Source organism: Nocardia sp. NPDC051750 (assembly GCF_044453135.1).
In the GTDB taxonomy this organism is placed as follows: domain Bacteria; phylum Actinomycetota; class Actinomycetes; order Mycobacteriales; family Mycobacteriaceae; genus Nocardia.
Genome location: NZ_JBITCK010000007.1, coordinates 212,699 through 324,776, shown reverse-complemented (window position 1 = coordinate 324,776; position 112,078 = coordinate 212,699). Strand labels below are relative to the sequence as shown.

Below are 112,078 nucleotides of genomic sequence, written 5' to 3'. Positions count from 1 at the left end.
AGGTACTGGAAGGTGGGCGCGGAACCCGTGAAATGAATACCGCCCAGGCGCGGATCGGTCAAGGCGACCTCCGACAGCTCCTTCCCGTCCCCGGTGACCATATTGATCACCCCTGGCGGCAGGCCCGCGGCTTCCAGCAGTTTCATCGTGTAATACGCGGCCAGCGTCTGGGTGGGCGAAGGCTTCCACACGACGGTATTCCCCATCAGCGCCGGGGCGGTGGGCAGATTCCCGGCGATCGCCGAAAAGTTGAACGGCGTGATCGCGTAGACGAACCCCTCCAGCGGCCGGTAGTCGAGCCGGTTCCAGACCCCCGGACTCGACTGCGGCTGCTGCGCCAGGATGTCGCGGGCGAACGACACGTTGAAACGCCAGAAATCGACCAATTCGCACGGCGCGTCGATCTCGGCCTGCGCCACCGATTTCGACTGGCCCAGCATGGTCGTCGCGGCCACGGTCTCCCGCCACGGGCCGGACAGCAGATCGGCGGCTCGTAACAGCACTGCGGCCCGTTCGTCGAACGGCAACGCCCGCCAGCCCGGGGCGGCAGCGGTCGCTGCCTCGATCGCGGCGGCGGCTTCATCGTGGGTGGTATTGGTATAGGTCCCGAGCACTTGCCGATGCCGATGCGGAGCCACGATCTCATGGCGCTCGCCGATCCCCGGACGGTGTTTACCGTCGATAACCAACGGAATATCGAGAGTAACGCCCGAGATCTCGGCCAGCCTGCCGAGCAAACGCTCCCGTTCGGGGCTCCCCGGTGCGTACGTGTGCACCGGTTCGTTCACGGGGGTCGGGACAACTGTGACAGCGTCCATACCCCCAGGCTAGACCCTGTGCTGTGTTTTTTGGCGCGCTGGCGCGCGCGGGGTTTCGGCCCCCCTTGGGCCCTGCTTTCAGCCCTCGAGACTCGCGCCTGCGGCGCATGCGCTTCGAGGGCTGAAAGCAGGGCCGGGCCAAAACCTCCAAGGGCCTCGTAAGACTCGGCACCGCCGCTGGGCACGTTCGTCTTGCTTCCGGGCCAGATCGACGGCAAACGATTTACCGGTCAGCTCGTAACGGCTAGCTGCGCAGGCGGTCGGCTGCTGTGGCTATTCGCTCGTCGGTGGCGGTGAGCGCTATGCGGACGTGCTTCGCCCCGGCGGGGCCGTAGAAATCACCGGGGGCGGCGAGGATGCCGCGGTCGGCGAGCCAGTTCAGGGTGTCGCGGCAGGGTTCGTCGCGAGTGGACCACAGGTACAGGCCGGCTTCGGAATTGTCGATCCGGAAATCGGCGCCCAGCAGGGCGGACCGCAGGATCTCCCGGCGCGCGCGGTAACGCTCCCGCTGCGCGGATTCGTGCTCGTCGTCGCGCAGTGCCGCCGCCATCGCCGCCTGGATAGGGAACGGCACCATCATGCCGGAGTGTTTGCGCACCTCCAGCAACTCGGCCACCAGTTCCGGGTCGCCGGTGACGAAACCCGCCCGGTAGCTCGCCAAATTCGACGTCTTCGACAGCGAATGCACCGCCAGCAAGCCGGTATGGTCGCCGTCGCAGACGCGCGGGTCCAGGATCGACACCGCCGGTTCGTCCCACGACAGACCCAGGTAGCACTCGTCGGAGGCAACGATCGCACCGCGTTCGCGGGCGAAGGAGACCACCTTGCGCAGATGCTCCACACCCAGGACCTTGCCGGTCGGGTTGGACGGAGAATTGAGATAGATGAGCGCCGGGTTCTCCGGCCCCAGGCGGGTGAGCCCGTCGGCCCGCAGGATCCTGGTCCCGGCCAGCAGGCCGCCGACCTCATAGGTCGGATACGCGACCTCGGGAATCACGACCAGATCCGCGGCTCCCAGACCCAGCAGCCTGGGCAGGCCGGCGATCAGCTCCTTGGTGCCGATCACCGGCAGCACGGCCGATTCGGCCACACCCGTGATTCCGAAACGGCGCGCCAGCGCGGCCACAGCGGCGGCCCGCAACTCCGGTGTGCCGTGGGTGGTCGGGTAGCCCGGAACCTCGGACACCGAGTCCAGCGCGGCCCGGATCACCGGGGCTACGGGGTCCACGGGCGTGCCCACCGACAGATCGACGAGACCGCCCGGATGCGCGGCGGCCTTCGCCTTCACGTCGGCGATGGTGTCCCACGGGAAATCGGGCAGTGCCGCGCTCACCCGGGGACGCTGGGAAACCTCAGTGCTCATCTACCGGTCGACCTAGTCTTCGGCCATCGGCGGAAGTTCCTTGATGAACGAGGGGTCGTAGTCGACCTTGCCCAATTTGGTGGCCCCGCCGGGCGAACCGAGTTCGTCGAAGAAATCGACATTGGCGTTGACGTAACCGCTCCACTGATCGGGGGTGTCGTCCTCGTAGAAGATCGCCTCCACCGGGCAGACCGGTTCACACGCACCACAGTCGACGCATTCGTCGGGATGGATGTAGAGCATGCGGCCACCCTCGTAGATGCAATCCACGGGGCATTCTTCGATGCACGCCTTGTCCTTCACGTCAACGCACGGTTCGGCGATGATGTAAGTCACTCCCGCTCTCCTCGTCTTCCTTCTTCTCCGGGTAACTGCGCCCGCGCACAAGTATCCCTGGCGCCCCACACGCTACCCCCGGTGAGCCTGCCCTAATATCCGAGCGACTCAGACGAGTTCCAGGCCCGGCACGGAACCGCGACGCGGTGGGACACCGTAGGTGGTGGTGCGTTCGCGGACCGAGCGGCCGATGCCCTCGGCGATCTCGGTGAGTTCGGCCACTGTTTTCGCCGAGCCGTGCTGGGAGCCGGCCATCCGGGAGATGGTTTCCTCCATCAGCGTGCCGCCGAGGTCGTTGGCGCCGCTGCGCAGCATCACCTGGGTGCCGGTGGTGCCGAGTTTCACCCAGCTCGTCTGGATATTGTCGATCCGGCCGTGCAGCATGATCCGCGCCAGGGCGTGGGCGGCGCGGTTGTCCCGGTTGGTCGGGCCGGGGCGGGAAGCGCCCGCGAGGTAGAGCGGGGCGCTCTGGTGCACGAACGGCAGCAGCACGAATTCGGTGAATCCGCCGGTTTCGTCCTGGATACCGCGCAGTACCCGCAGGTGCCCGACCCAGTGGCTGGGATTGTCGACGTGCCCGTACATCATCGTCGAACTCGACCGGATTCCGACCTGATGGGCCGTGGTGACCACATCGATCCAGGCCGAGGCCGGCAGTTTGCCCTTGGTGAGCACCCAGCGGACCTCGTCGTCGAGGATTTCGGCGGCCGTGCCCGGGATGGTTCCGAGGCCGGCTTCGCGCAACGCGGTCAGCCAATCCCGGACGCTCTGACCGCCGCGCGAGGCGCCGTTGACGATTTCCATCGGGCTGAAGGCGTGCACATGCATCGACGGCACGCGCGCCTTCACCGCCCGCACCAGATCCGCGTATCCGGTGACCGGCAGGTCGGGGTCGATACCGCCCTGCATACAGACCTCGGTCGCGCCGTCCACATACGCTTCCCAGGCGCGGTCGGCGACTTCGCCGGCGCTCAGGGTGAAGGCGTCGGCGTCGCCTTTACGCTGCGCGAACGCGCAGAAGCGGCAGCCGGTGTAGCAGATATTGGTGAAGTTGATATTCCGGTTCACCACGTAGGTGACGTCGTCGCCGCAGACGTCGCGGCGCAACTGATCGGCCAGGCCGGCGACGGCTTCCAGGTCCGGGCCGTCGGCGGTGGCCAGTGCCAGGTACTGGGCGTCGGTGAGGCCGGCCGGATCCTTTTCGGCGGCGCGCAGCGCGGCGAGCACATCGGCGTCCAGTCGCTGCGGCGCGGCGGCGAGATCGCGGACCTGCTCGCGGATCGTGTCCCAGTCGCCGAACGCGTTGTCGATATCGCTACGCGTATCGGTATTGCGCCCGGCCGTATCGATGGCGGTGTTCAGGTCGGTGCGGCCCGTGGATTCCCAGGATTCGTCCGGTTCCTGCCAGGGCAGGCCCACCGGCATCGCGTCCGGCTGCGCCAGCCCGGTCTCCGGATCACTGAGCGCGGCGACATGGGCGCCGATCCGCGGATCGATCCACGGGTTACCGGCGCGCACATATTTCGGATGCGCGGAGGTGCGCTCCACCAGTTCGAAGCCGGCGCTCGCGGTGATCTCGGCGAGGGTGTCGAGATTCGGCCAGGGACGTTCGGGATTGACGTGGTCGGGGGTGACCGGCGAGACGCCGCCCCAGTCGTCGATCCCGGCCTCGAGCAGGGCGCGGCATTCTTCGCCCGACACCAGGTTCGGCGGTGCCTGCACCGAGACCTCGGGCCCGAGGAGCAAGCGGGTGACCGCGATGGTGGCCAGGAATTCCGTCATATCGGCGTCCGGGGCGTGCCGCATGGCGGTGTCGTCCTTGGCGCGGAAGTTCTGCACGATGACTTCCTGGATATGACCGAACGCCTTGTGCTGTTTGCGGATCGCCAGAATCGTGTCCGCCCGTTCGGCCATGTTCTCCCCGATACCCACCAGGATGCCGGTGGTGTAGGGAACCGAGAGCCGGCCCGCGTCGGTGATGGCGCGCAGCCGCACCGCGGGATCCTTGTCCGGGCTGCCGTAATGGCAGTTGCCCTTCTCGGTGAACAGCCGGGTCGAGGTGGTTTCCAGCATCATCCCCATCGACTGGGCGACCGGCTTCAGCCGCGAGATCTCCTCCCACGACATCACCCCGGGATTCAGATGCGGCAGCAACCCGGTCTCCTCGAGCACCAGGATGGACACCGCCCGCAGATAGTCCAGGGTGGAATCGTATCCGCGTTCGTCCAGCCATTGCGCGGCCTCCGGCCAGCGCGCCTCCGGACGGTCGCCGAGGGTGAACAGCGCTTCCTTACAGCCCAGTTCGGCCCCGCGCCGGGCGATATCGAGCACCTCGTCCGGTTCCAGGAACATGCCCCGGCCCTCCGCGCGCAGCTTGCCCGGCACGGTGACGAACGTGCAGTAGTGGCAGGTGTCCCGGCACAGGTGGGTGAGCGGGATGAAGACATTGCGCGAGTAGGTGACCGTGGCCGGGCGCCCGGCGGAGGCGAGCCCCGCATCGCGCACCCGGGCGGCGCTGCGGCACAGATCCGCGAGATCGTCGTCGCGGGCGTGCAACAGCACGGTGGCTTCGTCGGCGTTCAAGGTGACCCCGTCACGCGCCCGGCGCAATGCCCGCCGCATGGCGGACGGGCTGGGCGCAGGGGTCGGAACGGTCGGTTCGGCGAGTTCGGTCACGCCCTCGATCATGCGGCACACATCCGGAACTGTCTCCTCCCAGGTCGTCGAGCGTTCACAACCTCGGTGTATCTCGGGCTATTCCGCGCAGGTCGGGATGGTGGACGGCGAGCGATGAGTCGTCGCTCGATCTTGTTCGAAATACGAAAGCACCGAACAACCGTGCGACGATGAATATATGTCGCCGGACAGCCCGCCACGGTCAACCGATCCACTGCTCGATCCCGCGTGGCGGCCCAGTCCCCGAGCGAAAACCCTGTGGACCTTGGAAATCGCCCTGACCTGGCTCGTCGTCCTCGCCGCGCTGGTCGTCTGGGCTGTACTCGATCCCGATCGCCGCCCCTGGCAGGTGGCCGCGGCGGCGATCGTGCTTCCCGTGGCTGTGCTCGCGACGATCGTAGTGCCCCGGTGGCGATATCGGGTGCACCGCTGGGAAGTGACCGACGAGGCGGTGTACAGCAGAGTGGGCTGGTTGTCGCTGGAAAGCCGGGTCGCACCGATCTCGCGGGTGCAGACCGTGGACACCGAACGTGGTCCGCTGGAGCGGTTGCTGGGACTGTCGACGATCACCGTGACCACGGCGTCCTCGGCCGGCGCGGTGCGGATCGGCCTGCTGGAACGCTCACTCGCCGACCGGACCGTGGCCCGGTTGACCGATATCGCGGCCCGGCACCGCGGGGACGCGACATGATGCGATACCTCCGCCTTCGCTGCGGCCGCCGCGGACCGCATGGACCTGCTCCGAAGGAGTGCCGATGACCGGCTCGGGCGGCGACGGACCGGCCGCCGGAGCTCCACCCGAGACGACGGCGAACGAATGGCAGCGTCTCGATCGCCGGATGCTGCTGGTGCATCCGATCCAGGCGGTCGTGAAGTTCCTGCCCGCGGTGATCGGTGGTGCGATCCTCGGTGTCAGCTCCGGGAATCCGCTGTGGGCCCTGCTGGGGCCCGTCATCGTCGTCCCGTACGGTCTCGCGCTGTGGTTCACCACCACATATCGGATGAGTGCCGGCCACGTCGAACTCCGTACCGGAGTGATCCAGCGGAAACGCTTGTCGGTCCCGCGGGCCCGGATCCGCTCGGTGGATATCGAGGCCGACCCACTGCACCGGATCCTGGGACTGGCCGCCGTCGTGATCGGTACAGGTCAGGAAGCCGGGGCGGACGACAGGTTCACCCTCGACGCACTGGCTGCCGACCGGGTGCGACCGCTCCGCGCCGAACTGCTGGCACACACCCGGGCGCCCCATACGGCGGCCGGCAGCCCGGACGTAGCCTCGCCGGACGAAAAAACCGCTGTCACACCGGAGAATCCCGGCGCGGGCCGGGAGATCGGCCACTGGCGGCCGGAGTGGGTGCGTTACGCACCGCTGTCGCTGACCGGTTTCGCTCTCGCCGCCTCCGCACTCGGTATCGCCGCCCAGTTCGGCTTCGGGGCAGCCGAGATCCGGGTCAGCCGGGAAACGGTGGACAACGTGCGCGGTTTCGGGGTGGCGGCTCTGGTCATCGCCGGTGCGCTGGCCCTGGCCGTTCTGGTGGTGATCGTCAGCCTCGCGGCCTGCGGGCACTACCTGATCACCTATTTCGGCCTGCGAGTCACCGATTACGGCAGCACGCTGCAGGTTCGCCGGGGCTTGTTCACGCTCCGCCAGATCACCCTCGATAGCGCGCGGTTACGCGGCGCCACGATCATCGAACCCCTGCTGCTGCGCTTGGCCGGCGCAGCACAACTCGAAGCGATCATGACCGGGGAAAACCCCCGGCAGAAGATCCTGCCGCAATCGCCGCGCCCGGCCGTCGAACACACCCTGGCCGACCTGCTCCGCCCCCGCCGCCGCACGGGCGCGCCGGATCCCGCCGAACTACCGCACCTTGTCGCACCCGCGCAGGTCCCGCTCACCCCGCACGGACCGGCCGCCCGGCGCCGCCGCCATATCCGGGCGAGCTGGCCGGTGCCACTCACGCTGCTGGTCCTCGCGATATCGGCCGCCGCCGGTTGGCATATCTCCGCCTGGTGGTGGCTGGTCCCGGTCGTGCTCCTGCCCCTCTGCGTTCTGCTCGCCGAAGACCGCTACCGGGGCCTCGGCCATGCCGTCCTCCCGGCGAGTCCCGGATCCCCCACCTGGTTGGTTGCCCGATCGGGCTCCCTCGACCGTGAACGCTCCTGCCTCGAAGCGCCCGGCATCATCGGGTGGACGATCCGGCAGACGTTCTGGCAGCGCAGAGCCGGTCTCGCCACTCTCTCCGCGGCCACCGCCGCCGGCAAGAAGGTCTACTCGATCCCCGATGTTCCGCTCGATCGCGCGCGAACGATCATCGAACAAACCACCCCTGACCTCTAGTTCACCTCGCCGCACACCCACTCCCGGCGGATTCGGCGAGGCCCCCGGAGATTCGGCCAGGGGGCGGAACTCTCAACGGCGCGGGCGGCGCCGAAACTCGCTTCAGGTCTGACAGTGGCGAGTCGGGGCGACCCGAAGGTCCGGCTCGTCCGCGACCACCCGCAGCCCGGGCCGTTCGTCCGGACTGGAATGGTCGCCCATCCAGGACAGCAGTGACCACCGGGACAATCCGGAAAGCGCCGACCCCAGACTCAGGAACGATCCGCTGGAGATCAGCGATCCGAAGGACCCGATCGAACCGATCGACAGCACCGATCCGGCGCTGCCGATCGACAGGATGGAATAGGCCGATCCGATCGACAGAATGGATCCCTCGGAGCGGATCGACAGAATCGACCGGGACGAACGCCGACTCCGAAGGCTGGACTTGTGCGAGTTCTCGACAGTCGCCATAGCCCCCGGTCTACCACAGCATCCCTGACCCGCCCAGCAACAGCGCCGAGTCCAGCGAGGCCCTCGGCGGTCCCATCACGCGCGCGCCAGCGGGCCAAAAACGTCAGCCGACGGTGAAGAAGCCCAGGGTCGGAGCGAACGAGCAGGTGCGCGCTTCGGTTTCGGTGGCCTGCGTGGTGAGCCCGCCGCCGATCACCGCGACGATGCGGCCCGTGCCCGTGTTCGCGATGGCCGAGAGCGTCGCCGGCCCGTCCGGGTTGATCTTCGCCTCATCGGTCAGCACCTCGGTGCCCGCCGCGCCGGTATCGATATTGCGCCACTGCACCGTCATCGCCTGCGGCTGTTCGGGTGTGGGACGTTCCGTGCCCAGGGCCGTGAATACGAAACCGGTCTGACCGGCGGCCGGTCCGGGCGGCGGGAGCTGCGCCGGGCCGGGGACCGCGAGCGCCGTGCCGACCGAATCGCCGGACGGGGCGATGCAGCCCTTGCCGATCGTCGGGTAGAGGAATTGGGCGATCGCCGGCCCGGATTCGGGGATATCGGGTCCGCCGCCGCCGCTGCCGTCCAGGAACGTGATGACCCGTTCCAACGTCGATTTGATCTGCGGGGGCAGATTCATCGTGTCCAGCAGGACGCGGGCCTGGCCCAGGATGGCTGCCTGCGGGCTTCCCGGCGCGGCGATGTTCTGGGCGGCCGGGGCCGGCGCGTTGACGATGGCCGGGGCAAGGGCGGCGAGAACGTCGACCGGGACCCCTTCGGGGACCATCGGGACACTGTTCACCGACGCCTCGGTGGCCGGGGCCGCAACGGCTGTCGCCGGCGCCACAAGGGAGGCGCCCGCCGCAATGGCGAGCGCGGACATTGCGATCCGCGATCCTCGGGTGCGAAGCACTGGTCTGGCCGTCCTTACCTCGGGTACATCTGGGGTGACGCCGAAGAGTCATTGTTTCGGCGTCACTCTAACAGCGTGTCCGACAACCCAGAAGGTTGTCGGACACCGCCCTTCTCGGGCCTCCTCGATTCACACCCCGACCAGGGCATGAACCTCGGTTCCCGCGTTATCCGAGCCGGTTCCGCCGGCACCCTGAGGTTGCCGGTCGGCGCCTTCCCCGTCGGCGGGCATCGACAGCCCGGTCCCCTGCTCGGAGGTCCGGAGTCGCGATCAGCGTACATGTTGCACAGCGCTGCGCTCGGGCACTGCTCACTCGGGGCTCGTCCGTGTCACCGTTGCGCCACCCGACACCCGCACACGATCGAGCCAACCGGTCGCGCGGGACCGGACAACGGTCGGGTTAATGTATTCCGGGCCGGAAACTCCTGCCGATGCGCGCAACCCGCGCCGGGTCCGGCTGCCGACCCGGACCGACTCGAAAGCTCCCTGTCTTGAATCAGCCCAGCGCCCGGACCGATCCTCGGCGATTCACACCATTTCGCCTGGCCCTGGTGGCGCTCGGGATCACCGTCCTGGCGCGGCTGCTGTGGATGCTGCTGACACCCAACGGGATGAACCTGGTCGATCTGCACGTGTACGTGGACGGTTCGGCGTCACTGCTCACCGACCATCTGTACGACTTCACCTACGCGGAGAAGACTCCCGACTTCCCGCTGCCGTTCACCTATCCGCCGTTCGCCGCGGTGGTGTTCTTCCCGCTGCATTTCCTGCCGTTCACTGTGGTCGCCGTGCTGTGGCTGTTCGCGATCGTCGCCGCTCTCTACTGGGTGGTGCGGATCGCGTTCGAATTACTGCTGGGCCCCGAGGCACTCGCCGAGCCGCGGTGGCGTACCGCAACCGTCGCGTGGACCGCGGTGGGACTGTGGTTCGAACCGGTGCGGACGACCATCGACTACGGCCAGGTCAACATCTTCCTGATGCTCGGCGTCATGCTGGCGATCCGCAGTACCCGCTGGTGGATCTCGGGAACGCTGGTCGGCGTGGTCGCGGGAATCAAGCTGACGCCGGCGATCAGTGGCGTGTACTTCCTGGCGCGGCGGCGCTGGGCGGCGGCGATCTGGTCCGGCGTGGTTTTCGGACTGACCGTCGCGAGCAGCTTCCTGCTCAATCCCGAGGAGACCCGGCGGTACTTCGGGACGCTGCTCGGCGATGCCGACCGGATCGGCCCGGTGGGTTCGGTGTGGAACCAGTCGCTGCGCGGTGCGCTGAGCCGGTTGCTGGGGAGCGATGTCGGCACCGGTCCGTGGTGGATCGCCGGCGTGCTGGTCACCGGTGCGCTGGGCTGGTTCGCGTGGCGGGCGTTGCGCCGCGACGATCTCTTGGGTACCGCGCTGATCGTCCAGTTGTTCGGATTGATGATCTCGCCGATTTCCTGGTCACATCACTGGGGCTGGTTGCTGCCGGCCGTCCTGTGGCTGGTCTACGGACCGTTCCGCGAGGTACCGGGCGCGAAGATCCTGGCCGGGTACTGGCTGTTCACGACCTTGCTGGGCGCCCCGTGGGTGCTGTCGTTCCTGCAGGACTCGATCTGGACGATCTCCCGGTGGGGGGTCTGGTCGTGGCTGGGTGCCGTCGACGCGGTCGGTGTGCTGGCCCTCTACGGCTGGACCATCTGGGCGGGCCGGACGGTGTCCCGCACCCCTACCCCGCAAGCCGGTCTATCTCCCGGGCCATCCCCACATCCAGTGCCGTGAGCCCGCCCGCGGAATGCGTGGACAGCGTGAAGGTGACCTTGCGCCACCGGATATCGATATCGGGGTGATGGTTCGCGGCTTCGGCGGCCTCGGCGACGCGGCGGACGAGATCTATTCCGGCCGGGAACGAGGACGCCTCTACGGTACGGGTGAGCGCATCGCCGGCCCGCGACCAGTGGGGAAGAGTGTCCAGTGCGTCGGTGATCTCGGTTTCGGTGAGCAGTGATGTGGTCATATCGCCGAGGTACCCCGCAATCCCGTTCCTACAACAACCCACTGCCGAGCTCGGTGGCGGATGCCGAAGCGAAGGTGAATCACGGGTCGGTGGAAATCGCTTCAGGCGGCCCGCGCCTTTTTCAAGCCCTTCTTCAACTCTTTACCGGTGGCGCCCGTGGCCTCCAGGCGCTTCATCCGCATGATGACCACAGGGCATTTCACACAGCGCGTCTTCTTGCGACAGCACTTCTTCTTCGGCTTGAGGCTCGACACCTCTTTCGCCTTGACCTTGCCCATGCGGGTTAGCATACCCTTACCTTTGGGCGACGCTACCGGCCCACCTCGGCACCGGTAGGGTAGAACCGGCCCAGGATGCCCGGTGAGTCCGTATCTCCCTGTTTCAGGGTCCCGGCCGATAAGCAACAGCCAACCAGCAGGAGGAACCGGCGTGTCGTCTGCACGCGATTTTCGCAATGTCGCCATCGTGGCACACGTCGACCACGGCAAAACGACGCTCGTCGACGCCATGCTGCGGCAGTCCGGCGCCTTCGCCGAACGCGCCGAACTCGTCGATCGAGTGATGGATTCCGGCGATCTGGAGCGCGAGAAGGGCATCACCATTCTCGCCAAGAACACCGCCGTACACCGGCACCATCCGGACGGCAGCGTCACCGTCATCAATGTCATCGACACCCCCGGCCACGCCGATTTCGGCGGTGAGGTCGAGCGCGGCCTGTCCATGGTCGACGGCGTGGTGCTGCTGGTCGACGCCTCGGAGGGCCCCCTTCCGCAGACCCGATTCGTGCTGCGCAAAGCACTGGCGGCGAGCCTGCCGGTGATTCTGGTGGTCAACAAGACCGACCGTCCCGACGCGCGGATCGCCGAGGTCGTCGAGGAAAGCCACGACCTGCTGCTGGACCTGGCCTCCGACCTCGACGACGACGCCGCCGAAGCCGCGGAACTCGCCCTCGACCTGCCGGTGCTCTACGCCTCCGGTCGCGCCGGCAAGGCGTCGAAGGAGCAGCCGCAGAACGGCGAGGTGCCGAACGCGGAGAACCTGGATGCCCTGTTCGAGGTGCTGCTGGAGAACATCCCCGCCCCCAAGGGCGATCCGGCCGCGCCGTTGCAGGCCCATGTCACCAACCTCGACGCCTCCGCGTTCCTGGGCCGGCTCGCGCTCGTGCGGATCCACAACGGCGAGCTCCGCAAGGGCGCGAACGTCGCCTGGATGCATGCCGACGGAGTGAAGAACGTCAAGATCACCGAACTGCTGCAGACCGTCGGCGTCGAGCGGCAGCCGGGTGAGGTGGCGGTGGCCGGCGATATCGTCGCCGTCGCCGGTATCTCCGACATCATGATCGGCGATACCCTCGCCGATCCGGAGGAACCGGTCGCGCTACCCCGCATCACGGTGGACCAACCGGCCATCTCGGTGGTCATCGGCACCAACACCTCGCCGCTGGTCGGCCGGGTGCAGGGTCACAAGCTCACCGCCCGCATGGTGAAATCGCGGCTCGACCAGGAACTGGTGGGCAATGTCTCACTGCGCGTGCTCGATATCGGCCGGCCGGATGCCTGGGAGGTCCAGGGCCGCGGTGAACTCGCCCTGGCCATCCTGGTCGAACAGATGCGGCGCGAGGGTTTCGAACTGACCGTCGGCAAACCGCAGGTGGTGACCCGGCAGGTCGACGGCAAGGTGCACGAGCCCTACGAAGAGCTCACCATCGACTGCCCCGATGAATACCTGGGCGCCATCACCCAGCTGCTGGCCGCCCGCAAGGGCAAGATGGTGCAGATGAACAACCACGCCGCGGGCTGGGTGCGGATGGAGTTCATCGTCCCCTCGCGCGGGCTGATCGGGTTCCGTACCGACTTCCTGACCGAGACCCGCGGCACCGGTATCGCCAATGCCGTCTCGCACGGTTACGCACCGTGGGCCGGCGAGATCCGGGCCCGGCACACCGGGTCATTGGTGTCCGACCGGTCCGGCAGCGTCACCCCGTTCGCCATGATCCAGCTGGCGGACCGTGGGCAGTTCTTCGTGGAACCGGGCGCGGACACTTATGAGGGCATGGTCGTCGGGGTCAATCCCCGGGCCGAGGACCTCGATATCAATGTCACCAAGGAGAAAAAGCTCACAAATATGCGCTCCTCCACCGCGGATGTGATGGAGACGCTCGCCAAGCCGCTGCAGCTGGACCTGGAAGCGGCCATGGAATTCTGCGCCGCCGACGAATGCGTCGAGGTGACGCCGGAAGTCGTGCGGGTGCGCAAGGTCGTGCTGGGCGCCAATGAGCGGGCGCGGGATCTGTCCCGCCGCAAGGCCCGCGACCGGGCCGCGCTGTAGCCGGTTTCGCGGCGAACGTGGTGGCACGGGTTTGGGTAGAGTCCCGAGGATGATTTCGGGGAGGCGCGCGGTGTGGCGCGGGCTGCTGGTGCTGTCGACGGTGCTCATCCCGGTACTGGCCGGGTGCACCGCCGACCCGCCGCCGCCCATCGCCAGTACGGACAGCCCGAAAACCGAACCGGCGCAGCCGACAAAGAACACGGTCGTGGTCGCCGTGGACGATATCGGGATCGGCTTCAACCCGCATCTGCGGTCGAACCAGTCCCCGGCGACCTCCGCGGTCGCCGCCATGGTGCTGCCGAGCCCGTTCCGCCCGACCCCCCATCCGGCGGCGCCCGGCGCGACACTGTGGGTGCCGGATACCGCGCTGATCGAATCCGCCACGGTCACCTCGCAGGCGCCATTCACCATTACCTACCAGTTGAAAGACCAGGCCAACTGGTCCGACGGCGCTCCCATCGCCGCCGAGGACTTCTGGTACCTGTGGCAGCAGATGATCACCCAGCCCGGGGTGATCGACCCGGCCGGTTACCGGCTCATCTCCGAGGTCCGCTCCTCGGGCGGCGGGAAAACGGTCACGGTGGTGCTGAACCAGCCGTACCCGGCATGGCCGCAGCTGTTCGCGAATCTGCTGCCCTCGCATCTGATGAAGGATTCCCCGGGCGGATTCCAGCGCACGCTGGTCGAGCAGATACCGGTATCCGGCGGTAATTTCACCATCGAATCCGCTGATCCCGGCCGCGACGAGATCCTGCTGGAACGCAACGACCGGTTCTGGGGTACCCCGGCCCGTCCGGACCAGATCCTGCTGCGCCGCGGCGGCACTCCCGCGCAGCTCGCGGATTCGCTGCGCAACGGCGATACCCAGATGGCGCTGGTGCACGGCGGGGTCGCCACCGAAGCACAGCTGGCCGCGATCCCCTCGGTGCGGACCGCGATCATGCCGCAGTCCCGCCAGCTCCGGCTCACCCTCAACGGCCGCGACGGCGTACTCGAAGATCACCGGGTCCGCACCGCGGTACTCGCGCTGCTCGATCCGGCGCTGCTGGCCACCGTCGGGGCGCAGACCGGGAACTGGGTGGAACCGGTACGCGCGCAGGTGCTCTCCCCCTCCGACCCCGGCTACGCACCGACCCAGCCGCCCCCGCTCACCACCGAGCAGGCATTCGGGCTGCTCGCCGAGGCCGGTTTCGGCCGGGCACCCGAACCACCACCCGTGTCGGCGACCTCCCCCGCGCCGCGGCCGCGTTCGCTGGCCCGCAACGGCGAACCGCTGGTGATCCGGATCGGCGCGGTCACCGGTGACGACACCGCGCTGGCCGTCGCCAACACCGCCGCCGACCAGCTGCGCAGCGCCGGTATCGACGCCTCGGTGCGCAACCTGCCGGCCGACGAGTTGTACGGCAAGGACCTCGTCGAGAACACCGTCGACGCCGTCGTCGGCTGGGAGGCGACGGGCGGGGATCCCGCGACCGCGCTGGCCTCTCGATACGGGTGCCCGCCTGTGGCGCCGGTCGTGCCCGCCGACGACGACGCGACCGAAACCGAGGTTCCGGCGGCCGTGGAAGCGGCGCGGCAGGCGCCCAGCAATCTGTCCGGTATCTGCGATCCTCAGTTCCAGCCCGCGATCGACGGTGCGCTGCACGGCGTGGAGGTGCCCCGCACCCTGGGCGAGGCCGAACCCCGGTTGTGGGGCGAATCCACGGTCCTGCCGATCGTGCAGGACAATGTGGTCGCCGCGGCCGGCCCGTCGGTGGACGGCGCCTCGCTCAGCGGGGCGATCCAGGCCGGGATATTCGGCGATGCGGCCATGTGGCGGCGGGTGCCGTGACCCCGCCGGAGCCGGACCGGCCGGGCGGATTGCTCCTGGTGCACGCCCATCCCGACGACGAATCCATCACCACCGGCGGCACCATCGCACACTACCGGCGCCTCGGGGTGCCGGTGACGGTCGTGACCTGCACCCTCGGCGAAGAAGGCGAAGTGCTCGGCACGGAATGGGCCGGTCTGGCCGCGGACCGCGCCGACCAGCTCGGCGGGTTCCGCATCACCGAACTGACCCGGGCGCTCGCCGAACTCGGCGCCGGCCCACCCTGCTTCCTGGGGGGAGCCGGACGCTGGCGTGATTCCGGCATGGCCGGGACGCCGGCGGCCGACCATCCGAGGGCGTTCGTCCGCTCCGGCGAGGCCGCCGTCACCGCGCTCACCGAGGTGATCCTGCGGCTGCGGCCACAGGTGGTGGTGACCTACGACCCGCGGGGCGGCTACGGTCACCCGGACCATATCCGGGCACACCACATCACCACCGCGGCCGTGACGGCCGCCGCCGGACAGGGCTGGGACACTCCCAAGCTCTACTGGACCGTGACCGACGCCGATCTCCTGCGCGATCATCTGCGGGCCCTGGCCCGGCGGACCGTCGACGGCCTCCCCGGGGCCCTCCCGCCCGGCTGGCGATTGGCCGCGGAAAACGAACTGGCCTGTGTCCCGAGCAGTTCGGTGACCACGACGATCGACGTCGCCGAGGTCTTGACGAGGAAACGCGCGGCCCTGCGTGCCCACGCCACGCAGCTCACGGTCGCGCCGTCGGGCCGCGAATTCGCGCTCACCAACATGGTCGCCCAGCCGGTCCTGCCCGAGGAGCACTATGTGCTGGTCCGCGGCCGGGCCGGGCACCGCGGCGCGGACGGCCGCGAAGACGACCTTTTCGCCGGACTCGACCGATAGGAGCGGCCACCGGCAGACCGGCGGCCGCGGCGGTACGCGTACTCGGACCCACCGCTCGGCCGAATAGACTCGTCCGCATGCAGCACTGGGAATTCGCGGGTGGCCGTGCCCACGCGGCGCGGGAAACAGCAGGTTCGCCGTCGGTAACCCGGCCGCACGGATGACCGCCGCCGTGGACGATTCGGCGGCCACCACCCGGGCCCCTGGGGTGCGGGCGCGAATGGGGAAATGGTTCACCGCGGCGGTGAACGGTATCCCCGGCCCGGTGATCATCGCGGTCCTGATGCTGGACGCGGTGATCGCGCTGATCCTCGAGGTCCTCTACCTGCCCCTGTATATCGGCGCGGTGGCGCTACCGATCACCGCGCTGCTGGCCGGCCCGGTGAATCTGGCCCTGGTGTGGGCGGTGGCGACGGTGAACACCCGGCTGTCGGTGCTGTTCCTGCCGGTCGGCGCCTGGCTGGCAGCCTTCTTGATCGCCGCGAGCCGGGGGCCCGGCGGCGATTACCCACTCCGTAGCGACCTGCCGACTCTGCTGCTGTTCCTGTGCGGCGCGGTGGTTCCGCTGGTTTATATGTTCATGGTGGCCAACCAGTCGAAACATCCGGCGCAGAAGAAATAGGCGAGCGCCGTTCACCAGGCTCCGTATTCGGCGGCCAGGACATTGTTCACGTCCACTCCTACCCCGTCGACCGTCCGATCGTCGATCTCGAACTGGTGCAGATGTGCCGCCGGATGCACGAAACCCGCCGGCGTCCCCCAATCGTGCTGCCAGAACCAGGCACCCACACCGGCCACCCGGGCCAGTTCGATGGTGGGCGCGTTGGCGTAGACGCCGGTGTTCTGCCGCCCCACCACCTCCTGCCAGCCCTGCAGATACGGCAGGATCATGGTCGCGAAATCGACCGGCGTGGGGTTGTCGTCGATCGAGGCGTAGATCGGCCGATCCGCCGGTCCACCGGCGGCCCGATGCAGCGCCAGCCCCCGCTCGGCGTGGCGCCGACCGGCTTCCAGCCCACCACGCCAGTCCGCCGTGGGCCCCTTGCCGAACTGGTAGCAGGACACGATCGCCAGCCCGGCCGCCCGCAGGTCCGCCACTTCATCGGCCAGCAGTGGCTTTCCGGCCATCCATTCCGCGCCGGGCCGGCGATCCGAGACATACCGGATGACACCGGAATGCCCGGCTGCTTTGATCGCCGCGGCCGCCGGTACTCCCCCCGCGTAATCGAGCAACGTACCCAGCGACGCCGCACCGGCGCGCCGGCCCGTGAACGTGGATCCCACCGCCCCCGCCGCGGCCGCGGCGGCGGTGTACCCGAGCAGAGCACGACGAGACAGGCCAGAAACCATCACGGGACTCCTTCGCACACCGGATCTATCGGCAACAAACGTGCCCGGCGCGCCTCCCCATCAGCACTGCGCGCGCCGGGAGCCTCGAACGTAGAGGTATTGCACCACATACTGCGTTTCCCGGCGCTCCGGCGCGCGGATCCCGACCCGGCCCGCGCGGCTTCCCACGTACCGGCCACACCTACAGCAGGCGGTCGATTCGTCCGGCTACGTCCAGGGTGCGGGTTGCGGGGTCGGCCAGTTCTGTGCGGACCACCCGCACCACCTGGGCGACGATCTGTTTCTTGATCCCGGCCAGGGTCCCCAGGGCGGCGGCGCGCATCCCCTGCGCCGCGTACTCGAGGCGGACGTGTTCGCGGGCCGGAGGGTCCACGTCGACCACGATCAGCAGCGGGTCGGCGGCGTGGGCGGTGAGGATCAGCGGGATTTCGAGATCTGCCCGGTAGTGGTTGTCCTTGAGGACGTTCACGGTGATGTCCAGCGATACCGGGACCGTCAGGCCGAAACGCACCAGCGCGAAATCGTCGCCGGCCGCAGGAACCGGCGGCAGGTCCATGAGCAGCGGTTGACCGACCTCCCCGCGTACCGTGACCTCGGCCGCCGCGCGCGGGCCGGTGCGCAGCGGGCCGATTTCGATCTGCCGGCCCGCCAGATACGACACGAAACCGCCGAGGCGTTCCCGGGTGACGAGCCCCGGGAAGAAGCGGCGGCCGAATTCCGCGTAGTCGATCCACTCGAATTCGGTCCGCTTACGGTGCGGGGAACGCCGGCCGTCGACGATGGCCTGGACATCATAGATCCGGCTGCGCATCACACCCGGGTCGCGCAGCATCGTATTCACCCGGTTCGCGACTTCGCGCTGGAGCAGCCCGGAAATCGGGTCGAGCATCCATTCGGCCACCGAATCGGCGGCGGCCAGGCGCAACAGGACACTCACATCCGAACGCCGGACCTCGGGGATATCGATCACGATGAGCAGCGGATCGGCGGTGCGGGCGTGGAAGGTGAGATCGATCGAGACCACGGTTTCCAGCCGGAGCCGGCGGCCGCCGAGCAGGATCTTGGCGGCCAGCGAGACCGGTATCCGCACGTCGAAGCTGATCTGCGAACCGCGGCGCACCACGACCGGACGGCCGATTCTGCCTTCGGCCAGGAAACCGGCGAGCCCGGCGGGACCGAGGTTGAAAGGGCCGATGGTGAGGCCGCGCCCGGTGATCCCGGCGACGGCCGCCTCGATCCGTGATTCGGTCACCGCGTGTGTGACGAATCTCCTGCCGAATTCGGCGTAGTCGATCCATTCGGGGTCGCCCAGTTCGATCGGTTCCATGAGTCGTTCCGACACCTTCACCTCCACCGCTGAAGGTCACGGTACGCGATCGAGGTTTCGGGGTCGTGCGGCTGCCCGGCTACAACCGTCCGTAGCCGACGATCTCGATATCGGCGACAGCGGCAGGCTCCCATCGTTCGATGCGCACACCGTCGTCTTCGTTACCGCCGATCGTGGTCAGCGTCCCGTTCTCGGCGACCAGCACGATATTGGTGTGCTGCCCATAGGGGCTGTCCGGACCGTAGAGGACCACGTCACCGGTGCCGGGCCGGTACGCCGGGTCGAACGGTACGAACAGGTTCCGGCTCTCGTAGTACTCCTGCAGGGTGTAGACGCCCGGGATCCGCCACGACCCGGAATTCGGGTTGGCCAGCGGCATTCCGGCGGCCCGCAGCACCCAGCTGACGAAATTCGCACACCAGGGCTCGGAATTGCCTTCGGAGTAGCCGGGTCCGGGCCGCGGGTCGGCGAATTCGGCTTCGGCGGCGGCAACCACCCTGGCCTGCTCCGGGGTCAGCGTGGCGGGGTCGATGGCGGGGAATTCGGTGAGCCGCTCACCGACGATGCCCTCGGACGACCCGGGCAGCGCACACCCGCTGAGCGCAATCAGTACTGCCACCAGGGCGAACCAGATCGGCGCCCGTTTTCCCCTCCGCTCGCGCGCTGCCCATCCGGCGTGCATCCCCGCTCCCCTTACTCCAGAAACCGGCCTCGTTCGTGGTGCCGCGAGGCTGCTTTCAGCATGCCCGGCGGAGAGCCGGACCGCCGCGGTATTTTCGGTCACGATCACGCCGCCGGCGCCGGATCCGTCCGCATCGGGATGAGTGTGGTGAGCGCGATGGCCACACAGGCGGCGGTGACCGAGATCAGGAAGGTGGTGTGGAACGCGTCCCGGGACGGCAGGACCGTGCTGCCGAGAGTGATCGTCATATTCGCCAGGACGGCACTCATCACCGCGGCCGAGGTGGAGGTGCCGACCGAGCGCATCAAAGCGTTCAATCCGTTGGCGGCGGCGGTTTCGGTGATCGGGACCGCACCCATGATCAGGGCGGGCATCGCGGCGTAGGCGAGTCCGACACCGCCCGCGACCAGCACCGAGGCGAGCATGATCTGCCAGACGCTGTCCATCAGCGCCGAGGCGCACAGATAGCCGAGCCCGATCACCGCCGACCCGGCTCCGAGGGTCAGTTTGGGGCCGAACCGAGCCGAGATCCGGGCCGAGACCGGCGAGAGCAACATCATCACGCAACCGCCGGGCGCCAGCGCGAGCCCGGCGGCGACCATCGAGAGCCCCAGCCCGTAACCGGTTTCGGCCGGTGCCATCAGCAGTTGCGGGAAGGTCAGAGACATGCCGTAGAGCGAGAATCCGACGGCAATCGAGGCGATATTGGTGAACAGCACGCGGGGTCGCGCGGAGATTCGCAGGTCGACCAGCGGGTGACGGCGACCGAGTTCGTAGCGGCCCCAGCCGAGGAAGGCGAGTATCGATACCGCGAACAGGGTCAGGATCGAGGAGCTGGTCCAGCCCCATTGTGCGCCCTGGGTGATCGCGATGAGCAGGGCGAGCAGGGCTGTCGCCAGGCCCGCGGCGCCCCCGAAATCGAAGGGGGCCGGAGTACGCACGGACGATTCGGGAACGAACCGGAAGATCAGCCCGGCGCCGATCGTGCCGAGCGCGGCCGCCGCCCAGAACAGGACGTGCCAGTCGGTGTGCTCGGCGATCAGGGCGGCCAGCGGCAGGCCGATCGCACCGCCCACACCGAGCGTGGAGCTCATCACGGCCATGGCCGAACCGACGCGCTCCGGCGGTAATTCGTCGCGCATGATGCTGATGCCCAGCGGGATGGCGCCGATCGCCACCCCCTGGAGTGCGCGGCCGGCGACCGAGGGGATCAGCGACGAGGACATCGCGCACAGCACCGAACCGATGACCATGGCCAGCAGATCGAGCAGCAGGATGCGGCGTTTGCCGAACATATCGCCGAGCCGGCCGCTGATCGGTGTGCACACCGCCGAGGCCAGCAGGGTCACCGTGATCACCCAGGAGGCGTTGGTGGCGGTGGTGTTCAGCAGCGCGGGCAGGCTCGGAATAAGCGGGACGACCAGCGTCTGCATGAGCGAGACGACAATGCCGATGGTGCTGAGCGTGGCGATCAACAGTGTCGGTGATACGCCCGGACGACCCCGTTCGTCGGATCTGGAGGGGTCGTCGGCTACGGCGGTCACCCTATGCACGTTACATACCGTGTGTACCCTGCACAATTTGTCAAACGGACGAATCAGACGCCATAGTGACCGGATGTCCGATTCGGCACTGCCCACCGGGACAGCGGATCACCGGGATCCTGCCGTCCTGGCGCGACTCGTCCTGGAGTTGACCCTGCTGTCCCGGCACCACCCGGCCGCACGTCGCAGGACCCCGTTCCAGCTGGACAGATCCGCGTATCTGATCCTCACCCGGCTGCAACTCGGATCGCCGCTGTCGCTCCGCGAACTCGCCGAGGCGTTCCGTCTGGATGTGTCCACGATCAACCGGCAGGTCGCCGCGATGCTGGACCAGGACCTGGTGGAACGTGTCCCCGACCCGGACGGCGGCGTCGCCCGCAAGATCCGGCCGAGCGACAAGGGACTCCGGCTGTTCGAAGCCGACCTCGAACTGCAGCAAGGCGGGGTGAACAACGCGCTCGCCGGTTGGCCCGACGACGACATCGACCAGTTGGTCCGCCTGATGGAGCGTTTCAACGAAGGCGTCGAAGGCCTCGTCCGGCACCCGTGGCCACGCCCGCACCGGCCGGCGGATTCCGCCCGTCGATAACCGCGAACTCGCCGGTCACCCGGTGTTCTCCCGCAGCCGGTACGGTGAATGCCATGATCACGCTCAAGAAGGAAGACGGCGCAGCGGATCTCGCGGGGATCACCAAGCTGAGTGTCGGAGTCAGCTGGGATCCCTCCGCGGGTGCCAGCGGTGGTGCGCTCGGCTGGGCACGCCGCAAGAAGGGGGTGGACCTGGACCTCATCGCCATCCTGATGCAGGGCAGCGAGCCCGTCCGTTTCGCCGGGCTGGATTCGCTGGACCCGCTGGGCAACGGCTCGGTGCAGCACTCGGGTGACGAGCAGACCGGCGCGGCGGCCGGGGACGACGAAACCGTGCACGTCACATTCAGCGATGTCCCCGGCGGTATCGACGCGATCGTCTTCGTCGCGGCCGCTTTCAAGAAGGGCAGTTCCTTCGAGAAGGCGAACAACATCTCGTTCAAGGTCTACGACGCGTCCGGCGGCAGCAGCCAGCAGGTGGCCGATATCTGGCCGTCGCTGCTGGGCGCCGACAACGCGAACGCCGTGGCCCGGACGTTCCGCAACGGCGATGTCTGGCAGCTCGAGGTGCTCAACCGCAAGGGCAAGATCAAGCAGGGCGATAAGCAGGCACTGCTGCGCTTCGCCATGGGCGGGCAGTGATCCGTCCCTGAGCCTCCCCACGGCCCGAACTCATGTCGCTCCGGCTTTGCCGGTCTTCGACGCGGCGGTGAAGTCCTGGCTGGTCGGTGCGGCAACATTAAGCGGCCGAGCCGCTTCCGGACCCAACGCGTCGAGTATCAGATTCAGATAGCGGCGCCACAGGTCCGGGCGTATGTCCGCGACCGGGGTGGCGATGCCGGCGGGGGCGCCGAGCAAAAGGATGATGTCGCGGCCGGTGATGTCGGGTCTTATCGCACCGGCTTCCCTGGCGCGGGCGGTCAGCTGCTCGGCGATATCGGCAAGGTGGTCGCTGGCCTGTCGGACCATCGGATGATCGCGTGCGGTGGCGGTGGCCGCACAGAACGAGCGGTCGCCGGCCTGCAGTTCGGCTCCGGCAGTGATGAATTCGTGTAGCGCCTCGCGCGGGCTGGAGTGCGCAAGCAGGGCCTTCCCGGTCGCGGTCAGCGTGGCGAAGTGTTCACAGAAGATTGCCGCGATCAGATCTTCTTTGCTGGCGAAGTGATTGAAGACCGTGCCTTTTGCGACCCCCGCCCGGGCTGCGATCCGTGCGATGGAGACCTCGAGGCCGCACTCGGCCAGCTCGGCTGCGGCCGCCTCGATGACGAGGCTTCGGTTACGGGTGGAGTCGGCACGGGGCATATTCCAGATCCTAACCAAACTTGACCACTCGGTCATTTTCGCTACAAGATGACCACATGGTCAAGTTGATGCGCGCCGTTGTAGCCAGGAAGTACGGATCACCGGCGGGCTTGTCGGTCGAGGACATTCCCGTGCCGCGCCCCGGGGCGGGGCAGGTGCTGATCAGGATGGGTGCGGCGGCACTCAACCCAGCTGATCTGCGGAGCCTCAGCGGTGTGCTGAAGGAGTCGGCGGCACTGACGGTTCCCCACGTGCCGGGCAGCGATTTCGCGGGTACGGTCGCCGAGATCGGTGCGGGTGTCACCCGCTTCGCAGTCGGCGACGAGGTATTCGGCGTGGGACTACCACGTGCAGCGGCGGCGATGGCGGCCATGTTGTCCAGCCCGCCGTCACTGACCACCGGCGCGATGGCCGAGTACGCCGTGTTCGAAGCGGTCACCCCGGCACTCGCACATCGGCCGCCCGGACTGGCTCGTGAACACGCGGCCACCTTGCCGATCCCCGGGCTGACCGCGTTGGCCCTGGTGCGCGCAGGCCGGGTCACTCCCGGCCAACGCGTACTGGTGATCGGCGCCGCGGGCGGTGTCGGCGGCGCCACGGTTCCGTTACTGACCGCGGCGCAGCTACATGTCATTGCGACCGCCCTGCCCGAAGACGAGGATTATGTACGCGGGCTGGGTGCCGCCGAGGTGATCGACTACCGGACTCTCGACACCGTCACCGAAACGCTGCGGCGCTACCCACACGGCGTGGATGCCGTGGTGAACCTGGCCCTACCCGGCTCGGCACTCGTCGCAGTCGGCGAGGCAATCAAGCCGGGAGGCCGACTCCTCAACGCGGCCTTCCCCAGCCCCGACCCAGCTGATTTCGAACGCACGGATATCACCGTGGAAAGGGTCCTCAGCCACGCAAGTCCCGGGGATCTGGACCACCTGGCCGCACAAGCGATGACCGGCGTCCTACCGTCCACCATCAGCCGAGTGTTCGCACTGGAACAAGCACCCAGGGCGTACGCCGAACTCGTGGAGACCCACGTCCGAGGCAAACTCCTCGTCACCGCGACAATCGATGAGATCCAGTCCCCTCGAACACGTCGATGAGACAACCACGAATTCCGCGCGGTGGAGCGTTCGCCATCGACGTGTCCGCTACTCGGCCGGCAGTACGTCCTGGGCAAGACTGCCGAAGGATGCGAGCGAGTTCGGCGGAGAGGTACGCGCGGGCCATCTCCGATTTCAGTCGAGTGCATTCAGGCCCACCAGCGTGGCAAAGACCAGCGCGCCGTGAGCCGTACCTTCGTCGCCGGACAGAATCGAATCCAGCAGCGGCGCGTGGGCGAGCATCCCGGAACCGAAGTGACCGGAGTCCACGGCGCTGGCCATGAGGGCATAGATGACGGAGGCGTAGACCCTAGAGCGGGGCACCGTGAGATTCGGCGCTCCACCCAGTTGGGCGTCCACAGCGTCGATTACATCCTGGATCACACCGATCTCGAGTTCGCGCAGCTGACTGTCCATGTTCATGGGGCTCACAACCCGAACTGCAGGCGGTCCGCCGGGACCAGCCGCTCATTGTCCACCAGAACGGATTTGGCCTGAGATTTAAGGAGGCATACCGTAATCGGGCAGTCGATGTGCTCCTGCATGATCCGATGTGCGCGATCAACGGTCAGGGCGGGTACAGCGCTATGGCTCAGGGGCGGAACAGTATTCATCTCGCGCACCTCCGGTGTGTTTATCGGATCGCTTCGCAATGAGACTGCCGCCCAGGCTCGATCTAGTGCAGTACAAAACAGCTGGTCAAGGAAATTCCGCCGAATCACCATGCCGTGTTGAGCAACACACTTTATGATCGGCGCGTTCTGCAACAAGCAATCACCTTGGGATGCAACGGGGAGGAGAGCGCGTGAAGGAGGTTCGGTCGCTCGAGGTGGGCGGGACACTGCCGCGTCGGCAGCTGGGTCGCTATCTCAAGGAGGCACGGGAAGGGTCTGGACTAACGCTGGAGCGGGCCGCCGCGCTGATGGAGTGGAACAAGTCGACGCTGAGCCGGCTGGAACGCGGACTGACCGAGCGGGTCCGGGTACGCGATGTCCTCGCACTGTGTGAGAGCTACGGGCTCGACGATGACCAAGCGGCAGTGGCCAAGGGGCTGGCCGAGCAAACACCGGCCAAGTCCTGGTGGCACGCTTATGGGGATCTGATCCCGTCCTGGTTCAACCTCTACGTTGGTCTTGAGGCTGGAGCACAAGAGTTGACGATCTATCAGCCTCTGCTAATCCCCGGCCTGCTCCAGACGGCGGACTATGCGCGGGTGATCGACCGCCGCTACTTCCCGGACGATACCGAGGACGAGCTGGAACGCAGGGTGCAGGTCCGAGTACGGCGGCAGCGTATTCTCACCCGTACCCGCCAGCCGACCACCGCATCATTCGTTCTCCATGAGACCGTACTCAGGACGGTAGTGGGCGATCGGCGAGTGATGGCCGCCCAGTTGCGACACCTGGCAGATATCGGCACCCTGCCGAATGTGGAGGTGCGAATACTGCCGTTCAATGCCGGGGTTCCGCTGGGGATCGCAGTTCCGCCTTTCACGATCATGGACTTCGGTGCGGACACACGAGGCAGGGCGGCCGAACCCCCGGTGGTCTACTGCGAGAGCTACACGGGAAGTGCTTACCTAGAGGGGCAGACGGATGTGCTCGGATTTCGACAAGCATTCGCCACCCTGCAAGCGGCAGGACCGGACCCCCGGCCGAGCCGCGACCTGATAAGAGAGATTGCGAGGAGTTTTGCCCCGTGAACGTTGATCTATCCAGCGCCCGGTGGTTCAAATCGCGCCACAGCGGTGGGGGGGCCGATTGCGTTGAGGTCGCTCACCTCGATAGCGGCGCGGTCGCGGTGCGCGACTCCAAGAATCCGACCGGGCCCGCATTGGTATTCACACCGGCTGAGTGGGACGCATTCCTGGCGACCGACACTGATGCGAAAACACCGTAGCCCCTCGCTCTGCCGAAAGGTGATAACTTCCGTCCAGGCGACTGCAAGGGGAGAGACCAGTGCCCCTTCGTATAATCACCTGCAACGAGCGCAGGGGGGCAAGGCGGCACAGTTCCCGGTCGTGAACCGGAGCATCCCGGCTTCGGACCGGTGCCTGACAAACTCCGCAACGAACCGACGACCGGCCCGAGAAAGGCGCGCCCGGATTCTTCAAATACTGCGATACATCGAAGAATTGTACGAAATCGAAGAATGTAACTTTCTTCGACACCATCAGGATGGGTCGTGAGCTCGGCCGTCGATGGATGAGCCAACCGTTTCATCACGGCCGATGACCATCGCAGTCGTCAACGATTTGGAGGATGATCCTATCCGTCCTGAAATCACCCGAGCGCTCAACGGACAACCCGAATAATCTGAGCTCGGCATGCTCAGTAGCCCATGCAGGTAGCGTACGCAGAGGGCCAGGGGACTGGATCTCAATCTCCCGAAACAACAGGACGTTGCTCGGAAACTACTCAGGTAGGACTACAGTAGATCTAGTGCGAGGCACTGATGACCACAACGTCGGCAACGCCTACCCCGTCACTGGGCTCGCAATCGCGAGGTAATAGACTATCGGCTATGCCCCCAGAACGAACGCCCAATCTTGATGAGTTCGCGTCAATGTATTGCTATCCAGGCCGTTCGCTCGCTATCGGCAAGGACTCACAGGGAGTGAGCTTCGCGGCATACTGGCTCACTGGCAGGAGCCCCCAGTCTCGTTCTCGACGTGTCTCCGTCGACCGCGACACCCTCGAAATTGGTGATGTGTCAGCGCCAGACCAGTCTGATCCCCTGCGCCACTACACCGCCATCATAAGAAACTCAGAACATGTCATTGTTGGCAACGGCACCCAGGTTACCGATGTAGCCGCCGAGCTATCACAGGGTGTCAGCGCCTTCCACGCGCTATCCCGGTTGGAGTACGAACCGGATCCGCCCATCCATACGCCTCGAATAACGGCGGTGCTGTCACGGGCGGGCGACGACTTCGAAGATGTGACCATATCTGGAGCCATATCGGACACCCGATGGACGACTATGGCGCAGCACTACATGTTTCATATTCTTCGACAAGAGCCTGGCCAGGGTCACGCTGTAACCACATACTCGGGAGACGCTGAGAATATCTCGACCAGCGGGAAACCCAGCCAGGTCGCTATCGACGCATCCTGGGATAAGCTCCTCGACCAGATTTGGGACAACCTAGCGCCTTCTGTGCGGGTAGCCGCCTGCGTTGTACCCCTCGCCGGCGATTTGCGCGAGGGCCGGTTCGCGGGCATCCACGAACCGGTTATTCACGCAGGGACAGGCCTCAACACGAAATGAGTTCCGAATCCCAGCCCGCTTGTCAGCACATCCGGAAGGTGATCTTGTAGTATCTGCGACAGTTGAATCGAACGGTTCAACCATGGGATTGCAAGGCTATCCGGTCGCATCTGTTCGATATGGAATCCTGACCATTCCAACTCCGCGAATAGTGCCGATGGGAAGAACCACCGGTGAACCGTGGTGGTTCCGTATTCATTTACAAATTCGGTCACTGCAGCCCTGCCTCGAATCTTGGCTGTGGCAGTTCGGCGGATCCCCCGGGCGGCAGCCTGAAGGGAGCCTGCCGTGAATACGTACGGGTCGGTATCACCGCCCATACGAACCCATGCAGTCGGATTTGCACACGTGGGTACCGCAAGTATGCATCGATTGCTGGTCCGGTCCCGTAAGAACGACAAGAAAGACCGAGGATGTGTTGCATGTTCCAGAATATGGAGTGCAGTTACACAATCCGCCCGTTTCACATCGAGCGATTCGAGCGGGCCATTTCCCGTATGAACGAACTCGATTACGCTCGGGTCGATTCCATTTTCACCGGCGAACCTTCTAAGCGCAGCAATATGGTTGTTGCTCGGACTGACGATTGTGACCCTCTTTCCTTGCCCCGCGGCCACCACACCAAGGATGCCGTCGACTGACGCACCCCGGGTAACATCCATTACATGGTCATAGTCCTTGATCAGCGGAAGAATATTCTGAATTTTTTGCCTGTGACTGAATCGATGAATGGGCCGGTCAGACCACCAGCGCGAGGCCAGGCGATCCCAGGCCATGTTCGCCGGCTCCGAATCGACATGCGCACCGAATTGGGATACGTAATCCATTAGCTTGCTTCTCGATCGTTGGGTTCCATTATCCATTCGAGCGCCGCGTCCAGCTCCGCGTCCTGATTGTCCGAAATGGTCAGCACGTTTGAGCGGTCGGACATATCTTGGAACGCCGCGTGGAGTGCAATCAGAAACTCAGGCGCATCCTCCCTTGAGAAGACAGTATCGCGCATCGCGCGTACACCTTGACTTCTCCTGCCATCAAGCCGCCTTCGGTTCAATGCAAGATCTGGAAGCAGCAATATAGTTGGAGGTTGCGCCGGGATAACATCTACAATCGACCGAAGAACTTTGTACTCTGGATCCTCGATCCACCCCAGCCTGTAGTAGGCTTCGATATAGGCTTCGGAATCCAGTGGTCCGCGGCTGATCAACACACACCGCCCAGGTTCTCGATCGACTGTCAACGACGCCATGAATATTCGGTGGTAGAGACGGATAAGGCTGCGCTCCCAGTCGCGAAGCGAGGAAAAGCTCGTGAACTGCGAAAGGAAGTCGATCTCAAAGGTTGTTTTCCTGAATAGATTACTGTCGTTGACCAGGGCGTCGATAAGGTAGGACTTTCCTCCGCCGTGTGGACCGGATATACACACTGATTCCTTCATTTCAATTCTCCTCCACAAGAACTTCCGAGCGAACATATCTCTGCAAGAAATCTAGTTTTGTTTCCGTGGTCGGCGCGAAATCTACCACCGCACTCCTATGAATGGCCAGCGCCGTCCGACGAACTCGTTTGACTATCTCGGAAACCGAACCGACCTGGTTCGACATCGAAGAGCCGTAGTACTCAAGTTCGAACTGCTTCTGCGTGTGGCCTTTATAGCGACAAACAGTTACAGCCGCAGAGAAGCATGTCGCCAGCGATAAATCGTGTACGAATACCTTCGAGCGGCACTTCTCCAAAGGCCCCAACAATCCTTCTTTGAAGGACGCGCGCCAACGTAGCGCACTCGGCCCTTTGAGAAAATGTTCGGTCGAGACCATGACAGGAAATTCCTTCGATAATTCATCTATCGAGTGACGCTTTATTTTTACAAGCGACTCGCCTCGATACACAAAGAACGAATACTCCAGCCCGTCGTCGACTCGATAGACTGGGTAAGCAATGGAATCGCCGTCACAGACGCGATCGACTGTGAACGGCGCTTCACTGAGAATATGCTCCAACAGGGCGCCAGGATCGTCGCGAGCGTCATCAATTCGAAATTTTGCTTCGACCTCCCAGTCCGACATCCAACGACAGTACTGTCCAGATTCCATTAACGATGCCGTCAGACGACCCTCATTTGCCAGAACGTCCGCTTCATCCACGTTTGTTGACATGCTTCACTCCGATTCGTCTGCCGCAATCCTGTTCACGAAAACAACGCCGGACAACCCGATCACACAAACAATCATCGCCGCGTTAACCATGAGAGTGTTCACTCGAAACAAACCGCCCAGGAGGCCGACGAGAACCTGCCCTAGCGGCTTCAATAACATAGAACCGAATCCGTCGATCGCGAGCACACGAGAAACCAAGTTCTTCGGCGTTTTCATCATAAGAATCGCAGTCCATGCGGTATTTGAGATCGCCAATGCAATTCCGGATAGGAAGAAGGCCAGCGGTGGCCCTATGGAACTGCTGTCGAGCGCGAGAGTGACGGTAGCGACAGGCGCCGCCGTCATTGTCACCCAAACGAGGCATAGCGGTGGAGGTGCCCGGAGCTTTCCCGGCAGCCATGACCCGATAATTCCGCCGGCACCAAAGACGGCCATCAACGTCCCCCAGTAGCCAGCCGAGCGCCCTGACTCGATCACCCATACCGGGCCAAGTACGAAGAAGGTGGGAAGGTACACAAGTTGGAAAAGTGCACTGTAAGCGGTGGTCGCCCACATCCATTGCCGCCGAGTTACATAGCGCCAGCCCTCCCGCGTCGCAACCATCAGATTGGAGCCGGCGATATCGACGGTGCCGCCCGAGACCAGGGCTCCCAAAAGTAAAGTTCCGACGAAGAAAGTGACAGCGTCGATAGCCAGTGTCGCTGTCGCACCTACCACTGTGAGGGACACACCACCGAGAATCGGTCCTGCCAACCCAGCGACACTACGCGAAGTAGCGGCCAGGGATACTGCCCGCTGCAACTGTGTTGGCGAGACAATTTCCGTTAGCAGACCTCCTAGTGCCGGGTTGCGCAGGGCTGCGCATGCACCGAGGACAGCGGCGACCGCACAGAACCATATCGTGGCAACGTCAGAGGACGGCTGCAACGATAGGGCGCAGACAAACAATGAAATTGATACCCCAGCTACAAGATCGGTAAGGATCAGAAGAGCACGGCGGCTGTAACTATCTGCCAGCGCTCCACCGATCACCGAGATCGCCATCGCCGGCAGCCAGCGGGCCGCCTGCACGATCCCAACCGATGCCACTGAATCTGTACTCGCGTAGACCAGCAACGGTAAGACCACCTGAGTCATACCGTCTCCTACTACGGAAACGAAGCGCGCGCCCAGGAGGGCATAATATGAAGCCGAAAGACGGTCTCGCTGCGTCCGGTTATTATGATGCAACTTCATCGATCTGATTGGCCGATTCCGGCATCGGATGAAAGTTTCCGTCGAGCGCCTTGAGGCGGCTCAGCGCGTGACGCCGCTGGGGCGTGGGACTGAAGGTATCGTAGTAATTGCCAGTGGCTTCGTTGAAGATTCGAGCATGCGCCTGAATCGAGGGACCACGCACAAAGAGTGTCAGACAGGGAGTACTCTCGCTCGGATTGTGAACCTGATGTGGATTCTTGGCAGGTAAAGAGGTTGCTTGCCCTGCAACCCTGCCGACCTTCTCATATTCCGCCAGAGTAGCCACCTTACTCATTTCGTCACAATCCTCTATAGTGAATCGACGCTCAATATATTCACCACTTAGAATGATGGTACTCATGTGCCATTTATGATAGTGCACCTTTTCGATTGCATTACCGGCTATGCACCGAGGCCAGAATCGGTGCAGCCGAACGCGGAATAGATCACCGGGCGCAACATATATTGTGAACTTATCCATCAGCGTCCGGGGATATTCAATGTAGGGCTCCAATGAGCCGTACACGTTTGTGTCGCCGAGAATGCTATCGAGCCGCTCGGCAACGATTGAGTAGTCGGTAAAGGCGGCTCGGAGCAAGCTCTCCACTATCGGAGCCTCGTCAATCATGAATGTCGGTGAATACCAGTCGACTTTCTGCTCGAGTTGCCCGACGAATCCTTGCCAGTCCACCTCAGATTCCTCCCAGAGCTGTGAATTCTGCTTCATTCAGTTCGTCGAGAGCATCATTGACCGCGGTATCATCGTCCTCCCCTGTGAGCGTCCGGTACATTCTATGAATATCATCCGGTTTACTTGCGGCAATTCGCAGTGCCCAAACAACTCCCGTACGCACTGACGCGATCATCGTCCGCGAGCCACTGATGAGAAATTCGTCGTCAAGTGCAATCGAGATTCCGTAATCCGTGGCCGGGGCAAAACCCGACATGCCATTCAGGTCGGCCACTGCGAAGTACTCCTGAACGGTAGACCTATCCAGTCCGCCGCGGGGGCCGTACATCGAAGACAAGGCGCTCAACTGGGTGGAGAGTCTCAATCGGTTACGGACAATGTCAGCAAGATCCGCCGGCACGCGCTCGCCGCAGTTCGGAATAATCAGGCCACGCAATCGCCCGCAGATGGGCTCCAGCGGTGTTGATGCCGAGATTCGCCGCAACACAAACTTGTCGGCCAGATAGAGGTCCCCGGCGGCACTTAGCGCTGCCTGAGCAACCAGCCGCACAGTTGCCAAGGATGTATCCCATGCTGTGTCGAGGTCTCCACTGGCCAAGGCTCCCACAGCATCTCGAAGATATGTAGCGGCCCGGACGTGAAAGTGTATCTGCTGCAGGTGGGCAAGTCGTTCCAGATCGATCTCGTCCCGTACGCACGCGAACGCATCATTGTGCAGTACAGGCATACCGAGGTGAAGCCGTGAGTATCGGCTCAGGTCCTCTCGCCACCCATTCGCGTTCCCATAGTTGTCTGCGCTTATGGCCGATGATAGCCTGGCCCACCCCTCCCGCAGATCGTCGATCTGCCAATACAAAATATCGACGGGATAGTCTCCCAGCATCCTGTACTCGTGTAGGCGTCGGCTACCGCGGTGGATAACAATTATATCGATATCAGAGAAAGCATTTCCCAGACCAACCGCTAAACTTCCAGAGAGGTAGGCGGTCACAATCTCGATGTCACCTTCAAGGCCGAGTTCGCCTATCATATCGGACAAATAGTCACGCAACTCGTTTCCAAAAATTGTCGACATAATCTACCCCCGTTGAGAATTGTTTCACTCAAGAGCGAGCGCCGCTCCGAATAGTTCGGAGCGGCGACTCTATTGCCTTCGAATCAGAAGGTCATGGACTCCGTGACGCCGATGCTACGCGCCTTGATCCGCTTGGAACCTGCCAGGTTGATCTTGGTCATTACTTTCCCCTCCCTTCCTTTTCTCGGATGGACCGGATATTATCTATCCGGAGCCTCTCGACCCCACGGCGATGAGCGATCGCCACTTACAAGCACGCCGCGGGTTGCGCCAAATACGACACGGACATCCCGGAGTCGACTTGGAAGAATAAGCGATCACGGCAAATTATCGGAATCCTCAGATTTTACAGTAATCCTATCCGTATACATGTTCTGCGGAAGTCGCACTTTCGATTTCCAATTCATTCCGTGTTCATTCCTAAACCTATCTCGATCTAGTCACCAGTACAAGTTCCATCGCTACACACTTGGGCATATCCGCAGTTCAGTGATCATATTTTTCCGTCCGGACCGGACAGAAAGTGCTCTCATCTTCGACACATTCCCGACAGGCCGGCGAAATACCTGCACGTAAAGACGTCGCATATGCACGACCTGATGCGGAAACCCCGGGGTGCCCTGTCCTGTGAAATTAGCGAGCGTAGACGCTGTGCATGGACGGGCACACGCCATGCACGGATCCCTTGGGGTAAATGCCAACGCGATCGAGGCGCGATCCGATCCAAGGGTACAGGGCGTGCACACAGACGAGCTCGATGTCCGCCTGGCCAGAATCCGGGCCGCTTCAGCTGGTGCGGCGTTATCACAGCAGCACCGCCACTGGATATGTGAACTTGGAACCGAGCCAGTGATACCCCCTTTCGGCACCAAGGCCACGGCGCGGTCAAGCTGCGCCCGCGGCCTAAGCGCATCAGTCGGTCTCTCATCAACGTCAATCGTGCGATGTTCTTTGCGTACTTTCTGTATCCGCGCTGCGTTGCAGCAACGATGCCATGACGGTGCTTGGACTGCGGTCAAAATCCCGATCCGGACACTGCGAGTGCATTTCAACGAAGGAGCCGCGGGTTCAACACCAGATATTCCCATGAACGGTCCCGGCGTAGGTTCCGGTCGGTTCGACGGCTTTCTGGGTCAACACGCCGGATCGGATACTTCTCTCTCAGCCAGCCTCTGAGAAGTCGCCAGGTCAGAATAAGATCGTGACTCAGATGGACCTTATACTGGTCCGTGGTAACTATTCGTGCATCTATCAGGATATTGAGCACGGAGAGCGCTTCGACGTCTCCTTTGAGCAGTTTTACTACATCCTGTAGTGGTATCCGACGGCGGATGTATCCGACGTCTGTGTGAAGACCGATCAGTAGCAAAAGGATTCGCTTGACCTCAGCGCGTTGACGGCGCGACATGACTGCCCAAACGGCATCTGCCATGGAGTGGACTACCCCCTCGATTCCACCGAGGTCGCGGTAGCTGTCGATATTGCTGTGGGTGCTATTCCGGTTCGATGCCATCGAAGACAGGGTTTGGGAAAGAATCGGCAACTCTGCAGGCTCGCGGCCGAACCTCTCGGCGTCGCCTCGTGTTCCGCAGATGGTGGCAATCAGAGCTTCCTCAATGCCTAAGGAGTCTCCGTTGCTTCGTGTCCGCATTCTTGCCTGGACTACTGCGCGCAACTCGGTCGTGGTCATCGGTTCGAGCTGATATCGCCTATTCTCCAACGTATCGGCTAACGGCGGGTAGCTGGAACAGTCGGGGACGGAGCTGGTACGCAGGCAGATCAGCACGATCGCGAACTCGGTCAGTTCCCAGAGCAACCCGACTATTTCGTCCCGTGCCGCTGAGGTAGTCGTGCCGGTGAAGAGCCGCTCGAATTGGTCGACGACCACCACATGCGTGTCCGCGGCCGGTCTTTGATCCGCCGCAATCGGCTCTCGGCTTCCTCTGTGCCGGCCTCGAAGTTCGGATTGAATCGCCGCGAGAACCTCCCCCGAATCGCGCGCCACCATCACCTGCCGGACGGAGAACGACTGCATATCTCTGCCGCTGAGCGCTGGAATCAGCACCGCCTCCAGTAGCGCCGTCTTCCCGACTCCGCTTGCGCCGGTCAGTGCGATTACGCGTCCTTCCCGGGGCCCTCCCACGGCTAGGTCGACCATCGTGATCAGAGATCTGACCGCAGTATCCCGACCAGCAAATGGCACTGTTCCCTCAGCCGAGGGAACAACGGTCCCGGGGAGCCGCGGCTTCCCCTTACCTCGCAGAGCGGGACTTCGAGCAGCCTGCGCCCCACCCCACAGTCGCTTCCATTCTCCCACCTGTAGCACGACACCAGATTGTTTGCCGCGTCGACGAACCGCATCGATAAGCACGAGCAGCACAGGTCGCAGCGTATCGAACCGCGCCGGCACGTTCCGTCCTGCCTTCCAATCACTGATTCGCTGAGCTGTCACGGGCACCGGGCTGCCAGATGCCCGCCCTGCCTGAGCTCTGCGTTGTGCGCTCATGGCCAGTGACCGCAGGGATGGGCAACCCGCTGCCATGTACAGCGCGTTGAACTGTTCCGCGAACACCTGCCGTGGTAATCCCGCAGTCCGATCTGCCGATTCGGCCAGACCTACATTTGTCATACAACACCCCCACCGAAGCCTGTTCCGTCCAGTCTCACCGGGCGGCAAGCCCGGCCTTCCTTTATCTACACAGACTTGGACGTGTCGCATGGCCGTCCGGTTCCATTGCTAGGCAAGGCTTCTCGACCGAACCCGTCAGAGCAGGACCGGGTCCCCGTAAACCACGACAGTCTCATCGGCAAGTGCCGACTTCGTGGTCAATGCCGCATAGGACCGGACCGCCGCCGGCCCGAGACAGCCGTCTACCGTGATCCGCGTTCGCTCGATCCCGGCCAGGGCGACCGAGTCGTGGACTTCCGAGGTGGCCAGAGGTATATCGGCGACCGTACCCACATCCAGGTTCACAGTGACCTCCGGTTCAACTCGTAGGCCTGGGTAGATCCGACTGCGATTCCGCTTCGGCCCACCCTCGTCGGGCTTCACCACGATCGTGGACCGGCGGGCGAACGGCTTTTGGTCCATGCTGACTCCGATCGCCGACAGTAACGCACCCAACTCGACGGCGAACTTCGAGACAGCAACCGCGCACCCTACGTGGTACCCGATCCGCAACTCCGCCTCGGATAGCGGCGCCGAACCAGCGCCAGTCACTGTGGCATACGCCTCATTACCGACCAAAGCCGTCCGCTCCGACGACGATCCCCCGGCTACAAGCTCGATGTTTTCGGCACGGTGCCCCACGCGTAGTATGCGACCGTCGGCGGCCATCACGGTGCGCTCGTGTGGTCGGGCCTCCACGACATCCGCGTGTGCGGATGCCTCAGAGCTATGGACCAACAGCACAATAAGAACGCCCGCGACCCACCCTGAGATGCGTTTCGCTCCCCCGTTCATTACGGCCTCCGGATCAGAGCGCGACAGGGTCGCCGTACACAGCTACCGAATCGTCGGCTGCTGCGCTCTTGACCGCCACGATCGCGTAGGACCGGATGCTCGCCGGGGCAATGCAGCCGTCAATTTTCACATGTGCATCGCGATTCGTGATGAATGCTTCCGGCCCCTGGACCTCCTTCTCACCCAGCGGCAAATCCACGACCTGCCCCGGCTTGAGCGAGACGCTGAAACTCGGCTGCACGGATACACTCGGGCCGATGTTCGCCCCCACGGTCGGCATCGGCATGCTCGGGGTGATCTCGATACCCGGCGATATACCGGCACTCACCGACGCGCCCAACGTGATATCAGTGATGTTCATGCCACAACCCAGGTGATACCCGGTCTTGAGGACCACTCCTTGCAACGCCGTCCCGGAACCCGCAAGCTTCCCATACGCCTGATTCGTGACGAACACTTCACGGGTAGTGCCAACACTGTTCAACGGAAGCACTCGATTCGCACTTTCTGTGTGATGTCCGACCGTCACCGCCCAACCATCAGGTGTCGAGATCGACCGCTCATGCGCCGGCAATTCCAGCACCTCGGCCTGCGCGGAACCTCCACTCAACCCCACAGCGGTCAGCGCAGCAGCGACCGAGAACCAAAACCTTACCTTCACCGGGAACCCCCACCATCTCGTAGCAACCAATCGAACGCTCTGTCCAGCGATCGGAAACTTCACAGCCGAACGCTAGAGCGACCGACACCGCACAGCAATCCCGACTCACCTCCAGCGGGTCGCATCAGTGCACTTCACGGCAGGATTTACCAAGTGTCCGGACCGGACACAGTCACCTGCGAAACAATAGATATTCCCGAGGCGATCGCATGGAGCACGGTCCGCCCGCCGACAACCCGACGGAATCTCCGCACACCATTGAGGTTTCGGGAAAGGGCGTGCAGGAGGTCCGGCAGGGGAGCTCTCCAAGGGAACACCGAAGAGAACGACCACCAGCTCCGGCGCATGGGCGAGTCAGACTGCACATCAAACCGGCCCGGCGGACCAGCCGGACCACCGGGTGACCTCGAGTGCGAGCACCGGCCCCGGTGGCGGCTGGTCCCGGTACACCGGATAGCGCGCGGTCAACTGTTCGATCCCGGTGCGCGCCCGCTCGCCGGTGACGATCCGCGCGACGGCGTCGGCGCGCACCCACCACAGGCGGGTCCAGTCCTCGTCGTAGCAGTCCGCCAGCACCGCGACATTCGGGTTCGCCTCGATATTCGCCAGGCGGCGAAGCGCCGTGGTGGATTTCGGTTTCGCGTCCACCGCGGTGTAGACGGTGTCACCCGCGACCGCGAAAACGATGGGCACGATATGCGGCAGCCCCTCGGCGGTCACGGTGGCCAGCCGCGCCACCCGGGCGGCAGCGAACTGCGACCGCGCCTGCTGTTCGTCCCACCGCATCCGCACTCCTCGCGCGGGGTCAGCGCCGCCGGCCCCGCAGATAGTCGCTGACCACGGCCGCGCCGAGGCCGTCCAGGTCCGGTGCCACCACCCGGCCGCCGCTGCGCCGCGCCACCATATCCACGAACGCGGCCAGCCGCGGCTGCTCGCCGAGCATGAACACCGAGATCGAGGCGCCCAGTTTCGCCAGCGAATCCACCTGGACCATGGTGGTGGCGAGGGTGCGCCGGTCCGGCGGCCAGTTGAAGAACGCCGTACCGTCGGATTCCAGATGGGCGGTCGGTTCACCGTCGGTCACCACCAGCACCACCGGCACCGCGCCGGGGTGCCGGCGCAGATGCCGGCCGGCCAGCAGCAGCGCGTGGTGCAGGTTCGTTCCCTGCTCCCAGACCGGTTCCAGCGCGGTCAGTTCCCCGATCTCCACCGTCGTCGCGTGGCGGCCGAAGGTGATCAGTTCGAGTGCGTCGGAACGGAACCGGGTGCTGATCAGATGCTGCAGCGCCAGCGCGGTGCGTTTCATCGGCACCCAGCGCCCGTCCTGCACCATCGACCACGAGGTGTCCACACACAGCGCGACCGCCGCCCGGGAACGCTGTTCGGTCTCGACGATTTCGACATCGGCGACGTCCAAAGTCACCGTGCCGCTCCCGGTCGATGCCGACCGCAGTACCGCGTTACGTACCGTCCGCGAAACATCCCAGGGCTCGGTATCGCCGAATTCCCAGGGCCTGCTAGCACCGGTCGGCTCCCCCGCGGCTCCGGCCCGGGCGGTGTCCCGCTGTCCCTTCCGGGTGCGCAGTTGCCCGACGACATCCCGGAGCGCCACTTCACCGAGCTGCCGTAATGCCTTCGGAGTCAACCGCAGCGACCCGTCGGGCGCCTTCTCGAACAGGCCCTGGCGGCGCAGCTCCCGCTCCAATTCCGCCAGCCGGGCGGCATCCACCCGGGCATCCGCGCCGAGTTGCCGCTCCAGCATCTCCAGGTCGATATCCTCCATCCGCGCACCGGGATAGGACTGGGCGAGCTGCGCGGCGAGTTCGTCGAGCTCACCGAGATCCTGCATCGCCGCTACGGCTTCTCCCATGCCCAGCGGGTCCTCGCCGCGAAAACGCCGCCCGGATTCCCAGTCCTCCCCCGGACGCAGCGATCGCAGATTCGCGTCCAGCTCGGAGATCTGCTGAGCCAGGGCCGGGTCACCGAACGCCTGCCCGAGCAGTTCGTTCAACTCTGCGCGCTGCTCCTCCGACATCGAATTCAGCATCCGTTGCGCCGCCGCGGCCCGGGCGGCCAGACTATCGATCAGCTCCTCGGTGTTGCGCGGGTTCTCGGGGAAGAACTCACCGTGCTCGGCCATGAACTCGGCGAACTGCCCGGTGGTGTCCTCGCCGCGGGCGTGCGCGGCCAGCAGCTCGTTGAGATCCGACATCATCCGGCGGACCCGCTCGACATCCTGCGGAGTCGTGTTCTGCAGTGCCTCTTTCATGCCCTGGAAACGCGACTCCAGCAGTTCCTGACCGAGCAGATCGCGGATCTTGCGGTAGTTCTCCCGCCCGGTTTCCGACCGCCACTGATACTCACCGAGCTCCCGCACCGCGCCCGCGGTACTCGACGGCAGTGCGTCCAGCTGCATTTCGGCGAAGCGTGCGTCGTCGGAGGGGTCGGGGAACAACGCGCGGTGTTCGGCTTCCAATGCCTTGTCCAGCAATTCCCGGACCTGCTGCAGGGTGCCGTCCAGTCGATGGTTCCGCGAGATCTCGGCCCGCCGCTCCCACAGCCGGCGCGTCAGTTCCTCGAGACCGGGCAGCCCGGTCGTCCCGCGCCGCAACAGTTCCTCCAGCGCCGAGCGCGGAGAGGAACCCTCCATCACCTCGCGCCCGATATCGGCCAGCGCCTCACGCAGGTCGAGCGGGGGCGCCAGTGGATCGGGCCCCTCGTGATACGGCCCGTAGGAATATCGATCCGCTGTCGTCATACCGCCTCTTCACCGACCCGTAACGCAGTCACCGGCCGTACACCGCTGTGCCCTCGTCATCGGAATCCTTGGCCACCTCGCGCGCCAAATACAATGATTCCAGGGCGAATTCGACCGCTGCCGCGATCCGCTGCGGCGCCGCACCGGCATCCACACCGAGCCGCAGGGCCACCTCGTGCAGGACGGGCAGTTCCGGCAGCCCGGCGAGCACCTGCGAGCCCGGGACCCGTTCACCGGTGGTCACCAGATGGCCCGCGTCGACGGCCTCGGCCAGCGGCCGCAGATCCAGACCCCCCAGGCGGGCGCGCGCGGTGTCGGCGAACGCTCGGCGCAACATGTGGGTGAGATGCTCCTGCTCCCGCCCCTCCTCGCCGGATTCGAACTCCAGTTTGCCGCGCAGCACGGCGGGCACCGACTCCAGATCCACCGGCCGGGCAACGGCGGGATTCTCGCCGGTCAGCGCGGCCCGGCGCAGTGCCGCCGCGGCCACGGTTTCGGCCGCCGCCACCGCGAACCGCGCCGACACACCGGAGCGCTGGTCGATGGCGGGCGATTCGCGCAGCCGCCGCACGAACCGGGCCAGCACCTCGATCAGCGGGTCACCGACCTCCGCGACCAGATCGGCTTCCTGGCGCACCAAGGCCATCTCGGCCGGCACGGTCAGCGGATAGTGCGTCCGGATCTCCGCGCCGAAACGATCTTTCAGCGGGGTGATGATCCGGCCGCGGTTGGTGTAGTCCTCCGGGTTGGCCGTGGCCACCAGCAGCACATCCAGCGGCAGCCGCAGTGTGTAGCCGCGCACCTGGATATCGCGTTCCTCCATGACATTCAGCAGCGCGACCTGGATCCGTTCCGCCAGATCGGGCAGTTCGTTCACGGCGACGATTCCGCGATGCGCGCGCGGCACCAGCCCGAAATGGATGGTCTCCGGATCGCCGAGACTGCGCCCCTCGGCGACCTTCACCGGGTCGACATCGCCGATCAGATCACCCACGGAGGTATCGGGGGTGGCGAGTTTCTCCGCGTACCGGTGCGACCGATGCCGCCACGCAACCGGCAGATCGTCGCCCAGCTCGGCCGCCAGCCGCCGCCCCTGCGGACTGATCGGCTCCAGCGGATGCTCGCCCAGTTCGCTGCCCTCGATCACCGGGGTCCATTCGTCGAGCAATCCGAGGACGGTCCGCAGCAGCCGGGTCTTGCCCTGCCCCCGTTCACCCAGCAGCACCACATCGTGACCGGCCAGCAATGCCCGCTCCAGCTGTGGCAGCACGGTCTGATCGAATCCCACGATTCCGGGCCACGGGTCCTTCCCCGACCCCAGCAGGGCCAGCAGATTCTCCCGGATCTCGGCCTTCACACTCCGCGGCACATACCCGGCCGCCCGTAATGCGCCCGCGGTGGCGGGCAAGTCCGATGGCACAGTCACCTCACCGACGCTACGACTATTTCGCCGATCGGTCGACAGATAGTCCGTCACACCGGCCTATTCGAGGTCGAGCGCAGTCCCGGACGCCGGTTCAGCGGGCGAGGTTCGCCAGCCGTTCCCGCAAGGTCCCGACGCCGCTGCCGCGCAGTTCCACCGCCGCTACCTCCCGCCCCGAAGCAACCAGCAGCAGCGCAAGCAGCGAGCCGCGGACTTCCGGGCCCGTCCCGGCGGTGAAATCGGCATCGTCCGCCACGAGAGCGAGCCCGGCGACCAGTTCCTTGCCTCCCCCGAACCCCTCCGACGTGCGGATCTGCAACCGCAGCGCATCGGCGACGGCCTCCTGCGGATACGCGCGCGACAGCCCGAGCGGGCGGCGGATATCCTCCCCGTGGACGATCATCTCGACCAGCCTGCTGTCGGCCGGCGCGGGCGGTGACACCGTCCTGTCCAGTACGGCACGCAACCGGTCGAGCGTTTCGGCCGGACGTTCGGCACGCTCGCGTTCCACCCCCTCGGCGGTGAAGCGGTCGAAATCGAATCGCGCCCGGGCGAACTCCCAGGCAAAGCCGAGCTTCGACGTTTTGGCGCTCGCCACGATATGCGCGACCACATCGTGTACCGACCACCCCGCACACAGCGACGGCGTCTCCCACTGCTGGTCTGTGAGGCCCGCGAGATCCGTGATGAGGGCACTTCGCTCCGCCCGGACGGCCGGCCACACATCTTTCACGTTTCCTCCAGGGCTCGCGGCAGGTGCCGGGTGCGAGGTTACGGACATGCACCGACACGATCCGCGTACCGACTGCCGCGAGCCTCATCGACACCGATCGGTCCGCCGATCCGGCCCCGCGGGGCCGGTCATCCCTCAGCGGCGCGGCGCACCGTGTGCGACCGCTTCGTCCCAGAGCCGCCCGAGGACCACCGCGGCCGGATCTGCGGCCGCGGTCCGGTACGCGGTACCGGCCCACAGCGCCATATCGTCCGGCACACCGCCCGCGGCCGCGGCCGCCCGCACCGGACTGGTGAGGTGATGCACCTGCGGATAGGCGGCCGGTGCACCCGCGTCGTAACCGGCGATGAATTCGTTGGCCAGACCCCGCGCGGGCCGTCCGGAAAACGCCCGGGTCACGACAGTTCGAGTGAACCGTGGATCGACCAGCGCGTCCTTGTGGGCCGCTTTCGCTCCGGATTCCGGACTCCGGAGGAATGCCGTACCGAGCTGGACGGCCGTCGCCCCGTGGGTGAGCAGCTCCGCGATCCGCGCACCGTCGCCGATTCCACCCGCGGCCACGACAGGCAACGGAGACCAGGCGGCGATCTCGTCGAGCAGGCCCGTCAGCGGGGTCGTCTCCGGCTCGTCCTCGACGCGGAACGTCGCCCGATGCCCGCCGCCCTCCGGCCCCTGCAGGCACAGCGCCCCGACCCCCGCATCCACCGCGGCCCGCGCCTCCGCGGGGGTGGTTACCGTCGCTATCACCGTGCACCCCGCGCCGCGCAGCCGACGAACGGTTTCCACCGAGGGCAGGCCGAAGGTCAGCGAGACCACCGGCACCCGCTGCGCGACCAGCAGCTCCACCTTCGCCTCGAACCAGTCGTCGTCCCGTTCCCGGATGGGCGGCAGGTCGATCCCGTACCGCTGCGCGGCGGCCCGCAACCGATTCCGGTATTCCTGGACCGCGGCCTGGTCGTATTCGTTCCGCTGCGGAACGAATACGTTCACCCCGAAGGCGGTGCCGGTGCGCGCCCGCACATCCTGGATCTGCTCCCCCAGGGCCTCCGGAGTCTTGTACCCGCCGGCGAGGAACCCCAGACCGCCCGCTTCCCCGACGCTCACCACCAGGTCGGGCGTGGACGGTCCACCCGCCATCGGTGCGGCGATGATCGGAACGGACAGGTCCGCGAGATCGAACACGGCTCCACCTCCCTGGGCTGATCGGGAATCGGTCCCGACGATACCTACTCCCCGCAGGGACGCCGCACGAGCCGGACCCGCTGTGTGGCAGGCCGCACAGCCCTTGTCAGGCACAGACTCTCCTACGCGCCGAAAGCCGGCACCTGGATGTTCGGCGGGAATACCGCGACGCTCGCGGCGTGACGATCGGAGACGCGGGAGCACGCCGCGGCAAACCCACAGCGTCCACTGCTCGCCGATATCCGTGAAGTCGAGGTCGATGGTGATATCGGCCGCCGCGGCCCGAGCGCCGGCGATACCCCGCCACTGCGGCCCTGCGGCCTACTTACCCGGCGCCGGTGCCGGCGCCGCGGCGGCACCGCCGGGGACGGTGCCCGAGGCTTCCGTCAGACCGCGGTGGGCGTCTGGTCGACGATCGCGGCCTCGGCAGCATTCTTCTTGATCGACTCGATGCCGTTCTTGCACGCGGATTTGGAGTTGTACGCTTCGCCGACGGCGATGATCTCGCCGTTGCCGGCCTTGAGCCGGAACCGGTACTTCTCGGCCTTGTCCTGGTAGATCTCGAACTTTGCGGCCATATCAGTTACCTCAGCTCTTGTTGACCTGGATGCACCTGACCAGCCGAGAATAAGCCGCGGAACAGCCGTAGTCACCGGGTGATCCCCGGATGGTTATCAACCAGCAACTCGTACTCGCCCACCCGGAGATACTCGTTCGCGCGGCGCCCGCACTCGCCCGTCCGCCACCGTGGAGCGAGGAGCCCTCGCGCCTCGACCGCACACGACGTCGATTCGTGGCGAGCGCGACCACGAGTCGGCGACACCCGGAAGCGGTCCGATATCGCGGTCGCACTCGCCCAATTGCTGCTCCACCTTCCGGGCCGGCCTCTAGTGCCCGGCGGCCCGAATGCGATCGCCCGTCTTCCAACGAGCACGCGAGGGCCGACCGGACAATTGGGTACCGCCGCTAAGAAGACATCGGCGAGATACCCGCGCGGAAGCGGTCCGCGTGTTCGGTCACCCAGTCGCCGAAGGTGCGGGCGGGCCGGCCCAGGAGATTCCCGACGGTGCCGTCCGGAATCCGCGCCGCCTCCGGCGGATCGGCATGCCAGCCGACGACGTACTCGGCATCGGCCCGGGAAACCCCTTCGCGCAGCAGTCGTTCGACAGCCGCTGCACCGCCGATCTGCTCGAAGGCGATCTCCCGCCCCAGCGCGGCGGCGAGGAGCTTCACCCGATCACCGGTGGTCAGCGCTTCTGGGCCGTTCAGGTTGTAGGCACGGCCCCCATGACCTTCCTCGGTGAGGGCGAGCGCGGCCACCGCACCGAGATCACCCTCGTGCACCACCGCACTCGGCAGATCGAACGGCTCCCGCACCACCGCCTCGGTCCGGATGGATTCCCGCCAGGTGAGCGCATTGGACATGAATTCCTGCGGTTCGAGCCTGGTCCAGGCGACCCCGGATTCCGCCACCGCCGTTTCGGCCGGCCCGACGTACCCACCCCACAAGATGGTGATCCGCTCGACGCCCGCGGCAACAGCCCGCCGTACCAATTCGGGGCCGGTTTCGGCGACTCCGGCCGTCACAGTGATATGCAACCCGGTGACACCGTCCAGCGCGGCTCCCAGACTTCCCGGTTCGGTGTGGGTACCCGCCACCAATTTCGCGCCCGCAGGCAGTATTTCCGCTGCTCGACGCGGATCACGGCTCAGCGCCCGCACCGCCTCTCCCTTGCTCAGCAGCTCGGCCACCACGTGCCGCCCGGTGTTTCCCGTTGCGCCCGTTACCAAAATCGTCACTCTCGACTCCCTTCCGAGAGCGACGCTATGACCTGAACAATAGTTGAGGTCAAGCCTGACAATCCCCGGCTCTGCGTGCGCGTGATCACTCGGTCCGCGCAGCTATCTCGACCCGAGCACCCGGCGCGCCGAAGCCCTCACTCGACGTGGTCAATCCGGGCGAGAAGGCCGTGGGTGTCGGCTCTGCATGCTTGGGCGGAGTCTCCGGACGACCGCTACTGCGTGCCGGTTCAGGGCTTGCGGGCGACCGCCGCGTAGCCGGGGACCTTGGCGTCCATCGACTGCGGCGGTTCGATCCGGGGCCCGCCACCGGTGGATCGGCACGACACCGGGGTCGAGCAGTTCCATCCCCTCGAAGAACGCGGTGACACCGGCCTGATCGCGCGGTTCGTAATACAGTCCACGCTCGCGATACACCTGCACCGTCGCCGCGACCCCCGCCGGGTCGAAATCGCCGGTGAGGTGTGTCATCGCCAGATAGGAACCCGACGGCAGCGCGGCCATCAGAGTCGCGGTGATCTCGTATGCCCCGGGGACAAAGTTCAGCAGCGCGATCAGCGAGAGACCCACTATCCAGGAACTGCCGCACCCCGGCTTCACCGGCGAGCTACACCGGCTACGACGAGGGGGTGATGAGTTCGTCGGCGACCCACTGCGCAACACCTGCCGGGTACGGCGAATCCAGGCCGAGTACGAAGTGCTGGAAGCCGGCCTCGGCCGCTCGGCCGATCGCGTCCCGGGTGTCGCCGGGCCGATCGTAGGAGACCGGGAGGTAGGTCGACCGGACGATCGTGGCCGGGTCGCGGTCTATTTCGACGCAGTAGCGGTCCAGCAGCGCGTGGCGCTGGGCCATATCGGCGAAATCGCCCCCGGGGATGTTCCAGAGGTCCGCGTGCTCCGCGATCACCTTCAGCACCGCGTCCGAGCGGCCGCCGATCATGATCGGTGGATGGGGCCGCTGCACCGGTTTGGGGTTGCCGAACGCACCGGTGAGATGGAGATGTTTGCCGTGGAAATCGAACGGTTCGTCCGCGGCCCACAGCCGCCGGATCACCGTGCAAGCTTCGGCGAGGTTCTCCACCGAGCTGCCGAAGCCGTGGTACGGCAGGCCGTGCGCGTCGTATTCGCGCCGGGCGATCGGCATGCTGGGACGCGAGCCCGCGCCGATACCGAAGTCCAGCCGGCCACCGGCGACGATATCGACGGTTGTGGCGATCTTGGCCAGCATGGCCGGTGGCCGGAAGCGATTACTGGTCACGAGCAGGCCGAGGCGCAGCCGCTGGGTCTGGGCGGCGAGCGCGGAGAGCAGTGTCCAGCCTTCGTGGATCGGCCCGGTCATCTCGCCGGCGATCGGCAGGAGATGATCGAACAGCCACGCGTGCTCGATGGCTTCGATCGCGTCGGCTTCCTGCCAGACGCGCAGGATGTCCTGGTAGTCGACCTGCATGGGAGCGGTCATGATGCCGAAGCTCGGCGTGTGCGGCATGAGTGGTCGGTCCTTTCGGCACAGTGCGGGAAATGTGGCCCGGGAGCCGGTAGGTCACCGGCGGCGCTGTTCCTCCAAAAGAGAGTGAGATCGCGCCGGCAGGCTCGACTCCGCTGACGTGGCCTGGCATTCTGAACAAGCGGAACGATGTTCCGATAACCAACATACGGAACGTTGTTCCGTTTGCCAAGTGGAGCGAGGAGGACGCTGCCCAGTGACCGGCACAGACACGTCCGGATCGCCGACCCCGCGGAAACGGGCCGACGCCCGCCGCAACCAGAAAACCCTGCTCGACGCGGCCGCCGCAGCTTTCGTCGAGTCCGGCGTCGACGTCCCCGTCCGCAATATCGCCGCCCGGGCAGGCGTCGGCGTCGGCACGATCTACCGCCACTTCCCCACCCGCGCCGACCTCATCGTCGCGGTCTACCGCCACCAGGTCGAAGCCTGCGCCGCGGCCGGCCCGGACCTGCTGGCGAACAGCCCCACCCCGCACACCGCCCTGGCCCGCTGGATCGACCTCTTCGTCGACTTCCTGGTCACCAAACACGGCCTCGCCGAGGCCCTGCAGTCCGATAACGCGGCCTTCCAGACGCTGCACACCTATTTCATCGAGAGGCTCCTCCCGGTCTGCACCCAACTACTCGACGCGGCCGTCGAGGCGCGCGAGATCGTTCCCGATATCGACCCCTACGAGCTCATGCGCGGGATCGGAAATCTGTGTATCGGAGCCGGGAACGACCCGCGCTACGACGCGCGGCGCATGGTCGGCCTGATGATCGCCGGGCTGCGCGTCCGCTGAATACAGCGCCGGCGTACGAAGTGGTCAGGAATCGAGAAGCGACGGTCAGCGCACCGTCATAGCGTCGTCGACACCGATATTCGCCGATCACCGAGAAGCGAACTCGTTGTCAGAGGAGAACGCAATGAACTGGAACCAGCGAGTGCGGCGGACCCACCGAACGCTTGCGATCACATTCGTCGTGACCCTGATCGTCACCGTCGTCGCGATGGCGCTACAGGGCCCGATGTGGACCGCCTACCTTCCGCTGCCACCACTCGCCGTGCTGCTGTTCTCGGGCCTCTACCTGTTCGTGCTGCCGTACGCCGGCACACGGCGCGACAGGCGAGCAGGGAAAACAGTATCCGAAAAGGTCCCCGCGCCCCGCGTCCGTTCCTCAGTGCCGTGGGTGCGGAAACTGCACCGGTGGGCGGCCGCCGCCTTTACGGTAGCCGTCCTTGTCACCTCCGCCGCCTTGGCGATGCAGGGCCCGATCTGGGTGTCCTACCTGCCACTGCTTCCACTCGCCCTGCTACTGCTCTCCGGTCTGTCCATGTTGGTGCGGCCGCGGGCGACCGGACAAGCCGGCACACACGAGGTTCATTCCGGCACGACCGGACAGCTGGCCTCACGGCACGAACATTCGCCAACACCACGCTGACCCCACGTCCTACCGGGAACCCGCGCGAGGTCGACACCGCAGTATGGGCATCCACGACTGCGGGAGGCCCGCGCCACGCTCGGGGCGCGGGCAACGCAGGTGCCCGGCATCCGGCCCGCGTGCCCACTCACCGGGATCGCCGGCCCGGTACTGCGCGGTCTCGGGTCACAACCGGTGCGGGTCCGTGATGCGGTACCTCCGCCGGCGCTTCGGCCTCCGCGGACCGCCTTACCGGCTTCGACAGAGGCGCCACGGACCACATCACCGCTCGGTCGCGGACGAGTGTACCTACAGCGCGCTCCTTCGGAATCGTCACGACGCACGCGACGTTTGTTCACCCTCGGACTCCGCGGGATCCGGGAGGGCGAATCCGGTGACCTTGTGCGGGATCACGCGAACGATCAACCGGCGCATATGCTCGGGCTCTGCGGGCGGTTCCTGCCCGAGGTACTTCCGCGACAGCCGCCGGGGCAACGACTTGTCCGGATCCTCGGTCAGTTCGGCCGTGCCCCGGATATCCACGGACCGATAGGGGTTCGTGGAATCGATGACCGTGACGCTGATCCGCGGGTCTGCCTTCAGGTTGCGGACTTTGCGCTTGTCCGCTGTCGAGGAGAACACCAGCGTGTCACCGTCTCGGTCCATCCAGACAACCGATGTGTGCGGTGCCCCATCCGATTCGATCGTCGCCACGGTGGCGAAGTTCTTGCCGTCCAGCAGTCGACGTGTCTGCGCGTCGAGTTCCACAGTCATGATTTCTCCGTTCGGGTTTTCGTGGACCGGCGCATTCGAAGACGCCGGCGGTGTCGTTTCCGTCCGAGCCCGAGGCCGGGACAGGACTTGCGGTCGGGATGTCAGTGGGCGGTCCGGGCCACTTGGGCGAGTTCGGCTTTCGGAAGCGGTTCGCGCGCCGCCGGGCGCAGTACGGCGAGAGTCACGACCAGCGCGGAGGTCAAAAGGCCGGCAGCAACAGCGAAGGCCAGCCGGTATCCACTCGTGAGCGCTTCCGCACCGGCGACCCCCGCGCCGAGCAGGGTTCCGGTCCGGGCAGCGGCCAGCGTGGACAAGACCGCGACACCGAGCGCCATTCCGATCTGCTGGGTGGTGTTGAACAGTCCGGAGGCCAGCCCCGCGTCATCGGCCACGGCGCCGGACATTCCCAGGGCCGTCAGCGCGGGCATGATCAGCCCGAACCCGGCGACCAGCACCATCACCGGAAGCAGATCGGTGAGATACGCCGCCTGCACCGGCAGCCTGGTGAGCCAGAGCATTCCGGTCAGCACGATCAGCAATCCGCCGATCAGCACGGTGCGCTCACCGAAGCGGGCGTTGAGCCGGGCGGAGACGAAGAGCGACACTCCCCCGATAGCGACGGCCGCGGGCAGCATCGCCAGCCCTGTTTCCAGCGCCCGGTAGCCGAGGACGCGCTGCAGGTAGAGAGCCACGAGAACTTGGAAGGCGAACATCGCCGAAAGGGTCAGCATCTGCACGAGGTTGGCGCCGGTGACAGTGCGCGAGCGGAAGATCCGTAGCGGCATCAGCGGTTCTCCTGCGGTCGCCTGCCGGGCGACGAAGGCAGCGAGCAGAACCAGCGACAAAGCCCCGAACCCGAGCGTGCGAGCCGCGGTCCAGCCATACTTCTCGACCTCGACCACCGCATAGATCCCCAGCATCAGACCCGCCGTGACCAGCGTGGCACCGAGCACATCGGCGTTCGCGATCTGCCCACGGCCCTGGTCCGCGGGCAGCGATCGGACCGCCGCGAAAATCGTCACCAGGCCGATCGGCACATTGATCAAGAAGATCCAGTGCCAGCCGAGCGCGTCGGTCAGGACCCCACCCAGTACCTGGCCGAGCGCGGCACCCGCGGCTCCGGTGAAACTGAAGACTCCGATGGCAACCGTCCGCTCTCGGCGGTCGGTGAACAGCGTGATCAGGATCCCGAGCGCGACGGCCGAAGCGAAGGCACTGCCCACTCCCTGGAGGAACCGCGCGGCGATCAGCTGGGCGGGAGTGGTCGCCGCACCGGCGAACAGGGAAGCAGCAGCGAACACCCCGTTGCCGGCCAGGAACATCACCCGGCGACCGACGAGATCGCCGAGCCGGCCGCCGAGCAGCAACAACCCGCCGAAGGCGATCAGATAAGCGTTCACGATCCAGCTCGAGCCGGCCGGGGTGAAGCCGAGCTCCTGCTCGATCGCCGGCAGCGCCACAGTGACGATGCTGCCGTCGAGGATCGTCATCAGCGTCGCGGCCGACAGCACAGCCAACGCGAGACGTTTGGGGTAGGTCATGGCACTCTCCTGCTCGAACCAACAGAAGAGACTGTAATAGATAGTTCTGTTATAGACAATCCATAAGAGAACTACCTCCGGGCGCGGCGGGCCGCAGGTGGCGCCTCCGACGCGACGGCGAGATGCCCCTCGGTCAAACGCCGCAGCGCACGCAACAACATCTCCCGCTCGTCCGCGGGCAGGGACCCGAGGGCCGCACGATGCACCTCATCCACGATCGCCTGACTCCGCGCGGCGAGTTCGCGGCCCTCATCGGTGACCGCGATGATCCGCGCGCGGCGGTCGGTGGACGAGGGACGCCGCTCGGCCAGACCGGCCTTTTCCAGAGCGTCGACAGTGACCACCATCGTGGTCTTGTCCATATCGCCGATCTCCGCGAGCTGCGCCTGGGTCCGCTCCTCTTCCTGGGCGTGGACCAGCACGCAGTGCATACGAGCGGTCAGCCCGATCTCCGACAGCGCCGCCGCCATCTGGGTTCGCAGCACATGACTGGTGCGGTCGAGCAGGAACGACAGATCGGGTTCGGCCCGTACGGTTGCCATTGCGGTCATAAAACCATGATAGTTTCGTTGCAAACGATCTGTTGCGGGCCGGTCACCCAGGCCTGGACCCCGCATCGCCGCCCGCTTCGATGCGCTCGGTCTGCCAGGATGTCCGCATGAGAACCGCGGCCCGATCCGGCATGCTTCCCGCCGGAACCCTGGTTCTGCTGGCCGCACTGTATTTCGCGCAGGGACTTCCGTACGGGTTCTTCACCCAGGCGCTCCCCGTGGTGCTCCGCGAATCCGGTTACTCGCTGATCGAGATCAGCGCCACCGGGATCCTGTTCGCACCGTGGGGACTGAAATTCCTGTGGGCACCCTACGTGGATCATTACGGCACCCGGCGGCAATGGCTGATTTCGCTCCAGCTCGCCAGCTCGGCGGTGGCACTCGGCCTGGCCTGCCTGGACCTCTCGTCGTCACTGCGCTGGCTCCTGGTCGGCATTGCCGTGGTCAACGCGGTCTCCGCGACCCAGGATGTCGCCACCGACGGACTCGCCGTCCAACTGCTGGGCCCGCGCGACCGTGGGCTGGGCAACGGGATCCAGGTCGGCGCCTACCGAATCGGCATGATCGTCGGCGGGGGCGCGCTGCTGTGGCTGTTCGCGCTCGCGGGCTGGCGGAGCCTGTTCCTCGCGATGGCGATCCTGCTGCTGATCACCGCGATCCCGGTCTGGTGGTTACCGCGGACCTCGATTCGCGGGGCACCGGAAACCTCGTCGCCGCATCCGGCGCGTTTGCTGACCGGGTGGTGGGCGCGGTTACGGCGCCCCGGGATGCTCGCCTTCATCCTGCTCATCGGCGCCTTCAAATTCGGTGACTCGATGGGATCGGCGATGGTCGGCCCGTTCATGTCCGACGCCGGGCTCACCCTCGGGCAGATAGCGCTGGTGAAAGGCGTCCTGTCGTCGGCCGGTGCGCTCGCGGGTGCAGCACTGGGCGGGTGGCTGTGCTTCCGGTACGGGCGGCGGCGCGCCCTGCTGATCGGCGGTGTCACCCAGACCGCGAGCCTGGCCCTCTACCTCGTCGCGTCCCTCGGAACCGGCGGGTTCGGGCTGATCGTCACCGCGAGCCTGGCCGAGCACATCCTGGGCGGCGCCGCGACTGTCGCGGTGTTCACGCTCATGATGGACGCCTCGGACCCCGACCACGCCGGCAGCGACTACACCCTGCTGGCGTGCGCGGTGGTGACGGTGCAGGGAATTGCGGGGTTCGCGGCGGGGACGGTCGGCGAACTCCTCGGCTACCCGGCTCTGTTCGGGTCTAGCCTGGTCCTGTCGGGAATCGGTTGTGCCGCACTGATCATCGCGACAGATCGCGGTATCGGGCCGAGCGGCGTCCACGCGGTGTGGAACCGTGCCGCGGCCGGCTCACACTGCACTGAACCACAGTAACCCCGCCCGTGCGGACATACATTGGACACAGCACCGAGCGGCCCGAGTTCGATCCGTACGAAATCGAGGAGAGCCGATGTCGTCCACCCCGGAACACAACAAGTCGATCTTCCGGCGTTTCCATGACGTCGTGAACACCGGTGATCTCGAGTCGATCTCACGAACGATCGCCGAGCTCACCGTGCCTGATATGCGATTGCACACCCCGCTGACCACACCGGAAACCGGCAGAGACGCTGTCGAACAGACCTGGGTGAACCTGTTGCGGGTCTTCCCCGATATCCAGGTCCGGCTCGAGGATGTGATCGCGGAAGGCGACAAGGTCGCCGGCAGGTCGGTGGTGACGGGTACCCACCGCGCCGAATTCATGGGCATCGCACCGACCGGCAAGCGCGTCGAATACAACGAGATGTTCATTTTCCGCTTCACCGAGGGCCGAGTCGCGGAGATGTGGGGAGTCGTGGACATCTTCTCCCTGATCCGCCAGCTCGGTGGGTTCCCGGTCTGAGGCTCCGCACACTCGGCGTGCCGGTCCCCTACGGAGAGCACCACCCAGCCGAAGCCTCCCGTACCCGTACACGGAAGACTTCAGGTGCCGCCCTGCCCTAGAATTGCCGTACAACTCGACGCGCGAACCATCTTTTCCGCGATACGCACCGTTCTTCGTGGTGCGACCAGGAGTGCGTCCGCCGCCGTGGCGGCGTCGCACCGGACTCCGACCCGAGGCGGCGCTCATGACAGACGTCGACTGTTGCGTGGTAGGCGGGGGATTTGCCGGGCTCACCGCAGCCCTGCGCCTGAAACAGGCGGGCCGGACCGTGGCGCTGCTGGAGGCCCGCGACCGGCTCGGCGGGCGCACTTTCACCGAGACCCGTGCCGACGGCTCGTGGATCGATCGCGGCGGTGCGTGGATCGGGCCCGGTCAGGACCGTATCCAGGCATTGATGACGGAATTCGGGGTCGGCAGCTACAAGCAGTACACCGACGGTGACGCCATGATGGTTGTCGAGGGTAAGCAGTACCGCTACCAGGGCACCATCCCGTGGTCGATGAGCCCGTGGGTGGCGATGAACCTCGGCGCCGCCCTGCTCGACCTCGGTCACCTGTGTAAATCGATCCCGCTCGCGGCGCCCTGGACGGCGGAGCAGGCCGACCGCTGGGATCGCCTCACTCTGGCGCATTGGCTGAACACCCACGTCGTATCCAAAGCCGCCCACGAACTCCTCGAAACCGCGATCGCCGGCGCCTATACGTCCGCCGGCTCGGAGGTATCGCTCCTTTTCGTGCTGCACCAGATGGCGTCCGGCGGTGGACCCGCTTTCCTGCTGGGTGTCGAGGACGGCGCCCAGGATTCCCGGCCGGTCGGCGGGATGGGTGCCATCTCCGGCCCGATGGCCGCCGAACTCGGCGATGCGATCCACCTGTCCCGGCCGGTCCGCGATATCCATCAGGACGACGACGGCGTCACCGTCCACTCCGACCGCGATACCGTGCGCGCCCGCCGGGCGATTGTCGCCGTGCCCCTCGCGATCGCGAGCCATATCCGCTACGAGCCGATGCTCCCGGTCGACCGCTCGTTCCTGCACCAGCGGATGCCCAGCGGCGCGATCCTCAAGACATCCGTCGTCTACGACGAACCCTTCTGGCGCACCGACGGGCTGACCGGACAGTCGGTGGAACCCGGCTCCCCGGCCACCGTCACCATCGACGCCTGCACCGACACCGGCCGCCCCGGGGTCCTGTGCGTGATCACCGAGGGACCCCTCGCGCGGCGGATCGGCCGGCTCGACCCCGCCGACCGGCGGCACGAGATACTCGACGCCCTCACCGAACGCTTCGGCGACCGGGCCCGCACCCCCACCGATTACCTCGAACAAGATTGGAGTACCGAGCGTTACTCCGGCGGCGGCATGCTCAGCCACGCCCCACCCGGTGTGCTGACGGAGTTCGGCCACGCACTGCGCGAACACTGCGGCCGCATCCACTGGGCCGGCACCGAGAGCTCGTCCGTCATGTGCGGCTGGGTCGACGGCGCGGTGCGGTCGGGGGAACGGGCGGCCGCAGAGGTTCTGGAACACGACACCGTCGGCGCGGCCGATGGGAGAGGCCGGAGTTGAGCCGGTAGGGAGCGGACCCGCTGTGCGGCAACCGCTCGGCCACCGCACAGGAGAACGGCTTCGCCCCGGCAACACCGCTGCTCCGCGAACCCTCCACCCACAACCCCTACACCAACGTGCTGGTCGGCAGAGCGGCGAACGCGAACGACCCGCGCCTGGTAACCCTCGCCCGGCAACTCGAGAGTCCCGAGGTCGCCGATTACATCAGCACCGAGTTCGGTGGCACGGTGATCGCGGCCGAGCCGTGACGCGTCCCGGCCGCCGCGTCAGGGTGTGCTGGACGGTGTACCCGGTGCGGACTTCTTCCCGAACAGACCGATGCCGAAGCCCAGCACTGTGATCCCGAAGAAACACATCAGCAGGCCACCGATCTTCGCCTCGGCGTCGGTGTCCGGACTGCGCGCGGAGTTCGAGGAACCGGCGATGACAGCGGCCGGATCGACAATCGCCTGGACCCCGGCGGCGAACAAGACGACGGCAATGAGGATCAGGACGATGCCGCCGGTGATGCGCCCGGCGGTACGGCGAGGCGGGGCGGCGTCCTGCTCCTGCTCGGAGGCATCGGATGCTGACATGATCCCAAAATATCAGTGCCCCAGCATTTGAATTCGCCTAATCCGGAACCGCGGAATTTGCGTCCGCAGAATGGATAGCTTCCATCGAAAGCGTAGAGAATGGAGAGTTCGAATCCCGGCTGACTATGGAGCGCTGCCGGTCGTGACAAGTACCGATCGCCGCCGATACACCCGCAACCTGCTGCGATGCCCGGTTCGATTCGAGTAACGCGCGTGGCGTGTATGCGATGTGATCCATACGACATCGATTCAGGAGGTTCGGAATGCTTTCTGCGAAGCGCCTTGCTGCCGGGGCCGCCGTCGCCACCGCAACCGCCGCCGCTGTGCTCGCCGGTGGTGGCGTAGCCCAGGCCGACGTCCCCGTGTGGCAGGCCAACTGTCACGTCTACAACATCCTCAATACCGGCGGAATGGCCAATTGTGAACTGCCGACCTGGCACCAGGTGAAGCTCACCTGTGTCGCCTGGCCCGTCCCGTTCACTTACTGGAAGTACGGGCCGGTGCAGTACGGACAGAATCAGTCCTGGGCCAGTTGCGACTCACTGAACGCACTGGTGCACGTCGAGGTCATCCAAGCGTAGGTCGCGGGATCACCTCACGCGGCACGGCCGTTCAGCCAGGTGCGGTAGCGGCGTAGTGCGCGCAGGCACCGCCGGCCACAACGAGGTCCGACAGCTTCCTGACTGCGATGCGCCGTCGGGCTCGGGATACGGTGTGACCATCGCGCCGGTGTGTATCGGAGGTATCGGACGTTGGCTGCATTGGTGCCCGGGTCGGTGTTCGCCGGGTATACCGTCGAACGTCTGCTCGGCGCCGGTGGGATGGGCGAAGTGTATGTCGCCAGGCATCCGCGGCTGCCACGCTCGGATGCGGTGAAGGTGCTGGCCGCGCCGCTCACCCAGGACGATTCATATCGGCGCCGTTTCGAGCGGGAGGCCGATCTCGCGGCGTCGCTATCGCATCCCGGCATCGTCAGTGTGCATGACCGTGGCGAATTCGACGGGCGATTGTGGATCGCGCTGGAGCTGATCGACGGTGTCGATCTGTCGGCGTTGTTGCGGGGCGCACCGAGCGGGTTGCCTGCCGCCGATGTGGTGCGTGCTGTCGCGGAGGTGGCCGATGCGCTCGATTACGCGGGTGCGCGCGGGTTGGTCCATCGGGATGTGAAACCCGCCAATATCCTGCTCGCCGGAACAGGTCACTATTTGCTGACCGATTTCGGGATCGCGCGGATGGGGCCGGAGACCTCGGATCTGACCGGGACCGGACTGACCGTCGGCACTGTCGCCTATGCCTCACCGGAGCAGATGCAGGGCCTCCCGGTCGATCCGCGATCGGACCAGTACGCGCTGGCCGCCACCGCGTTTCATCTGCTCACCGGGGCTCAGCCGTTCACCGGCACAAACCCGGTCGCGGTGATCATGGCTCATGCGCAGCAACAGGTACCGAGTGTGCGCGAGCGGCGGCCCGATCTCGCACCGTCCGTTGATTCGGTGCTCCGGCGGGCGATGGCGAAGACCCCGGAGCAGCGTTTCGCCCGCAGCAAGGACTTCGCGGCCGCCCTCGCCCACGCACTCGCGGTGCGGCCGCCGCAATCTTCGGCGGTCGCGGGCAACCGCTACGTGGCAACTTCCATCAGCCCCGCCCCGGTCGTCCGGGGGACGTATGACCAGGTCCCGCCGATGCCGCCGGGGAGGGTGAACCCGGGACCTCGAACGAATGACCGCCGGACCGCTCTACTCATCGGAGCGTTGGTTGCCGCGGTGCTGCTGGTCGTTGCCGGCGTGTTCGGGGTGCGGGCATTTCGACAAGGGGAAGTCTCGGCGGAAGCCGCGCAGTTGCCCCGTCGGCCCGTGACACCGATCCTGCCGACGCTGGGCACGCGGCCGGACAGCCCGGTCTGGACGCTCCAAGAAACCCCCGGACCTACAGGTTCCGAAGTCCAGGACACAACAGCGCTCGGCGGAGATTCCGAGGTCGTCCTCGTGAACCGCGAAGTCCGCCTGGCCGACGGTAATACCATCGACTACCTCGATATCGTCGACGCGAACACCGGCCGGCTCCGGGACGGCACCGCGCCGATCCCGGTGGATACCGCTCAGCGGAACCTGGACCGCTGCGTCGTCGGCGAAAGCCGGTCGGCCGCGGCCTGTCACCTGCGGGGCGCGTCGGTACCTGATGATGCCGTCATAATCATCGATCTCGCGGCCGGCCGGATCACCACCACCATGACCTCGAGAAAGCATGTATTCAGCCTGACCGCCGCGGGTGAGCGGTTCGTGTTCGTGAACAGCACCGATGCCGGCTGGCCGCCGGTGCTGCGGTCGATCGGCGCCGACGGCGCGGAACTTCCGGCAATCAGCTGGCCCGATTCCCGGCCCTCGCCCGAAACCCATCATTGGATAGAGATTTTCGCCGCGGCCCGGCTGGCGGTGATCAAATCGGCACCGGCCCCGGCACAACCGCTGTCGAAATGGGAATTCCGGGTGATCCGGCTCGAAGACGGAAAAGAGGTGTTCCGGCGCGATTCGGTCGAGCAGATCCGTAACGATCGCTGGAATGTTTTCGTCGACGGATTCGTCGTCGCCGAAGGCGGGTCCGCGCCCAGGATCTACGACCGCAACGGCGCCCAGACCGCGGAGATCGCGGCGGACTGGCTCCCGAGCCCGCATCAGCCGACCGCGTTCGAGAAGACTGCGGTCGAGACTTCGGTGCCGACCGTGATCCGGACCGATGGGGACAAGACGACCTATGCGGGGGTCAGCCCGCACACCGGGACCGTGCTGTGGGAGAACGAGTCCTACGACGCCGAGGACAGTTCCGAGCAACTGCTGTTGCGCGGTACCGGCACGTTGATCACGACCTCGGATTCGGGTCGGGTGATCGACGCCTACACCGGCGAATACGTGATTCCCGGCTATGTGCCGGACGGCACCCTGCTCGGCACCGACGGCCAACGGGTCGCCGTCGCCACCGACTCCTCCGGGTCGGGCCACTCGCTGGAAGTGTGGGACGCTGCCGATCAGGTGTGGGAGATCACCAGCGAGTACACGCCGGTATCGATTGGCGGCAAGATCTACCTCGGCAACCTGAGACTCTTCTGACCACCTGAAATCACCTCGTCCCGCGCGCAGTAGTGCCGGTGACCGGGCCGGCTCCCCTTCGACATATATCGCTTGCGACAAGGCCTGAGAGCGCCGCACAATAGGCGGCCGAGGCCAGGACCTGCGGAAATCCGGAACAGCGGTACGCGTGCACACGTGGCCACGGCTGACGACGGGGACGCACGGTGACCAGGTGCAGCAAATTGGGCGAATGAGTGGTGCATGTTCGATGTGATCATTGCCGGGTGCGGACCGACCGGTGCGATGCTGGCCGCCGAACTGCGGCTGCACGAGGTGCGGGTTCTCGTGCTGGAGAAGGAACCCGAGCCCGCGTCATCGTTCGTCCGCATAGTCAGTCTGCATATGCGCAGTCTCGAGCTGTTGGCGATGCGCGGACTGCTGGATCGCTTTCTCGAACGCGGGAGACAGCGTCCGGTCGGCGGTATCTTCGCGGCCATCGCCAAATCTGCGCCAGGAGGCCTGGATTCCGCGCACGACTATCTGCTGGGGATCCCGCAGCCGATCGTCGAACAGCTGCTCGAAGACCGAGCGATCGAACTGGGTGCGCAGGTCCGGCGCGGTGGCGCGGTGGACGGTTTCGACCAGGACGACGCGGGTGTGACCGTCGAACTGGCCGACGGGCAGCGGCTGCGGTCGCGGTACCTCGTCGGCTGTGACGGCGCGCGCAGCACGGTACGCAAACTGCTCGGCGTCGGCTTCCCCGGCGAACCCTCGCGGACCGAGACGCTGATGGGCGAGATGGAAATCGGTGTGCCACAGGAGGAGATCGCCGCCAAGGTGACCGAAATCCGCGAAACCAACAAGGTATTCAGTCTCGGTCCCTTCGGCGAAGGGGTCTATCGCGTGGTGGTCCCGGCCGCCGGTGTCAGCGAGGATCGCGCGGAACCGCCCGCCCTGGAGGATTTCGCGCAAGCGCTGCGCGCCGTCGCCGGGACCGATTTCGGCGTGCACTCCCCGCGCTGGATGTCCCGCTTCGGCGATGCCACCCGACTGGCCGAGCATTACCGCGTCGGGCGGGTGCTGCTGGCCGGCGATGCGGCGCATATCCACCCGCCCGCCGGCGGTCAGGGCCTCAACCTCGGCATTCAGGACGCGGTCAACCTCGGCTGGAAGCTGGCCGCACAGATCCGCGGCTGGGCACCGGAAACACTGCTGGACACCTACCAGGCCGAACGCCACCCGGTCGCCGCGGACGTACTGGACAACACCCGCGCCCAGGTGGCACTGGCGTCCACCGAACCGGGCGCGCAGGCGGTGCGCAGACTGCTCACCGAACTGATGGACTTCGACGAGGTGAACCGATACCTGATCGAGAAGATCACCGCGATCAGCATCCGCTACGACTTCGGCCCGGGTCCCGACCTGCTCGGCCGGCGCCTACGCGATATCGACATCGACCTGCACCAGGGCCGCCTCTACGACCGGCTACACCGGGGCCGCGGCCTGGTACTCGACCGCACCGAACGCCTGTCCGTCGAGGGCTGGTCGGGCCGCGTCGACCTCATCACGGATCCCACAGCGGTACTGGACTTTCCGGCCCTACTGCTCCGTCCCGACGGATACGTCGCCTGGCTCGGCGAGCACCAGCAGGACCTGAACGACCACCTCACCCGCTGGTTCGGCAAGCCCTCTGAGTGAACGTGGTTCACCCGAGGTTGGACTACTACCCGTTGAAGCGGAAGTCAGTCGAACCCTGCAGTCGAGCAACCTCCACAGCCGAGGTCGATCGCAGTTCGACATGACACCGGCCGGGCGATGACATCACGGAAGCGCTGCGAAGGCCTTCTTGGTGTCGCGATACCATCCCATCGCCTTCAACGGATGCCTCCAGCGTCCCTTCATCTCCTCATGGGCCGGTACATGGTCTTTGTCGCCACTGCGAGCGGCCTCGCGCAGGTGACGATCCTGCGCCTTGATGATCTCGTCGGCGGTCTCCGCACTCAGCTCGAGGTCGCACGGGCCACCCAGGTGTCTGCAGCTCATGGTCTTCACAGCGTTCTCCTCGTGGTTGCTCTATCTGTCGTTGCTCGGCATGCCCTGTGGTACCGGGCTTCTCCCGGCCGGTACCGATCTGTTCCCGGCGGGCCTGGGTGCGGTCGCAACCTTGCCGGTTATCGGCACGGATCGTGTCGATAATCGCATCTTGCGGCAATTCGGGAGGAATGTCAACGGCACGCACCGTGCCGGTATGGTCGGTATATGGCCGACTCGTCCACCACACCGCGACGCCGCGGCGCCGAACGCACCAGGGAGCTGCTCGAGGTCACCCTCGACCTGGCGGCGGAGGTCGGCTATCGGGGGCTGAGTGTCGAAGCCATCGCCGGGCGGGCCGGCGTGGGGAAACACACCATCTATCGGCGCTGGCCGTCCATCGCAGAGCTATTGCTCGACGCGCTCAGCGTCGTGTGGACCAGCGATCTGGACTACCACACGTCCGGGGCCGTCCGGGCGGATCTGCGAGAGCAGTTCGTGCGTTCCAGCCAAGCTCTCTCCTCCCCGCCCATCGGCCCCGTCTACCGGGCAGTCATCGCCGAAGCCCAGGCCGACCCCGCACTCAGGGCGACGTTGTACGAACGATTTCTGGCCACCGTGGAACAGCGGACCCTCGATCGGCTCACCCGAGCTCAGCGCGACGGCGAGCTGGTCGCCGACGCGGATCTGGAATACCCCGCCGAGGTGCTGTGTGGAACTCTCTACTACCGCTCACTGCTCACCTGCCGCCCCGTCGACGAGAACGCAATCGATGGACTCCTCGACATGTTCATGGCCGCATACGGAGTCCGCGAAGCGCGCGCTCGCGGCTGAGACCGAGTCCACGCAGACAGAGATTCCCACGGCTGATTCCTATCGGGCCCCGCCGATTCGCACTGCGCGTCCAGGGACGGTCACCTGACGCGGCCGGAGCCAACTGGGAGCGCATGTCAGGGCTCGTCGACAAATACCGGCTTTTCGTCTATCCGGCGGTGCAGGGGCGTGGCCGGCGGTTGTTCCCGGCGAACCTGGAGATCCCGCAGCCGGCCCACCTCGGATCGGCGTCTTTCAGCAACGGCGTCGTCCTGCTGACCTACGCGGCGGCGTGACCGTTCGGCGCCCCGCCGAACCCCGTGCGTGCCGCACCCGGCCGGAGCACGCAGCGAGACCGGTCACTTCCGATCGCCTTCGCCGCGGCCGGCGGTCCGGGCGACGACATGGCCGGCGACCGGTCGGTGGGTCGGCAGCGGAGCGGCTCGGTGGTGCGTTATCGTCGGCTCCCCGATGGAGCCGCCGGTTGCCCTGATAGAGAGCCTGCCCGGCGTCGGTACTGACCTGAACGCGGTATCAGGGAGGAATTGTGGACATTACCCAGCTGATCCTCGATGACCACCATGAGCAGCGGCGGCTGTTCGCGATCCTGGAGGAGGTCGATCGCAGGGATACCGGGGTGCTTTCCGCCATCTGGGGCAGGCTGGCGGCCTTTCTCGAACTGCATGCCCAGGCGGAGGAGGAGATCTTCTATCCCGCGCTGTTGCAGGTGGGTATCGCGGCCCGGCGGGCGGGCCCGGTGAAGGACGAGACCCTCGACGCCATCCACGACCACAACGAGATCAGAGACGCGGTCGCCGAGGTGGCGCGGCATCAGGTCGGCTCCGCGGACTGGTACGCGGCCGTCGCGGCGGCGAACACGGCCAACAGCGATCATATGGCCGAGGAAGAACGCGAGGGCCTCACCGATTTCCGCCGCTTGGCCGGGCTGCCGCGGCGCCATCAGCTGGCCGTCGCCTTCGCGGCGTACGAGGCGCGGAACTACGCGGGCGTCCGGTCCGTCGACAAGGATCCCGCCGGCTACGTGCGCGCGGCCGAGAAGAAAACGCGGGCCGACGGATCGCTGAGTGTCGGAACTCTGAAGCGGACTTGACCACGTGCGAATTCACCGATGAGTCCCGTCTCGCCGTGTCGTCTCCATGGTGGGAACATCCCACGCCGGGCTTGTGGGACCCGGGATGACCAGGAGGGCACCGTGGCCGAAGAAAACGTGAGCGCCACCCTGATTTTCGCCGTACCCGCCACCAGGGTGTTCGTGGTGCTGGCGGACCCGGCGACTCATTCCGCGATCGACGGCACCGGGTGGGTCCAGGAAGCTGTCGACCTCCCGCCGCTAACCGAGGTGGGACAGATTTTCCGGATGGACATGTATCACCCCAACCATCCCAACGGTCGCTACCAGGTGGCGAACAAGGTTCAGGTGTTCGACCCGCCGCGCACCATCAGCTGGCTGACCGGGGAAGAGAAGGACGACGGCCGCCTGGAGTTCGGCGGCTGGTTCTGGCGGTACGACCTGACGCCGCTAGGTCCGTCCGAGACCGAGGTCACGCTCACGTACGACTGGTCGGCGGTACCGCCGTACATCCGCGAATACCTCCACTTCCCGCCGTTCGCCCCCGAACATCTCACCAATTCACTGCACCACCTGGCCGAACTCGCCGGACGGACGTCCCCCGCCGCACAGTCCCGCGGGTAGCTGCCGAACGGGGCGACGTGCCCGTCACGAACCTTTCAGCGCCGAGCGCTCATGCCGCCCGCCGCCGGCCCGGGTCCGACAACCGGTCCATCAGCACGACCGCGGTGCGCCGGCTCACCAGCTTGCTCATCGCCGCGGCGAGCCGATTGCCCACTCCATCGACGACGCTCGGCCCCGGCGATCGGCGGTCGAGATGCGTCAGCGCCGTCGCCACCACCTCGGCCGCCGATCGCATCCGGGCGCCCGCGGTAGCGTCGTCGGTGCCGACGACCGTATTGAACTCGGTGTCCGTCGCCCCCGGTGACAACGCGAAAACCGTGACACCACGACCGCGCAGTTCCGACCACAGGGCCTCGGTGAAGTTGAGCACGAACGCCTTCGACGCGCCGTAGACCGCCATGCGCGGCGTCGGCGCATAGGCGGCCATGCCGGCGACGTTGATCAGGAACCCGTTGCCCGCCGCGAGCAGATCCGGCAGGAACGCGGACGTGAGCTGTACGGGCGCGGACACGTCCACGGCGATCTCCCGCGCGAGCCGTTCGGGGTCCTCGTCACCGAAGTGGCCGAAGCACGGATCGACGGGCCCGCCGAACGGACAATGCTGCGCGCCACCGCAATCGTCGCAGCAGCACTCTCCTGCCTCGATACGGCTTCGGAAGCATGGATCGAATCGGACGGCGCCGACGACCTCGCCGAACTGTACGACGAGGCAGTGGCGGCGGTGCGCGGATAGGTTCGATACTCGGAGCGCACCGACCGAGCTCCCACGTTCACCATACTGCGCTATGGTGAACATATGGCGACCAAGAAGGTGACTATCACCCTCGACGAATCCCTGGTCGAGGCGCTGGCCGGAGCTGCCGAGGAAGAAGGCATCCCGCTTTCCCGGCTCGTTGCCGGAGCCGCCGAACGGGAGCTGCGGTGGCGAGCCGGGCGGGCAGTAGTCCAAGAATGGCAGGCCGAGCACGGCGCCTTCACTCCGGAGGAGCTCGCCGACGCCCGCGCAGACCTCGCTGCCGCCGACGCCGAGTACCTCAACCGCTCGGGGACCTCGGCTGCGTGAACATCCCCTATTTGTACGACGCCGGCGCACTGATCGCCATCGACAACAACGACCGGCGCATGTGGGCCCGCCACAACCTGGCGCTCGAAGACGGACGAGAAATCCACGTTCCCTCCGTCGTCGTCAGCCAGGCGTGGCGGGACTCCCGCCGCCAGGTCCGGCTCGGCAAGTTCCTCGCCGGATGCCATGTCGTACCGATCGGCCTCGAAACAGCCAAAGCCACAGGCATTCTCTGTGGCAAGGCAAGTACCGCGGATGTCGTCGATGCGACCGTCGTCGTCATGGCCGCGAGTCTCGGTGCCATCATCTGGACCTCCGACCCGGACGACATCCGCGCCCTCATCGACGCCCAGAACATCAAGCCTGCCCCCGTCATCCGCACGGTCTGACCGCCGCGATTCCGCACCCTTCCTGGCGAGCGAACCTGCCATGATCGTAGGCGTCGCGCCGGCAAACGAAGTCATGCAGCGTTATCGATATTCGGTAGAACTCTCCTACGCTTCATCGTCGACCGGCCGGTGCACCGCCCTCCTGTCCGCCCGAGGACGCGCCAGCAACTCCGGGAGCCGGGCAACGTCTTCGGAGCTTGCGAGGCCTCCGTCTATGCTCACGAGAGCGAGGAGCTGAACCGAGCCGCCGGCGCGTGCTGCCGCCTCCAACTTGTGGTGACCGTCCAGCAAAAAGTGGCTGAGCCCCCAATGGACGTAATAGTCCGTCGACTCGTTATCCATCGCGGGCTGACACACATCCAATGTCGAAAGCGCGACGGCCGTCGGCGTCACACCGTCCCGAATCAGGTCGAGGTAGTGCCGAACCCGCTCGGGGTCCGACGGCCTTCGAAGCCGTGTCACCCTGGTGAAAGGTCCACGCGCGCGGGCCTCTTTCGGGCCGGCGGCGGATTCGGCATCGCGCTCGAGGAGTCACGATCAGTACGATCGCCGCAGCGTTACCGCCGGACCTCAGGCCCGGACAGCGGCGAACTCTCGACCGGAGACTGCGCCGGGATCTGCGATCATCACGCGGGCCTCGCGAGCGGCGAGCGTAACGCCGTTCGGCGACTCGAAGCCTGCGTCACGAAAGGCGCGCTGATGGCGACTGATCGACATTCTCAGGATGACGCCGGTGCTCATCGACGCGAGAACGACGAAAATGAGCGATCCGAGCGCCAGGAAGCCGGTGTCGATCCCGATCCAGGGCAGCACGATCCCGAGCACGAATCCGGCGCAGGCGGCGTAGAACAGGTAGAGGAAGACCTTCGACAGCCGGTTACCGGAGGCGCTGGAACGCTGTAGGCGATCCTCCAACGTATCGATCTCCTCGATCGTCGGCGTCCGCGTGGTCGCGTACTGCTGGAACAACTGTTCGTGTTCCGCGTTGCCCCGAGACCGCTGCTTGATCACTGTTCCGTCGGCGGCAATGTGCCACTGGATGGTCCAAAGTTTCGCCACTGCCATTCCGTGCACCCTACTTCGTCCCGCTCCCGGACGTTTCTCCGTGCCGGAAGCCGATTACGCCGGTGTGTGCAGGCCGGGCTCGGGCCGGCCGATGGATTCCAGGAGTTCGTCGTCGGTTCGAGGAGTTCGGGTTCGCCCTCGACGTCCAGGATCAGCGGCCTTCGCCGCTCGGGCGACGCCCGGGGCGTCGATCAATGCCCGCGCCTCGGTATCCCCGAGGACCTCGGGCACCGAGGACTCGAACCCACCATCGAGGTGGATTCGCTCGAAACGGCTGCGCATCACGGCCGGCAGGAGTACCACGCCGAGGATACCGACGACGACCAGCGGGATGAATAGGGCGAGCAGCACGGTCACCACCGTGCTGCCGAGACCGAGCCGGGGAAGGACGAGCCACGCGAGCACGACGCCCACCACGAAAACCGGGACGCGGAGCACCGTGGTGAGCCGGTCGAAAAAGGCGTTGGACCGAGCAAGGTTCTCGTCCAAGGCGTACAGTTCCGAAAGTTCCAGTCGCCGGGTAACGGTGTAGCGCAGGTACTTCAGACCTGACGGTGGATCGCGCTGCGGGTTCGAGTGGTCCAGCGCCTTCGGGTACGACTTGATCACCGAGCCGTCGGCAGCGATATGCCACCGACTCTGCAAAGTCCGATCATTCATCGGGCTCGTCCTCCACCATCAGATATGTTCCCCTGTCGGAACTCGACCCTATCGAGTGCGCTCGCCCAAGGCTGCTTCTGCTTCTTCACCCTTCGCGCCTCGGTGTCGCGATCAAAGATGTTCCGAACTCGACCGAGTTCGGTGACGAATAACCATCACGAAAGCCCCTCAGCCGGCACACCGGTCCGGACTGCTTCGACGAAGCTCGCAGGCGGTAGATAGGCGTGCGCATCGATGTAGTGCACGATCAACACCGGCGCCGCGTAAGTGGCGCCGACCGCGGCGGTGATCCAAACTTCGCCGTTACCTCGGGCCACGTCGGGCGTCTCGTACAAGTTGATATCAGTGGGTCGCCGCACGTCGGTGTAGCTGCGCTGAGGACTTCGGGTACCGCATGGTGTCGCCCGCCGCCGCGAGGACAGGGGCTGACAGAGATTCGGCACCTGGGCGACGGTCGTGCCCAGGTGCCGAAGGTCCCGCAGCGTTGGATCAGCTCGCGCTGCCTTCGTTGGGCGGCGTCATGTTCGCGTACTCCTCGATGCGGTCGATGAGACCGTCCTGGAAACCGAAGTACATCGCCACGGGCAACTCGGTGCCGGCCCCGTCGGGCATGTTGACATGCAGCACGTGCTGCTGGAGCACCTGGTCGGGCTTCTGGAACTGGCGGGTGATCTCGTACCGCAACGCGACGACACCCCCGCCGCTCGACATCTGCTCGAGCTGCTCGAGGTTCTCCTCGATCGTCTGCTCGCCCTTGCCGTCGTTGTGCCAGACAGTGGCCGTGTCCGTGCACATCGCTCGCATGCTCGCGAAGTCGAAGTGCTCCAGATGCCGCAGGTACTGGACCGCCTTCTCGATCAATTCCGGTTCCATGATTTCGTCCTGTCCTCTGTCGTCGGGCTCTGTCACCGTGCTCCTGCTCGTTCCGTCGAGAACGAGTGCACGTTCCCCGGCGTCAACGACAACCGGAAGATGGTTCGCATCAAGCGGAATCGGGCACGGAAACGCCGTGGAGAACACATGGTGGGGCAGGATCACCTGGTTGAAGTCGACCCGCAGGTTGCTGCCCTCGTCCGGGGGGAGGATCAGCCATCGACCGATCTCGGGTGTGTCGGTGCCACTGCTGGGATCGGTGAAGACCGCCAGACGCAGGCCTGGGACGGATTCCAGCACCACCAGGGCGTACTCCCGGCCGCCGAGCTCGACGACCAGGTCTCCCGGGGCGGAGACGGTCTCCTTGCTCCGAGGACTGGTCAGACGCCCTACTTCGATGGTACGGCCTGGCATTGGCCGGTACTCGGCGTCGACGACCCACTTCGGATCGTAGGGATAGCTCACGATATCGCGCAGCCTCGTGAGAACAGGTGCGGAAGGATCCCAGACGACCATGCCGTAGGTTCCGCCCCGTCCCTGTACGAAACATACCCGCCCGTCAGCAAGCTCCACCTGACTCCCGGATTCGACTTCCACCGCACCGGTCACCGGCCGCCCGCTGATCGACGCTCCGTCCGCGGCGGTGACGGTGAGGGTCAAGACCTCCGAGGCACTCACCTCCCATCGACCGGGCAAGCCCGGCACCCCCGGTTCGGGATGCGAGACCATGGCCAGCTGGACGGTGCCCGCCTTGCCGCCCGGGCCGGCAACCTCCTCCCAACGGTTCTTCCGCCAGGTCGCGTACTCCACCGGCACACCTGGGTTGCCAGAGTCCTCAGTAGACATAGATCCTCCTGTTCCGGTTGACACCCGAAACGAGCGCCCTTCAGGTGCCACACTGCAACGGCAGCACAGCTCTTGGCAAAAACTTTTGCCGTTCTGGCAAACTAGCTGCCATGAACACCGAGAAGGGCGAGGGCCTCGACGCCGTCGGACCCCGGCGATGCTCCAGCCACCGGTAACCCACGTGTTCACCTGCGCCCTATCTACGGCAAGGGAGGCAGACGGTCCTGCCGTTGACCGGCGCCCCGGCGGTATCCAGGGCTACAAGTTCCCCCCGGAAGCCGCGGCTCGGATCAGCCCGTCCTCGAGACCCACGAGGGGTACGAATGGGCTTACGTCCTCAACGGACAGTTACGGCTCGTGCTCGGCGAACGCGACATGGTCCTCTCGCCCGGTGAAGCCGCCGAGTTCGACACCCGCACACCACACTGGTTCGGCGCCGCAACCACCCGGCCCGTGGAGTACCTCTGCCTCATCGGTCGGCAGGGCGAGCGCGCACACGTCCGCGTCCGCACCACTCCCAGGCAGTGAACGAGCCCTCCGGCCAGGAACCCGCAGCCGGCACCCAGTGACGTTCAAGGTCGGTGCCGCCGGTGACAACGCCGCCATGGAGTCATTCTTCGCCCTGCTCCAGAAGAACGTCCTGGACCGCAAGCAATGGCGGACCAGAGAAGAGCTGCGGACCAGGATCATCACCTGGATCGAACGCACCTACCACCGCAGACGCCGGCAGGCCCGCCTGGGCAGATCGACCCCATCGAATACGAGACCAGCATGAACCAGCCCGTCAGCCTGGCGGCCTGACCCCAGCTGACACCTCATCGCGCATCAGTCCCAGCCAGAGTTCGACCACTCTGGGTCGCACGATCACAAATCCGCTCCGACCTGGGCTTCTATACATTAAACCGGAACTCGACTACGTCGCCGTCGGTCATGACGTAGTCCTTGCCTTCCATCCGTACCTTGCCCGCCGCCTTCGCCGCGGCCATGGACCCGGCCTCGACCAGATCGTCGAACGCAACAACCTCGGCCTTGATGAAGCCCCGCTCGAAATCGGTGTGGATGACACCGGCGGCCTTCGGGGCGGTGTCGCCCTGGTGGATGGTCCAGGCGCGGGCCTCTTTCGGGCCGGCGGTGAGGTAGGTCTGGAGGCCCAAGGTGTGGAAGCCGGCGCGGGCCAGAGCGTGCAGGCCGGGTTCGGATTGGCCGATGGATTCCAGGAGTTCGGCGGCGGATTCGTCGTCGAGTTCGAGGAGCTCGGATTCGACCTTGGCGTCCAGGAACACCGAATCTGCCGGGGCCACAGAAGCTTTCAGCTCGGCGACCTTGGCTTCGTCGGTGAGCACCGATTCGTCGGCGTTGAAGACGTACAGGAACGGTTTGGTGGTGAGCAGCGACAGTTCCTTCAAGAGCTCACCGTCGATCTCCTTCGCCGCGTGGAACAGAGTGCGCCCGCCGTTGAGGATTTCCTGGGCCTGCTTCGCGGCGTCCGCGTAGGGCTTGCGGTCCTTCTTGACCTTGGCTTCCTTCTCCAGGCGGACGACCGCCTTCTCGAGGGTCTGCAGGTCGGCGAGGATCAACTCGGTTTCGATGACCTCGATATCGGAGGACGGGTTCACCTCGCCGTCGACGTGGACCACATCGTCGTCGGCGAAGACCCGGACCACCTGGCAGATGGCGTCGGCTTCGCGGATGTTGGCGAGGAACTTGTTGCCGAGGCCGGCACCCTCGGAGGCGCCCTTCACAATGCCCGCGATATCGACGAAGGAGACCGTGGCGGGGACGATGCGGGCGGAGTCGAAGATCCCGGCGAGCGTGTCCAGGCGCGGGTCGGGCAGCGGGACCACCCCGACGTTGGGCTCGATGGTCGCGAAGGGATAGTTCGCGGCGAGCACGTCGTTGCGGGTCAGCGCGTTGAACAGCGTCGATTTTCCGACGTTGGGCAGGCCGACGATTCCGAGGGTGAGACTCACGAGGACTGGAGTCTACGCGGGAGAGCGTCCGGGTCGACGGTCGGCCGTGCGTGGCGCGGGAGCCAGGCGCGCAGGCTCGCGGCGAAGGCAACCTACTTCAGACGGTCACCGGGGACAAAGCCGAGTGCCCATCGGGGTTGGTTCAGCCTCGGCGATGTGCTCTGGACCGGCGTAGCGTGACGGATATGGAGCCGACCTCTGAGGTGGTGACGGCCCACCCGGCCCCGGCCCTGGCCACTTTCATCGATGGATACATCGGCTACCGGATGATCGGGTTCGAGGCGGGCCTGCATCGAGGGCTGCCGTCACGGCATATGACATTCATCGTGGCCATCGGGCCCGTGATCGACGTGATCAGCCAGACCGACGCCCGCCAATCCCCGGACAACTACCGCTGCGTGCTCGGCGGCCTACAGGACACCCCAGCGATGATCGCGCACGACGGCACTCAGGAGGGTGTCGCCGTCAAACTCACGCCGATGGGTTGCCGGGCGCTGTTCGGACTACCGGCGGCGGAGCTGTGGAGTACGTCGATCGAATTCGCCGATTTCATCGGCGCACCGGGGCGGCAACTGTGGGAGGAGCTACAGGAGTATTCGGGCTGGCCACAGCGGTTCGCGGCCTGCGATCGCGTGCTGACCCGGCTGCTGGTCCCGGAACGGACAGTGAGCCCGGAGCTGTCCTGGGCATGGCGGGCGGTGGCGCGGTCACACGGGACGGTGGGCGTCGAACCGCTGGCCGAGCGGATCGGGTGGAGCCGGCAGTACCTCACCAAACGGTTCAGCAGCGAGTTCGGGTTGAGCCCGAAGGTGGCAGGGCGGATAGCGCGATTCGAGCGGGCCAAGCAGATGCTGCTGAACACCCCGTCGTTCGTTTCGATCGCGCAGGTGGCTGCCGCCTGCGGGTACTACGACCAACCACATCTCAACCGCGAGTTCGCCCGCCTGGCCGGTTGTAGTCCGACCCAGTGGCTGGCCGAGGAGATTCCATCCGTCCAAGACCCGGAGCTCGCCGGAGAGCGAGGCTGAAACCATGACCGCAACAGATAAAACCACCACGACAACCACATCCGCCCCGACCGTCTGGCCGTGTCTGGCATTCCGGGACGCCCGCGGCACCGCGGACTTCCTGGTCCGGGCCTTCGGGTTCGAACTGACCGCGATGTACGCCCGGGACGACGATCCGTCGGTGATCGAACACGCCGAACTGCGCTGGCCCGAAGGCGGCGGAATCATGTTCGGCACCGCCGGCAAAGGCGGCGGCCTGCCGGACCGGCGTACACCGGGCACCGAATCCGTGTACGTCGTCTGCACCGACCCGGACGCCCTCTACGAGCGGGCCACGGCCGCCGGCGCGGAGACGATCGCCGGGCTGAAGGACGAGGACTACGGATCGCGCGGGTTCACCGTCGCCGACCCGGAAGGCAACTACTGGAGTTTCGGGACCTACCGGGGCCAGTGAGAATGCCGGCTTGACCTTAAGGTTCCTCGAAGCCCGATGATGGGCGGGTGCCCGAATCCGACCTGATCACCATCGGTGCGTTCGCCCGCTCCTGCGGGATCACCGCCAGCGCGCTGCGCTTCTACGACGACTCCGGTCTGCTCGCGCCGGCCGGGGTCGACGAGGCCACCGGCTACCGCTACTACGCCCCCGCCCAGGTGTCTCGGGCGGTGACGATCCGCCGGTTGCGAGATATCGATATGCCGCTGGACGGTATCGCCCGGGTACTCGCCGCCGACCCGCATGATGCGGCCCAGCTGATCGACAACCATGTGACGCGGCTGGTCGAACGTACCCAGCAGGCGCGACGGACCGCCGAGACCGTCAAGGCCGCCCTGGGCGAACCCTCCGGATGGCTCGTGGCGACGGTGCGCGGGCCGGTGCTCGCGGCGGCGGTCGAACAGATACTCGCCGCCACCGGCACCGACCCCGACCTGCCGGTATTGGCCGGGGTCCGGCTCGAGGCGACCGCCGAATCGCTGACTCTCACCGCCACCGACCGGTACCGGTTGTCCACCCGGACGGTGGTGCCCGAACAGGCCGGAACGTCCGAATGGACGGCGACCGTGGACGGCGCCGATCTGAGCGCTGCGCTCCAGGAGATCCGCCGGGCCCACCTCGTGGATCTCGAAGCCGGCGAGCACAGCATCCGATTCCGTTCGGCCGACGGGGACGTGCGCATCTGCCGGACGCTGACCGAACCCTTCCCCGATCACCGCTCGCTGCTGGCCTCGCTACCCGCGGCGCGCACGCACGCGGTGATGTCGAAACACGAACTGATGCGCACGCTGGAACAGCAGCGGGCACGCTATCTACGGCTCACAGTCACGCCGGGCTCACTCTCGGTCTCGGGTACTGCGGATGAACCCGGCACCGACCTGTCCGCACTGGTCACCGGACCACCCATCGACCTCGTCTTCGGTTTCACCATCCTGCATCCGGCCGTGGCGACCGCTATCGGACCCGATGTGCGGCTGGATATCAGCGGCCCGCAGGACCCGATGGTCGTGCGGTCCGCGGACAACGGCGACCTCACCACCCTGGCTATGCCGGCCGACCCATCAGTTATCGACGCAGAGAACGGGACCCCGAATTGACCTCCACCGAACGGCTGTCCCCCGACGCCACCATGAACGCGATCACCGAGGCCGTCACGCTCGGCCGATCCGGCGATATCGCGACCGCCCGTGCCCGGCTGCTGAAGATCTGGGCCGAAATCGGAGCCCTCGGCGACCCACTGCACCGCTGCACCCTCGCCCACTACCTGGCCGACCTCTACGACGACCCCGCCCAAGCCCTGACCTGGGATATCCGCGCTCTCGACGCCGCCGACGCCCTCAGCGACACTCGCGTCCAGCAGCACCACTCGAGCCTCCAGGTCGCGGGCTTCTATCCCTCGCTGCACCTCAACCTGGCAGACAATTACCGGCAGCTGGGGTCGTGGGCCGCCGCCGCCGAACAGCTCACCGCCGCGCGGAAACACCTGCACGCCCTACCCGACGACACCTACGGCGCGATGATCCGCACAGCGCTCGACGAGGTTGCCGACGCGATCGACCGGCAATCCACCGAGCGCCGCCCGAGCGCGCCGGGGCCGACTGTTTCCGAAGGGTGACACCATTCCGGATGCGTCGTGGTGTGCGACTCGCTCGGGCTGATTTCATTGCCCGGCGACGAGTTCGGCCGCCGGACCGGTATCGAATCCATCGGCGGGCGGCCGGCTACCGATTTATCTAGGGTCGGTATGTGTACTCCTTCCGGGCCGCCGCGAGGGCGAGCTATATCGCCGGCGCGGCCGTGCTCACGCTGCTGCTCCTCGTCCCGCAGGTCCGGCTGTATCGAGACGAGCAGCCACGCACGGACGTGATCGCCCAATTACATTTTCTCCGTTCGGAACTGGGATCGGGGCTCGGCTCGCGGATGCAGGACATGTTCCCGGAGGGATTTTTCTTCTCGCACGCCCTGTACGGGTTGGCGTGGACCGATATCGCGCGCGGTGACGCCACGTATCGGGACGAGGCCCTCCGCGAAGCACGCTGGGCGCTGGATCGATTGGAATCCGCCTCGGGGCGAGAGGTTTTCGACGCGGACCTGCGCCCCGCGTACGGGGTCTTCTACACCGGCTGGTCGAGCCGGTTGCGCGGGGCCGTGATCGAACTCGCCGGGGCCGGTGCACCGGAGACGGCGCGGTTCATCGCGGATTGCGAGGCACTGGCGGCCGCGTTCCGTACAGGCGGGCCGTTCCTTCCGGCGTATCCGGCTCAGGCCTGGCCGGTCGACAGCGTTGTCGCGGTGGCCGCGCTGAAATTGCACGATCGGCTTCTCGGCGCACATTTCGAACCGGTTATCACCGAATGGCTGATATCGGCTCGCGCGCAGCTCGACCCGGCGACGGGTCTGCTGCCGCATCTGGCGAAACCCTCGACGGAAGGTGCGCGCGGCTCGTCGCAATCGCTGATCCAGCGGTTCCTGCCCGAAATAGATCCCGTATGGGCGGAGCAGCAGTACAGCGAATTCCGCCGGCAGTTCGTCGATACCCCGCTCGGCCTGACGGGGGTGCGGGAGTATCCGCACGGCCGCGACGGTGCGGGTGATGTGGACTCCGGACCACTTCTGCTCGGTGTCAGCGCCTCGGCCACAGTTGTCGCCCTCGGTGCGGCTCGGGTGCACGGTGACCGATCACTCGCCGATCCGCTCACCGGCCTCGGCGAAGGTCTCGGTGTACCGATCCGGCTGGGAGATTCCAAACGCTACGCCTTCGGCGTTCTCCCCATCGGCGATGCCTTCCTGGCCTGGTCCTTCGCCGCGCCGAGCGCCACCACCGGACCATCGTTCCCACCGGTCGCCCCGTGGTGGTGGCGGGTTCCCTGGCACCTGCTCGCCCTGATCATCCTGTCCGTTGCCTGGTTTCCGGTATTCCGCGCACTTGTCCGGCGAGTACGCCCGGGTCAGTGCCCCACCCGGAACCACCTGCCAGCTGGTTCCGGCAAATCTGTTACCGCTTCACGCCTTGGTCCAGATCGTCGGGCAGGAGCCGGAAGGCGGCGTATCCGGTCAGCGGCCGCAGCGCGCGGAAGTCACGGCGGTCGAGTGTAAGGACCGCATCGGTATCGAATTCGTCCGCCAGACAAACACACATGGCATCGACCAGATCGAGGTTCATGGTGGCGTAACGAGACCGGACCTCGACGGCTGTACGGATGGTGCGCGCATCGACCTCCGGAAGTACAAAGCGACTCGACGCCACCCGGTCGGCCACCAGTCGCAAAATACCGTCCGCGGCCCGGCGATCAGCTCGGACACTGGCCACATGGTGCACCTCGGTCAGCGCCAGCGGGCTCACCACGATCGCGCTCGCCGCGTCGGCGGCTCGGCGCGCGGCGAAATGTTCAGGATCGGAGCGATTGAACAACGCCAGCAGACCGGAGGTGTCGGCTACAGCGATCACGCCGACTTGTTCATGGCGTCATGGATATCGTCCTTACCGATCGGCCCACCGAGATCGAACGTTTCCTCATCGGTCAGCAGGGGCGTGTCCCATCGGCGGTGGCGCAGCAGGTAGGCGCGCACCGCGTCGCGAGTGATCTCATGTTTGGAGCGCCCCTCGGCTTCGGCCTGCGCATTCAGCGCATGCTCTTCACCGTCCGGCAGACGCATCGTCCAGGCCATACCCGCATGATACCAAGATAGATACCATACTGGCTCCCAACTGCCGGCCGCCGCGGCGTCCCCCTGGGGCGAACCGCAGGAGATTGAGCATGACCACCGGACCGCCAGGGTGGACTCGGGGCGTGGTCACGGCGTGGTGAGTTTCGTGAGGTCGGGGGCATAGACGGTCATCCAGTGCGGGCGCAACCGGTAGAAGACCACCTCGTTGTCCCAGTCGAAGGCGTCTTCGCCGTAGAGGTCCTTGAAGTAGGCGAGCAGCTCCGGCCACTCCGCGTCCGGCTCACCGGTCTCCGGATTCATCTCCTCCACCGTGCCGTGCGTGAACACACCCAGCTCCTCACCGTTCAGATGCGCGACGCTGGCACCCGGACGAGCGGCGAGGTGGCGGGCCTTGGCGGCATTGCGCGCCGTGCCGAAATACCACCGGCCGTGCAGGAAATGACCGTCCACGGCGCTGATCCGCGGTTCCCCGTGCGCGGTCACGGTGGACAGCGCCAGCACGCGCATACCGGTGAGAACCGCGGTGAGCTGTCCGGCGGTCAGGGTGCGGTCGGCATCGATGATCGAGCGGAGGTGCGTGGTGGAGCGGGCGAGGGACGCATCCAGGAGGGCTTGCAGTTCGGTGAGTTCTTCCGGCGTTTCGCGCATTGATCCACGGTAAGTGCGCCCGGGCCCGCCACAGTTGACCGAAATTGCTCGATGTGCGCTCGGTTGCCCGCCGGGACGCGACCTGTCCGCTCGGCGCGCCACAGCGACCGTTCGTCGCAATCGTCCGACCACCCGGTATCCATCGGTTACGTTCATGTGACAGCCATGTCCGCTCGCTGTACAGGAGTTGCCCGATGGGGACAATCGAATACCTCAAGACCGACCCGGACCGGCCACCGGTCGGCGTGGTCGACCGCTCCCCGATCACGCCCGCCAAGAAGGCGATCTTCGTGGCCATCGGGCTGCTCGGCGCGGTGGCCTGGACGATCCTCGCGATCGCGCGGGGCGAGTCGGTGAATGCCGTGTGGATCGTGATCGCCGCGGTGTGTACCTACATCATCGCCTACCGGTTCTATGCCCGGTTGATCGAATACAAGGTGGTCAAACCGCGCGACGATATCGCGACGCCCGCCGAGATCCTGGACAACGGCAAGGACTTCATGCCGATGGACCGGCGGGTGCTGTTCGGGCACCATTTCGCGGCCATCGCGGGCGCGGGTCCGCTGGTCGGGCCGGTGCTGGCGGCGCAGATGGGCTATCTGCCGGGCACGATCTGGATCATCGTCGGCGTCGTCTTTGCCGGTGCGGTACAGGACTACCTGGTGCTGTGGGTATCGATGAAACGGCGCGGCCGCAGCCTCGGGCAGATGGCGCGTGACGAACTCGGCGTGGTCGGCGGCGTCGCCGCGATCATCGGCGTGCTCGCGATCATGATGATCCTGCTGGCTGTGCTCGCACTGGTCGTGGTGAATGCGCTCGCGGAAAGCCCGTGGGGCGTTTTCTCCATCGCGATGACCATCCCCATCGCCTTGTTCATGGGTGTCTACCTGCGGTATCTGCGGCCGGGCGCGGTCGGCGAGATCTCGGCGATCGGTTTCGTGCTGCTGATCCTGGCGATCATCGCGGGCGGCTGGGTCAACGAGAACGAGACCTGGGCGAGCTGGTTCACCTTCTCGCCGGTCACCATCTCCTGGATGCTGATCGCCTACGGTTTCGTGGCCTCGGTGCTGCCGGTCTGGCTGCTGCTGGCGCCGCGCGACTACCTGTCGACCTTCATGAAGATCGGCACCATCTTCCTGCTCGCGGTCGGCATCCTGGTCACGATGCCGGTGCTGAAGGCGCCCGCTATCTCGGAGTTCGCGACCTCCGGCACCGGCCCGGCGTTCGCGGGCAGCCTGTTCCCGTTCCTGTTCATCACCATCGCCTGCGGTGCGCTGTCCGGGTTCCACGCGCTGGTGTCGTCGGGGACGACGCCGAAGCTGGTGGAGAAGGAATCGCACGTCAAGATGATCGGCTACGGCGGCATGCTGATGGAGTCGTTCGTGGCGGTGATGGCCCTCATCACGGCCTCGATCATCGACCAGCACCTGTACTTCGCGATGAATGCGCCGGCCGGGGCGACCGGCGGCACCGCCGAAACGGCCGCGGCCTACACGAACAGTCTGGGTCTGTCGGGTCCGCCCACGACCGGCGCCGCACTGGACCAGGCCGCGGTGGATGTCGGCGAGGAATCGGTGATCTCGCGCACCGGCGGCGCACCTACCCTGGCCATCGGCATCTCGGAAGTGTTCTCCGGATTCCTCGGCGGCGCCGCCATGAAGTCGTTCTGGTACCACTTCGCGATCATGTTCGAGGCGCTGTTCATCCTGACCACGATCGACGCGGGCACCCGCGTGGCGCGGTTCATGCTCTCGGATTCGCTCGGTAACCTGCGCGGCCCCGCCCGTAAATTCGCCGACCCGTCCTGGCGGATCGGCGCCTGGCTGTGCTCGGCGCTCGTGGTGGCGGCGTGGGGTTCGATCCTGCTCATGGGCGTCACCGACCCGCTGGGCGGAATCAACGCGCTGTTCCCGCTGTTCGGTATCGCCAACCAGCTGCTGGCCGCGATCGCGCTGGTGGTGGTGCTGACCATCCTGGTGAAGAAGGGTCTGACGAAGTGGGCCTGGATACCGGGTATCGCGCTGGCCTGGGACCTGATCGTCACGATGACCGCGTCCTGGCAGAAGATCTTCTCCGCCGACCCGAAGGTGGGGTATTGGAAGCAGAACAGCATCTGCCGCGCCGCCCGCGACGCCGGTGAACTCTGCCTGACCGCCAAAACGCCCGACAACGTGGACGCGGTGATCCGCAATACGTTCATCCAGGGCACGTTGTCGATCGTGTTCGCGGTCCTGGTGCTGATCGTCGTGCTGGCGGGCGCCTGGGTGTGCTACCGGGCCTGGAAGTCGGGTGACACCTCCACCACGGAGTCGCCGGAGGAGCCGTCGAAGATCTTCGCGCCCAGCGGGTTCCTCCCGTCCAAGGAAGAGAAGGTCGTGCAGAAGCAGTGGGACGAACTCATCGCCAAGGGTGAGGCCGCGGTGCCGGGCGCGGCCCACGCGGAGGTTCGCAGTTGATTCGCCGCGCCGCCCCGGAGCACCACGCCGACCCAGCTGCCGGGCGGGGCACCTCGCCGTGGCGGTCGGGCGCGGCGGCGGTGGTCCGGGCGGCGCGTGCGGTCCTCTGGTATGTCGACTCCGTGCTCGGTGGGCAGGATTACCAGCGATACGTCGCCCATATGCGCCGTACGCATCCGGGTCGGCCGATCGCCGATAAGCGCGCGTACTGGCGTGAACGGTACGCGGACGCGGAGCGCAATCCCGGCGCCCGCTGCTGTTGAACGGACAGGCCCGCCTCACCTCCCTCGGGAGCGCAGAATCCGAGCGGAGAACGGTCCGACCGGACCGCGAGTAGTTCAGGCTGTTGCACCCCCATTCCGATGTCTGTTTTCCGCTAGCTATGGTCCGTCCGACCTGACATCGTGAATCGGGTGAACACCACGGCCCTGGATTTCGAGCGCTGCTACCGCGCCGTCACCGCGCGGGACTCCCGTTTCGACGGACAGTTCTACACCGCGGTCCGGACCACGGGAATCTATTGCCGCCCGTCGTGCCCGGCGATCACCCCGAAACGCCCGAACGTGACGTTTCTGCCGACGGCCGCGGCCGCCCAGCAGGCCGGCTACCGGGCCTGCCGGCGTTGCCTACCGGACGCCGCCCCCGGGTCGCCGCTGTGGAACACGCGCGCGGACCTGGCGGCCCGCGCCATGCGCCTCATCGGTGACGGTGTGGTGGAACGCGGCGGCGTCTCGGCGCTCGCGTCGTCACTCGGTTATTCGCAGCGTCAGCTCACCCGGGTCCTCACCACCGAACTCGGAGCCGGCCCGCTCGCCCTGGCGCGGGCCCACCGGGCGCATACGGCGCGGCTGCTCATCCAGACCACCGCCATGCCGATGTCCGATATCGCCTTCGCCGCGGGTTTCGCGAGTATCCGGCAGTTCAACGACACGGTGCGCGAGGTGTTCGCCGTCAGTCCCAGCACCATGCGGACCGAAGCACAGCGGCCGAGCCGCTCCGAGACACAGCGGCCGAGCCGCGCAGGAAAGCAGGGGACGAACAATGAGGCAGCGCCTGCCGCCAACGGCACCCTGACCCTCCGCCTGCCCTATCGCGCACCACTGGACCGCGACTGGCTCGAATGGTTCCTGTCCGCCCACGCCACCCCCGGGCTCGAGCTCTGGCAGCCCGCCACAGCCGACAGCGCGGGCACCTATCTGCGCAATCTCCGCACACCGCACGGTTACGCCGGAATCCGGCTCAGTGTGCTGCCCGGCCACGTTCGCGCGGAACTGACCCTGCGCGATATGCGCGACCTGGCTCCCACCGTCGCCCGGCTCCGGCATCTGCTGGACCTGGATGCCGACCCGGTCGCGATCGACGAAGCGCTCCTGGGTCCCGGCGCTCCCGCCGCACACACAGCGGGCGCGTTCACGCCGGGAATACGGGTGCCGGGCTGCGCGGACGGCCCGGAACTGTTGCTGCGCACCATGATCGGGCAACAGATCTCGGTGGCGGCGGCGAACACCCACACCGCCCGCCTCGTCGCGGCGCTCGGGGAACCCGCCGACGGACCCGTACCGCGGCTCTTCCCCACCCCCGCCGCGATCGCCGAGCACGGTGGTGACGTGCTGACCGGCCCGGACCAGCGCGTACGGTCGATCACCGCGGCCGCGGCGGCGCTGGCCGGCGGTGATCTGATCCTGCATCAGGGCCGTACCGCACCCGAACTACGCCGAGACCTGCTGGCCCTCTCCGGCGTCGGCCCGTGGACCGCCGACTACGTGACCATGCGGTTGCTCGCCGACCCCGACATCCTCATGCACACCGATCTCGTGGTCCGCCGCGGCGCCGCCCGGCACGGCCTCGATCTCGCCGACAGCACCCGCTGGTCGCCCTGGCGCTCCTACCTGTCCATGCAGCTGTGGCGATCCGAACTGCGTACCCGGACCACGGCCGGTCCAGCGGTCACGAAATCCGCCGACTCCGAAGCGAAAGTGAGTACCCCATGATGTCCGCGCCCACCGCAACCCCCGCGGCACCGGCCACGGGCCGCACCGGCACAGCCGATTCCGCGACCGTGGACACCCCGATCGGCCCGTTCACCACGATCGTCGCCTCGGACGGGGCGGTACTGGCCGCCGGCTGGACCGCCACACCGGAAGAACTCCGCATCCTGATCCACCCCGCCCTGCGACCCAGTGAAGTGCGGGTTCGGAGCGAACTCGGATCGGTCACCGCGGCTGTCACCGACTATCACCGCGGCGACCTCACCGCGATCGACACCGTCACGGTGCGGCAGCAGTCGGGCGAATTTCTCGGTCACGCCTGGGACGTCCTGCGCACTGTTCCGGCCGGAAGCCCGCTCTCCTACACGGCCTTCGCCGCCCGCGCCGGACGTCCGGCCGCCACCCGCGCCGCCGCCAATGCCTGCGCCCGCAATGCCGCGGCGCTGTTCGTCCCGTGCCACCGGATACTCCGCACCGACGGCAGCCTGGGCGGCTTCCGCTGGGGCCTGCCCGCCAAACGCTGGCTCCTCGAACACGAATCGGCCGACTGAAAACTCGCGGCGGCCGGACCGGTCGCCGCGGGCACCGGCCCGGGATCCCGATCCCGGCGGGCAGCGATGCGCCGCTGCAGCGTTGCCGGTGCGAACTACCAGCGGATTCCCGGGCTGACCCGCCCGACCGGCGGCGCGGCGGGAACCGGCGGATACTGCCGTGCAAGGGCGAACCCGACGCTGGATCGCTGAGCTGCGAGGGCGACCGATCGCTCGGGCGGGCGGCATTTCCCCGCTGGAGTAACCGGGCGCGTCCCACGCGGACGCGCACCGATCAGCCGATGGTGGCCTGTAGGTGCGAACCGCCGGCGCCGCGGATCACATGGAGGCGGTTGGGGATGCGCTGACGCATCTCGTCGACATGACTCACCAGGCCCACCACCCGGCCACCTGCGCGCAGATCGTCGAGAACGCCCATCACGGCGTCCAAGGTGTCGGCGTCCAGGCTGCCGAACCCCTCATCAATGAACAGGGTGTCCAGGATGATTCCACCCGCTTCGGCGGCGACAGTGTCGGCCAGGCCCAGCGCCAGCGAGAGGGAGGCCATGAACGTTTCGCCGCCGGACAGCGTCCGGGCCGGACGGACGACGCCGGTGTAATCGTCGCGGATATCCAGTCCCAGCCCACCGCGCCGGCCGTGGGTCCCGGCTCGATCGGTGTGCACGAATTCGTATCGGCCGCCCGACATCCGGCGCAGCCGCGCCGAACCCGCCACCGCGACCTCTTCCAGCCGCGCCGCGAGCACATAGGACCGCAGCGACATCCGGCGATTGTTCTCCCCACGCCCGGCGACCACCTCGGCCAGTTCGGCGAGTTCCTGATGCGCCCGCTGCGCCGGAGTGATCAGATCCACCGCCGCCCACAGCTGCCCGCACAGGGTCTCCAACCGGGTCACGCGCTGCACGGCGGCCGCGTGTACGGCCACGGATTCATCCAGGGCCTGCCGGGCCTTGTGCACCGCCTCGGCAAGCCCGGCCGCATCGCGGGGCGCGGTCGCCGCGGCCTCCTGGATCTCGGGTTCGTCCAGCACAGCCTGCGCGGCGGCCCGGACCTCGTCGGCGGCGGCGAGGGCGGCGCCGATCGCTTCCTGCCGGGCACGACTCCGCGTCGCGGCGGCAATAACGGGCGAGTACCTGCGGAGGACGGCGAGCAATTCGTCCGGCGCGGCCTCTGCTGCCGAGCCCTGCGCTCCGGCGCCACCCTCCGCCGCCCGCGCGCCTGTCAGGCGTTGCACGGCGGCACGACCACCCGCCGAACCCCCATCTGCCGAGCCCGGCACGCCGGCACGGACACCCGCCGACCCCGACCCCGTCAGACCCTGCATCTCGGCGCGCGCATCAGCGGTCTTCGCGTCGGCCGGGCCCGGCACGTCGGCGCCGCCCCCTGCCGCCCGCGCATCACTGGAACCCGCACCGGAACCGATCGCCGCGATATCCGTTCCCGAGTCCTCTGCGGCAACGAAACCCGCTGCTAGCGCGATTTTTTCGACCCGTGCGACACAGCCCGCCACCTTGGCCCACGCCGCCCGCGCGGCGGCAAGGGCTTCGCGGCGATCACCCGCGGTATCGATCAGCCCGTACAGGCGTTCCCGCCGCCGGCCGATCGTCTCGTCCCGGCCGGCCGCGGCGCGCAACTTCCGGTCGATTTCGGTGAGCCGGGTATTCGCGGCCTGAATCCGCTCCGCCACTGTTCCGGCCCGGGTCTCGACCTCGCGCAGCGCATCGTGCAGCCGGTTCTCGTCAGCGCGCAGGCGCCCGACTTCGGCCGTGCATTCGTCCGCGGTGGCCGCCAGGTCCTCGGCGTCACCGCACCGGTCGGTGGCCCGGCGCAGCGCGGCGGCGAGTTCCACCCGGTCGGTATCACCGCCGCGCGCGATCAGTGCCTCGATCGTGCCCTCAACCTCGGCCATCGCGGTCTGCGCACGTTCCCGTTTCAGCTCGGCGGCCTGCTCCACCGCGACCGCCGCCGCTTCGTCCGCCTTGGAGACCGCACTCTCGCCGGCCCGCGCCGGCCGCGGATGCTCGGCCGATCCGCAGACCGCACACGCCTGCCCGTCGACGAGGCGGCCGGCGAGCTCCGCCGCCATCCCGGCCAGCCGCCGTTCTCGCAGATCGAGCACCTGTTCGCGCGCCTCGAGATGAGCCGCCCGCGCGGCATCCAGATCGACCCGCGCACGGTCGAGCCCGGTACGCGCCCTGGACAACTCGACTGCGGCGGTGGCTGCCTGCTGCAGCCGCTCGCATTCGGCTCGCAGTCCCGGCAACGCCGCCCGGGCATCGTCGGCCTCCCGCGCCTTGGCCTGGGCGCCCGTGATGATCTCCGGCAACTGTGCCCGGCGCTCGGTCAAACCGGCTGCCCGGGCCCGTAACTCTGCCTCGGACTCGCGCAGTTCGCCGAGCTCGGCCCGCAATTTTTCCGCGACTGCGGCGTCCGCCCGGATTTCGTCCAGTTTGCCCAGCACCGCGCTCCACCCGCGGATCGCGGTGTCCAGGGCGAGATCCTCGTCGTGAGCGGCCGGGGCCTCCAGCTCACGCCGCCCGTCGGCGTCGGCGTCGGCGTCGGACACAGTCGGCAACAAGGGCTTATCCGTCTGCGCGGAGTCCAGCGCGAAGAGTGCGAAATCGTCTTCCTCGGTGGTCGCGTCCTGCGCCGCGTCGCCGCCGGTTGCGAGATCTTCCCGCGTGGGGTCATGGACACGCGCGGCCGGTGTGGCCCATTCGGCCGGTGCGTCCCGCTCCGCAAATTCGCCGAGGCGGGCATCAGCACCAGGTCCGGCACCCGCCACCGGCCGCACCAGGTGGATTCCCGGAACATCCGCGCTTTCGGGCTCGTCGGCCAGCCGAGTCAACCGCCGGGCGGCCGAATCGGCATCCGCGGCACAGTGCGATGCAGCCGCCACCGCGGCTTCCGCTTCCGTCAGGGCAGCGGCCACCGGCTCGGCCCGCCGTGCCCGGTCGAGTTCGGCCCGGTCCGCCTGCCGCTGTCCGGCGCCGGCCGCGTAATCGTCGAGTTGCCGCTGGGCGAGCGCCAGGCGACGGCGCTGTTCCGCCGAGCGTCGCTCGCTTTCCGCTTCCTCGTCGGCGTGCGCCGACTCCTCCCGGCGCAGTTCCAGTTCGCGCTGCGCCATCTCGAGATCGCCGCGGGCGGTGGTCAGCAGGTCCTGCGACCATTCCACTGCGTCGAGCAGATCGATCCGCTCGGTGCGGTCCAGCCCTGCCGTCACCGCGACCCGGGTGATCAGCTCCTCGACATTGCGCTGCTGCGCGCCGATCTGCTCACCGGAGGTTTTGCGCTGTGCGGAGAGCCATTGTTCGGCGGCGCCGAACCGGCCGGTGTCGAACAGCTTCTCGAGCAGCCGCTCCCGGTCTTCGTTCTCGGCCCGCAGGAACTTGGCGAAATCCCCCTGGGGCAGCAGAACGACCTGGAAGAACTGATCGGCGCTCATCCCGAGCAGGCGTACGACCTCGTCACCGATCTCGTTGATCCGGGACAGGTTCGTACCCCGGCCGTCCAGCCAGGCCAAGGTGGCTTTGGCCTGCTCCACCCGGGTTCCGCTGCCGCGCAGTTTGGGCCGTTCGAATTCCGGGCTGCGGATGATCCGGACCCGGCGGCCGCCCAGTGTCGCCTCGAGGACCACTTCCGGCCGGATATGCGCCGGAGCGTGATCCGAATGCAGGCGTTTGTCACCCCGGGCGCCCGGCACCCGGCCGTAGAGCGCGTAGGCGATGGCATCCAGCACCGTGGTTTTCCCGGCCCCGGTCCGGCCGTGCAACAGGAACAATCCGTCCGCGCCGAGCTCGTCGAAATCGACCGCGCTGGTATCGGCGAACGGGCCGAACGCCGTCATTTCCAGCCGGTGCAGTCTCATGCGGTGAGTTCCGTTCCGGTGGAGACCGGTTCCACGGTGTCGCCCCGCCGGCCGTCGTCGGTCTCACGCACCGCCGCCGCCATCGCCCGGCTGAGCCATTCCATCTCGGATTCGCCGGGCTCCCCGCGCACATCGGTGAGGAAGGTGCGGGCGATCTCGGTATCGTCGCGTCCGCGCACCCGCTCCCGGTACTTCAGCGCCGGATCGCCCTGGGGACGCTCCCATTCCACGTGCACCGCGTGGGGGAAACGCTCGCGGAGTTTGCGCATGGCGTCCACGGGCCGGGCGTAATCGGTGAGAGATACCGAGACGTAGTGCTGTTCGACCGGCTCCCACGCGGCATCCGTGAGCAGCTCGTCCAGGGACCCGGTGAGTTTGGTCAGGCCACGGACCAGCGGGAGTTCGTGTCCGCGGACCCGGGCGGGCCCGGCGGCGTCGAGGTCCACCAGCCATACCTTCTTCCGGTGCGAACTCTCGCCGAAGGAGTAGGGCAGTGGCGATCCCGAATAGCGCACCGACTCGGCCAGCGTCTGCGGTGAATGAAGGTGCCCCAGCGCGACGTAGGCGGCCCCGAGTTCGGTGAACATCCCCAGCGGGACCGTTTCGACGCCGCCCACCGAGATGGACCGCTCCGAGCCCCCGGCCACCCCGCCGACCACGAAGGCGTGTGCCAGCAGCACCGCGCGGAGGCCCGCCCGCTCCGCCATATCGGCGCGGATCCGGGTGAGTACCGCGGCCAGCACGTCGGCATGGGTCCGCGCCTGCGGAACTCCGAGTTCGCCGCGGCATACCTCCGGTTCCAGGTACGGGATCCCGTAGAACGCGACCTCGCCGTGCTCGTCGGACAGCAGGATCGGCCGGTCCGAATCGGCCACGGTGGTGCGCAGATACAACCCGCCGGCGGCCGCGAAACTGGCGCCCGCCCCCAGCCGGGTCGGCGAATCGTGATTGCCCGAGGTGGCCACGATCCGGGCACCGGCTGCGCGAATCGACTCGAATCCCTTGTTGCACACAGAAATCGCGTCCGCACTCGGTATGGAGCGGTCGTAGACGTCACCCGGGAGCACCACGGTGTCCACTCCCTCCGCGGCGACGAGTTCTGCTATCGCCTCGAGGACCCGCGCCTGGTCGGCCAGCAGGTCCACGCCGTGAAAGGTGCGCCCGATATGCCAGTCCGACGTATGCAGGATTCGCATGACCGCGAACTTAGGGCAACCCACCGACACCTTTCAATGCGAAACCCGGATCCCGGCGACGCCACACCGGCAACACGCCGACGCTGTTCTCGCGGCGCACCATCCAGCCTCCGCATCGATGTCTCAGAAGAGCCAAAGGCCAGAATCAGCCATAGTGGTGGGCGCCACCCACCGCCCTTGACGGTTATGAATACCGCCGCCGAGCACCGTTTCCGCACAATCGTGCCACCGGACCGGCCGTGCCGTAACACGGCCGACCCCTCCGGGCGATAGTGTTCATTACGTGGCTGCTTCCCAACGAGTGAATTCCCGGGTGCCCGCGCCGCAACGTTCGTTACTGCCGACGGTGCCGGGTGTACCGGCTTATGCCGCCGTGCTCATCGCGGCGGCGTGCACCTTCGTGGGTTTCCTCATCGATGCCCTCGGCGACGTCACGGACCTCACGGGCACCTTCAGCGCCTTCTATATTCTCGGCTGCCTGGCGGCCGTGGCCGCGGTCCGGTTCCGCGGCCTGTTCACCACCATGGTGTTACCGCCGCTACTGCTGTTCGTCGCGGTGCCGATCGCCTACCGCCAGCTCACCGGCAGCAGCACCGCCTCGCTCAAGGACATCCTGCTGAACCTGGCCATCCCGCTGGTCCACCGCTTCCCGCCGATGATGCTGGCCACCGCGCTGGTGCTGATCGTGGCCGGGATCCGGATCGCGATGCACCGATCCGAGAAAGCGGCGAGCGAAACCGCCGCGGCGCGGCGCGGCACGAACTGGGGTCGCGGTGAGCGCCGCACGAGCCGCAGCGCGGCGCAGAGCCGCGCGGAGAGCCGGACCCGCCGGGATACCGGGAAACGGCCCGTCCGCGGCCAATCGAAGCGGTCGGCCGGTGGCGAGGGAAAACCGGCTCGCGGCGCTAAACCGTCGCGCGCCGAAACGCTGGCCGCACGGTCGAAGGCGAGCGCGAAGACCAAGACGAAAGCCCGGCCCGAACGCCCCGAACCCGGCTACACGCGAGACGCCGCCGCCGAACCCCCGCGCCGCGGTGGCCGGAACCGGCAGGCGGCACCCGCGGAAACCGGCGCACGGCCGGCCGCACCCCGGGCCCGCGAGGTCCATCCACAACGACCCCCGCGCCCGTCCACCCCGCCACAGGAAGAACCCGCGCGGGCCCGGCGTGGTGGCGGTGAACCGCCTCGCCAGCCACAGGTAGCCCGGTTCCGCGATCGCGAGCCCATCCCGGAGCGGCGCCGTCCCGAACGGATGTGACGCCCGGTCGTCGCCGCATACCGACCAGGATCCGTCAGTGACGGGCGGCGCGCAGCTCCCGCGGCAGGGCGAAAACGAGGGTTTCGTTCGCGGTGGTCACCGGCTGGACCTCGCCGAACCCGTGTTCGGCCAGCATGTCCAGCACTCCGCGCACCAGGATCTCGGGGACCGAGGCGCCCGAGGTGATCCCGACCGTGCGCACCCCGTCCAGCCAGGCCGGGTCGACCTCGCGTGCGTAGTCCACCAGGTACGACGCCTTCGCCCCGGCGCCCAGCGCGACCTCGACCAGGCGCACCGAGTTGGATGAATTCCGCGACCCGACCACGATCACCAGATCGCATTCCGGCGCCATGGCCTTCACCGCGACCTGCCGGTTCTGGGTGGCGTAACAGATATCGTCGCTGGGCGGATCCTGCAGTGCCGGGAACTTCTCCCGCAACCGGGAGACCGTCTCCATGGTCTCGTCCACGCTGAGCGTGGTCTGCGACAGCCAGATCACCTTGGACTCGTCACGCACCCGCACCCCCTCGACGGCGTCCGGGCCGTCGACCAGTTGCACATGGTCGGGCGCTTCGCCGGCGGTTCCCTCGACCTCCTCGTGCCCCTCGTGGCCGATCAGCAGGATGTCGTAGTCGTCGCGGGCGAACCGCTTCGCTTCCTGATGGACCTTGGTCACCAGGGGGCAGGTCGCATCGATGGTGCGCAGTTTGCGTTCGGCGGCGGTCGCGTGGACGGCCGGGGAGACACCGTGGGCGGAGAACACCACGAGTTCACCTTCGGGCACCTCATCGGTGCTGTCGACGAAGATCACCCCGCGTTCGCGCAGGGTTTCCACCACATGGCGGTTGTGCACGATCTCTTTGCGGACGTAGATCGGGGCGCCGTGTTTCTCCAGCGCCTTCTCCACGGTTTCGACCGCGCGGTCCACGCCCGCGCAGTAGCCGCGCGGTTCGGCGAGCAGCACTCGTTTCCCCTCCGGGGCCATGGTGGCGGTGCCGGCGGAGCGAGTGATTCCGACATTCAACGGTATTGCCGAGGACATGCCGACAGGATACGTGCGTCCCTACCGCACTGCCGCGCGCGTGGGCCGCGGCACACCTTCCGCCCGCCACCCGTTCACCTCCACGGCCAGTACACCGCGCTGACCTGCGACAAAAGGCTCACCGCGGTTTCCCGAGCCCGGCCACGGCCGCAGACCGGCCCGGCCGGCGCGCTCCCGCGGCGCGCCACGGCCTGGCCGGGTGGGCCCGCCCTCTTTTGCGGACCGTGTGATATCGGGCAGGCTAGTACCATGTTTCGACCACCGTTCCTGGCCCGTGTCGCCGCCGGAGCCGCCGTCTATGTCCTCGAGGAGACGCGCCGGCTGCCGTCCGCGGCGGTGAAATTTCCCGTCACCGCGGTGAGCCAGCTGCTGCAGACGGGTATGCACGTCCAGCAGTTCGTCACCAGTCTCGCGATCAAAGGCGATTCGGTCTTCGACCGGATCATCAACCGGCCGGAGCAGCAGCCGGAATGGGCCACGTTCGACGAGGACGACGAACTACCCGTACGCACCCCCGGTGCCGCCGGGCCGGCCCGCAGCAGTGGGTTCGACCGGTTCGAATCCGACCCGGTAGAGGTCGAGCTGGCGCTGCAGGAAACCCTCGCCGGGCTGCGCGCGATGCAGAACGGCAGTGCCGTGCCCGAGGCCGCCACCTTCGAAACCGAGGAGTGGGAAGCACGGGTCGCGACGGAGCCGGCGCCGGATTCCGAGACCGGCCCGGCTACCGATATCGCCCCGGAGCCCGAGACTGCGCCTGCCCCGGAGCCGGAAGCCGCGGCCGATCCCGAACCTGCGAGCGCCCCCGAACCCGAACTTCCGGAGGTCGGCGCGCGCTACGACTACCCGAATATGACCCTCGCCCAGCTGCGCGGCCGGCTGCGCACCCTCACCATCGCCGACCTGGTCGCCCTGCTCGACTACGAGCAGCGCACCCGGGATCGCGCGGCGTTCGTCACCATGCTGACCAACCGGATCGCCACCGTGCGAGCCCAGTGACGGGAGCCGATTCGGTATCCGCGGCCGGCCGGGCCGGTTCCGGCCGGTCCGGGCAAGCCGTCGCACCCGCCAACTCCGCCGAGCAGCCGTGGCCGGTGCGTTCGGTGTCGATGAAGGTCGCGCAGTGGATCGACCGGCTCGGCAGCATCTGGGTCGAAGGCCAGCTCACCCAGATCAATCTGCGCCCCGGCACCCGCACCGCGTTCCTGGTGCTCCGCGACCCCGCCGCCGATATGTCGCTCTCGGTGACCTGCGATCCGGCCCTGCTCCGCGACGCCCCCGTACCGCTGCAAGAAGGCAGCCGAGTGGTGGTCTACGGCAAACTCGCCTTCTTCACAGGGCGCGGCACGCTGTCGCTGCGAGCCAGCGAGATCCGTCCGGTCGGCGTCGGTGAACTGCTGGCCCGCATCGAGCGGCTCAAGGCGTTGCTGGCCGCGGAAGGCTTGTTCGACGAACGGATCAAACGCCCGCTCCCCTTTCTCCCCGCGACCGTCGGCTTGATCACCGGCCGCGGCAGCGCCGCCGAACACGATGTGCTGAGCGTCGCCCGGGGACGCTGGCCCGCGGTGCGGTTCGAGGTCCGCAACACCGCCGTGCAAGGCCCGTCCGCGGTACCACAGATTCTGGACGCGCTGGCCGAACTCGACCGTGACCCGGCGGTCGAGGTGATCGTGCTGGCTCGCGGCGGCGGCAGCGTCGAGGATCTGCTGCCGTTCTCCGACGAGACGCTGTGCCGCGCGATCGTCGCCGCGACCACGCCCGTTGTCAGCGCGATCGGCCACGAACCCGATTCCCCGCTCTCCGACCTGGTCGCGGACCTGCGCGCCGCCACCCCGACCGACGCCGCCAAACGCATCGTCCCCGATGCCGCCGCGGAGACCGCCCTGGTCCACGACCTGCGTTCCCGGTCGGCCGCCGCCTTGCGCGGCTGGGTCCAGCGGGAGGCCGCCGCGCTGGCGCAGCTGCGCTCGCGGCCGGTCCTGGCCGACCCGCTGCGTGAGCTCGGGCATCGTCACGACGAGATCGAACGCCTGCGGACCGCGGCCCGCCGCAGCGTGGACGGCCTGGTCCGCGCGGAAGCCACCACGACGGATCATCTGCGCCGCCAGCTGACCGCGGTGGGCCCGGCCGCGACCCTGGCCCGGGGCTACGCTGTCGTACAACGCGTAGCCGGCTCCGAACGGCATGTGGTTCGCGCTATCGAGGACGCGCCCGCGGGCAGCCAGCTCCGGATCCGGGTCGGTGACGGTGCGATATCCGCCGCCGGTCTGGGCACCACACCGCTGGGCGACCGCACCCGCCGGACCGCCGCCGAACGACCGGCCGACGACACCGAGAGGACCTGACCGTGCCGGATACCAGCACCGACGACGAACTGGCCGAGATCGCCGGTCTCGGCTACGAACGCGCCCGTGACGAACTGGTCAATGTGGTGAAGATGCTGGAGCAGGGCGGGATGGATCTGGACGACGCCCTCGCCCTGTGGGAACGCGGTGAAGCACTGGCCAACCGCTGTGCCGAACATCTGGCCGGTGCGCGGCAGCGCATCGAAAAGGCGCTGGCCGAATCCGACCGGGCGGAGTGACCGCGGATTACAGCGGCCGCGCGGCCGTCACCGCCGCGGCCAGCGTTTCGAAGGCCGCGGTATCGCCCGCCCCGCGGATCAGGGCCCGGCTGTCACCGAAATCGGCGACCCATGCGGGTTCGGCGTCCGGTTCCGCGTACTCCACCCATTTCTGCCCGCCGGTTTCCCGGGTCCCGGTGGCGTAGCGCGCACCGACGATATGGTCCACCAGCACGTCCTCGGTGGCATCGCTCTGGTTCAGCTGCATATAGGTGCCGGCACCGGTGATGTAGCCGATCGTGCTCACTGTGCCGCCACCGGCACTGGTGATCGTGTCGCGGCTCCCGGAATTCGGCTTCCAGTTCTCCGGCAACGCCGGCTCGCGGATCGGGAACCGCAGATTCTGCGCATCCGAGCGCAGGGCCGAGGCGGCGTCGAAACTCGGGATCGTCCCCTGGGTCGGCCCGTTCGCCGCGAAACTGCACTGGCTGGTGACACCGGCGAACACCACAGCGATCAGCACCAACGGGATCAGCGAGAAGAGCAGGTCCCGGTAGTCGTTCAGGATGCGTGGCTTTTGGTTCGGCACGCACCCAGTATCCCCCCGGTCCTGCCGTCTCCCCCGCGCCGCCCCCGGCACGGCCGTACCAGCTGATCAACTCCGCGGATCCGGTCAATGCGACAATTACCGCGAAGTTACGACGCCAAGGAGGCACCCGCCATGACGGCATCTTCGACCCCTGCGAGCCGCCGCGAGGCACCCGACCGCAACCTCGCGCTCGAACTCGTCCGAGTCACCGAGGCCGGTGCCATGGCAGCGGGCCGGTGGGTCGGCCGGGGCGATAAGGAGGGCGGCGACGGAGCGGCCGTGGATGCCATGCGGCAGCTGGTCAGCTCGGTATCGATGCGCGGTGTGGTGGTGATCGGCGAGGGCGAGAAGGACGAGGCGCCCATGCTCTACAACGGGGAGAACGTCGGCGACGGCACCGGCCCCGATGTCGACTTCGCGGTCGATCCGATCGACGGCACCACCCTGATGTCCAAGGGTTCACCGGGCGCCATCTCCGTGCTCGCCGTCGCCGAACGCGGCGCCATGTTCGATCCGTCGGCCGTGTTCTACATGCACAAGATCGCCGTCGGCCCCGAGGCCGCCGACGTGATCGATATCTCGATCCCGATCGGGGAGAACGTCCGCAGAGTCGCCAAGGCCAAAGGCGCCTCGGTCTCCGATATCACCGTCTGCATTCTGGACCGGCCCCGGCACGCCGACCTGATCCAGGAGGTCCGGGACGCGGGCGCCCGCATCCGGCTGATCTCCGACGGTGACGTCGCCGGCGCCATCGCCGCGGCCCGCCCCGATTCCGGCACCGATATCCTCGTCGGCATCGGCGGCACCCCCGAAGGCATCATCGCCGCGGCGGCCATGCGCTGTATGGGTGGCGTTCTGCAGGGCAAACTCGCCCCCAAGGACGACGAAGAGAAGCAGAAGGCCATCGACGCCGGGCTCGACCTGGATCAGGTGCTCGTCACCGAGGACCTCGTGTCCGGGGACAATGTCTTCTTCTGCGCCACCGGCGTCACCGACGGCGACCTCCTGCGCGGCGTCCGCTATTCCGGCGGCGGCGCATCCACCCAGTCGATCGTCATGCGCTCGAAGTCGGGCACCGTGCGCATGATCGACGCCTACCACCGCCTCACCAAACTCCGCGAATACTCCTCGGTCGATTTCCACGGCGACGAACACGCCGCCCCGCCCCTGCCGTAATATCGGCGCCGCCTGCGGCGGCGCGGGTTTCGGCCCCCCTTGGGCCCTGCTTTCAGCCCTCGAGACTCGCGCCTGCGGCGCATGCGCTTCGAGGACTGAAAGCAGGGCCGGGCCGAAACCTCCAAGGCCTCGCTGGACTCGGCACCACCGCTGGGCACGTTGGGCGGCGGCGCGGAGTGAACCTTCCGGGCTCGCCGAACTTTTCATGGCTGGGCAGTTTCGATCTGCAATTCGCGGATCAGCACGCCCCAGATACAGCTATTTTCTGGCACACTATTCTCCAAGCTTCTCCTGCGGGTACGATCCTCGTGATCACCGAAGCGGTAGCGCTACGGTTCTCGTGCCGGTTAGCCGTTGCGTTGCCACCTCATGGAGCCGGAGTGATGATTCCGCGGCCTGGGCCGTGTATCACTTCGGCCTGTCGCGAGAGGATGGACATGCATCACTTCGCTCGACGTTCGGCTGGATTCACCATGGCGCTCGCGGCCGCGGGCCTGCTCGTTGCGGGCTGCGGCGACGACGACAACTCGGTATCGGATTCCGTCGGTTCGCTGACCTCGGCGGTAATGCCCGGCGGCGACAACACCCCGACCGGTTCCCCCGGGGCGGAGGGTTCACCGACCGAGACTACCGGTGCCGAGGGATCGCCCACCCCCGATGAGGATCCCAACGCCGATGCCGGCGAAACCACCGTGCAGACGCCGGACGGCACCGAGGTGACCGTATCCGGCAGCATCTACCAGAAGTACAACGAGGCCGGCGGCCCGGCCGGAACGCTCGGTATGCCCGAGGGCGAAGAAGAGGTCGCGGGCGACGGTGGCCGCTACCAGAACTTCGTCGGCGGGACCATTTTCTTCAGCGAGGAAACCGGGGCCCACATCGTGTGGGGTGATATCCGCGAGGCCTGGGAGGCCAACGGCGGCGCCGACGGCGAACTGGGTTTCCCGACCTCGGACGAGGAGGAAACCCCCGAGGGCAAACAGAGCCAGTTCGAGGGCGGCACCATCACCTGGAACTCGTCGGACCGCTCCACCACCGTGACCCAGAATTGATCTCCGGCGCATGGGGCACTCGCTTGGCGGGTGCCCTTTTCGCTGTCCGCACCGACCCGCCGGCATCGAGCGCTTCGCACGGAATTCCCGGTCACTTTTCCGGCCCACCGGAATGGTGCGCGTTCACGATCCGAACTGGACCTGTGACCGATAATTCCCAACCCGCCCCGGCGCTCACCCGATCTCCGCTCCGACCCGCTACCGTGTGTGCGTGCAGAATCTGTTGACCGACCGCGACCTGCTGGAATCCCTCGCGGTCGAGGTGGAACTGACCGTGCGGCGCCATACCGAGATCGCCGACGAATGGCAGCCGCACGACTACGTCCCCTGGGACGACGGCCGGAACTTCGCGTTCCTCGGCGGCGAGAACTGGGACCCAGCCCAGTCCGAGTTGGGCGATACGGCCCGGCTGGCGCTCACCGTGAGCGTGCTGATAGCCGACAACCTGCCCTCGTATCACCGCGAGGTCGGCAAATACCTGCGTACCGGTGCGTGGTGGCGCTGGGTGGGCCGCTGGACGGCCGAGGAGGCCCGGCATTCCGTCCTGATCCGTAACTACCTGATGGTCACCCGCGCCTGTGACCCGGTGGAACTGGAACGGCTGCGGATGGGTCATATGACCGACAGCTTCCGCCGGCCGCCGCTGCACCTGCTCGACGTGCTGGCCGCCTGCGCGTTCGAGGAGAAGGCCGCGGCGATCCGCCACCGCAACACCGCCGCACTCGGCGAGAACCCGCTGGTCACCGCCATCAGCGAGCGGATCGCCCGGGACGACGAGCTGCAGGCCGACGTATTCGCCGATCTCCTGGCGGCCGGCTTCACCGAAGCGCCGGATCAGGCCATGCGTGCCGTCGCCGATCAGGTCGCCGCGTTCCGGGTGCCCTCGGTGACCCTGCCCGACGGGCGCAGCAGCGACGAGGCGCTGGCCGAGGCCGGAATCTACGATCCGGCGAAACAGGACGAGCTGGTTTTCGCCCCGCTGCTGCAGCGCTGGGATGTCTTCGGCCGCACCGATCTCGGTGAGGCCGGCGAGGCGGCACGGGCCGAACTCGCCCGCTTCCGGTCCTGACCGGCACTGCTCAGATCGGATCCGGCGCACGGGTCCACGACCGGCTCGAGCACCGCGTGCTCGAGCCGGTCACCGTCCTCCGTGCGACTGGGCGGCAACTGACCGTCACCACCGGCCGTAGATCATCGGCCGGATTCAGTCCCGGTCGACATTCGTCATCGACAGCACATCCAGCCGCCGGTCCAGCTCGTCCTCGCTGAGTTTCTCCCCGATCAGCCCGCGGTCGATCACGGCCTGCCGGATCGTCTGCTGTTCCCGCAGCGCCTGTTTGGCCACCGCGGCCGCTTCCTCGTAACCGATCGCCGAATTCAACGGCGTCACAATCGACGGCGACGATTCGGCCAGCGTCCGCAGGCGTTCCGTATTCGCGGTCAACCCGTGGATGCACCGGTCCGCGAACAGCCGCGAAACCGCCGCCAGCAGACGGATCGATTCGAGCACATTGCGCGCCATCACCGGAATGTAGACATTCAGTTCGAAATGCCCGCCCGCCCCGGCGAACGCGACCGCGGCATCGTTACCGATCACCTGCGCGGCCACCTGGGTCACTGCCTCCGGAAGCACCGGATTGACCTTGCCGGGCATGATGGAACTACCCGGCTGCAGGTCCGGCAACTGCAGTTCACCGAGCCCGGTCAACGGCCCCGACCCCATCCAGCGGATATCGTTGGCGATCTTCGTCAGGCTCACCGCCACGGTCCGCAGCGCACCGGAAACTTCCACCAGTCCGTCGCGCGCGGCCTGCGCCTCGAAATGGTCCTCGGCTTCGGTCAGCGCATCGATCCCGGTGCTGCGCACCAGCTCCGCCACCACTTTCGCACCGAACCCGGCGGGCGCGTTCAGCCCGGTCCCGACCGCCGTCCCGCCGATGGGCAGCTCCCCGAGCCGCGGCAACGTCGCCAGCAGACGCTCCATTCCCGCCGCGACCTGCCGCGTATAACCGCCGAATTCCTGCCCCAGGGTCACCGGCACAGCATCCATCAAATGCGTCCGACCCGATTTCACCACCGTCCGCCATTCCTCGGACTTGTCGAGCAGCGCGAGCCGCAAATGCTCCAGCGCGGGCAGCAGATCCTTGATCACCGCCTCGGTGGCGGCCAGATGAGTCGCGGTCGGAAAGGTGTCGTTCGACGACTGCGACATATTCACGTGATCATTCGGATGCACCGTGACCCCGTTACCCGCCGCGATCGAGGCAATCACCTCGTTGGCATTCATATTCGAACTGGTCCCCGACCCCGTCTGGAACACATCGATCGGGAACTGGTCGTCATGCCGCCCCTCCGCGATCTCCGCCGCGGCCGCGATAACAGCCCCCGCCAACTCCCCGTCCAGCAGCCCCAGATCCCGGTTGACCACCGCACAGGCCCCCTTCAGCAGCCCGAGCGCCCGGATCTGCGCCCGCTCCAACCCCCGCCCGCTGATCGGAAAGTTCTCCACGGCCCGCTGCGTCTGTGCCCGCCACAACGCGTCCACCGGAACCCGGACCTCACCCATCGTGTCGTGCTCGATGCGATACTGCGTCTCCTCGCTCATAGCCCGACCCTATGCCCGCGCCCAGCGAAGCTGGGGTGCCACGCTCGAGGTCTAGATCACCCCGCCCGATCGACGCTCACTGTCGACGGGCGCACCCCGGGACAGCATGCGCTTGCTGCAGACCACGGGGTATAGGTGTGGTGACACGTTCCCCGTGAATGCGACCGGTTGAGTACCCTGCGTTTGGATCCGGAGGTGACCTGGGCGTTTCTGGCGGCAGTTTTCTCGGAGTGGATTGCTGGCCGAGTGGCCTATCATCAGGTCATGCCCCCAGCGAGTCCACTACCCGCCGGCGATCCGCACCGTGTGATCACCGGCCCGGACGGTGCTGTCGACGTAATCGTCAGCCTGAGCGAGTATCAGCAGCTGAAGCAGGCGCGTGAGGACCTCCGTCGCCTCCGCGCAGAGCAGCGCCGCAGTGAGATCGCCACGCAGATGCGTGCGGGCCTGACGGAATTCGAAACCGATCCCGCCGCCTTCCGGACGCTGACCCGTGCGGATCTGCTGCGGGAGGATCTCTTTGACCGCCCGTAGGGTTCTGATCGAAGTAGGTTCGCGAGCAGAACAGCAGATCTACGACCTGCCGGACAAGTTGCGGTTGAAGGTTCGCCTTGCGTTGCTGGACCTGCTCGACGACCCGTTGCCGCTTGCGAACGGGGCGATCCCGTTCCGGGCCGGTGGGGAAGAGATCCCCGACGCATACGAGTGGGACCTCGGCGGCGTCACGATCTTCTACAACGTGATCGAGACCGGCCCGCTGCTGGTCCAGGTGATTGTGCAGGTTGTCGTGGTTGACGCACTCTGATCGCTGACCGGTTCCCTTCACCGGCCGCCGCAAGGAATCGAGGATGTTCCGGACGAAGGTAGGCCGAGGCCATCCGCAATACGGCTTCCTTCATACGCAGAAGCGCATCGGTCACCGATGCCGCCGCACCACTAGATACCCAGGGGTCGGCCAGCACCCGGCGTGGCGACCCGTCAGTCGGGCAGCGATCCGGATGGGCCCACCACACACCACCGGTCCCGCCGAATGCACGTTCGAACACATACGACAGACGCCGCCCTCTAGTAAGGGGTCCGCAGGCGGTGAAAGCTACCGCCTCCGATTCGGATATCAGGTCTCCGGCTCTACCGTTTTACTACACAACCACCGGCCGTCGACCTTCTCCAGAGTCATGGTCATCGTTGCGTAGATCGTTCTCGGCTCGGGAGTCGAGGCGGTTTCAAAGCAACCGGACGTGGCAGATCGCGGTCCTGTGCCAGATAAACCTCCCCCATACCACCGACGCCGAGCAGCCGCTCAATGCGATAACCGGCGAAATCCTCACCCTGTGCCAGCACCACCCGGTTCCCCTCTGCACCTCGAAATCCCGCGTAACCCTACTGGACTCCGTCGCCCACTGCCCCGGCCACGCGACACCCACCTATCCGCCGCGTCCCACAGCTGTGACCCTGGGCAGTCCAGAACACCGGCGGCCGCTACGTCGCCGCGGAGACGGTCAAGTTGAGCTGCCGCGGATCACTGCCCGGCACTGTGGTGGAGCCGAGCGAGTCGCGCCGCGCCTCAGGTCTGGATCGCCGCGCGATCATTTCAGCCCACCACGACGGATTGACAATGCAGTATGTGCCGGTACTGTTCGGCGGGACTGCTGTTCGACCGATTGTGGGGATGTTGTGGGGGATCCGGCAGATTCGGCTCCGGTCTTGCAGGTCGTACCCGACCATGTCCTGGATGCGGGCAAGTTCGTGCAACTCACCGCCGACCAGCTCGTGAACGCCCTGCATTCCCTGGACACCGATATCGATGCCGTACTCGGCGTGTGGAAAGGCAACTCCGCCAACGCCTATCGGGCTGGCTGGGACGAGACCAAACAGGGCGCGGTCGAAGTTCTCGAAGCCCTCTCGACCATCGCCGAGCTGCTGGGAGTCACCACCGTCACGTTCGTGGAACAAGACGACAGCAACTCCCAGAGCTACCCATCGCTCAATCTCTGACCTGCAAAAACGGGGGAAATACGATGCCCGACGATGAAGCCTTCCAGGTCGACCTCGACCAACTCGACAACCTCACCGCCCGCGCCGCGAACTTCATCGGCTTCCTCAACGACAGCCTCACCGGCCTCGAACAACGCATGGCCGCACTGCAACACACCTGGACCGGCGACGCCGCCCTCGCCCAAGCCAACGCCTTCCGGCAATGGTCCACCGGAGCCACCGACGTCCGCGAAGGCGTCGACACCATGCGTCAAGCCGCCCTCGACGCCCACACCCGCTACACCACCGCCATCCAAACCGTGCAGCGCATCCTCGGCCCCCGATAACCGTCGATGACCTTCATCAACGTCGACCCGGCCACCTATTACGAGGCCGCCAAAATCATCAATCGGGCCGCGACCGCCTTCTTCACCACCTACAGCAACAACCTGAAAGCACTCGAACCCACCACCGCCATGGCCGGCAGCGCCGGGCCCGGCAAAGAATGGGCCATCTCCTACGACCAGCAGGTCCGCGAAACCAACAACCTGGTCACCGCACTGACCATGCTGCTGGACAGATACAACCGTGCCCTCAACCTGATCGGGCACACCTACGCCCTCAGCGACCACAACCCCGCCTCCGGCACCCCACCACCAACAAAACCCGCCGACCCACCCCTGGCCTTCGCGAGCTGCCCGATACCACCGCCCTCGGCCGGCGGCCCCGGCAGCGGCCTCTTCGACGACGGCCTCGAACTCGCCAAAAAGATCGGCGTCGACCTCCCCGTCCCCGACGGCGACAAGGACAAACTCCACACCGCCGCCACCGTCTGGAACACACTCGCCCACGCCCCCGAAATCACCAACCTCCCCGCCGAACTCGGACGCGCCGCCGACCTGTTCCAGACCGTGACCACCCCCGAAGTCGCCACCATCGACGACGACCTACGCACCACCAAAACCGCCGCCGAAGACCTCATCGCCGCCTTCACCGACCTCGCGAACGAGTGCGCACACCAGAAAACCGCCCACGAAACCATGCAGGGCAAACTCAGCAGCGCCCTCGACACGTTCGCCAAAGAGCTCGGCAAAGAAATCCTCGTCACCGCCGCCATCACCGTCGCCGCCTCCGCCATCACCTTCGGCATCGGCGCCCTCGCGGTCAACGCCGTCCGCGCCGGCAAATTCGTCAAACTCGTCGACGACACCATCGAACTACTCCGCGACATCGTCAGAGCCGCCGGCCTCCGCAAGATCGTCACCCTCACCCGCAACACCACCGACACCCGCACCAAACTCGAACGCCTCCACGACGCCATCGAAACCGCCGAAGACACAGTCGAAGCCAGTGAGAAGAAGAAGCCATTAGAGTGGGCAGAGCTCTTCAAGGACGGCCGTGTACCAAAAGCCAGCGAGCTGGAGCAATACGCCCAAGAGCAAGGGTGGACACGGTCGAAGACCGAAACCGGCCCCATAAAGTACACCGACGAGAACGGAATTATTCGCTTAACCATAAAACGAGGCACTCCACGGACGCCAGGAAGCGAGAATCCACATGTTGAGATACGGAACTCCGATGGACAACGGGTCGACCCTGATGGCAACCACGTGAGCAAGAGCGATCCAGGAAACCATACCCCGATCGAGATGGACTTGCCATGACAGACGACTACACTAAATTCGATTCCCTAAAAGGCGTGTACCTAGAGGACAGCTATGTGCTGGAAATATCCGAATCGCCCGGAAAGCTGGAATTTCGACTCTACGCCGTACTTACTCCGGACAGCCCACTGTACAAACCACCGAAGCCGGACGCCCAATACTGTTATGCACGCGGGAAGCTTGAATTCGAGAACGTCTCCCGGATAGTTTGGGACGAGCGTTCCTTCCAGCAGTACAGAGACGCAACCGGTGAAGTAGACTACGGGAACATAGATTCCCTGATAACCTACGAAGGCAGTTACCGGGTCGAAGGAGATTGGGGTTCCGTTCGGATTTGGAGCGCATACCCTCCGGTTTTTCACACCGACGAGAATTCTGCCGTCGATAGCGTCCAGTGAGCGATCACCGTGGAGTCGATGGATCCGAATAACGACACGACCGCCTTGGTGCATGCCTTGACGAAGTCCCGGAGCACGGACGGTACGACCCGAGATCGCGCCATATATAAGTTGGCGGAATTTCTTCATGACTGCAGGGCGGTAGAACGCCTGCACGACATGCTGGACGACGAAGTCGTCACGATTCAGGTCGACGCAGCCGATATTCTGGTACGTCGAGGCGGCAGAGAAGGCATTTTCCTTGTCCTCGACGAGATTGGAAGACGCCGGGACGACCCGGACGCGGACTACATCGCCAACAGACTCTACGAGCTGGACGCAAGCGGCGACATCGCGATCCTCGATATCATCGAGCCATTACAAGACCAATTATCAGATAATAGCGCCATTGGTCTTCAGCAGATCAAAAGACTCCGAGGCCGAGAGTAGCGATTTACTCTTCCACCCGTTTACAATTCGCAATCAAAGGAGAGGCGCCGTGATCTCATGTCGTCAGATACCAATTGCCTCGGATATCTTGGCCACGAGGGCACCCACTCCCGACGACCCGCCTAAACTGGAATTATCGACCTTCTCAGAAGGCGAGTATCAGAGGGGTATATCGATTTGGATATCCAATAGGCGACCCTCCGGACTAGAGTTCGCGTGGGTTACCGATACACCACCAGAAGGTTGGCCTATACCGAACGAGATCGAGGTATCCAGCTGATGATTACACCCCATGAAACGTGTTAGATTTCCGGCTATGCGCCGTGAGGTGATCGATGCGGTGGCGGCGCTATCCGATAGTGAATATCAGAGACGGGTGTGGGTCGATCGGATCCTCCCCGAGGAAAACTTCTACGATGATCTGACGCTCCGAGTACATATCCTCTACGACGACACGACGGTTCTCCCGGATCCGGCGTCGGCAATCGGCGACATACTGCTCGGCGGAGCCGAGATCGCACGGCTGACAGCTCTCGATCGGGTACTCGGTCCACTGATCGACGAGCTTGGAGAAGCCGACGACCTGCAGTATCTCAACCACCCCCGATGGCCTGAAGTGGTCCGGCTCGCCGGACATGCTCTGTCAGCGCTTGTACTTTCCGGCGGATGGCGGGAATGATTCTTTCGATACCAGACCATTCGGTGGAACTTGCACAATTGACTCCAATCCTTGTTCTCCGCGCGGGATCGGATTTCGAAGTCCAAGTGGAAAGCATCGTGAAAATCAGGTCACCCGACCAGGCGGTTCACAGTTACCAGGTCGGCGAGTTACCCGAAGAGATCGGTCGGCAACTCACCGGGAAGGTCCGGGAGGCCCAGACAACGGACGATGGCGGACTTCGACTGGAGTTCGAGTCAGGCTGGTCCGCCGAGGCTGTCGCCGATGCTGACTACGAAGCCTGGAACGTGGTCGGAACGAGGGGATTCAGAGTTGTGTGTATGCCTGGCGGAGAATTGGCCGTATGGCATGCTGACGAGTGAACTCGGCGGACGTCGGCGCGCCGAGTTCCAGGCGTACAGTAACGTCGAATGAACTACCCTTCATGACAATTCTATATCTCAGCTGGCCAATCCCTGAAATTCGACGGAAACCCATCGGTCCATGACGCTGTTGGCCGTGCCCCGACGTCGGTGTGAATGTTCGAACTCGTGTGCGCGTCGGCAGAAAGCTGCGACAGTCCGAAGCACGACGAAACGCATACGAAGCTGAAGACCGAGACGCAGAATCGTTGGGAATCAACATGAGCGCCTACCTCGACAAGGTCCGAGCCGAGACAGCAACGGAGCAAAAGTAGTCATGGAGCCACAGAACTCACCGGCGCAACGTGCTGGAACAGACAGTGTCAGTGCGGTCGTCGGCAGGCAGACAGAGACGATCGATGTCAACGCCTACGTGGACAGAATCCAAGCCGACAATGCCGCCGGTCGGTGCTTCATCTGCGAACTGGCCGACGAACAGTCAACGCGCAAGCGCGAAACTGTCGCCTACCGTGACGAACACTGCGTCGTGTTCTTTCCGCCCTGGCCTCGCCTCTATGGCTACTGTCTGCTTGCGCCACGACGCCACGTGACGGGAGTCGTCTCGGACTTCACCGAAGACGACTACCTCGCACTCCAGCGGCGCATCCATCGCCTCGGCCGGGTCCTCACCCGGATCACGCCAACCGAACGCCTCTATGTGTTCAGCTTCGGCAGCATGCAGGGAGTCGCACACGTTCACTGGCACCTGGCGCCGCTGCCGCCCGGGATCCCCTTTCGCGAACAGCAGTTCGCCGCAGTCGACAAACCCGAATACCTCGTCATGGCCGAGGCAGAGGTCGACGAACTGGCACGAAAGGTCGGCGCCGGGATGGCCGCGCTGGCCGAGCCGGACAGCGGTCGGTGATCGATCAGCTAGAAGCGCAGGCTCGCGCAATGGCACTTCTTCAGTGAACGCGGACCCGGCCTGCGGTGAAGTAGGCCGCGGCCCGGTCGATGGCCGACATCGGCTGGGCGAGGATACGCACGGCGGTCCGTAGCCCGGTGGTGCCGTGAGTCCGCTTCCGGAGCATCGACTGCGCCTCGGAGTGGTCGAGGCCGTGAACGCCGGCGGTGGAAACGCCGGCTCCGGGGATCAGATCGACGACCAGCAACTCCTGGCCCCGCCACCGATGTAGCCGCAACCCTTGCACAGTGTCCCAAGGCAGAAAGATGGAATCCGGCGCACCATCGAGGCTGAGACGAAGTCCATTGGCGGACAAACGCATTGCGTTACGACAGATACCCTCGGCCGCCCACTTGTCCCGAAGTCGCCGCCGGATTCTGAGCGTCCGCAGCGCGCCGAAAACAAAGAAGGGCACCACCGCGAACTGCACGAAGCCGATCGGCCCGGTGAGCCACACCACGAAACCCGCCAACGCCGAGATCACCAACGCACTTGCTGATTCCACAACCACCGACGCCGTCATAAACCGGAGTGTCCGACGACGAGCCGCCTGAACGGCCAGGGTATCGACACCGACAACGAACTCCCCCATGGCCTCCACGGGGGAATATTAACAACCAACACCCTTTTCGCGTGTAGAACCACAGTGGGCCTCAACCTGTCAGCCTGCCCCCTACATCACACCGCGCTGGTATCAGGTGCTGCACCGAACCCAGCGCCCGCCATGCCGGTGAGGAAACCGGCCCATTCCTCCGGGCCGAAGACCAGGGCCGGACCGGTGGGGTTCTTGGAATCCCGCACACCGACCAGCCCGCCGCTCACAAAGGCAACCTCCACGCAATTCTGCTGACCGGAACTCCGGCTGCTCTTGAACCACCGAGCGCTGGATAGGTCGATCATTGTTCCCACTCCTTGCGTGCCTCGAGCACCAATTCCCTGGACTCCTCTGGCGAACACGCTACTCGCCGCAACCTCTCCACAGCGCGCGTATACATGGCGACCTCGGATTCGCGCTCGATATAGACCCTGCCGAAGTAGCCCTCGGCGTAGGCCACCGAAGATTGGCGCATGCGCGATGACGGCAACGGTGGCAGATCGAAAACTACGAATGACCCCGTGATCAAACCGAGCAGGTCTCCAGCATCCCGCTTCACGATCCGCATGGTGACACTCGGCAATCGTGATGCCGCAAGCAGATGCGAGAGCTGATCTGCGGAAACAGCCGGTCCACCGATCGGCGCGTGCAGAACGGGCTCAGCGATCATCGCCTCGAAGTGGAAGTCGTTCTTCATCAGGACTTCTTGTCGCCGCATGACGATATCGAGAGACAGCTCGACCTTTTCCGTCGGCATATCCGGATACTCCGCCCAAATCAGGGCACGGCGGTACTCCCTGGTCTGCAGCAAACCGGGGAGCAACGCGACCTCCCAGGACGAGATGTGCGTCGCGGATTCTTCCAAACCGATGAAGTGATTGAACGTCTTCGGCACCGCCTCGGCATATGACTGCCACCATCCGCCATCGGACCCCTGGGATTGCCGGATATCCGAAGCAAGGTCGAGAATGATCCTTCGCTCCTCGTCCGTGCTGGAGAACGCATTGCACAGTGCGTTCATGGCCAGATCGGTGACCTTGGTCTTGAGGCCGTCCTCCAATCGTCCGTAGGACTGCGGCGATACCTCCGCGACCCGCGCGGCACCCGCCTGCGTGATTCCCTCGCGCAGGCGCATTTTGCGCAGCTGACGCCCCAAGGCGCGGCGGGGAAGCATGGACCCACTACCCACGATATTTACCCTCGCTAACTGGATTGTCTCTATATGGAAGGTGTCGTGGTGGAAAGTCCGCTGTACCACGACATTTCTCCGGCGATGGGGCAGCGCAATCGCGGACCTGTCCGATCTACTGGAGATGCGCCCGCGCGGGATGTTCCGCGACTCACCTTCGCGGAACGTCACCGCCGCAGCTGGAGATCGGCTGCGGGAGGGTCCGGCACCGTCCATGTGCCCCCGCCGGACCCTGCCGGGCGTAGGCCAAGACTAACCCGAGGAGTGAAAGATGGTGTTTGATTGCACTTCTGCGCCACCAGACCAACCCTGGCATGACCTGCCACGTCCCGGTACCCGCCGGCCTGGAACGCGGAGTACCAGGCGGATGTGGTTCAGGACGGGGCGATCAGTTGCGTAAGTGCGCGTTTCAGTTCGTCGTGCGAAACCGGGTCGATGTGGAAGTCCTGGTATCGATGCCCGTAGATGTAGCGGCCGTCGTCGGCGACATCGAACCAGCTGAGGTAGCGCGGCTCCGGCGGCTGGGGATCACGGAGCCGATGCCGCGCCTGGAGAAAGCCCGAGCCCGCCCGGGGCGCCTTCAGCAACCGGCGCATCCGGTCCGCCGGTTGCGGTTTGCCGCCGTTCCAGACCTCGTAGGTGTCGCGCAACCGGTCGATACTTTCCACCAGCGGTGGCCGGGTGCCTTTGGGCAGCTCACCGAGGATCTGCAGGAAGATCCGCGGGACGATCGCGGGCGACCCGATCTGCACCACGAACTTTCCGTCGAAATCCGTTTCCGTGCCGGGGAACTGCACGACGGTGACACCGGCGTTGCCCGCGAAGGCTCCGTATGCCCGGATCCGGCGTCGCCGGCTACCCGAGAGCGTGAGCGTCGACTCCGGATCCGCCGCGACCCGCAGCGCGGCCGTGAGGTCCGGGTCGCCGCCACGCGGATACTGGGTTTCGATGCGCGCGGACAATCGGTGGAACTCGTCTTCCCAGCGCACCGACGAACGCAACTCGAGTGGGTACGGGTAGCGATCCTTACCCGTCTCCTTCCAGACGTGCATGAACTCGTCCGGCGTGAACTCCCACTTCACCTACGTTCTCCACGGTCATCGGCCGGTTGCGCGGCGGGGGCGTCGCCACCGAGCACACCGTCCAGCAGTTGGGGCCGCGCGCCGAACAGCTCTTCCTCGCGGTCCTGGATCAGGTAATCGGGGACCTTGTGTTCGTCATCGTCCTCACCCCGCCTTGCACCCGCACCGCCGCCCATCATCCCGGGCATACCCGACATCGCCCTGTTGGTACCCGCTGCGGTCGACCCCGCCGGACTACCGGAGGGGCTGTTCGGCGTACCGCTGGGAGCTCCCGGGACGGTTTTGCCCGGAGTCTGGCCCTGCGGGGCCCCGCTGGGCGAACCGGGCGTCCCCGCCGGCATCCCGGGCGAACCAGGTGTGGTGGTCGACGGCGTGGTCCGTTGCGGGTCGCCGGCGGGGCTACCCGTGGTGGTACTCGGCTGTTGCGAGGTCGGAGTCTCGTTGGTACTCGCTGTAGTCGTCTGCGGTTCTTCGGTTCCGGGAGTTTCCTGCGTCGGCGCTTCGGTCTCGTTCTCCCCCGGATTCTCACCGGTCGGCGTTTGTGTACCGGGCCCGGGAGTAGTGCTGTTGGGAGTAGTACCGTTCGGGCCGCCGGGGCCGGGCTGGTCACCGGGAACCTGGACCGGGACGAAGGTCGGCACACCCTCACCCGCGGGCTGGTAGGTGGGTTTGTAGGCCAAATTCATTACCTCGACGGCGGCCAGCCGCTGATCTTCCTTGTACGCATCGAAAGCCGCTGCGGCCGCCGGATCGGTCGCACTGACCACGGTCTCCGCGATCTTCGCCGGATCGACCAGGCCCGTGGACACGGCGGGATTGCCACCCGCAGCCTGAGTCTGAGTAGGTGGCGGCGGGACGGATTTCTTCACCACCTCGGCGCCATAGGCGGCCGCATGGATCCGCATACCGACCGAGTTGAGCACTTCCTGCACATCGGTAGCCTGATCGAAGAACGTCCTGGAGGCTTGGTTCGCCGCATCCGCGAACTGGCCGTCCATGCCATCGGAAAGTTCACGCTGGATGGACAGCAACGAGCCGAACAGTGCACCACCCAGAGAATTCGCGATGGACTTATAAGTGTCTGCTACAGCGTGCATGACGCCCGGCATCATTTCGCTGACCTTCGCATAGATCTCTTCGTGCGAGAGCCCCTCGAAGAGCTCCATCTGAGTGATATAGGCGGGGTCCTGCCCATCATGGGACAGCTGCGACCCGAAATGTTGCGCACCGGACAGGCTTGTCTGGCTCGCGATCCGATCCTCCACCGATCCGAGATCGACACTCAGTCCCGGCCCGGCAGCCCCGATCCCGGGATAGTCTTCATCGCTCATCGTTCAGTTCTCCGCCCCGATCTCGGGTTCCAGTACTGTCGCGATCTCGAGGACGCCATCGCAGCGCTGAAGTCCGGCCATGGATCCCTCATCGGTTCGCGATGAACTGAACATGACGAGGCCGGCCTTGGTCCGCACATGAATGCTGCAAACGCTCTTCAGCGTTGGATCCTGCACCAGTAGCGCTTCCCGGCCATTTACCGTCAATGGCTCACTGTGTGCGCCGTTCTTCTGCTGATCCTCTTCCCAGGTCACATTGCCGGAATTGATCGAGAGTTCGCGAAGATCACCTTCGAAGTCGCATGTCAGAAAGGTGTACTCCGCCACGATATCCTTACCCCGGCGGCGGGTCGCCGGGTCGAGTCCCGCTTCACTGACGGCCTCGTCGCTGATCCATGTACACGGATCGAACACCACTTCTGGTCGACCCTGCGTCGTATATTCGTTCTCCAAAGGCGGAGGCTGCAATCGCGACTCTGTCAATGTCGGACGCGCCGAACTCGTTTCCGCAACCACAGGTGATTCGGACGTCGCCGAAGCCGTCCCGCTCGGCTCATCGGGGGTCGAGCAAGCCGTCAAGCCCACAAGAGCTCCCGTGGCGGCAACAACAGCCAACAAGTTTCGAGGGTTCATTCCACAGCCTCTCCGGCGACCGTCAGTGCTCGACTATTCATCACATCTGCTTCCTCGAATGCACCGCCGGCCTGCAGGTATGCCGCGGCCATTCGCAACGCGGCTTCCTTGATGCCCAGTAGCGCATCGGTCACCGAAGCACCTTTGGCCGCGAACCCTGCTTGAAGTTCCTGCGCCGAGACGAATCCGCCGAATCCGGATACTTCGTGCAACCGCTTGGCGTCCATGAGTTGCTGGTCCAGGCATGTATCCACCAACCGCGTGTACACCGCCGCGCAACGCTCCGCGGCTCCCCGCTCCATCCGGAACGTCCCCGCCACCGCCTGCTGATATAGCGCGGTCGCAGTCCCCTGCCCCACATCCATAGCGTTCAGCCCACCCTTCGTAAAACTTCACTCACCCTACTGGACGCAACCCGGCCCCCACCGGTTCCCTCGACCCGTCGAATGACCCCATCCACGCGACCCCGCCCGCGCCTTCACCTCCCCATGGCATAGTGATTTACATCACGAAGCAACACGGCGTGTATCACTGCGTCCGAGTCGACCGAGGAGCTCGTCATGACCTACGCCAAGCCCGGTACCGACGGCAGCATCGTCAGCTATGCCGCCCGATACGACAACTTCATCGGTGGTGAATGGACGGCGCCCGTCGAGGGGAAATACTTCGACAATCCGTCCCCGGTCGATGGCGAAACCTTCTGTGAGATAGCACGTTCCACCGCTCCCGACGTCGAGCTGGCACTCGATGCCGCGCATGCCGCCACCGATGGCTGGGGTGCCACCTCCACCACCGAACGCGCGAATATCCTGAACAAGATCGCCGACCGGATCGAGGAGAACCTCGAGGCCCTGGCCGTCGCCGAGACCTGGGAGAACGGGAAGCCGGTCCGGGAGACGAAGGCGGCCGACCTGCCGCTCGCCGTCGACCACTTCCGCTATTTCGCGGGCGCGATCCGGGCGCAGGAGGGTGGGATCAGCGAGATCGACGCCGATACCGTCGCGTATCACTTCCATGAGCCGCTCGGGGTGGTCGGGCAGATCATTCCGTGGAATTTCCCGATCCTGATGGCCACCTGGAAACTCGCGCCCGCGCTGGCGGCGGGGAACGCGGTGGTGCTGAAACCCGCGGAGCAGACCCCGGCGTCGATCATGAAAGTGGTCGAGCTGATCGCCGATCTGCTGCCGCCGGGTGTGCTCAACGTCGTGAACGGGTTCGGGGTGGAAACCGGGAAACCGCTGGCGTCGAGCCCGCGGGTGGCGAAGGTGGCGTTCACCGGGGAGACCACTACGGGCCGGTTGATCATGCAGTACGCCAGCGAGAACATCATCCCGGTCACCCTGGAGCTGGGTGGGAAGAGCCCGAATATCTTCCTGCCGGATGTGATGGCCGCCGATGACGATTTCCTGGACAAGGCCGTCGAGGGGTTCGTGATGTTCGCGCTGAACCAGGGCGAAGTGTGCACCTGCCCGTCGCGGGCGCTCATCCATTCCTCGATCTATGACGAGTTCATGGCCCGCTGTCTGGAGCGGACGAAGGCCATCGTCAGCGGTGATCCGCTGGACGACGCCACCATGATCGGCGCCCAGGCCAGCAACGATCAGTTCGAGAAGATCTTGTCGTATATCGATATCGGTAAGAAGGAAGGTGCCGAGATCCTGACCGGCGGCACCGCTCGGTCGGTGGACGGCTACCCGAACGGCTACTACGTGGAGCCGACCATCTTCAAGGGCAGCAACGATATGCGGATCTTCCAGGAGGAGATCTTCGGTCCGGTGGTCTCGGTCGCGACCTTCGACTCCACCGAGGAAGCGCTGAAAATCGCCAACGACACCCTCTACGGCCTGGGCGCCGGCGTATGGACCCGCGATACGAACACCGCCTATCGGCTCGGCCGCGGTATCAAGGCCGGGCGGGTGTGGACGAACTGCTATCACGCCTATCCGGCGCATGCGGCGTTCGGCGGTTACAAGAAGTCGGGTATCGGCCGGGAGAACCACGCCCAGATGCTGGATCACTACCAGCAGACGAAGAACCTGCTGGTGAGCTACTCACCGAAGAAACTGGGATTCTTCTGATGCCGGAGCCGAACCGGGTGGAACTCACCGCGGCCGCGGCGAACCTGCTGCACGAGCTGATCGAACGACACGGCCCGGTGATGTTCCACCAGTCCGGCGGCTGCTGCGACGGCAGCGCGCCCATGTGTTACCTGCGGGGCGAGTTCCGGGTCGGTGGGCAGGATGTCCTGCTCGGGCAGGTGGATGCCGAGACACCGTTCTGGATGAGTGCCGATCAGTACGAGTACTGGAAACATACGCACTTGACCGTGGACGTGGTCCCCGGGCGCGGCAGCGGTTTCTCACTGGAAGCACCGGAGGGGGTGCGCTTCCTGATCCGCTCCCGGCTGCTCACCGACGAGGAATTCCTCCAGCTCGAATCCGCACCCGCACCGCGGACCGGAGCCGACCAGGACAACTGAAGCGACCCGGCGCGGTGACTGACACCGTGCCGGGCCCACCTGGTGGCCCGGCACGAGTCCCGCGCTGCCGCACGGGCGTGTGCCCGGCGGCGAGAATATATCCGTGGCCTGCCACGCCGACCCGAAGTAACCTCGACGAGCCAGTTCAGCTGCAGTGAAAGCGAGTCGAAGGAATCAGTGGAGTCCGCGGTTACCGTCACACCCGACCAGCTGCCCGAACTGCTGCTGTCCCTCGCCGTCGTCCGGCCGGTGTTCCTGTGGGGTGCACCGGGGATCGGGAAGAGTTCGCTGGTCCGCGGTTTCGCCGAATCGCTCGGACTGGACTGTGTGACGCTGCTCGGCACCCAGCTGGCACCGGAGGATCTGATCGGCGTACCGCAGATCGTCGGCGAGCGCAGCCGGTTCGCGCCGCCGGAACTGATCGCCCGGCCGGAACCGTACTGCCTGTTCCTCGACGAGTTGAACGCCGCCTCACCCGAGGTGCAGAAATCGTTCTATTCGCTCATCCTCGACCGCCGGATCGGCTCCTACGAGCTGCCCGCCGGGTCGGTGGTGATCGGCGCGGGCAACCGCGCGACCGATAACGCGCTCGCCCGCCCGATGGCGTCGGCGCTGGTGAACCGGATGGTGCACATCCATCTGCGTGCCGATGTCAACGATTGGCTGAAATGGGCCGCGCACAACGATATTCATCCGTGGGTGGTGCGCTATCTGACCCAGCGTCCCGACCATTTGTGGTCGCCCGCGCCCAAGACGGAAGCCCCGTTCTCCACCCCGCGCGGCTGGCATATGCTCTCCGACGCACTGCACTCCTGCGGTGACGATATCGACGACACCCGCCTGCACGTCCTGGCCGCCGGTACTCTCACCGCCGGTCACGCTTCCGGCTTCCGGTCGTACGTGAAGACAGTCCGCCATGCCTACGACCTGGACGCAGTGTTCAAGGGCGACGCCGACTGGCCGCGCGGCGCCGCCGATCGCGATCTGCTGTATTTCCTCTCCGAAACCTTCCGGGCCCGGCTGGTCAAGGAGCTGCCCGGTTCCCGCGAACACCTCTCGCCCACGGTCGGCCGGTTCGTGCTCCGCGCCAAGGCCCTGCTCATCGAGCTGGCCGAGATCTCGGTGGAATGCGCGCAGCTGGTGATCGCCTCCGACGAGACCGGAACGCCGGTGCTGCCGTCCTGGTTCATGCTGGAGATCAGCCGGGATCTGCCGCGCCTGGCCGCCCGGCGGTGATCACGGTTGGCACGGAGAAGGAAAGCGCAGCTCTCGCCGTGGGAACAGGCGATTGTGGACGGCTGGCGAGCCACTGCCGCACATCCCGCCTTCCGTAATCTGAACGCCGGTAGTCCACGGCCGTTCGACGAGAACACCGAATCGGAGCTGTGGGCACGGTTCGACGGGCGGCTCGAATACCATCCGAAACGCCGGGCCGCGGCCGAAGAATGGACCTGGGTTTTCGCGCACTGTCTGCTGCACGCCGGATTCGGGCATCTGGATCCGCGAAATACCGCTGACACCAACTATTCCCGTGCGGTCGACGAGCGGACCCGGCTGCCGCGATGGGAGCCGACCCCCGCCTACCGGGCCGCCTGCTGCGCGGTGGTCGATCACTATCTCGACACGATGAAAATCGGCCGCCGGCCCGACGGATTCCAGCTCCCGCCTGCTATTTCCGACGAGCACGGCACCGCCGAGAGATGGCGCGATACCGCGGTGCCGATCGAATATCAGCGGGGGCAATACCCCGATTTCCTGATCGTCTCCGCGGACGAGGCGAAACAAGCGAACTATATGGACCGGTTCGCCGCCGGCCTCGCGCTCGCGGCCCGCGACGCACTGGCCGTCGCGGGCGGCGAGCACACCGAGCACGGCCTCCGCCCGAAACACCCCTGGGACGCGGCACTGGGCTGGTTCGTTTCATCGTTTCCGCTGCTCGGCGCGCTGGCCGCCGGTATGACGGTGGTCGCCGATACCGAACTCACCCGGCAGTGGGATATCGCCATTGCCGCGGTGAACGCAGAGGTCGCGGAGATCTACATCAATCCGCTGGCGGGCCTGAACGACGAACAGTGGCGTTTCGTCCTGGCCCACGAAATGCTGCACGCGGCCTTGCGGCACGGGGAACGCAATCAATGGCGTGACCCGTACCTGTTCAATGTGGCCTGCGATTACGTGGTCAACGGCTGGCTGGTGGAAATGGGAGTCGGGGAAATGCCCGACGGGCTGCTCTACGACCAGGAACTCCAGGGCTGCTCCGCCGAGGAGATCTATGACCGTCTGGCCACCGACCTGCGCCGGTTGCGGAAGGTAGCAACACTGCGTGGGCGCGGTATCGGCGATGTGCTCGGGGAACCGCTACCGCGGCCCGGCCGCATCGGCGGCTACGTCGACCTGGACGAGTATTACCGCAATGCCCTGGTCACCGGGTTGGCGTATCACACCGACAGTGGCCGGGGCCTGGTTCCGGCGGCACTCGAACAGGCGATTCGTGCGCTCGATCAGCCCCCGGTGCCCTGGGACGCGCAACTGGCCCGCTGGTTCGACGAATACGTTCCCGCGACCCAGCGGCAGCGCAGTTACGCCCGGGCCTCCCGCCGCCAGGCGTCGACACCCGATATTCCGCGACCGGCCTGGATCCGGCCGGAACACACCGTCCGGCAGCCGACTTTCGGCGTGGTCCTCGATACCTCCGGGTCGATGGACACGACACTGCTGGGAAAGGCGCTGGGCGCGATTGCCTCCTATGCGGCCGCCCGGGATGTTCCGCGCGCCCGGGTCGTGTACTGCGACGCCGCCGCGTACGACGCCGGATATCTCCCGGTCGAGGAGATCGCCCGCGCAGTACGTGTGCGGGGACGCGGCGGCACGGTCCTGCAGCCCGGGGTGCGGGCGATCGAACGCGCGGCGGACTTTCCCGAGGACGGTCCGATACTGATCATCACCGACGGACAGTGCGATGTCCTGCGGATCCGGCGCGAGCACGCTTTCCTGGTGCCCGCCGGTGCACGACTACCGTTCCGTCCGCGAGGCCCCATCTTCTACCTGCGGTAACGAGTACCCAACCATCAGGAACGGTGCGCCGTCGACAACCGTCGACGCCCGGCTCGCAATAGCCGCAACACAGGTCCTTCCCGAGCTCGAGGACACCCTGCCGCAATAAGCAAGGCCGCAAACTACGCCCTGTTCTGCTCAGGAGTGCTCGCGCAGGTAGTCCAGGTAGAAACCGCGCAGCGCTTCGGCGAGGTCGCCGTCACCGGCGTGGATGTAATCGTCGAGCATCGGGACCACCCATTTGATATCGGCTTCGCTCTCCCCGGCCCGGCCCGCCGTGGCCTCCGCGGCGGGGATCCGGGTGAGCAACTGCCAGAGAAACCGGATATCGCCGTGCCGCACCGCGAGCTTGACCGCACGGTCGTGCAGCTCCTTCGACGAGAGACTGTCGAACTCCTCGTTCGTGCTCATACCGCCGACTCTAATCGCGCCTGTGGGCTCCGGCCGGGTTTCCGGCCATCGCGGCAGCCACCGCGTGGCGCCGCAGAGCCGGGCGGCGCGAATGATGCG

The 112,078-nt window shown here is 66.1% G+C and carries 118 protein-coding genes and 3 pseudogenes (1 of these 121 only partly in view); 61 read left to right on the top strand and 60 right to left on the bottom strand.

Annotated features, from left to right (window positions below):
• The 4 genes from pruA to ACIA75_RS29430 form a co-directional block, all read right to left on the bottom strand.
• On the bottom strand, nt 1-818 hold the beginning of the coding sequence (gene pruA / locus ACIA75_RS29445; RefSeq protein WP_397109738.1) for an L-glutamate gamma-semialdehyde dehydrogenase. Its footprint begins 820 nt before the window's first position; the window shows 818 of its 1,638 coding nt (coding positions 1-818); the start codon lies at nt 816-818; its stop codon lies off the left edge, out of view.
• Nucleotides 819-1,062: 244 nt separating this feature from the next.
• A complete protein-coding gene (dapC, locus tag ACIA75_RS29440; RefSeq protein WP_397109736.1) occupies nt 1,063-2,181 on the bottom strand; it encodes a succinyldiaminopimelate transaminase in 1,119 nt (372 codons plus the stop codon).
• A 12-nt stretch (nt 2,182-2,193) separates the two neighbouring features.
• Nucleotides 2,194-2,517 (bottom strand): ferredoxin, encoded by a 324-nt coding sequence (gene fdxA / locus ACIA75_RS29435; protein WP_397109734.1) that lies wholly within the window; start codon nt 2,515-2,517, stop codon nt 2,194-2,196.
• Between the two features lie 108 nt (nt 2,518-2,625).
• Nucleotides 2,626-5,205, bottom strand: coding sequence for a bifunctional FO biosynthesis protein CofGH (locus ACIA75_RS29430; RefSeq protein ID WP_397109732.1), 2,580 nt, complete (start codon nt 5,203-5,205; stop codon nt 2,626-2,628).
• A 166-nt stretch (nt 5,206-5,371) separates the two neighbouring features.
• Between ACIA75_RS29430 and ACIA75_RS29425 the strand changes: the two genes are divergently transcribed.
• The gene (locus ACIA75_RS29425) at nt 5,372-5,884 is read left to right on the top strand and encodes a PH domain-containing protein (protein ID WP_397109730.1); all 513 of its coding nucleotides are present in this window, start codon (nt 5,372-5,374) and stop codon (nt 5,882-5,884) included.
• 64 nt (nt 5,885-5,948) lie between these two features.
• The gene (locus ACIA75_RS29420) at nt 5,949-7,535 is read left to right on the top strand and encodes a PH domain-containing protein (RefSeq protein ID WP_397109728.1); all 1,587 of its coding nucleotides are present in this window, start codon (nt 5,949-5,951) and stop codon (nt 7,533-7,535) included.
• 102 nt (nt 7,536-7,637) lie between these two features.
• Here ACIA75_RS29420 and ACIA75_RS29415 read toward each other — a convergent pair whose 3' ends face one another.
• Together ACIA75_RS29415 and ACIA75_RS29410 are read right to left on the bottom strand one after the other, a co-directional pair.
• Nucleotides 7,638-7,988: a hypothetical protein gene (locus ACIA75_RS29415; RefSeq protein ID WP_397109726.1), complete on the bottom strand. Its 351-nt coding sequence runs from the start codon at nt 7,986-7,988 to the stop codon at nt 7,638-7,640.
• 103 nt (nt 7,989-8,091) lie between these two features.
• Nucleotides 8,092-8,850, bottom strand: coding sequence for a hypothetical protein (locus ACIA75_RS29410; RefSeq protein ID WP_397109724.1), 759 nt, complete (start codon nt 8,848-8,850; stop codon nt 8,092-8,094).
• A 521-nt stretch (nt 8,851-9,371) separates the two neighbouring features.
• Here ACIA75_RS29410 and ACIA75_RS29405 point away from each other — a divergent pair.
• The gene (locus tag ACIA75_RS29405) at nt 9,372-10,634 is read left to right on the top strand and encodes a mannosyltransferase (protein WP_397109722.1); all 1,263 of its coding nucleotides are present in this window, start codon (nt 9,372-9,374) and stop codon (nt 10,632-10,634) included.
• Here the strand turns inward: ACIA75_RS29405 and ACIA75_RS29400 are convergent.
• On the bottom strand, nt 10,582-10,869 hold the full coding sequence (locus ACIA75_RS29400) for a 4a-hydroxytetrahydrobiopterin dehydratase (RefSeq protein WP_397109720.1): 288 nt from the start codon (nt 10,867-10,869) through the stop codon (nt 10,582-10,584). The genes ACIA75_RS29405 and ACIA75_RS29400 overlap by 53 nt on opposite strands.
• A gap of 101 nt (nt 10,870-10,970) precedes the next feature.
• Nucleotides 10,971-11,147 (bottom strand): hypothetical protein, encoded by a 177-nt coding sequence (locus tag ACIA75_RS29395; RefSeq protein ID WP_168443446.1) that lies wholly within the window; start codon nt 11,145-11,147, stop codon nt 10,971-10,973.
• A gap of 151 nt (nt 11,148-11,298) precedes the next feature.
• Here ACIA75_RS29395 and typA point away from each other — a divergent pair, with 151 nt between their 5' ends.
• The 4 genes from typA (at nt 11,299) to ACIA75_RS29375 (ending at nt 16,546) form a co-directional block, all read left to right on the top strand.
• A complete protein-coding gene (gene typA, locus ACIA75_RS29390; RefSeq protein ID WP_397109717.1) occupies nt 11,299-13,197 on the top strand; it encodes a translational GTPase TypA in 1,899 nt (632 codons plus the stop codon).
• 49 nt (nt 13,198-13,246) lie between these two features.
• Nucleotides 13,247-15,028 (top strand): ABC transporter family substrate-binding protein, encoded by a 1,782-nt coding sequence (locus ACIA75_RS29385; RefSeq protein ID WP_397109715.1) that lies wholly within the window; start codon nt 13,247-13,249, stop codon nt 15,026-15,028.
• On the top strand, nt 15,025-15,924 hold the full coding sequence (gene mshB, locus ACIA75_RS29380) for an N-acetyl-1-D-myo-inositol-2-amino-2-deoxy-alpha-D-glucopyranoside deacetylase (RefSeq protein WP_397109713.1): 900 nt from the start codon (nt 15,025-15,027) through the stop codon (nt 15,922-15,924). The genes ACIA75_RS29385 and mshB overlap by 4 nt, the downstream gene beginning before the upstream one ends.
• A gap of 160 nt (nt 15,925-16,084) precedes the next feature.
• Nucleotides 16,085-16,546, top strand: a complete 462-nt coding sequence (locus tag ACIA75_RS29375) for a hypothetical protein (protein WP_397109711.1) — start codon at nt 16,085-16,087, stop codon at nt 16,544-16,546.
• 11 nt (nt 16,547-16,557) lie between these two features.
• On the opposite strand, the gene ACIA75_RS29370 is transcribed toward ACIA75_RS29375, so the two are convergent.
• The 4 genes from ACIA75_RS29370 to ACIA75_RS29355 all read right to left on the bottom strand — a co-directional run bounded on the left by ACIA75_RS29370 (nt 16,558) and on the right by ACIA75_RS29355 (nt 20,827).
• Nucleotides 16,558-17,274 (bottom strand): DUF1906 domain-containing protein, encoded by a 717-nt coding sequence (locus ACIA75_RS29370; protein WP_397109709.1) that lies wholly within the window; start codon nt 17,272-17,274, stop codon nt 16,558-16,560.
• Nucleotides 17,275-17,455: 181 nt separating this feature from the next.
• Entirely contained in the window at nt 17,456-18,616 is a 1,161-nt protein-coding gene (locus ACIA75_RS29365; RefSeq protein ID WP_397109707.1) for a hypothetical protein, read from the bottom strand.
• A gap of 64 nt (nt 18,617-18,680) precedes the next feature.
• Nucleotides 18,681-19,283, bottom strand: a complete 603-nt coding sequence (locus tag ACIA75_RS29360; RefSeq protein WP_397109705.1) for a CHAP domain-containing protein — start codon at nt 19,281-19,283, stop codon at nt 18,681-18,683.
• Nucleotides 19,284-19,387: 104 nt separating this feature from the next.
• On the bottom strand, nt 19,388-20,827 hold the full coding sequence (locus tag ACIA75_RS29355; RefSeq protein WP_397109703.1) for an MFS transporter: 1,440 nt from the start codon (nt 20,825-20,827) through the stop codon (nt 19,388-19,390).
• A 73-nt stretch (nt 20,828-20,900) separates the two neighbouring features.
• Here ACIA75_RS29355 and ACIA75_RS29350 point away from each other — a divergent pair, with 73 nt between their 5' ends.
• Nucleotides 20,901-21,416 (top strand): MarR family winged helix-turn-helix transcriptional regulator, encoded by a 516-nt coding sequence (locus ACIA75_RS29350; RefSeq protein ID WP_397109701.1) that lies wholly within the window; start codon nt 20,901-20,903, stop codon nt 21,414-21,416.
• Nucleotides 21,417-21,469: 53 nt separating this feature from the next.
• Nucleotides 21,470-22,057 carry a TerD family protein gene (locus ACIA75_RS29345; RefSeq protein ID WP_397109699.1) on the top strand — a complete coding sequence of 196 codons (588 nt, stop codon included), beginning with the start codon at nt 21,470-21,472 and terminating at the stop codon, nt 22,055-22,057.
• A 30-nt stretch (nt 22,058-22,087) separates the two neighbouring features.
• Here the strand turns inward: ACIA75_RS29345 and ACIA75_RS29340 are convergent, their stop codons facing one another.
• Nucleotides 22,088-22,753, bottom strand: coding sequence for a TetR/AcrR family transcriptional regulator (locus ACIA75_RS29340; RefSeq protein WP_397109697.1), 666 nt, complete (start codon nt 22,751-22,753; stop codon nt 22,088-22,090).
• Between the two features lie 20 nt (nt 22,754-22,773).
• On the opposite strand from ACIA75_RS29340, the gene ACIA75_RS29335 reads away from it, so the two are divergent.
• Nucleotides 22,774-23,817, top strand: a complete 1,044-nt coding sequence (locus ACIA75_RS29335; protein WP_397109695.1) for an NADP-dependent oxidoreductase — start codon at nt 22,774-22,776, stop codon at nt 23,815-23,817.
• A 135-nt stretch (nt 23,818-23,952) separates the two neighbouring features.
• On the opposite strand, the gene ACIA75_RS29330 is transcribed toward ACIA75_RS29335, so the two are convergent.
• A complete protein-coding gene (locus tag ACIA75_RS29330; RefSeq protein WP_397109693.1) occupies nt 23,953-24,240 on the bottom strand; it encodes a hypothetical protein in 288 nt (95 codons plus the stop codon).
• A 5-nt stretch (nt 24,241-24,245) separates the two neighbouring features.
• A complete protein-coding gene (locus tag ACIA75_RS29325) occupies nt 24,246-24,587 on the bottom strand; it encodes a hypothetical protein (RefSeq protein ID WP_397109691.1) in 342 nt (113 codons plus the stop codon).
• A 35-nt stretch (nt 24,588-24,622) separates the two neighbouring features.
• On the opposite strand from ACIA75_RS29325, the gene ACIA75_RS29320 reads away from it, so the two are divergent.
• The 3 genes from ACIA75_RS29320 to ACIA75_RS29310 all read left to right on the top strand — a co-directional run bounded on the left by ACIA75_RS29320 (nt 24,623) and on the right by ACIA75_RS29310 (nt 27,087).
• Nucleotides 24,623-25,519: a helix-turn-helix domain-containing protein gene (locus ACIA75_RS29320; protein ID WP_397109689.1), complete on the top strand. Its 897-nt coding sequence runs from the start codon at nt 24,623-24,625 to the stop codon at nt 25,517-25,519.
• Nucleotides 25,516-25,716: a DUF397 domain-containing protein gene (locus ACIA75_RS29315; protein ID WP_397109687.1), complete on the top strand. Its 201-nt coding sequence runs from the start codon at nt 25,516-25,518 to the stop codon at nt 25,714-25,716. The genes ACIA75_RS29320 and ACIA75_RS29315 overlap by 4 nt, the downstream gene beginning before the upstream one ends.
• A gap of 624 nt (nt 25,717-26,340) precedes the next feature.
• Nucleotides 26,341-27,087, top strand: coding sequence for an IMP cyclohydrolase (locus ACIA75_RS29310; RefSeq protein WP_397109685.1), 747 nt, complete (start codon nt 26,341-26,343; stop codon nt 27,085-27,087).
• On the opposite strand, the gene ACIA75_RS29305 is transcribed toward ACIA75_RS29310, so the two are convergent.
• The 18 genes from ACIA75_RS29305 to ACIA75_RS29220 form a co-directional block, all read right to left on the bottom strand.
• Complete coding sequence (locus tag ACIA75_RS29305) at nt 27,057-27,914, bottom strand: class I SAM-dependent methyltransferase (protein WP_397109683.1); 858 nt, start codon at nt 27,912-27,914, stop codon at nt 27,057-27,059. The two genes, ACIA75_RS29310 and ACIA75_RS29305, sit on opposite strands and share 31 nt — an antisense overlap.
• Entirely contained in the window at nt 27,914-28,522 is a 609-nt protein-coding gene (locus ACIA75_RS29300) for a hypothetical protein (RefSeq protein ID WP_397109679.1), read from the bottom strand. The genes ACIA75_RS29305 and ACIA75_RS29300 overlap by 1 nt, the downstream gene beginning before the upstream one ends.
• A 1-nt stretch (nt 28,523) precedes the next feature.
• Entirely contained in the window at nt 28,524-29,240 is a 717-nt protein-coding gene (locus ACIA75_RS29295; RefSeq protein WP_397109677.1) for a hypothetical protein, read from the bottom strand.
• A gap of 3 nt (nt 29,241-29,243) precedes the next feature.
• A complete protein-coding gene (locus ACIA75_RS29290) occupies nt 29,244-30,476 on the bottom strand; it encodes an MFS transporter (protein WP_397109675.1) in 1,233 nt (410 codons plus the stop codon).
• On the bottom strand, nt 30,460-31,167 hold the full coding sequence (locus ACIA75_RS29285) for a hypothetical protein (protein WP_397109673.1): 708 nt from the start codon (nt 31,165-31,167) through the stop codon (nt 30,460-30,462). The genes ACIA75_RS29290 and ACIA75_RS29285 overlap by 17 nt, the downstream gene beginning before the upstream one ends.
• A gap of 1 nt (nt 31,168) precedes the next feature.
• Entirely contained in the window at nt 31,169-32,242 is a 1,074-nt protein-coding gene (locus ACIA75_RS29280; protein WP_397109671.1) for a nucleotidyltransferase domain-containing protein, read from the bottom strand.
• 1,048 nt (nt 32,243-33,290) lie between these two features.
• Nucleotides 33,291-34,622: a hypothetical protein gene (locus ACIA75_RS29275; RefSeq protein WP_397109669.1), complete on the bottom strand. Its 1,332-nt coding sequence runs from the start codon at nt 34,620-34,622 to the stop codon at nt 33,291-33,293.
• Nucleotides 34,623-35,006: 384 nt separating this feature from the next.
• Nucleotides 35,007-35,705: an MspA family porin gene (locus tag ACIA75_RS29270; RefSeq protein ID WP_397109667.1), complete on the bottom strand. Its 699-nt coding sequence runs from the start codon at nt 35,703-35,705 to the stop codon at nt 35,007-35,009.
• A gap of 13 nt (nt 35,706-35,718) precedes the next feature.
• Nucleotides 35,719-36,429 carry an MspA family porin gene (locus tag ACIA75_RS29265; RefSeq protein WP_397109665.1) on the bottom strand — a complete coding sequence of 237 codons (711 nt, stop codon included), beginning with the start codon at nt 36,427-36,429 and terminating at the stop codon, nt 35,719-35,721.
• Nucleotides 36,430-36,732: 303 nt separating this feature from the next.
• Complete coding sequence (locus ACIA75_RS29260; RefSeq protein WP_397109663.1) at nt 36,733-37,152, bottom strand: TIGR03668 family PPOX class F420-dependent oxidoreductase; 420 nt, start codon at nt 37,150-37,152, stop codon at nt 36,733-36,735.
• 19 nt (nt 37,153-37,171) lie between these two features.
• Complete coding sequence (locus ACIA75_RS29255; protein WP_397109661.1) at nt 37,172-39,124, bottom strand: hypothetical protein; 1,953 nt, start codon at nt 39,122-39,124, stop codon at nt 37,172-37,174.
• A gap of 28 nt (nt 39,125-39,152) precedes the next feature.
• Complete coding sequence (locus tag ACIA75_RS29250) at nt 39,153-40,550, bottom strand: sigma 54-interacting transcriptional regulator (RefSeq protein WP_397109659.1); 1,398 nt, start codon at nt 40,548-40,550, stop codon at nt 39,153-39,155.
• Between the two features lie 91 nt (nt 40,551-40,641).
• The gene (locus ACIA75_RS29245; RefSeq protein WP_397109656.1) at nt 40,642-41,280 is read right to left on the bottom strand and encodes a maleylpyruvate isomerase family mycothiol-dependent enzyme; all 639 of its coding nucleotides are present in this window, start codon (nt 41,278-41,280) and stop codon (nt 40,642-40,644) included.
• A 135-nt stretch (nt 41,281-41,415) separates the two neighbouring features.
• A complete protein-coding gene (locus ACIA75_RS29240; RefSeq protein ID WP_397109654.1) occupies nt 41,416-42,462 on the bottom strand; it encodes an NAD(P)H-dependent flavin oxidoreductase in 1,047 nt (348 codons plus the stop codon).
• Between the two features lie 386 nt (nt 42,463-42,848).
• Entirely contained in the window at nt 42,849-43,040 is a 192-nt protein-coding gene (locus ACIA75_RS29235; RefSeq protein WP_397109652.1) for a YegP family protein, read from the bottom strand.
• Nucleotides 43,041-43,428: 388 nt separating this feature from the next.
• Nucleotides 43,429-44,262, bottom strand: coding sequence for an NmrA family NAD(P)-binding protein (locus ACIA75_RS29230; RefSeq protein WP_397109650.1), 834 nt, complete (start codon nt 44,260-44,262; stop codon nt 43,429-43,431).
• Between the two features lie 150 nt (nt 44,263-44,412).
• Nucleotides 44,413-44,832, bottom strand: coding sequence for an SAM-dependent methyltransferase (locus ACIA75_RS29225; protein ID WP_397109648.1), 420 nt, complete (start codon nt 44,830-44,832; stop codon nt 44,413-44,415).
• A gap of 46 nt (nt 44,833-44,878) precedes the next feature.
• Entirely contained in the window at nt 44,879-45,721 is an 843-nt protein-coding gene (locus ACIA75_RS29220; protein WP_397109646.1) for an LLM class flavin-dependent oxidoreductase, read from the bottom strand.
• 241 nt (nt 45,722-45,962) lie between these two features.
• Between ACIA75_RS29220 and ACIA75_RS29215 the strand changes: the two genes are divergently transcribed.
• Together ACIA75_RS29215 and ACIA75_RS29210 are read left to right on the top strand one after the other, a co-directional pair.
• Complete coding sequence (locus tag ACIA75_RS29215; RefSeq protein ID WP_397109644.1) at nt 45,963-46,547, top strand: TetR/AcrR family transcriptional regulator; 585 nt, start codon at nt 45,963-45,965, stop codon at nt 46,545-46,547.
• Between the two features lie 124 nt (nt 46,548-46,671).
• Nucleotides 46,672-47,187, top strand: a complete 516-nt coding sequence (locus ACIA75_RS29210; protein WP_397109642.1) for a hypothetical protein — start codon at nt 46,672-46,674, stop codon at nt 47,185-47,187.
• 312 nt (nt 47,188-47,499) lie between these two features.
• Here ACIA75_RS29210 and ACIA75_RS29205 read toward each other — a convergent pair whose 3' ends face one another.
• The 3 genes from ACIA75_RS29205 to ACIA75_RS29195 all read right to left on the bottom strand — a co-directional run bounded on the left by ACIA75_RS29205 (nt 47,500) and on the right by ACIA75_RS29195 (nt 50,032).
• Entirely contained in the window at nt 47,500-47,940 is a 441-nt protein-coding gene (locus ACIA75_RS29205; protein ID WP_397109640.1) for a PPOX class F420-dependent oxidoreductase, read from the bottom strand.
• Between the two features lie 101 nt (nt 47,941-48,041).
• On the bottom strand, nt 48,042-49,481 hold the full coding sequence (locus ACIA75_RS29200; protein WP_397109638.1) for an MFS transporter: 1,440 nt from the start codon (nt 49,479-49,481) through the stop codon (nt 48,042-48,044).
• Nucleotides 49,482-49,552: 71 nt separating this feature from the next.
• Nucleotides 49,553-50,032, bottom strand: coding sequence for a MarR family winged helix-turn-helix transcriptional regulator (locus ACIA75_RS29195; protein ID WP_397109636.1), 480 nt, complete (start codon nt 50,030-50,032; stop codon nt 49,553-49,555).
• 107 nt (nt 50,033-50,139) lie between these two features.
• On the opposite strand from ACIA75_RS29195, the gene ACIA75_RS29190 reads away from it, so the two are divergent.
• The 4 genes from ACIA75_RS29190 (at nt 50,140) to ACIA75_RS29175 (ending at nt 53,782) form a co-directional block, all read left to right on the top strand.
• Nucleotides 50,140-51,417, top strand: a complete 1,278-nt coding sequence (locus tag ACIA75_RS29190; RefSeq protein ID WP_397109634.1) for an MFS transporter — start codon at nt 50,140-50,142, stop codon at nt 51,415-51,417.
• Nucleotides 51,418-51,493: 76 nt separating this feature from the next.
• On the top strand, nt 51,494-51,925 hold the full coding sequence (locus tag ACIA75_RS29185) for an ester cyclase (RefSeq protein ID WP_397109632.1): 432 nt from the start codon (nt 51,494-51,496) through the stop codon (nt 51,923-51,925).
• A 226-nt stretch (nt 51,926-52,151) separates the two neighbouring features.
• On the top strand, nt 52,152-53,534 hold the full coding sequence (locus ACIA75_RS29180) for a flavin monoamine oxidase family protein (protein WP_397109630.1): 1,383 nt from the start codon (nt 52,152-52,154) through the stop codon (nt 53,532-53,534).
• A gap of 20 nt (nt 53,535-53,554) precedes the next feature.
• A complete protein-coding gene (locus tag ACIA75_RS29175) occupies nt 53,555-53,782 on the top strand; it encodes a MetQ/NlpA family ABC transporter substrate-binding protein (RefSeq protein WP_397110324.1) in 228 nt (75 codons plus the stop codon).
• 18 nt (nt 53,783-53,800) lie between these two features.
• Here the strand turns inward: ACIA75_RS29175 and ACIA75_RS29170 are convergent, their stop codons facing one another.
• Nucleotides 53,801-54,109, bottom strand: coding sequence for a hypothetical protein (locus tag ACIA75_RS29170; RefSeq protein WP_397109628.1), 309 nt, complete (start codon nt 54,107-54,109; stop codon nt 53,801-53,803).
• A 263-nt stretch (nt 54,110-54,372) separates the two neighbouring features.
• Here ACIA75_RS29170 and ACIA75_RS29165 point away from each other — a divergent pair, with 263 nt between their 5' ends.
• From ACIA75_RS29165 to rox, 3 genes are all read left to right on the top strand, one after another.
• The gene (locus tag ACIA75_RS29165; protein WP_397109626.1) at nt 54,373-54,690 is read left to right on the top strand and encodes a hypothetical protein; all 318 of its coding nucleotides are present in this window, start codon (nt 54,373-54,375) and stop codon (nt 54,688-54,690) included.
• 171 nt (nt 54,691-54,861) lie between these two features.
• Nucleotides 54,862-57,213: a protein kinase gene (locus ACIA75_RS29160; protein ID WP_397109624.1), complete on the top strand. Its 2,352-nt coding sequence runs from the start codon at nt 54,862-54,864 to the stop codon at nt 57,211-57,213.
• A gap of 222 nt (nt 57,214-57,435) precedes the next feature.
• Nucleotides 57,436-58,872 (top strand): rifampin monooxygenase, encoded by a 1,437-nt coding sequence (gene rox / locus ACIA75_RS29155; RefSeq protein WP_397109622.1) that lies wholly within the window; start codon nt 57,436-57,438, stop codon nt 58,870-58,872.
• Nucleotides 58,873-58,995: 123 nt separating this feature from the next.
• Here the strand turns inward: rox and ACIA75_RS29150 are convergent, their stop codons facing one another.
• On the bottom strand, nt 58,996-59,217 hold the full coding sequence (locus ACIA75_RS29150) for a hypothetical protein (protein WP_397110322.1): 222 nt from the start codon (nt 59,215-59,217) through the stop codon (nt 58,996-58,998).
• A 216-nt stretch (nt 59,218-59,433) separates the two neighbouring features.
• Here ACIA75_RS29150 and ACIA75_RS29145 point away from each other — a divergent pair, with 216 nt between their 5' ends.
• The 4 genes and pseudogenes from ACIA75_RS29145 to ACIA75_RS29130 all read left to right on the top strand — a co-directional run bounded on the left by ACIA75_RS29145 (nt 59,434) and on the right by ACIA75_RS29130 (nt 61,732).
• Nucleotides 59,434-60,039 carry a TetR/AcrR family transcriptional regulator gene (locus ACIA75_RS29145; protein WP_397109619.1) on the top strand — a complete coding sequence of 202 codons (606 nt, stop codon included), beginning with the start codon at nt 59,434-59,436 and terminating at the stop codon, nt 60,037-60,039.
• Nucleotides 60,040-60,155: 116 nt separating this feature from the next.
• Nucleotides 60,156-60,314: pseudogene (locus ACIA75_RS29140) on the top strand (dihydrofolate reductase); the annotation flags it as partial.
• 251 nt (nt 60,315-60,565) lie between these two features.
• Complete coding sequence (locus tag ACIA75_RS29135; protein WP_397109617.1) at nt 60,566-61,129, top strand: hemerythrin domain-containing protein; 564 nt, start codon at nt 60,566-60,568, stop codon at nt 61,127-61,129.
• A 102-nt stretch (nt 61,130-61,231) separates the two neighbouring features.
• Complete coding sequence (locus ACIA75_RS29130) at nt 61,232-61,732, top strand: polyketide cyclase (RefSeq protein WP_397109615.1); 501 nt, start codon at nt 61,232-61,234, stop codon at nt 61,730-61,732.
• 49 nt (nt 61,733-61,781) lie between these two features.
• Here the strand turns inward: ACIA75_RS29130 and ACIA75_RS29125 are convergent, their stop codons facing one another.
• Nucleotides 61,782-62,249 (bottom strand): SDR family NAD(P)-dependent oxidoreductase, encoded by a 468-nt coding sequence (locus tag ACIA75_RS29125; protein WP_397109613.1) that lies wholly within the window; start codon nt 62,247-62,249, stop codon nt 61,782-61,784.
• Between the two features lie 42 nt (nt 62,250-62,291).
• Between ACIA75_RS29125 and ACIA75_RS29120 the strand changes: the two genes are divergently transcribed.
• From ACIA75_RS29120 to ACIA75_RS29110, 3 genes are all read left to right on the top strand, one after another.
• On the top strand, nt 62,292-62,465 hold the full coding sequence (locus ACIA75_RS29120; RefSeq protein WP_397109611.1) for a hypothetical protein: 174 nt from the start codon (nt 62,292-62,294) through the stop codon (nt 62,463-62,465).
• 63 nt (nt 62,466-62,528) lie between these two features.
• The gene (locus ACIA75_RS29115; protein WP_397109609.1) at nt 62,529-62,795 is read left to right on the top strand and encodes a hypothetical protein; all 267 of its coding nucleotides are present in this window, start codon (nt 62,529-62,531) and stop codon (nt 62,793-62,795) included.
• Between the two features lie 11 nt (nt 62,796-62,806).
• Nucleotides 62,807-63,184 carry a hypothetical protein gene (locus tag ACIA75_RS29110; RefSeq protein WP_397109607.1) on the top strand — a complete coding sequence of 126 codons (378 nt, stop codon included), beginning with the start codon at nt 62,807-62,809 and terminating at the stop codon, nt 63,182-63,184.
• A gap of 570 nt (nt 63,185-63,754) precedes the next feature.
• On the opposite strand, the gene ACIA75_RS29105 is transcribed toward ACIA75_RS29110, so the two are convergent.
• The 4 genes from ACIA75_RS29105 to ACIA75_RS29090 form a co-directional block, all read right to left on the bottom strand.
• Nucleotides 63,755-64,249 (bottom strand): hypothetical protein, encoded by a 495-nt coding sequence (locus tag ACIA75_RS29105; protein ID WP_397109605.1) that lies wholly within the window; start codon nt 64,247-64,249, stop codon nt 63,755-63,757.
• A gap of 54 nt (nt 64,250-64,303) precedes the next feature.
• On the bottom strand, nt 64,304-64,909 hold the full coding sequence (locus tag ACIA75_RS29100; RefSeq protein WP_397109603.1) for a hypothetical protein: 606 nt from the start codon (nt 64,907-64,909) through the stop codon (nt 64,304-64,306).
• Nucleotides 64,910-65,064: 155 nt separating this feature from the next.
• Nucleotides 65,065-65,268 (bottom strand): hypothetical protein, encoded by a 204-nt coding sequence (locus ACIA75_RS29095; RefSeq protein ID WP_397109601.1) that lies wholly within the window; start codon nt 65,266-65,268, stop codon nt 65,065-65,067.
• A gap of 130 nt (nt 65,269-65,398) precedes the next feature.
• Nucleotides 65,399-66,628, bottom strand: a complete 1,230-nt coding sequence (locus ACIA75_RS29090; RefSeq protein ID WP_397109599.1) for a DUF1684 domain-containing protein — start codon at nt 66,626-66,628, stop codon at nt 65,399-65,401.
• Between the two features lie 327 nt (nt 66,629-66,955).
• On the opposite strand from ACIA75_RS29090, the pseudogene ACIA75_RS29085 reads away from it, so the two are divergent.
• A pseudogene (locus ACIA75_RS29085) lies at nt 66,956-67,156 on the top strand (cupin domain-containing protein); the annotation flags it as partial.
• Between the two features lie 46 nt (nt 67,157-67,202).
• Nucleotides 67,203-67,429 (top strand): annotated as a pseudogene (locus tag ACIA75_RS29080) (IS3 family transposase); the annotation flags it as partial.
• Nucleotides 67,430-67,518: 89 nt separating this feature from the next.
• Here ACIA75_RS29080 and ychF read toward each other — a convergent pair.
• On the bottom strand, nt 67,519-68,598 hold the full coding sequence (ychF, locus tag ACIA75_RS29075; protein WP_397109597.1) for a redox-regulated ATPase YchF: 1,080 nt from the start codon (nt 68,596-68,598) through the stop codon (nt 67,519-67,521).
• Between the two features lie 185 nt (nt 68,599-68,783).
• Between ychF and ACIA75_RS29070 the strand changes: the two genes are divergently transcribed.
• From ACIA75_RS29070 to ACIA75_RS29050, 5 genes are all read left to right on the top strand, one after another.
• Nucleotides 68,784-69,626 carry a helix-turn-helix domain-containing protein gene (locus ACIA75_RS29070; protein WP_397109594.1) on the top strand — a complete coding sequence of 281 codons (843 nt, stop codon included), beginning with the start codon at nt 68,784-68,786 and terminating at the stop codon, nt 69,624-69,626.
• Between the two features lie 4 nt (nt 69,627-69,630).
• On the top strand, nt 69,631-70,059 hold the full coding sequence (locus tag ACIA75_RS29065; RefSeq protein WP_397109592.1) for a VOC family protein: 429 nt from the start codon (nt 69,631-69,633) through the stop codon (nt 70,057-70,059).
• A 47-nt stretch (nt 70,060-70,106) separates the two neighbouring features.
• Nucleotides 70,107-71,195, top strand: a complete 1,089-nt coding sequence (locus ACIA75_RS29060) for a MerR family transcriptional regulator (RefSeq protein ID WP_397109590.1) — start codon at nt 70,107-70,109, stop codon at nt 71,193-71,195.
• A 32-nt stretch (nt 71,196-71,227) separates the two neighbouring features.
• Nucleotides 71,228-71,713, top strand: coding sequence for a hypothetical protein (locus tag ACIA75_RS29055; RefSeq protein ID WP_397110320.1), 486 nt, complete (start codon nt 71,228-71,230; stop codon nt 71,711-71,713).
• Nucleotides 71,714-71,844: 131 nt separating this feature from the next.
• Complete coding sequence (locus tag ACIA75_RS29050) at nt 71,845-73,194, top strand: hypothetical protein (protein ID WP_397109588.1); 1,350 nt, start codon at nt 71,845-71,847, stop codon at nt 73,192-73,194.
• Here the strand turns inward: ACIA75_RS29050 and ACIA75_RS29045 are convergent.
• The 3 genes from ACIA75_RS29045 to ACIA75_RS29035 form a co-directional block, all read right to left on the bottom strand.
• Nucleotides 73,094-73,546, bottom strand: a complete 453-nt coding sequence (locus tag ACIA75_RS29045; RefSeq protein WP_397109586.1) for a type II toxin-antitoxin system VapC family toxin — start codon at nt 73,544-73,546, stop codon at nt 73,094-73,096. The genes ACIA75_RS29050 and ACIA75_RS29045 overlap by 101 nt on opposite strands.
• A complete protein-coding gene (locus tag ACIA75_RS29040) occupies nt 73,543-73,767 on the bottom strand; it encodes a ribbon-helix-helix protein, CopG family (protein ID WP_397109584.1) in 225 nt (74 codons plus the stop codon). The genes ACIA75_RS29045 and ACIA75_RS29040 overlap by 4 nt, the downstream gene beginning before the upstream one ends.
• Before the next feature lie 126 nt (nt 73,768-73,893).
• Nucleotides 73,894-74,415, bottom strand: coding sequence for a pyridoxamine 5'-phosphate oxidase family protein (locus tag ACIA75_RS29035; RefSeq protein ID WP_397109582.1), 522 nt, complete (start codon nt 74,413-74,415; stop codon nt 73,894-73,896).
• 194 nt (nt 74,416-74,609) lie between these two features.
• Here ACIA75_RS29035 and ACIA75_RS29030 point away from each other — a divergent pair, with 194 nt between their 5' ends.
• From ACIA75_RS29030 to ACIA75_RS29015, 4 genes are all read left to right on the top strand, one after another.
• The gene (locus ACIA75_RS29030; RefSeq protein ID WP_397109580.1) at nt 74,610-76,871 is read left to right on the top strand and encodes a carbon starvation CstA family protein; all 2,262 of its coding nucleotides are present in this window, start codon (nt 74,610-74,612) and stop codon (nt 76,869-76,871) included.
• A complete protein-coding gene (locus ACIA75_RS29025) occupies nt 76,868-77,134 on the top strand; it encodes a YbdD/YjiX family protein (protein ID WP_397109578.1) in 267 nt (88 codons plus the stop codon). Before ACIA75_RS29030 ends, ACIA75_RS29025 begins: the two co-directional genes overlap by 4 nt.
• Nucleotides 77,135-77,284: 150 nt before the next feature.
• Nucleotides 77,285-78,862 carry an Ada metal-binding domain-containing protein gene (locus ACIA75_RS29020; protein ID WP_397109576.1) on the top strand — a complete coding sequence of 526 codons (1,578 nt, stop codon included), beginning with the start codon at nt 77,285-77,287 and terminating at the stop codon, nt 78,860-78,862.
• Nucleotides 78,862-79,410 carry a methylated-DNA--[protein]-cysteine S-methyltransferase gene (locus ACIA75_RS29015; protein ID WP_397110319.1) on the top strand — a complete coding sequence of 183 codons (549 nt, stop codon included), beginning with the start codon at nt 78,862-78,864 and terminating at the stop codon, nt 79,408-79,410. The genes ACIA75_RS29020 and ACIA75_RS29015 overlap by 1 nt, the downstream gene beginning before the upstream one ends.
• A 274-nt stretch (nt 79,411-79,684) precedes the next feature.
• Here the strand turns inward: ACIA75_RS29015 and ACIA75_RS29010 are convergent, their stop codons facing one another.
• Both ACIA75_RS29010 and ACIA75_RS29005 read right to left on the bottom strand, forming a co-directional pair.
• On the bottom strand, nt 79,685-83,278 hold the full coding sequence (locus tag ACIA75_RS29010) for an AAA family ATPase (RefSeq protein ID WP_397109574.1): 3,594 nt from the start codon (nt 83,276-83,278) through the stop codon (nt 79,685-79,687).
• Complete coding sequence (locus ACIA75_RS29005; RefSeq protein ID WP_397109572.1) at nt 83,275-84,474, bottom strand: exonuclease SbcCD subunit D C-terminal domain-containing protein; 1,200 nt, start codon at nt 84,472-84,474, stop codon at nt 83,275-83,277. Before ACIA75_RS29005 ends, ACIA75_RS29010 begins: the two co-directional genes overlap by 4 nt.
• A 283-nt stretch (nt 84,475-84,757) precedes the next feature.
• On the opposite strand from ACIA75_RS29005, the gene ACIA75_RS29000 reads away from it, so the two are divergent.
• Nucleotides 84,758-85,732 (top strand): DUF6542 domain-containing protein, encoded by a 975-nt coding sequence (locus ACIA75_RS29000; RefSeq protein WP_397109570.1) that lies wholly within the window; start codon nt 84,758-84,760, stop codon nt 85,730-85,732.
• Between the two features lie 34 nt (nt 85,733-85,766).
• Here ACIA75_RS29000 and ACIA75_RS28995 read toward each other — a convergent pair whose 3' ends face one another.
• A complete protein-coding gene (locus ACIA75_RS28995; protein ID WP_397109568.1) occupies nt 85,767-86,774 on the bottom strand; it encodes a 4-hydroxy-3-methylbut-2-enyl diphosphate reductase in 1,008 nt (335 codons plus the stop codon).
• Between the two features lie 249 nt (nt 86,775-87,023).
• On the opposite strand from ACIA75_RS28995, the gene ACIA75_RS28990 reads away from it, so the two are divergent.
• The 3 genes from ACIA75_RS28990 to ACIA75_RS28980 all read left to right on the top strand — a co-directional run bounded on the left by ACIA75_RS28990 (nt 87,024) and on the right by ACIA75_RS28980 (nt 89,355).
• Complete coding sequence (locus ACIA75_RS28990; RefSeq protein ID WP_397109566.1) at nt 87,024-87,770, top strand: lipid droplet-associated protein; 747 nt, start codon at nt 87,024-87,026, stop codon at nt 87,768-87,770.
• Between the two features lie 95 nt (nt 87,771-87,865).
• The gene (xseA, locus tag ACIA75_RS28985) at nt 87,866-89,116 is read left to right on the top strand and encodes an exodeoxyribonuclease VII large subunit (protein WP_397110317.1); all 1,251 of its coding nucleotides are present in this window, start codon (nt 87,866-87,868) and stop codon (nt 89,114-89,116) included.
• A 2-nt stretch (nt 89,117-89,118) separates the two neighbouring features.
• Nucleotides 89,119-89,355, top strand: a complete 237-nt coding sequence (locus ACIA75_RS28980) for an exodeoxyribonuclease VII small subunit (protein ID WP_397109564.1) — start codon at nt 89,119-89,121, stop codon at nt 89,353-89,355.
• Between the two features lie 7 nt (nt 89,356-89,362).
• Here the strand turns inward: ACIA75_RS28980 and ACIA75_RS28975 are convergent, their stop codons facing one another.
• The gene (locus tag ACIA75_RS28975; protein WP_397109562.1) at nt 89,363-89,923 is read right to left on the bottom strand and encodes a DUF4245 domain-containing protein; all 561 of its coding nucleotides are present in this window, start codon (nt 89,921-89,923) and stop codon (nt 89,363-89,365) included.
• 132 nt (nt 89,924-90,055) lie between these two features.
• Between ACIA75_RS28975 and glpX the strand changes: the two genes are divergently transcribed.
• The 3 genes from glpX (at nt 90,056) to ACIA75_RS28960 (ending at nt 93,220) form a co-directional block, all read left to right on the top strand.
• Nucleotides 90,056-91,099 carry a class II fructose-bisphosphatase gene (glpX, locus tag ACIA75_RS28970; RefSeq protein WP_397109560.1) on the top strand — a complete coding sequence of 348 codons (1,044 nt, stop codon included), beginning with the start codon at nt 90,056-90,058 and terminating at the stop codon, nt 91,097-91,099.
• A gap of 437 nt (nt 91,100-91,536) precedes the next feature.
• Complete coding sequence (locus ACIA75_RS28965) at nt 91,537-92,151, top strand: LGFP repeat-containing protein (RefSeq protein WP_397109558.1); 615 nt, start codon at nt 91,537-91,539, stop codon at nt 92,149-92,151.
• Nucleotides 92,152-92,362: 211 nt separating this feature from the next.
• Complete coding sequence (locus ACIA75_RS28960) at nt 92,363-93,220, top strand: acyl-ACP desaturase (RefSeq protein ID WP_397109556.1); 858 nt, start codon at nt 92,363-92,365, stop codon at nt 93,218-93,220.
• Nucleotides 93,221-93,355: 135 nt separating this feature from the next.
• Here ACIA75_RS28960 and ACIA75_RS28955 read toward each other — a convergent pair whose 3' ends face one another.
• Entirely contained in the window at nt 93,356-94,756 is a 1,401-nt protein-coding gene (locus tag ACIA75_RS28955; protein ID WP_397109554.1) for a class II fumarate hydratase, read from the bottom strand.
• Between the two features lie 264 nt (nt 94,757-95,020).
• Here ACIA75_RS28955 and ACIA75_RS28950 point away from each other — a divergent pair, with 264 nt between their 5' ends.
• The 10 genes from ACIA75_RS28950 (at nt 95,021) to ACIA75_RS28905 (ending at nt 101,166) form a co-directional block, all read left to right on the top strand.
• Nucleotides 95,021-95,290 carry a hypothetical protein gene (locus ACIA75_RS28950; protein WP_397109552.1) on the top strand — a complete coding sequence of 90 codons (270 nt, stop codon included), beginning with the start codon at nt 95,021-95,023 and terminating at the stop codon, nt 95,288-95,290.
• Nucleotides 95,277-95,561, top strand: coding sequence for a hypothetical protein (locus tag ACIA75_RS28945; protein WP_397109550.1), 285 nt, complete (start codon nt 95,277-95,279; stop codon nt 95,559-95,561). Before ACIA75_RS28950 ends, ACIA75_RS28945 begins: the two co-directional genes overlap by 14 nt.
• Nucleotides 95,562-96,460: 899 nt before the next feature.
• Nucleotides 96,461-96,751 (top strand): WXG100 family type VII secretion target, encoded by a 291-nt coding sequence (locus tag ACIA75_RS28940; protein ID WP_397109548.1) that lies wholly within the window; start codon nt 96,461-96,463, stop codon nt 96,749-96,751.
• A gap of 23 nt (nt 96,752-96,774) precedes the next feature.
• Complete coding sequence (locus ACIA75_RS28935; protein WP_397109546.1) at nt 96,775-97,077, top strand: WXG100 family type VII secretion target; 303 nt, start codon at nt 96,775-96,777, stop codon at nt 97,075-97,077.
• Between the two features lie 6 nt (nt 97,078-97,083).
• Entirely contained in the window at nt 97,084-98,394 is a 1,311-nt protein-coding gene (locus ACIA75_RS28930; RefSeq protein WP_397109544.1) for a hypothetical protein, read from the top strand.
• Nucleotides 98,391-98,792: a hypothetical protein gene (locus ACIA75_RS28925; protein WP_397109542.1), complete on the top strand. Its 402-nt coding sequence runs from the start codon at nt 98,391-98,393 to the stop codon at nt 98,790-98,792. The genes ACIA75_RS28930 and ACIA75_RS28925 overlap by 4 nt, the downstream gene beginning before the upstream one ends.
• Before the next feature lie 18 nt (nt 98,793-98,810).
• On the top strand, nt 98,811-99,221 hold the full coding sequence (locus tag ACIA75_RS28920; protein ID WP_397109540.1) for a hypothetical protein: 411 nt from the start codon (nt 98,811-98,813) through the stop codon (nt 99,219-99,221).
• A gap of 328 nt (nt 99,222-99,549) precedes the next feature.
• Nucleotides 99,550-99,900, top strand: a complete 351-nt coding sequence (locus ACIA75_RS28915; protein WP_397109538.1) for a hypothetical protein — start codon at nt 99,550-99,552, stop codon at nt 99,898-99,900.
• On the top strand, nt 99,888-100,262 hold the full coding sequence (locus tag ACIA75_RS28910; RefSeq protein WP_397109536.1) for a DUF6188 family protein: 375 nt from the start codon (nt 99,888-99,890) through the stop codon (nt 100,260-100,262). Before ACIA75_RS28915 ends, ACIA75_RS28910 begins: the two co-directional genes overlap by 13 nt.
• A 316-nt stretch (nt 100,263-100,578) precedes the next feature.
• On the top strand, nt 100,579-101,166 hold the full coding sequence (locus tag ACIA75_RS28905; RefSeq protein ID WP_397109534.1) for an HIT family protein: 588 nt from the start codon (nt 100,579-100,581) through the stop codon (nt 101,164-101,166).
• 40 nt (nt 101,167-101,206) lie between these two features.
• Here ACIA75_RS28905 and ACIA75_RS28900 read toward each other — a convergent pair whose 3' ends face one another.
• The 7 genes from ACIA75_RS28900 to ACIA75_RS28870 all read right to left on the bottom strand — a co-directional run bounded on the left by ACIA75_RS28900 (nt 101,207) and on the right by ACIA75_RS28870 (nt 106,394).
• Nucleotides 101,207-101,728 carry a hypothetical protein gene (locus tag ACIA75_RS28900; RefSeq protein WP_397109532.1) on the bottom strand — a complete coding sequence of 174 codons (522 nt, stop codon included), beginning with the start codon at nt 101,726-101,728 and terminating at the stop codon, nt 101,207-101,209.
• A gap of 155 nt (nt 101,729-101,883) precedes the next feature.
• Nucleotides 101,884-102,105 (bottom strand): DUF397 domain-containing protein, encoded by a 222-nt coding sequence (locus ACIA75_RS28895; protein WP_397109530.1) that lies wholly within the window; start codon nt 102,103-102,105, stop codon nt 101,884-101,886.
• Nucleotides 102,102-102,974, bottom strand: coding sequence for a helix-turn-helix domain-containing protein (locus ACIA75_RS28890; protein ID WP_397109528.1), 873 nt, complete (start codon nt 102,972-102,974; stop codon nt 102,102-102,104). Before ACIA75_RS28890 ends, ACIA75_RS28895 begins: the two co-directional genes overlap by 4 nt.
• A gap of 389 nt (nt 102,975-103,363) precedes the next feature.
• On the bottom strand, nt 103,364-104,071 hold the full coding sequence (locus ACIA75_RS28885) for an ESX secretion-associated protein EspG (RefSeq protein ID WP_397109526.1): 708 nt from the start codon (nt 104,069-104,071) through the stop codon (nt 103,364-103,366).
• Nucleotides 104,068-105,402 (bottom strand): hypothetical protein, encoded by a 1,335-nt coding sequence (locus ACIA75_RS28880; protein ID WP_397109524.1) that lies wholly within the window; start codon nt 105,400-105,402, stop codon nt 104,068-104,070. The genes ACIA75_RS28885 and ACIA75_RS28880 overlap by 4 nt, the downstream gene beginning before the upstream one ends.
• 3 nt (nt 105,403-105,405) lie before the next feature.
• Nucleotides 105,406-106,035, bottom strand: a complete 630-nt coding sequence (locus ACIA75_RS28875) for a DUF3558 domain-containing protein (RefSeq protein WP_397109522.1) — start codon at nt 106,033-106,035, stop codon at nt 105,406-105,408.
• On the bottom strand, nt 106,032-106,394 hold the full coding sequence (locus ACIA75_RS28870; RefSeq protein WP_397109520.1) for a hypothetical protein: 363 nt from the start codon (nt 106,392-106,394) through the stop codon (nt 106,032-106,034). The genes ACIA75_RS28875 and ACIA75_RS28870 overlap by 4 nt, the downstream gene beginning before the upstream one ends.
• A 201-nt stretch (nt 106,395-106,595) precedes the next feature.
• Between ACIA75_RS28870 and adh the strand changes: the two genes are divergently transcribed.
• From adh to ACIA75_RS28850, 4 genes are all read left to right on the top strand, one after another.
• A complete protein-coding gene (gene adh, locus ACIA75_RS28865) occupies nt 106,596-108,113 on the top strand; it encodes an aldehyde dehydrogenase (protein ID WP_397109518.1) in 1,518 nt (505 codons plus the stop codon).
• Nucleotides 108,113-108,514 carry a DUF779 domain-containing protein gene (locus ACIA75_RS28860; RefSeq protein WP_397109516.1) on the top strand — a complete coding sequence of 134 codons (402 nt, stop codon included), beginning with the start codon at nt 108,113-108,115 and terminating at the stop codon, nt 108,512-108,514. The genes adh and ACIA75_RS28860 overlap by 1 nt, the downstream gene beginning before the upstream one ends.
• A gap of 177 nt (nt 108,515-108,691) precedes the next feature.
• Nucleotides 108,692-109,750 (top strand): ATP-binding protein, encoded by a 1,059-nt coding sequence (locus tag ACIA75_RS28855; protein WP_397109514.1) that lies wholly within the window; start codon nt 108,692-108,694, stop codon nt 109,748-109,750.
• Nucleotides 109,751-109,756: 6 nt separating this feature from the next.
• Complete coding sequence (locus ACIA75_RS28850; RefSeq protein ID WP_397109512.1) at nt 109,757-111,568, top strand: hypothetical protein; 1,812 nt, start codon at nt 109,757-109,759, stop codon at nt 111,566-111,568.
• Between the two features lie 138 nt (nt 111,569-111,706).
• Here the strand turns inward: ACIA75_RS28850 and ACIA75_RS28845 are convergent, their stop codons facing one another.
• Nucleotides 111,707-111,979 (bottom strand): hypothetical protein, encoded by a 273-nt coding sequence (locus ACIA75_RS28845; protein ID WP_397109510.1) that lies wholly within the window; start codon nt 111,977-111,979, stop codon nt 111,707-111,709.
• Nucleotides 111,980-112,078 lie beyond the last annotated feature (99 nt).

Excerpts from the sequence above, each read along its gene's own strand:
- dapC (WP_397109736.1), bottom strand. The coding sequence starts at position 2,181 with ATGAGCACTGAGGTTTCCCAGCGTCCCCGGGTGAGCGCGGCACTGCCC.
- ACIA75_RS29430 (WP_397109732.1), bottom strand. The coding sequence starts at position 5,205 with ATGATCGAGGGCGTGACCGAACTCGCCGAACCGACCGTTCCGACCCCT.
- ACIA75_RS29425 (WP_397109730.1), top strand. The coding sequence starts at position 5,372 with ATGTCGCCGGACAGCCCGCCACGGTCAACCGATCCACTGCTCGATCCC.
- ACIA75_RS29420 (WP_397109728.1), top strand. The coding sequence starts at position 5,949 with ATGACCGGCTCGGGCGGCGACGGACCGGCCGCCGGAGCTCCACCCGAG.
- ACIA75_RS29415 (WP_397109726.1), bottom strand. The coding sequence starts at position 7,988 with ATGGCGACTGTCGAGAACTCGCACAAGTCCAGCCTTCGGAGTCGGCGT.
- ACIA75_RS29410 (WP_397109724.1), bottom strand. The coding sequence starts at position 8,850 with ATGTCCGCGCTCGCCATTGCGGCGGGCGCCTCCCTTGTGGCGCCGGCG.
- ACIA75_RS29400 (WP_397109720.1), bottom strand. The coding sequence starts at position 10,869 with ATGACCACATCACTGCTCACCGAAACCGAGATCACCGACGCACTGGAC.
- ACIA75_RS29395 (WP_168443446.1), bottom strand. The coding sequence starts at position 11,147 with ATGGGCAAGGTCAAGGCGAAAGAGGTGTCGAGCCTCAAGCCGAAGAAG.
- ACIA75_RS29385 (WP_397109715.1), top strand. The coding sequence starts at position 13,247 with ATGATTTCGGGGAGGCGCGCGGTGTGGCGCGGGCTGCTGGTGCTGTCG.
- ACIA75_RS29375 (WP_397109711.1), top strand. The coding sequence starts at position 16,085 with ATGACCGCCGCCGTGGACGATTCGGCGGCCACCACCCGGGCCCCTGGG.
- ACIA75_RS29370 (WP_397109709.1), bottom strand. The coding sequence starts at position 17,274 with ATGGTTTCTGGCCTGTCTCGTCGTGCTCTGCTCGGGTACACCGCCGCC.
- ACIA75_RS29360 (WP_397109705.1), bottom strand. The coding sequence starts at position 19,283 with ATGCACGCCGGATGGGCAGCGCGCGAGCGGAGGGGAAAACGGGCGCCG.
- ACIA75_RS29350 (WP_397109701.1), top strand. The coding sequence starts at position 20,901 with ATGTCCGATTCGGCACTGCCCACCGGGACAGCGGATCACCGGGATCCT.
- ACIA75_RS29345 (WP_397109699.1), top strand. The coding sequence starts at position 21,470 with ATGATCACGCTCAAGAAGGAAGACGGCGCAGCGGATCTCGCGGGGATC.
- ACIA75_RS29340 (WP_397109697.1), bottom strand. The coding sequence starts at position 22,753 with ATGACCGAGTGGTCAAGTTTGGTTAGGATCTGGAATATGCCCCGTGCC.
- ACIA75_RS29335 (WP_397109695.1), top strand. The coding sequence starts at position 22,774 with ATGGTCAAGTTGATGCGCGCCGTTGTAGCCAGGAAGTACGGATCACCG.
- ACIA75_RS29330 (WP_397109693.1), bottom strand. The coding sequence starts at position 24,240 with ATGAACATGGACAGTCAGCTGCGCGAACTCGAGATCGGTGTGATCCAG.
- ACIA75_RS29310 (WP_397109685.1), top strand. The coding sequence starts at position 26,341 with ATGCCCCCAGAACGAACGCCCAATCTTGATGAGTTCGCGTCAATGTAT.
- ACIA75_RS29305 (WP_397109683.1), bottom strand. The coding sequence starts at position 27,914 with ATGGATTACGTATCCCAATTCGGTGCGCATGTCGATTCGGAGCCGGCG.
- ACIA75_RS29300 (WP_397109679.1), bottom strand. The coding sequence starts at position 28,522 with ATGAAGGAATCAGTGTGTATATCCGGTCCACACGGCGGAGGAAAGTCC.
- ACIA75_RS29295 (WP_397109677.1), bottom strand. The coding sequence starts at position 29,240 with ATGTCAACAAACGTGGATGAAGCGGACGTTCTGGCAAATGAGGGTCGT.
- ACIA75_RS29290 (WP_397109675.1), bottom strand. The coding sequence starts at position 30,476 with ATGAAGTTGCATCATAATAACCGGACGCAGCGAGACCGTCTTTCGGCT.
- ACIA75_RS29280 (WP_397109671.1), bottom strand. The coding sequence starts at position 32,242 with ATGTCGACAATTTTTGGAAACGAGTTGCGTGACTATTTGTCCGATATG.
- ACIA75_RS29270 (WP_397109667.1), bottom strand. The coding sequence starts at position 35,705 with ATGAACGGGGGAGCGAAACGCATCTCAGGGTGGGTCGCGGGCGTTCTT.
- ACIA75_RS29260 (WP_397109663.1), bottom strand. The coding sequence starts at position 37,152 with ATGCGGTGGGACGAACAGCAGGCGCGGTCGCAGTTCGCTGCCGCCCGG.
- ACIA75_RS29255 (WP_397109661.1), bottom strand. The coding sequence starts at position 39,124 with ATGACGACAGCGGATCGATATTCCTACGGGCCGTATCACGAGGGGCCC.
- ACIA75_RS29235 (WP_397109652.1), bottom strand. The coding sequence starts at position 43,040 with ATGGCCGCAAAGTTCGAGATCTACCAGGACAAGGCCGAGAAGTACCGG.
- ACIA75_RS29220 (WP_397109646.1), bottom strand. The coding sequence starts at position 45,721 with ATGACCGCTCCCATGCAGGTCGACTACCAGGACATCCTGCGCGTCTGG.
- ACIA75_RS29210 (WP_397109642.1), top strand. The coding sequence starts at position 46,672 with ATGAACTGGAACCAGCGAGTGCGGCGGACCCACCGAACGCTTGCGATC.
- ACIA75_RS29205 (WP_397109640.1), bottom strand. The coding sequence starts at position 47,940 with ATGACTGTGGAACTCGACGCGCAGACACGTCGACTGCTGGACGGCAAG.
- ACIA75_RS29200 (WP_397109638.1), bottom strand. The coding sequence starts at position 49,481 with ATGACCTACCCCAAACGTCTCGCGTTGGCTGTGCTGTCGGCCGCGACG.
- ACIA75_RS29195 (WP_397109636.1), bottom strand. The coding sequence starts at position 50,032 with ATGACCGCAATGGCAACCGTACGGGCCGAACCCGATCTGTCGTTCCTG.
- ACIA75_RS29190 (WP_397109634.1), top strand. The coding sequence starts at position 50,140 with ATGAGAACCGCGGCCCGATCCGGCATGCTTCCCGCCGGAACCCTGGTT.
- ACIA75_RS29185 (WP_397109632.1), top strand. The coding sequence starts at position 51,494 with ATGTCGTCCACCCCGGAACACAACAAGTCGATCTTCCGGCGTTTCCAT.
- ACIA75_RS29180 (WP_397109630.1), top strand. The coding sequence starts at position 52,152 with ATGACAGACGTCGACTGTTGCGTGGTAGGCGGGGGATTTGCCGGGCTC.
- ACIA75_RS29170 (WP_397109628.1), bottom strand. The coding sequence starts at position 54,109 with ATGTCAGCATCCGATGCCTCCGAGCAGGAGCAGGACGCCGCCCCGCCT.
- ACIA75_RS29165 (WP_397109626.1), top strand. The coding sequence starts at position 54,373 with ATGCTTTCTGCGAAGCGCCTTGCTGCCGGGGCCGCCGTCGCCACCGCA.
- rox (WP_397109622.1), top strand. The coding sequence starts at position 57,436 with ATGTTCGATGTGATCATTGCCGGGTGCGGACCGACCGGTGCGATGCTG.
- ACIA75_RS29150 (WP_397110322.1), bottom strand. The coding sequence starts at position 59,217 with ATGAGCTGCAGACACCTGGGTGGCCCGTGCGACCTCGAGCTGAGTGCG.
- ACIA75_RS29145 (WP_397109619.1), top strand. The coding sequence starts at position 59,434 with ATGGCCGACTCGTCCACCACACCGCGACGCCGCGGCGCCGAACGCACC.
- ACIA75_RS29115 (WP_397109609.1), top strand. The coding sequence starts at position 62,529 with ATGGCGACCAAGAAGGTGACTATCACCCTCGACGAATCCCTGGTCGAG.
- ACIA75_RS29105 (WP_397109605.1), bottom strand. The coding sequence starts at position 64,249 with ATGGCAGTGGCGAAACTTTGGACCATCCAGTGGCACATTGCCGCCGAC.
- ACIA75_RS29100 (WP_397109603.1), bottom strand. The coding sequence starts at position 64,909 with ATGAATGATCGGACTTTGCAGAGTCGGTGGCATATCGCTGCCGACGGC.
- ACIA75_RS29090 (WP_397109599.1), bottom strand. The coding sequence starts at position 66,628 with ATGTCTACTGAGGACTCTGGCAACCCAGGTGTGCCGGTGGAGTACGCG.
- ACIA75_RS29070 (WP_397109594.1), top strand. The coding sequence starts at position 68,784 with ATGGAGCCGACCTCTGAGGTGGTGACGGCCCACCCGGCCCCGGCCCTG.
- ACIA75_RS29065 (WP_397109592.1), top strand. The coding sequence starts at position 69,631 with ATGACCGCAACAGATAAAACCACCACGACAACCACATCCGCCCCGACC.
- ACIA75_RS29055 (WP_397110320.1), top strand. The coding sequence starts at position 71,228 with ATGAACGCGATCACCGAGGCCGTCACGCTCGGCCGATCCGGCGATATC.
- ACIA75_RS29040 (WP_397109584.1), bottom strand. The coding sequence starts at position 73,767 with ATGGCCTGGACGATGCGTCTGCCGGACGGTGAAGAGCATGCGCTGAAT.
- ACIA75_RS29035 (WP_397109582.1), bottom strand. The coding sequence starts at position 74,415 with ATGCGCGAAACGCCGGAAGAACTCACCGAACTGCAAGCCCTCCTGGAT.
- ACIA75_RS29030 (WP_397109580.1), top strand. The coding sequence starts at position 74,610 with ATGGGGACAATCGAATACCTCAAGACCGACCCGGACCGGCCACCGGTC.
- ACIA75_RS29015 (WP_397110319.1), top strand. The coding sequence starts at position 78,862 with ATGTCCGCGCCCACCGCAACCCCCGCGGCACCGGCCACGGGCCGCACC.
- ACIA75_RS29010 (WP_397109574.1), bottom strand. The coding sequence starts at position 83,278 with ATGAGACTGCACCGGCTGGAAATGACGGCGTTCGGCCCGTTCGCCGAT.
- ACIA75_RS29005 (WP_397109572.1), bottom strand. The coding sequence starts at position 84,474 with ATGCGAATCCTGCATACGTCGGACTGGCATATCGGGCGCACCTTTCAC.
- ACIA75_RS28995 (WP_397109568.1), bottom strand. The coding sequence starts at position 86,774 with ATGTCCTCGGCAATACCGTTGAATGTCGGAATCACTCGCTCCGCCGGC.
- ACIA75_RS28990 (WP_397109566.1), top strand. The coding sequence starts at position 87,024 with ATGTTTCGACCACCGTTCCTGGCCCGTGTCGCCGCCGGAGCCGCCGTC.
- glpX (WP_397109560.1), top strand. The coding sequence starts at position 90,056 with ATGACGGCATCTTCGACCCCTGCGAGCCGCCGCGAGGCACCCGACCGC.
- ACIA75_RS28965 (WP_397109558.1), top strand. The coding sequence starts at position 91,537 with ATGCATCACTTCGCTCGACGTTCGGCTGGATTCACCATGGCGCTCGCG.
- ACIA75_RS28955 (WP_397109554.1), bottom strand. The coding sequence starts at position 94,756 with ATGAGCGAGGAGACGCAGTATCGCATCGAGCACGACACGATGGGTGAG.
- ACIA75_RS28950 (WP_397109552.1), top strand. The coding sequence starts at position 95,021 with ATGCCCCCAGCGAGTCCACTACCCGCCGGCGATCCGCACCGTGTGATC.
- ACIA75_RS28935 (WP_397109546.1), top strand. The coding sequence starts at position 96,775 with ATGCCCGACGATGAAGCCTTCCAGGTCGACCTCGACCAACTCGACAAC.
- ACIA75_RS28930 (WP_397109544.1), top strand. The coding sequence starts at position 97,084 with ATGACCTTCATCAACGTCGACCCGGCCACCTATTACGAGGCCGCCAAA.
- ACIA75_RS28925 (WP_397109542.1), top strand. The coding sequence starts at position 98,391 with ATGACAGACGACTACACTAAATTCGATTCCCTAAAAGGCGTGTACCTA.
- ACIA75_RS28920 (WP_397109540.1), top strand. The coding sequence starts at position 98,811 with ATGGATCCGAATAACGACACGACCGCCTTGGTGCATGCCTTGACGAAG.
- ACIA75_RS28910 (WP_397109536.1), top strand. The coding sequence starts at position 99,888 with ATGGCGGGAATGATTCTTTCGATACCAGACCATTCGGTGGAACTTGCA.
- ACIA75_RS28905 (WP_397109534.1), top strand. The coding sequence starts at position 100,579 with ATGGAGCCACAGAACTCACCGGCGCAACGTGCTGGAACAGACAGTGTC.
- ACIA75_RS28900 (WP_397109532.1), bottom strand. The coding sequence starts at position 101,728 with ATGACGGCGTCGGTGGTTGTGGAATCAGCAAGTGCGTTGGTGATCTCG.
- ACIA75_RS28895 (WP_397109530.1), bottom strand. The coding sequence starts at position 102,105 with ATGATCGACCTATCCAGCGCTCGGTGGTTCAAGAGCAGCCGGAGTTCC.
- ACIA75_RS28890 (WP_397109528.1), bottom strand. The coding sequence starts at position 102,974 with ATGCTTCCCCGCCGCGCCTTGGGGCGTCAGCTGCGCAAAATGCGCCTG.
- ACIA75_RS28880 (WP_397109524.1), bottom strand. The coding sequence starts at position 105,402 with ATGAGCGATGAAGACTATCCCGGGATCGGGGCTGCCGGGCCGGGACTG.
- ACIA75_RS28875 (WP_397109522.1), bottom strand. The coding sequence starts at position 106,035 with ATGAACCCTCGAAACTTGTTGGCTGTTGTTGCCGCCACGGGAGCTCTT.
- adh (WP_397109518.1), top strand. The coding sequence starts at position 106,596 with ATGACCTACGCCAAGCCCGGTACCGACGGCAGCATCGTCAGCTATGCC.
- ACIA75_RS28860 (WP_397109516.1), top strand. The coding sequence starts at position 108,113 with ATGCCGGAGCCGAACCGGGTGGAACTCACCGCGGCCGCGGCGAACCTG.
- ACIA75_RS28845 (WP_397109510.1), bottom strand. The coding sequence starts at position 111,979 with ATGAGCACGAACGAGGAGTTCGACAGTCTCTCGTCGAAGGAGCTGCAC.